At 71.6% G+C, this 112,486-nt stretch carries 106 protein-coding genes and 2 tRNA genes (1 of these 108 only partly in view); 64 read left to right on the forward strand and 44 right to left on the reverse strand.

All coding sequences use genetic code 11. The features are described from left to right. Nucleotides 1-6: 6 nt before the first annotated feature. Nucleotides 7-4,053, forward strand: a complete 4,047-nt coding sequence (gene eccCa / locus FBY23_RS25185) for a type VII secretion protein EccCa (protein WP_141800647.1) — start codon at nt 7-9, stop codon at nt 4,051-4,053. Between the two features lie 51 nt (nt 4,054-4,104). Here eccCa and FBY23_RS25190 read toward each other — a convergent pair whose 3' ends face one another. Further along, nucleotides 4,105-5,373: a YibE/F family protein gene (locus FBY23_RS25190; RefSeq protein ID WP_260806552.1), complete on the reverse strand. Its 1,269-nt coding sequence runs from the start codon at nt 5,371-5,373 to the stop codon at nt 4,105-4,107. A 61-nt stretch (nt 5,374-5,434) separates the two neighbouring features. Here FBY23_RS25190 and FBY23_RS25195 point away from each other — a divergent pair, with 61 nt between their 5' ends. After that, nucleotides 5,435-6,457: a GTP-binding protein gene (locus tag FBY23_RS25195; RefSeq protein WP_141800648.1), complete on the forward strand. Its 1,023-nt coding sequence runs from the start codon at nt 5,435-5,437 to the stop codon at nt 6,455-6,457. Between the two features lie 24 nt (nt 6,458-6,481). Here FBY23_RS25195 and rpmG read toward each other — a convergent pair whose 3' ends face one another. Next, on the reverse strand, nt 6,482-6,652 hold the full coding sequence (gene rpmG, locus FBY23_RS25200) for a 50S ribosomal protein L33 (RefSeq protein ID WP_141800649.1): 171 nt from the start codon (nt 6,650-6,652) through the stop codon (nt 6,482-6,484). 56 nt (nt 6,653-6,708) lie between these two features. On the opposite strand from rpmG, the gene FBY23_RS25205 reads away from it, so the two are divergent. From FBY23_RS25205 to FBY23_RS25220, 4 genes are all read left to right on the forward strand, one after another. After that, nucleotides 6,709-7,773: a GTP-binding protein gene (locus FBY23_RS25205; protein ID WP_141800650.1), complete on the forward strand. Its 1,065-nt coding sequence runs from the start codon at nt 6,709-6,711 to the stop codon at nt 7,771-7,773. Nucleotides 7,774-7,848: 75 nt separating this feature from the next. Continuing rightward, on the forward strand, nt 7,849-8,259 hold the full coding sequence (locus FBY23_RS25210) for a VanZ family protein (RefSeq protein ID WP_141800651.1): 411 nt from the start codon (nt 7,849-7,851) through the stop codon (nt 8,257-8,259). A gap of 19 nt (nt 8,260-8,278) precedes the next feature. Then, the gene (locus tag FBY23_RS25215) at nt 8,279-9,832 is read left to right on the forward strand and encodes an FAD-dependent oxidoreductase (RefSeq protein ID WP_141800652.1); all 1,554 of its coding nucleotides are present in this window, start codon (nt 8,279-8,281) and stop codon (nt 9,830-9,832) included. A 99-nt stretch (nt 9,833-9,931) separates the two neighbouring features. Further along, on the forward strand, nt 9,932-10,789 hold the full coding sequence (locus tag FBY23_RS25220; protein ID WP_141801220.1) for an IS5 family transposase: 858 nt from the start codon (nt 9,932-9,934) through the stop codon (nt 10,787-10,789). Between the two features lie 219 nt (nt 10,790-11,008). Here the strand turns inward: FBY23_RS25220 and FBY23_RS25225 are convergent, their stop codons facing one another. Further along, on the reverse strand, nt 11,009-11,476 hold the full coding sequence (locus FBY23_RS25225) for a MarR family winged helix-turn-helix transcriptional regulator (RefSeq protein WP_141800653.1): 468 nt from the start codon (nt 11,474-11,476) through the stop codon (nt 11,009-11,011). 59 nt (nt 11,477-11,535) lie between these two features. Here FBY23_RS25225 and FBY23_RS25230 point away from each other — a divergent pair, with 59 nt between their 5' ends. The 4 genes from FBY23_RS25230 to FBY23_RS26530 all read left to right on the forward strand — a co-directional run bounded on the left by FBY23_RS25230 (nt 11,536) and on the right by FBY23_RS26530 (nt 15,216). Next, a complete protein-coding gene (locus tag FBY23_RS25230) occupies nt 11,536-12,033 on the forward strand; it encodes a VOC family protein (protein WP_141800654.1) in 498 nt (165 codons plus the stop codon). Between the two features lie 98 nt (nt 12,034-12,131). Further along, complete coding sequence (locus tag FBY23_RS25235; RefSeq protein ID WP_141800655.1) at nt 12,132-13,571, forward strand: glyceraldehyde-3-phosphate dehydrogenase; 1,440 nt, start codon at nt 12,132-12,134, stop codon at nt 13,569-13,571. Nucleotides 13,572-13,672: 101 nt separating this feature from the next. Next, nucleotides 13,673-14,344, forward strand: a complete 672-nt coding sequence (locus tag FBY23_RS25240; protein ID WP_141800656.1) for a hypothetical protein — start codon at nt 13,673-13,675, stop codon at nt 14,342-14,344. A gap of 320 nt (nt 14,345-14,664) precedes the next feature. Next, a complete protein-coding gene (locus FBY23_RS26530; RefSeq protein WP_174245245.1) occupies nt 14,665-15,216 on the forward strand; it encodes a C40 family peptidase in 552 nt (183 codons plus the stop codon). 54 nt (nt 15,217-15,270) lie between these two features. On the opposite strand, the gene FBY23_RS25250 is transcribed toward FBY23_RS26530, so the two are convergent. Then, nucleotides 15,271-17,016 carry a serine/threonine-protein kinase gene (locus FBY23_RS25250; protein WP_141800657.1) on the reverse strand — a complete coding sequence of 582 codons (1,746 nt, stop codon included), beginning with the start codon at nt 17,014-17,016 and terminating at the stop codon, nt 15,271-15,273. 72 nt (nt 17,017-17,088) lie between these two features. Here FBY23_RS25250 and FBY23_RS25255 point away from each other — a divergent pair, with 72 nt between their 5' ends. Together FBY23_RS25255 and FBY23_RS25260 are read left to right on the forward strand one after the other, a co-directional pair. Next, nucleotides 17,089-17,379 carry a DUF4031 domain-containing protein gene (locus tag FBY23_RS25255; RefSeq protein WP_141800658.1) on the forward strand — a complete coding sequence of 97 codons (291 nt, stop codon included), beginning with the start codon at nt 17,089-17,091 and terminating at the stop codon, nt 17,377-17,379. 98 nt (nt 17,380-17,477) lie between these two features. Further along, nucleotides 17,478-18,647 (forward strand): calcium-binding protein, encoded by a 1,170-nt coding sequence (locus FBY23_RS25260; protein ID WP_141800659.1) that lies wholly within the window; start codon nt 17,478-17,480, stop codon nt 18,645-18,647. Nucleotides 18,648-18,651: 4 nt separating this feature from the next. On the opposite strand, the gene FBY23_RS25265 is transcribed toward FBY23_RS25260, so the two are convergent. Beyond that, nucleotides 18,652-19,476 (reverse strand): crotonase/enoyl-CoA hydratase family protein, encoded by an 825-nt coding sequence (locus tag FBY23_RS25265; protein ID WP_141800660.1) that lies wholly within the window; start codon nt 19,474-19,476, stop codon nt 18,652-18,654. After that, complete coding sequence (locus FBY23_RS25270) at nt 19,473-20,528, reverse strand: LLM class F420-dependent oxidoreductase (protein WP_141800661.1); 1,056 nt, start codon at nt 20,526-20,528, stop codon at nt 19,473-19,475. The genes FBY23_RS25265 and FBY23_RS25270 overlap by 4 nt, the downstream gene beginning before the upstream one ends. Nucleotides 20,529-20,624: 96 nt before the next feature. Here FBY23_RS25270 and FBY23_RS25275 point away from each other — a divergent pair, with 96 nt between their 5' ends. The 9 genes from FBY23_RS25275 to FBY23_RS25315 all read left to right on the forward strand — a co-directional run bounded on the left by FBY23_RS25275 (nt 20,625) and on the right by FBY23_RS25315 (nt 30,633). Next, a complete protein-coding gene (locus FBY23_RS25275) occupies nt 20,625-21,368 on the forward strand; it encodes a hypothetical protein (protein ID WP_141800662.1) in 744 nt (247 codons plus the stop codon). A gap of 160 nt (nt 21,369-21,528) precedes the next feature. Continuing rightward, the gene (locus FBY23_RS25280; protein ID WP_260806553.1) at nt 21,529-22,698 is read left to right on the forward strand and encodes an aminotransferase class I/II-fold pyridoxal phosphate-dependent enzyme; all 1,170 of its coding nucleotides are present in this window, start codon (nt 21,529-21,531) and stop codon (nt 22,696-22,698) included. Nucleotides 22,699-22,739: 41 nt separating this feature from the next. Beyond that, nucleotides 22,740-23,192 carry a WXG100 family type VII secretion target gene (locus FBY23_RS25285; RefSeq protein ID WP_141800663.1) on the forward strand — a complete coding sequence of 151 codons (453 nt, stop codon included), beginning with the start codon at nt 22,740-22,742 and terminating at the stop codon, nt 23,190-23,192. Between the two features lie 7 nt (nt 23,193-23,199). Continuing rightward, nucleotides 23,200-24,156, forward strand: a complete 957-nt coding sequence (locus FBY23_RS25290) for a hypothetical protein (protein WP_141800664.1) — start codon at nt 23,200-23,202, stop codon at nt 24,154-24,156. Beyond that, nucleotides 24,153-25,487, forward strand: a complete 1,335-nt coding sequence (locus FBY23_RS25295; protein WP_141800665.1) for a hypothetical protein — start codon at nt 24,153-24,155, stop codon at nt 25,485-25,487. The genes FBY23_RS25290 and FBY23_RS25295 overlap by 4 nt, the downstream gene beginning before the upstream one ends. A 248-nt stretch (nt 25,488-25,735) precedes the next feature. After that, nucleotides 25,736-26,740 (forward strand): diiron oxygenase, encoded by a 1,005-nt coding sequence (locus tag FBY23_RS25300; protein ID WP_141800666.1) that lies wholly within the window; start codon nt 25,736-25,738, stop codon nt 26,738-26,740. A gap of 3 nt (nt 26,741-26,743) precedes the next feature. Next, the gene (locus tag FBY23_RS25305; RefSeq protein WP_141800667.1) at nt 26,744-28,447 is read left to right on the forward strand and encodes an FAD-dependent oxidoreductase; all 1,704 of its coding nucleotides are present in this window, start codon (nt 26,744-26,746) and stop codon (nt 28,445-28,447) included. Nucleotides 28,448-28,467: 20 nt separating this feature from the next. Continuing rightward, complete coding sequence (locus tag FBY23_RS25310) at nt 28,468-29,178, forward strand: TetR/AcrR family transcriptional regulator (protein WP_141800668.1); 711 nt, start codon at nt 28,468-28,470, stop codon at nt 29,176-29,178. Next, nucleotides 29,179-30,633 carry an NAD(P)/FAD-dependent oxidoreductase gene (locus FBY23_RS25315; RefSeq protein WP_141800669.1) on the forward strand — a complete coding sequence of 485 codons (1,455 nt, stop codon included), beginning with the start codon at nt 29,179-29,181 and terminating at the stop codon, nt 30,631-30,633. It begins immediately after the preceding gene. 130 nt (nt 30,634-30,763) lie between these two features. On the opposite strand, the gene FBY23_RS25320 is transcribed toward FBY23_RS25315, so the two are convergent. Continuing rightward, nucleotides 30,764-32,179: a VWA domain-containing protein gene (locus FBY23_RS25320; protein ID WP_141800670.1), complete on the reverse strand. Its 1,416-nt coding sequence runs from the start codon at nt 32,177-32,179 to the stop codon at nt 30,764-30,766. A 7-nt stretch (nt 32,180-32,186) separates the two neighbouring features. Next, on the reverse strand, nt 32,187-33,062 hold the full coding sequence (locus FBY23_RS25325; protein WP_141800671.1) for a MoxR family ATPase: 876 nt from the start codon (nt 33,060-33,062) through the stop codon (nt 32,187-32,189). Between the two features lie 131 nt (nt 33,063-33,193). On the opposite strand from FBY23_RS25325, the gene FBY23_RS25330 reads away from it, so the two are divergent. Next, entirely contained in the window at nt 33,194-33,559 is a 366-nt protein-coding gene (locus tag FBY23_RS25330) for a hypothetical protein (RefSeq protein ID WP_141800672.1), read from the forward strand. Between the two features lie 244 nt (nt 33,560-33,803). On the opposite strand, the gene FBY23_RS25335 is transcribed toward FBY23_RS25330, so the two are convergent. Further along, nucleotides 33,804-34,457, reverse strand: a complete 654-nt coding sequence (locus FBY23_RS25335; protein WP_141800673.1) for a class F sortase — start codon at nt 34,455-34,457, stop codon at nt 33,804-33,806. 238 nt (nt 34,458-34,695) lie between these two features. After that, nucleotides 34,696-35,373: a response regulator gene (locus FBY23_RS26105; protein WP_160158370.1), complete on the reverse strand. Its 678-nt coding sequence runs from the start codon at nt 35,371-35,373 to the stop codon at nt 34,696-34,698. 220 nt (nt 35,374-35,593) lie between these two features. Between FBY23_RS26105 and FBY23_RS25345 the strand changes: the two genes are divergently transcribed. Next, nucleotides 35,594-37,423: a DUF11 domain-containing protein gene (locus FBY23_RS25345; RefSeq protein WP_160158371.1), complete on the forward strand. Its 1,830-nt coding sequence runs from the start codon at nt 35,594-35,596 to the stop codon at nt 37,421-37,423. Between the two features lie 142 nt (nt 37,424-37,565). Here the strand turns inward: FBY23_RS25345 and FBY23_RS25350 are convergent, their stop codons facing one another. After that, a complete protein-coding gene (locus tag FBY23_RS25350; RefSeq protein WP_160158372.1) occupies nt 37,566-38,231 on the reverse strand; it encodes a response regulator transcription factor in 666 nt (221 codons plus the stop codon). A gap of 80 nt (nt 38,232-38,311) precedes the next feature. Between FBY23_RS25350 and FBY23_RS25355 the strand changes: the two genes are divergently transcribed. Then, nucleotides 38,312-40,633 carry an ATP-binding protein gene (locus FBY23_RS25355; RefSeq protein ID WP_160158373.1) on the forward strand — a complete coding sequence of 774 codons (2,322 nt, stop codon included), beginning with the start codon at nt 38,312-38,314 and terminating at the stop codon, nt 40,631-40,633. 12 nt (nt 40,634-40,645) lie between these two features. Here the strand turns inward: FBY23_RS25355 and FBY23_RS25360 are convergent, their stop codons facing one another. The 3 genes from FBY23_RS25360 to FBY23_RS25370 form a co-directional block, all read right to left on the reverse strand. Then, the gene (locus FBY23_RS25360; RefSeq protein WP_141800678.1) at nt 40,646-40,873 is read right to left on the reverse strand and encodes a hypothetical protein; all 228 of its coding nucleotides are present in this window, start codon (nt 40,871-40,873) and stop codon (nt 40,646-40,648) included. 474 nt (nt 40,874-41,347) lie between these two features. Next, nucleotides 41,348-44,203 (reverse strand): VaFE repeat-containing surface-anchored protein, encoded by a 2,856-nt coding sequence (locus FBY23_RS25365; protein WP_260806607.1) that lies wholly within the window; start codon nt 44,201-44,203, stop codon nt 41,348-41,350. Between the two features lie 269 nt (nt 44,204-44,472). Next, complete coding sequence (locus FBY23_RS25370; protein WP_141800680.1) at nt 44,473-44,754, reverse strand: hypothetical protein; 282 nt, start codon at nt 44,752-44,754, stop codon at nt 44,473-44,475. 146 nt (nt 44,755-44,900) lie between these two features. Here FBY23_RS25370 and FBY23_RS25375 point away from each other — a divergent pair, with 146 nt between their 5' ends. Continuing rightward, a complete protein-coding gene (locus FBY23_RS25375; protein ID WP_141800681.1) occupies nt 44,901-45,272 on the forward strand; it encodes a hypothetical protein in 372 nt (123 codons plus the stop codon). Here FBY23_RS25375 and FBY23_RS25380 read toward each other — a convergent pair. From FBY23_RS25380 to FBY23_RS25400, 5 genes are all read right to left on the reverse strand, one after another. Then, nucleotides 45,266-46,837 (reverse strand): sigma-70 family RNA polymerase sigma factor, encoded by a 1,572-nt coding sequence (locus tag FBY23_RS25380; RefSeq protein ID WP_160158375.1) that lies wholly within the window; start codon nt 46,835-46,837, stop codon nt 45,266-45,268. The two genes, FBY23_RS25375 and FBY23_RS25380, sit on opposite strands and share 7 nt — an antisense overlap. 498 nt (nt 46,838-47,335) lie before the next feature. Continuing rightward, nucleotides 47,336-48,748, reverse strand: a complete 1,413-nt coding sequence (locus tag FBY23_RS25385; RefSeq protein ID WP_260806554.1) for a HAMP domain-containing sensor histidine kinase — start codon at nt 48,746-48,748, stop codon at nt 47,336-47,338. After that, entirely contained in the window at nt 48,745-49,431 is a 687-nt protein-coding gene (locus FBY23_RS25390) for a response regulator transcription factor (RefSeq protein WP_141801273.1), read from the reverse strand. Before FBY23_RS25390 ends, FBY23_RS25385 begins: the two co-directional genes overlap by 4 nt. Continuing rightward, nucleotides 49,431-50,060 carry a DedA family protein gene (locus tag FBY23_RS25395; protein ID WP_141800683.1) on the reverse strand — a complete coding sequence of 210 codons (630 nt, stop codon included), beginning with the start codon at nt 50,058-50,060 and terminating at the stop codon, nt 49,431-49,433. Before FBY23_RS25395 ends, FBY23_RS25390 begins: the two co-directional genes overlap by 1 nt. A 101-nt stretch (nt 50,061-50,161) precedes the next feature. Then, nucleotides 50,162-50,251: transfer RNA gene (locus tag FBY23_RS25400), tRNA-Ser, on the reverse strand. 148 nt (nt 50,252-50,399) lie between these two features. On the opposite strand from FBY23_RS25400, the gene FBY23_RS25405 reads away from it, so the two are divergent. Further along, nucleotides 50,400-51,827, forward strand: a complete 1,428-nt coding sequence (locus FBY23_RS25405) for a hypothetical protein (protein ID WP_141800684.1) — start codon at nt 50,400-50,402, stop codon at nt 51,825-51,827. A 3-nt stretch (nt 51,828-51,830) separates the two neighbouring features. Here the strand turns inward: FBY23_RS25405 and FBY23_RS25410 are convergent, their stop codons facing one another. Then, nucleotides 51,831-53,024, reverse strand: a complete 1,194-nt coding sequence (locus FBY23_RS25410; RefSeq protein ID WP_141800685.1) for an ROK family transcriptional regulator — start codon at nt 53,022-53,024, stop codon at nt 51,831-51,833. A gap of 90 nt (nt 53,025-53,114) precedes the next feature. On the opposite strand from FBY23_RS25410, the gene zwf reads away from it, so the two are divergent. The 3 genes from zwf to eda are packed head-to-tail and all read left to right on the forward strand — an operon-like array spanning nt 53,115 to nt 57,062. Then, entirely contained in the window at nt 53,115-54,614 is a 1,500-nt protein-coding gene (gene zwf, locus FBY23_RS25415; protein WP_174245246.1) for a glucose-6-phosphate dehydrogenase, read from the forward strand. Further along, complete coding sequence (gene edd, locus FBY23_RS25420; RefSeq protein ID WP_141800686.1) at nt 54,611-56,464, forward strand: phosphogluconate dehydratase; 1,854 nt, start codon at nt 54,611-54,613, stop codon at nt 56,462-56,464. Before zwf ends, edd begins: the two co-directional genes overlap by 4 nt. Then, nucleotides 56,451-57,062 carry a bifunctional 4-hydroxy-2-oxoglutarate aldolase/2-dehydro-3-deoxy-phosphogluconate aldolase gene (gene eda, locus FBY23_RS25425; protein WP_260806555.1) on the forward strand — a complete coding sequence of 204 codons (612 nt, stop codon included), beginning with the start codon at nt 56,451-56,453 and terminating at the stop codon, nt 57,060-57,062. Before edd ends, eda begins: the two co-directional genes overlap by 14 nt. An 84-nt stretch (nt 57,063-57,146) precedes the next feature. On the opposite strand, the gene FBY23_RS25430 is transcribed toward eda, so the two are convergent. The 3 genes from FBY23_RS25430 to FBY23_RS25440 form a co-directional block, all read right to left on the reverse strand. Continuing rightward, entirely contained in the window at nt 57,147-57,719 is a 573-nt protein-coding gene (locus tag FBY23_RS25430; RefSeq protein WP_141800688.1) for a TIGR03086 family metal-binding protein, read from the reverse strand. 31 nt (nt 57,720-57,750) lie between these two features. Beyond that, nucleotides 57,751-58,218 (reverse strand): tRNA adenosine(34) deaminase TadA, encoded by a 468-nt coding sequence (gene tadA, locus FBY23_RS25435; RefSeq protein WP_222117934.1) that lies wholly within the window; start codon nt 58,216-58,218, stop codon nt 57,751-57,753. Nucleotides 58,219-58,280: 62 nt separating this feature from the next. Next, complete coding sequence (locus FBY23_RS25440; RefSeq protein ID WP_141800689.1) at nt 58,281-58,775, reverse strand: tRNA adenosine deaminase-associated protein; 495 nt, start codon at nt 58,773-58,775, stop codon at nt 58,281-58,283. A gap of 70 nt (nt 58,776-58,845) precedes the next feature. Here FBY23_RS25440 and upp point away from each other — a divergent pair, with 70 nt between their 5' ends. From upp to pntB, 3 genes are all read left to right on the forward strand, one after another. After that, entirely contained in the window at nt 58,846-59,490 is a 645-nt protein-coding gene (gene upp / locus FBY23_RS25445; protein WP_141800690.1) for a uracil phosphoribosyltransferase, read from the forward strand. Nucleotides 59,491-59,628: 138 nt separating this feature from the next. After that, on the forward strand, nt 59,629-61,173 hold the full coding sequence (locus FBY23_RS25450; protein ID WP_141801276.1) for a Re/Si-specific NAD(P)(+) transhydrogenase subunit alpha: 1,545 nt from the start codon (nt 59,629-59,631) through the stop codon (nt 61,171-61,173). A gap of 3 nt (nt 61,174-61,176) precedes the next feature. Next, nucleotides 61,177-62,601, forward strand: a complete 1,425-nt coding sequence (gene pntB / locus FBY23_RS25455) for a Re/Si-specific NAD(P)(+) transhydrogenase subunit beta (protein WP_141800691.1) — start codon at nt 61,177-61,179, stop codon at nt 62,599-62,601. A 154-nt stretch (nt 62,602-62,755) separates the two neighbouring features. On the opposite strand, the gene thpR is transcribed toward pntB, so the two are convergent. The 3 genes from thpR to FBY23_RS25470 all read right to left on the reverse strand — a co-directional run bounded on the left by thpR (nt 62,756) and on the right by FBY23_RS25470 (nt 65,309). Continuing rightward, entirely contained in the window at nt 62,756-63,310 is a 555-nt protein-coding gene (thpR, locus tag FBY23_RS25460) for an RNA 2',3'-cyclic phosphodiesterase (protein WP_141800692.1), read from the reverse strand. Further along, a complete protein-coding gene (locus FBY23_RS25465; protein ID WP_141800693.1) occupies nt 63,310-64,056 on the reverse strand; it encodes a VIT family protein in 747 nt (248 codons plus the stop codon). Before FBY23_RS25465 ends, thpR begins: the two co-directional genes overlap by 1 nt. 107 nt (nt 64,057-64,163) lie before the next feature. Next, a complete protein-coding gene (locus tag FBY23_RS25470; protein WP_141800694.1) occupies nt 64,164-65,309 on the reverse strand; it encodes an acyl-CoA dehydrogenase family protein in 1,146 nt (381 codons plus the stop codon). Between the two features lie 123 nt (nt 65,310-65,432). Between FBY23_RS25470 and FBY23_RS25475 the strand changes: the two genes are divergently transcribed. Next, the gene (locus FBY23_RS25475) at nt 65,433-66,062 is read left to right on the forward strand and encodes a PadR family transcriptional regulator (protein ID WP_260806556.1); all 630 of its coding nucleotides are present in this window, start codon (nt 65,433-65,435) and stop codon (nt 66,060-66,062) included. A gap of 37 nt (nt 66,063-66,099) precedes the next feature. Here FBY23_RS25475 and FBY23_RS25480 read toward each other — a convergent pair whose 3' ends face one another. Then, nucleotides 66,100-68,244, reverse strand: a complete 2,145-nt coding sequence (locus FBY23_RS25480) for an Ig-like domain repeat protein (protein ID WP_160158376.1) — start codon at nt 68,242-68,244, stop codon at nt 66,100-66,102. Between the two features lie 285 nt (nt 68,245-68,529). Between FBY23_RS25480 and FBY23_RS25485 the strand changes: the two genes are divergently transcribed. Together FBY23_RS25485 and FBY23_RS25490 are read left to right on the forward strand one after the other, a co-directional pair. Then, nucleotides 68,530-69,549 carry an ATP-binding cassette domain-containing protein gene (locus FBY23_RS25485; RefSeq protein WP_141800696.1) on the forward strand — a complete coding sequence of 340 codons (1,020 nt, stop codon included), beginning with the start codon at nt 68,530-68,532 and terminating at the stop codon, nt 69,547-69,549. Beyond that, nucleotides 69,546-70,298, forward strand: coding sequence for an ABC transporter permease (locus FBY23_RS25490; RefSeq protein WP_141800697.1), 753 nt, complete (start codon nt 69,546-69,548; stop codon nt 70,296-70,298). The genes FBY23_RS25485 and FBY23_RS25490 overlap by 4 nt, the downstream gene beginning before the upstream one ends. Nucleotides 70,299-70,323: 25 nt before the next feature. Here FBY23_RS25490 and FBY23_RS25495 read toward each other — a convergent pair whose 3' ends face one another. Further along, entirely contained in the window at nt 70,324-72,141 is a 1,818-nt protein-coding gene (locus FBY23_RS25495; RefSeq protein WP_141800698.1) for a serine/threonine-protein kinase, read from the reverse strand. A gap of 259 nt (nt 72,142-72,400) precedes the next feature. Between FBY23_RS25495 and FBY23_RS25500 the strand changes: the two genes are divergently transcribed. After that, nucleotides 72,401-74,563 carry an ATP-binding protein gene (locus FBY23_RS25500; RefSeq protein WP_141800699.1) on the forward strand — a complete coding sequence of 721 codons (2,163 nt, stop codon included), beginning with the start codon at nt 72,401-72,403 and terminating at the stop codon, nt 74,561-74,563. Here FBY23_RS25500 and FBY23_RS25505 read toward each other — a convergent pair. Then, complete coding sequence (locus tag FBY23_RS25505; protein WP_141800700.1) at nt 74,548-75,189, reverse strand: response regulator transcription factor; 642 nt, start codon at nt 75,187-75,189, stop codon at nt 74,548-74,550. The two genes, FBY23_RS25500 and FBY23_RS25505, sit on opposite strands and share 16 nt — an antisense overlap. Nucleotides 75,190-75,242: 53 nt before the next feature. Beyond that, nucleotides 75,243-77,414, reverse strand: a complete 2,172-nt coding sequence (locus FBY23_RS25510; RefSeq protein WP_141800701.1) for an MMPL family transporter — start codon at nt 77,412-77,414, stop codon at nt 75,243-75,245. A gap of 124 nt (nt 77,415-77,538) precedes the next feature. Between FBY23_RS25510 and FBY23_RS26875 the strand changes: the two genes are divergently transcribed. Next, the gene (locus FBY23_RS26875; RefSeq protein ID WP_141800702.1) at nt 77,539-78,297 is read left to right on the forward strand and encodes a TetR/AcrR family transcriptional regulator; all 759 of its coding nucleotides are present in this window, start codon (nt 77,539-77,541) and stop codon (nt 78,295-78,297) included. 12 nt (nt 78,298-78,309) lie between these two features. Here the strand turns inward: FBY23_RS26875 and FBY23_RS25520 are convergent, their stop codons facing one another. Both FBY23_RS25520 and FBY23_RS25525 read right to left on the reverse strand, forming a co-directional pair. Beyond that, a complete protein-coding gene (locus tag FBY23_RS25520; protein ID WP_141800703.1) occupies nt 78,310-79,527 on the reverse strand; it encodes an acetyl-CoA C-acetyltransferase in 1,218 nt (405 codons plus the stop codon). A 14-nt stretch (nt 79,528-79,541) separates the two neighbouring features. Next, nucleotides 79,542-80,462: a LysR family transcriptional regulator gene (locus tag FBY23_RS25525; protein ID WP_141800704.1), complete on the reverse strand. Its 921-nt coding sequence runs from the start codon at nt 80,460-80,462 to the stop codon at nt 79,542-79,544. Between the two features lie 131 nt (nt 80,463-80,593). Here FBY23_RS25525 and FBY23_RS25530 point away from each other — a divergent pair, with 131 nt between their 5' ends. Together FBY23_RS25530 and FBY23_RS25535 are read left to right on the forward strand one after the other, a co-directional pair. Beyond that, nucleotides 80,594-81,565, forward strand: a complete 972-nt coding sequence (locus FBY23_RS25530; RefSeq protein ID WP_222117935.1) for a YeiH family protein — start codon at nt 80,594-80,596, stop codon at nt 81,563-81,565. Nucleotides 81,566-81,600: 35 nt separating this feature from the next. After that, complete coding sequence (locus tag FBY23_RS25535; protein WP_141800706.1) at nt 81,601-81,849, forward strand: hypothetical protein; 249 nt, start codon at nt 81,601-81,603, stop codon at nt 81,847-81,849. A gap of 9 nt (nt 81,850-81,858) precedes the next feature. Here the strand turns inward: FBY23_RS25535 and FBY23_RS25540 are convergent, their stop codons facing one another. Then, nucleotides 81,859-82,194: a hypothetical protein gene (locus tag FBY23_RS25540; RefSeq protein ID WP_141800707.1), complete on the reverse strand. Its 336-nt coding sequence runs from the start codon at nt 82,192-82,194 to the stop codon at nt 81,859-81,861. Between the two features lie 173 nt (nt 82,195-82,367). On the opposite strand from FBY23_RS25540, the gene FBY23_RS25545 reads away from it, so the two are divergent. Then, nucleotides 82,368-82,964 (forward strand): hypothetical protein, encoded by a 597-nt coding sequence (locus FBY23_RS25545; protein WP_141800708.1) that lies wholly within the window; start codon nt 82,368-82,370, stop codon nt 82,962-82,964. A gap of 280 nt (nt 82,965-83,244) precedes the next feature. On the opposite strand, the gene FBY23_RS25550 is transcribed toward FBY23_RS25545, so the two are convergent. The 3 genes from FBY23_RS25550 to FBY23_RS25560 form a co-directional block, all read right to left on the reverse strand. Further along, the gene (locus tag FBY23_RS25550; RefSeq protein ID WP_141800709.1) at nt 83,245-85,680 is read right to left on the reverse strand and encodes a hypothetical protein; all 2,436 of its coding nucleotides are present in this window, start codon (nt 85,678-85,680) and stop codon (nt 83,245-83,247) included. 146 nt (nt 85,681-85,826) lie between these two features. Further along, the gene (gene proC / locus FBY23_RS25555) at nt 85,827-86,666 is read right to left on the reverse strand and encodes a pyrroline-5-carboxylate reductase (RefSeq protein WP_141800710.1); all 840 of its coding nucleotides are present in this window, start codon (nt 86,664-86,666) and stop codon (nt 85,827-85,829) included. A gap of 30 nt (nt 86,667-86,696) precedes the next feature. Then, nucleotides 86,697-88,139: an amidase gene (locus FBY23_RS25560; protein WP_141800711.1), complete on the reverse strand. Its 1,443-nt coding sequence runs from the start codon at nt 88,137-88,139 to the stop codon at nt 86,697-86,699. 178 nt (nt 88,140-88,317) lie between these two features. Between FBY23_RS25560 and FBY23_RS26110 the strand changes: the two genes are divergently transcribed. The 6 genes from FBY23_RS26110 to FBY23_RS25590 all read left to right on the forward strand — a co-directional run bounded on the left by FBY23_RS26110 (nt 88,318) and on the right by FBY23_RS25590 (nt 95,088). Further along, nucleotides 88,318-89,289, forward strand: a complete 972-nt coding sequence (locus FBY23_RS26110; protein ID WP_160158377.1) for a LuxR family transcriptional regulator — start codon at nt 88,318-88,320, stop codon at nt 89,287-89,289. 44 nt (nt 89,290-89,333) lie between these two features. Continuing rightward, nucleotides 89,334-90,884: an FAD-binding protein gene (locus tag FBY23_RS25570; protein ID WP_141800712.1), complete on the forward strand. Its 1,551-nt coding sequence runs from the start codon at nt 89,334-89,336 to the stop codon at nt 90,882-90,884. A 255-nt stretch (nt 90,885-91,139) separates the two neighbouring features. Further along, nucleotides 91,140-91,403, forward strand: coding sequence for a hypothetical protein (locus FBY23_RS25575; protein WP_141800713.1), 264 nt, complete (start codon nt 91,140-91,142; stop codon nt 91,401-91,403). Further along, nucleotides 91,403-92,926 (forward strand): sodium:solute symporter, encoded by a 1,524-nt coding sequence (locus FBY23_RS25580; RefSeq protein WP_222117936.1) that lies wholly within the window; start codon nt 91,403-91,405, stop codon nt 92,924-92,926. The genes FBY23_RS25575 and FBY23_RS25580 overlap by 1 nt, the downstream gene beginning before the upstream one ends. Nucleotides 92,927-92,954: 28 nt before the next feature. Beyond that, a complete protein-coding gene (locus FBY23_RS25585) occupies nt 92,955-94,280 on the forward strand; it encodes an ArgE/DapE family deacylase (protein WP_141800714.1) in 1,326 nt (441 codons plus the stop codon). Nucleotides 94,281-94,308: 28 nt separating this feature from the next. After that, nucleotides 94,309-95,088, forward strand: a complete 780-nt coding sequence (locus tag FBY23_RS25590) for an SDR family NAD(P)-dependent oxidoreductase (RefSeq protein ID WP_141800715.1) — start codon at nt 94,309-94,311, stop codon at nt 95,086-95,088. Between the two features lie 25 nt (nt 95,089-95,113). Here the strand turns inward: FBY23_RS25590 and FBY23_RS25595 are convergent, their stop codons facing one another. Both FBY23_RS25595 and FBY23_RS25600 read right to left on the reverse strand, forming a co-directional pair. Next, entirely contained in the window at nt 95,114-96,118 is a 1,005-nt protein-coding gene (locus FBY23_RS25595) for a response regulator transcription factor (protein WP_141800716.1), read from the reverse strand. A gap of 72 nt (nt 96,119-96,190) precedes the next feature. Then, entirely contained in the window at nt 96,191-97,759 is a 1,569-nt protein-coding gene (locus FBY23_RS25600; protein ID WP_141800717.1) for an APC family permease, read from the reverse strand. A 218-nt stretch (nt 97,760-97,977) separates the two neighbouring features. On the opposite strand from FBY23_RS25600, the gene FBY23_RS25605 reads away from it, so the two are divergent. The 10 genes from FBY23_RS25605 to FBY23_RS25650 all read left to right on the forward strand — a co-directional run bounded on the left by FBY23_RS25605 (nt 97,978) and on the right by FBY23_RS25650 (nt 105,957). Further along, nucleotides 97,978-99,264, forward strand: a complete 1,287-nt coding sequence (locus FBY23_RS25605; protein ID WP_141800718.1) for an aspartate aminotransferase family protein — start codon at nt 97,978-97,980, stop codon at nt 99,262-99,264. Continuing rightward, nucleotides 99,264-100,865 (forward strand): aldehyde dehydrogenase family protein, encoded by a 1,602-nt coding sequence (locus tag FBY23_RS25610; RefSeq protein ID WP_141800719.1) that lies wholly within the window; start codon nt 99,264-99,266, stop codon nt 100,863-100,865. The genes FBY23_RS25605 and FBY23_RS25610 overlap by 1 nt, the downstream gene beginning before the upstream one ends. 3 nt (nt 100,866-100,868) lie before the next feature. Beyond that, nucleotides 100,869-101,471, forward strand: a complete 603-nt coding sequence (locus FBY23_RS25615; protein ID WP_141800720.1) for a BMC domain-containing protein — start codon at nt 100,869-100,871, stop codon at nt 101,469-101,471. Then, nucleotides 101,468-101,983, forward strand: coding sequence for a hypothetical protein (locus tag FBY23_RS25620; protein WP_141800721.1), 516 nt, complete (start codon nt 101,468-101,470; stop codon nt 101,981-101,983). Before FBY23_RS25615 ends, FBY23_RS25620 begins: the two co-directional genes overlap by 4 nt. Then, nucleotides 101,983-102,234 (forward strand): EutN/CcmL family microcompartment protein, encoded by a 252-nt coding sequence (locus tag FBY23_RS25625; RefSeq protein ID WP_141800722.1) that lies wholly within the window; start codon nt 101,983-101,985, stop codon nt 102,232-102,234. Before FBY23_RS25620 ends, FBY23_RS25625 begins: the two co-directional genes overlap by 1 nt. Before the next feature lie 72 nt (nt 102,235-102,306). Next, nucleotides 102,307-102,588: a BMC domain-containing protein gene (locus FBY23_RS25630; protein ID WP_141800723.1), complete on the forward strand. Its 282-nt coding sequence runs from the start codon at nt 102,307-102,309 to the stop codon at nt 102,586-102,588. A 48-nt stretch (nt 102,589-102,636) separates the two neighbouring features. Next, nucleotides 102,637-103,284 (forward strand): microcompartment protein, encoded by a 648-nt coding sequence (locus FBY23_RS25635; RefSeq protein ID WP_141800724.1) that lies wholly within the window; start codon nt 102,637-102,639, stop codon nt 103,282-103,284. Continuing rightward, on the forward strand, nt 103,284-104,273 hold the full coding sequence (locus FBY23_RS25640) for a phosphotransferase enzyme family protein (RefSeq protein WP_141800725.1): 990 nt from the start codon (nt 103,284-103,286) through the stop codon (nt 104,271-104,273). The genes FBY23_RS25635 and FBY23_RS25640 overlap by 1 nt, the downstream gene beginning before the upstream one ends. A 22-nt stretch (nt 104,274-104,295) precedes the next feature. Then, nucleotides 104,296-105,066: a 3-oxoacyl-ACP reductase FabG gene (gene fabG, locus FBY23_RS25645; RefSeq protein ID WP_141800726.1), complete on the forward strand. Its 771-nt coding sequence runs from the start codon at nt 104,296-104,298 to the stop codon at nt 105,064-105,066. Between the two features lie 99 nt (nt 105,067-105,165). Further along, the gene (locus FBY23_RS25650) at nt 105,166-105,957 is read left to right on the forward strand and encodes a GntR family transcriptional regulator (protein WP_141800727.1); all 792 of its coding nucleotides are present in this window, start codon (nt 105,166-105,168) and stop codon (nt 105,955-105,957) included. Nucleotides 105,958-105,991: 34 nt separating this feature from the next. Here the strand turns inward: FBY23_RS25650 and FBY23_RS25655 are convergent, their stop codons facing one another. Further along, the gene (locus tag FBY23_RS25655) at nt 105,992-106,312 is read right to left on the reverse strand and encodes an arginase family protein (protein WP_222117937.1); all 321 of its coding nucleotides are present in this window, start codon (nt 106,310-106,312) and stop codon (nt 105,992-105,994) included. Nucleotides 106,313-106,459: 147 nt separating this feature from the next. Here FBY23_RS25655 and FBY23_RS25660 point away from each other — a divergent pair, with 147 nt between their 5' ends. After that, a complete protein-coding gene (locus FBY23_RS25660; protein WP_141800729.1) occupies nt 106,460-107,125 on the forward strand; it encodes a sensor domain-containing protein in 666 nt (221 codons plus the stop codon). Nucleotides 107,126-107,688: 563 nt separating this feature from the next. On the opposite strand, the gene FBY23_RS26115 is transcribed toward FBY23_RS25660, so the two are convergent. Further along, nucleotides 107,689-107,762 (reverse strand) — tRNA-Thr (locus tag FBY23_RS26115). A 123-nt stretch (nt 107,763-107,885) separates the two neighbouring features. On the opposite strand from FBY23_RS26115, the gene FBY23_RS25665 reads away from it, so the two are divergent. The 5 genes from FBY23_RS25665 to FBY23_RS25685 are packed head-to-tail and all read left to right on the forward strand — an operon-like array spanning nt 107,886 to nt 110,552. Beyond that, complete coding sequence (locus FBY23_RS25665) at nt 107,886-108,338, forward strand: hypothetical protein (RefSeq protein ID WP_141800730.1); 453 nt, start codon at nt 107,886-107,888, stop codon at nt 108,336-108,338. Next, a complete protein-coding gene (locus FBY23_RS25670; protein WP_141800731.1) occupies nt 108,338-108,598 on the forward strand; it encodes a DUF3263 domain-containing protein in 261 nt (86 codons plus the stop codon). The genes FBY23_RS25665 and FBY23_RS25670 overlap by 1 nt, the downstream gene beginning before the upstream one ends. A 55-nt stretch (nt 108,599-108,653) precedes the next feature. Then, on the forward strand, nt 108,654-109,238 hold the full coding sequence (locus tag FBY23_RS25675; protein ID WP_141800732.1) for a hypothetical protein: 585 nt from the start codon (nt 108,654-108,656) through the stop codon (nt 109,236-109,238). Further along, nucleotides 109,235-110,206 (forward strand): ImmA/IrrE family metallo-endopeptidase, encoded by a 972-nt coding sequence (locus tag FBY23_RS25680; RefSeq protein WP_141800733.1) that lies wholly within the window; start codon nt 109,235-109,237, stop codon nt 110,204-110,206. Before FBY23_RS25675 ends, FBY23_RS25680 begins: the two co-directional genes overlap by 4 nt. 40 nt (nt 110,207-110,246) lie before the next feature. Beyond that, nucleotides 110,247-110,552, forward strand: a complete 306-nt coding sequence (locus tag FBY23_RS25685) for a hypothetical protein (RefSeq protein WP_141800734.1) — start codon at nt 110,247-110,249, stop codon at nt 110,550-110,552. On the opposite strand, the gene FBY23_RS26120 is transcribed toward FBY23_RS25685, so the two are convergent. Beyond that, nucleotides 110,553-110,711 carry a hypothetical protein gene (locus tag FBY23_RS26120; protein WP_160158378.1) on the reverse strand — a complete coding sequence of 53 codons (159 nt, stop codon included), beginning with the start codon at nt 110,709-110,711 and terminating at the stop codon, nt 110,553-110,555. Nucleotides 110,712-110,785: 74 nt separating this feature from the next. Between FBY23_RS26120 and FBY23_RS25690 the strand changes: the two genes are divergently transcribed. Then, on the forward strand, nt 110,786-111,208 hold the full coding sequence (locus FBY23_RS25690) for a DUF2510 domain-containing protein (protein WP_141800735.1): 423 nt from the start codon (nt 110,786-110,788) through the stop codon (nt 111,206-111,208). Continuing rightward, the gene (locus FBY23_RS25695) at nt 111,205-111,438 is read left to right on the forward strand and encodes a hypothetical protein (protein ID WP_141800736.1); all 234 of its coding nucleotides are present in this window, start codon (nt 111,205-111,207) and stop codon (nt 111,436-111,438) included. The genes FBY23_RS25690 and FBY23_RS25695 overlap by 4 nt, the downstream gene beginning before the upstream one ends. 131 nt (nt 111,439-111,569) lie before the next feature. On the opposite strand, the gene FBY23_RS26125 is transcribed toward FBY23_RS25695, so the two are convergent. The 3 genes in view from FBY23_RS26125 to FBY23_RS25705 are tightly spaced (at most 15 nt apart) and all read right to left on the reverse strand, a layout consistent with a single transcriptional unit that may run on beyond the window. Next, nucleotides 111,570-111,722: a hypothetical protein gene (locus FBY23_RS26125; RefSeq protein WP_160158379.1), complete on the reverse strand. Its 153-nt coding sequence runs from the start codon at nt 111,720-111,722 to the stop codon at nt 111,570-111,572. 3 nt (nt 111,723-111,725) lie between these two features. Continuing rightward, nucleotides 111,726-111,989, reverse strand: coding sequence for a hypothetical protein (locus tag FBY23_RS25700; protein ID WP_141800737.1), 264 nt, complete (start codon nt 111,987-111,989; stop codon nt 111,726-111,728). Nucleotides 111,990-112,004: 15 nt separating this feature from the next. Further along, nucleotides 112,005-112,486 carry the 3' portion of a hypothetical protein gene (locus FBY23_RS25705; protein WP_141800738.1) on the reverse strand. 280 nt of this gene lie beyond the right edge of the window, so only the last 482 of its 762 coding nucleotides appear in the window; its start codon lies off the right edge, out of view; it ends in the stop codon at nt 112,005-112,007.

Below are 112,486 nucleotides of genomic sequence, written 5' to 3' on the forward strand. Positions count from 1 at the left end.
CGGCGCATGGCTCCGCCGGTCGCCGCGCCCGGCAGCCTGACCCAGCGCGGCAGCCGCGGCGAGCGGCCCGAGCTCCCCGGCGGGCAGCTGCAGCTCCAGCCGCCGCCGCAGCTCCAAGCCAGCGAGGGTGCGGCGGGCGTGGCGATGAACGCCATCCCGATGCTCGGCAGCCTCGGATCGATCGTCCTCGTCGCGGGCCTCGGCGGCCAGGGCGGCGGCAACTCGTCGCTGCGCTTCATCGCGGCCGGCATGTTCCTGTTCGCGACCCTCGGCTTCATCGTGGTCCAGATCGACCGGCAGCGGAAGCAGCGCCAGCAGCAGGTCACCGGCTCGCGCACCGAGTACCTCCGCTACCTCGCCACCGTCCGCAAGGTCGCCCGCGACGCCGCGGACCAGCAGCGCCGGGCGCTGACCTGGCTGCACCCCGCGCCGTGGGCGCTGCCCTCGCTGGCCGAGGACCGCACCCGGGTGTGGGAGCGGTCGTCGTCCGATCCCGCCTTCCTGCAGGTCCGCTACGGCGTGTGCGCCCAGCCGCTGGCCCTGGAGCTGCTGCCCCCGGAGGCCGCGCCGATCGACGAGGTCGACCCCGCGTCGGCGTCCGCTCTGCACCGGCTGCTCGTCGTCCACCGCCTCCAGCCCGACCTGCCCGCGTCGATCGACCTGCGGGCCTTCGACCGGATCGAGGTCTGCGGCGACGAGGAGGAGGCCCGCGCCCTGGCCCGCGCCCTGCTCTGCTCGTCGGCGAGCTTCCAGTCCCCGGAGAACCTGCAGGTCGCGGTCCTCGCCACGGACGCCACCCTGGCCCACTGGGACTGGGTGAAGTGGCTGCCGCACGCCCACAGCCAGCACCAGAACGACGCTGTCGGGCCGGCCCGGATGGTGACGACGTCGCTCAGCGACCTCGCCACGATGCTGCCGCCCGACCTGACCGAGCGGCCGCGGTTCGGTGCCGACGAGCGGCCCGCGATCCCCCACATCATCCTGGTGACCGACGGTGCCGAGCTGCCGCCGGGCAACCACCTGATCCCCTCCGACGGCCTGCACGGCGTCACGGTGATCGACCTGCCCGCCCGCTGGGGCGAGCTCGACAGCCCGACGGCGCTGCGCCTCGAGATCGAGCCGCACGCCGGGGCTGCGGCGCCCGGGTCGGTGCCGGAGTCGGTGCCGATCGTCGCCGTACGCCTGCGGACCGAGCCGGTGCGCGCCAAGGGCGACCAGTGCGGCGCAGCCACCGCGGAGGCGGTCGCCCGGCGGCTGACGCCGCTGTTCACCCCGAGCGCCGGCTCCGCCGTCGGCGAGGAGTCGGCCGACCTGTCGGCGCCGACCGACTTCATGGACCTGCTCGGCCTCGGCGACGTGCACGGTTTCGACCCGGGCACGGCCTGGCGGCCACGGCCGGCCCGCGACCGGCTGCGGGTCCCGATCGGTGTCGGAGACAGCGCCGGCCCCGTGCACCTCGACATCAAGGAGTCCGCCCAGCAGGGCATGGGCCCCCACGGCCTGGTGATCGGCGCGACCGGCTCCGGAAAGTCGGAGTTCCTGCGCACCCTGGTGCTCGGCCTGGCGATGACGCACTCGCCCGAGCAGCTCAACATGGTGCTCGTCGACTTCAAGGGTGGTGCGACCTTCGCAGGCATGGCCGAGATGCCGCACGTCTCGGCCGTCATCACCAACCTCGCCCAGGAGCTCACCCTCGTCGACCGCATGCAGGACGCCCTGTCCGGCGAGATGGTGCGTCGCCAGGAGCTGCTGCGCGAGGCCGGCAACTTCGCATCCATCCGCGACTACGAGAAGGCCCGTACGTCGGGCGATCCGGCCACCGAGCACCTCGCTCCGCTGCCGTCACTGTTCCTCGTCGTCGACGAGTTCTCCGAGATGCTGTCCGCCAAGCCGGAGTTCATCGACCTGTTCGTCGCGATCGGCCGGCTCGGTCGCTCGCTGGGCCTCCACCTGCTGCTCGCCTCGCAGCGCCTGGAGGAGGGTCGCCTGCGCGGCCTCGAGTCGCACCTGTCGTACCGGATCGGACTGCGCACCTTCAGCGCCCAGGAGTCCCGCGCGGTGCTCGGCGTGCCCGACGCCTACGAGCTCCCGGCCGTGCCGGGCCTCGGCTACCTCAAGCCGGACCCGACCACGATGACGCGGTTCAAGGCTGCCTACGTGTCGGGTCCTCCGGAGGCCGGCCGGCGCCGCGTCGTGCGCGACAGCGGCGGCAAGGTGCGCGGCATCCTGCCGTTCACGATCTCCGAGGTGCAGACCTTCGACGAGCCGGAGCGCGACGAGGCCGCCACGCCCGTCGTCGTGCCCGAGGGCAGCGCGTCCCTGCTCGACGTGGCCGTCGCACGGATGGACGGGCACGGCCCGGCGGCCCACCAGGTGTGGCTGCCGCCGCTGGACCGGCCCGACACGCTCGACCAGCTGATGCCCGACCTCGCCCCGCACCCCGAGCTCGGCCTGGTGTCGATGCACTGGCGCGGCGTCGGCAACCTGACCGTCCCGCTCGGCACGGTCGACCGGCCGCGCGAGCAGCGCCGCGACACGCTCACGATCAGCCTCAGCGGCTCCGCGGGCCACGTGGCCGTCGTGGGCGGCCCGCGCAGCGGCAAGAGCACGGTGCTGCGCACGATCGTGACCAGCATGTCGCTGACCACGACGCCGCTGGAGTCGCAGTTCTACGTGCTCGACTTCGGTGGCGGCACGTTCGCCCCGATGACCGCGCTGCCCCACGTCGCCGGCGTCGGCACCCGCTCCGAGCCGGAGGTGGTGCGCCGCATCGTCGCCGAGGTCAAGGGCATCGTCGACCGCCGCGAGCGCTACTTCCGCAGCCAGGGCATCGACTCCATCGAGACCTACCGCAGCCGGCGCGCCCAGGGCCGTGCCGACGACGGGTACGGCGACGTCTTCCTGGTCATCGACGGCTGGGGCACGCTGCGTGCGGACTTCGACGACCTCGAGCTGGAGATCCAGCAGCTCGCCGGTCGCGGTCTCACCTTCGGCCTCCACATCGTCACCGGCGCGACCCGCTGGCCCGACTTCCGGGCCGCGATGCGCGACCTGATCGGCACCCGGCTCGAGCTGCGCCTCGGCGACCCGATCGACTCCGAGATCGACCGCAAGGTCGCCGCCCTCGTGCCCGGCAACCGGCCGGGGCGCGGCCTCGTGCCGGGCAAGCTGCACTTCCTCGGCGCCCTGCCGCGCATCGACGGTGTCGACACCGTCGAGAGCCTCGGCGACGGCGTCGACGCGATGATCAACGCCGTCACGTCCGCGTGGCGCGGGCCGGCCGGCCCGAAGCTGCGCCTGCTGCCCGACCGGATCACCCTCGACGAGGTGCGCGTCCAGGCCGGCACCCCGCCGCAACGGCAGCTGCTGCTCGCCATCAACGAGAAGGAGCTGGCCCCGGTCCCGCTCGACGTCGACACCGAGCCGCACCTGCTGCTCTTCGGGGACGGCAAGTCCGGCAAGACCAACCTGCTGCGCAGCTACTGCCAGGAGATCATGCGGACCCGGACCCCCGCCGAGGCCCAGATCCTGCTGGTCGACTACCGCCGTTCACTGCTGGGCGAGGTGCCCGAGGAGTACCTGCTCAACTACCTCACCTCCGCCACCCAGGCACAGCCGGCGCTGAACGACCTGGCGACGTACCTCCAGAACCGGATCCCCGGACCGGACGTCACGCCCGAGCAGCTGCGCAACCGGTCCTGGTGGAGCGGCGCCGAGGTGTTCGTCGTGGTCGACGACTACGACCTCGTCGCCACCCAGCAGAGCTCGCCTGTCGCGCTGCTGCAGCCGCTGATGGCCCAGGCCCGCGACGTCGGCCTGCACATCGCGGTCGCGCGTCGCTCGGGTGGTGCGTCGCGTGCGCTCTACGAGCCGGTCATCCAGTCCATGCGGGACCTCGCGATGCCGGGCATCCTGCTGGCCGGCAGCCGCGACGAGGGCGCCCTGATCGGCAACCTGCGACCGGGACCGGCCCAGCCGGGTCGCGGCAAGATGCTCACCCGCGACCGCGGTGCGGAGGTCGTCCAGCTGGCCTGGACCGACCCGACGCTGTGACCTAGGGGCCGCATGGATCCCCGGATGTCCGGGGATCCATGCAGGGCGGACTCAGTCCGCGCCGACCGGTCGCGGCGCGGCGATGAGTGCCGCGACCGCGGTGGTGACCGGGACGGCGAGGACCAGGCCGATCGAGGTGACCAGGGTGCGCACGACCTCCTCGGCCAGCTGTTCGGTCGAGATCAGCTCGAGCAGCGGGCGGTCGTAGACACGCAGCAGCATGAGCAGGATGAGCGCGGTGCCGACGTACGCGAAGACGATCGTGTAGATCGTCGAGGCGATGTGGTCGCGGCCGATCCTCATGGCACTGGTGAAGACCTCGGTGCGCGAGGCGCCGGGAGTGGCGGCGCGCAGCTCCCAGACGGCCGAGGCCTGGGTGATGGTGACGTCGTTGAGGACGCCGAGGCCGGCGATGACCAGGGCACAGCCGAGCAGGGCCTGGAAGTCGAGGGCGCCGAAGCTGGCGAGGATGGCGCCGCCCTCGTCGCTGATGCCGGTCAGCCGGGCATCGCCGATCGCGAGCACGCCGATGCCGGCGGTGAGCACGATGCCGAGCAGGGTGCCGGCGAGGGCCGTGCTGGTGCGAAGCGAGAACCCGTGGGTCGTGTACAGGACGACGAACATGATCGCGGCCGCGCCGGTGAGCGCGACGCCGACGCCGGGCGAGCCGTCGAGGAGCGCGGGCAGCATCCACCACCACACGACCGCGCCGCCGAAGGCGAGGCCGACCAGCCCGAGGAGGCCGCGCAGCCGGGCCACGGCGAGCACCACGACGACGAAGAGGACACTGAGCCAGACCAGGGTGCCGTAGCGCTCGGTGGCGAAGTAGGAGTACGACGCGTCCTGCTCCGCGTCGGGCGTCGGCGTGCGCAGCAGCTCGACGTGGTCGCCCTTGCCGATGCCGGAGTCGATCACCTCCGGCGGCACGTCGACCCGCACCGTCTCCCCGGCGCCCTTCTCCCCCTTCGCGACCTTCACCGTCAGCGAGCTGCAGCCCGAGCCGTCCGGCAACCCGGTGCCGGCGCACCGCGGAGCGACGTCGACCACCTCGGCGGACGGGAAGGTGACGCCGGGCGCGGCGAACTGGGCGGCCGGGCCGCCCTCCTTCGCGCTGCGCGCGGCGGCGTCGCCGGGCGGCCACCAGGCGATCAGGCCGACCAGGGTGGCGATCAGGGCGAGGGCGAGCACGGCGAGCAGCGCGGTGCGGGCCGTCGTACCGATCCGGACGGGGGCGAGGTCGCCACCGGCGCCGAGTCCATGACCATGTCCGTGTCCGTGTCCCTGGCTGCGCGCGGGCTTCTCCCGGCGGTGGCTGCTCACGGCGCACACCTTGCCACGGCCGACCTCGAGATGAGAATCGTTGTCAACTAGGATCCAGCGGATGAGCGCCGTACCCGTGACCGCCCTGACCGGGCACCTCGGAGCCGGCAAGACCACCCTGCTGAACCGGCTGCTGCAACAACCGGGCGCGCGGATCGGCGTGATCGTCAACGACTTCGGCGCCATCAACGTCGACGCCGGACTGGTGACGGGGCAGGTCGACGAGCCCATCTCGATCGCGGGCGGCTGCCTGTGCTGCCTCGAGGACGTCTCCGGCCTGGACGCGGCCCTCGAGAGGCTGACCCACCCGCGACTGGCACTCGACGCGGTGGTCGTCGAGGCGAGCGGACTGGCCGAGCCGGGGGCGCTGGCCCAGATGATCCGGCACAGCGGTGCGCCGCGGGTGCGTCCCGGAGGGGTGGTCGACGTGGTCGACAGCGTGGAGTACTTCCGCACGGTCGACGACGGCGGGATGCCGCCCGCTCGGTTCTCCGTCGCGACGCTGGTCGTGCTCAACAAGGTCGACCTGCTGCCGGCCGACGAGCGGGAGCAGACCCTGGCCGCGATCGAGGCACGGGTGCGCGAGGTGAACCCGGCGGTGCACGTCGTTCGCACCTCCCGCAGTCGGATCGATCCCGTCCTGGTCCACGACGTCGCGATGGCCGACGACCCGCCCGACCAGCTCCCCCTCGCCTCGCTGCTCCGCGCCGAGCGCGCGGCGGCGGACGGGCACGACCACGGGCCGCACGCCGCCTCCGCCGCGGCCCGCGTCGACGGTCCCGTCGCGCCCGGCGCGCTCGCCGACCTCCTCCTCGACCCGCCCGCGGCGGCGTACCGGATCAAGGGCACGGTCGCCGTCGAGACCGCCCGCGGCCGTCGTGGGTACGTCGTCCACGTGGTCGGCAGGCAGGTCCACGTCGACGCGCTGCGCCCGGCGCCGGACCACAGCGAGCTGGTCGCGATCGGGGTCGGTCTCGACGCCGGGTCCGCGCAGGCCCGGCTGGAGGCAGCCCTCGCCCCTGCCCCTCAGCCCGACCGGGACGGCCTGCTGCGGCTGGACCGGCTGCGCCGGCTCAGCCGCTGACCGCGTACCCGGCTCAGCCCGCGATCACCGCTCCTCGCGGAACTCGACGTGCCGGCGCAGGACCGGGTCGTACTTGTGCAGGACCAGCCGGTCCGGGTCGTTGCGGCGGTTCTTCCGGGTGACGTAGACGTACCCGCTCCCGGCGGTCGAGCGCAGCTTGACGACGGGCCGGACCTCCGATGCCCTGGTGGCCATGGCGTCTCCTCCTTGCTAGATTGAGAACGATTATCACTCTTAACTCGAGGAGCACCATGCGCATTCCCGTCGTCCTGCTGTCCGGCGTCGACCCCGAGGCGATGGCCGCGGCCATGGTCGGACTGCAGTTCGACCTGCCCTCGGCAGTCGCCTGCCGGCACACCATCGACGTGGAGCGCGGGGTGCTGACCCGCACGGTCAGCGACCTGACCGGGGTCGTCGAGACCTACGAGGTGCTGCTCGACCACGCCTGCGTGAGCTGCGCGATCCGCGCGGACATCCTCCCGACGCTCGAGCGGCTGGCCCGCGACGGCCGCTGGCAGAGCATCGTGGCCCACCTCCCGGTCGGCGCCGAGGCGGCCCACGTGTGCTCGGCCCTCGCCCACGACACCCGGGTGGCCCGCCACCTGCGGGTCTCGACGGCGGTGACCGCCATCGGCTCCCGGGAGCCGGTGCGCGACCTGCTCGGCGACGACCTGCTCGCCGAGCGCGGGCACCACTGCGCCTCCGACGACCGGCGCGGCGTGGGCGAGGTGCTCGCCGCGATGATCGAGCACGCGGACGTGGTGGCCTTCGACGGGCCGGCCGACCCGGTCGCCCGCGGCCTGGTCCGCACGCTCGCGCGACCCGACGCCGCCGTGCTCGACGGGGTGCACGCCGTCGGCGGCGAGGTGCTCCTCGGCCGGCTGCACCAGCACGACCGGACCCTGTCCTGGTCGAGCCCGGTCCGCACCGGCGCGCTCACCGACGTCCGCGCCGAGGGCGTGTGGCGAGTCGACCTGCAGTCCCTCCAGCCCTTCCACCCCGGTCGGCTCCTGACGTCGCTGGGCCGCATCGGCACCGGGGCGCACCGCTCACGAGGCTGCTTCTGGCTGCCGAGCCGACCGGGCCGGGCACTCGCCTGGGACGGTGCGGGCGGCCAGCTGAGCATCGGCGACCACGCCTCATGGGGAGCGCGGCGAGCCTTCACCCGGATCGTCCTGATCGGGGTCGGTACGGCGCCCGCGGACCTGCGCCCGGCGTTCGACCACCTGCTGCTGACCCCCGGCGAGGCGGTCGCCTCGCCCGACGGCGAGGACGGCTTCGAGCCGTGGCTCGGCCCGATCCGGGACGCGGCCTGAACCCGGTCCCCAGGTACCGGCCACCGGCACCCGAGACCGATCTCCGGGCGCTCGGGCCGACCTAGCGTCGAGGACATGATCCGCCGTCCCGTCGCCGCCGTCCTGCTCGCCTGCTACTCCGTCGTGATCGCCCGGCTCACCCTCGCCGACCCGTCCGCGGGGCGCTGGGCGTTCGACCTGGCCGGCTCGGCGGCGTGGCGGGCCAGCGACGGGCGCCTGGACTGGAGCGAGACCGAGGCGCTGGCGAACATCGCCCTCTTCGTGCCGGCGGGCTTCCTGCTCGCGATCCTGCTGGGCCGGCCGCTGCTCGCGGCAGCACTGACGGTGCTCGCCTCGGCGTGCATCGAGCTGGCCCAGCAGCAGTTCCTCCCGAGCCGGGTACCCACGCTGGCCGACGTGTGGCACAACGGACTGGGCGGTCTCGCGGGTGCGGTGCTGGCCTGGCCGCTCAGCGTCCGCCCGCGCCTCACCCCGCGGACGAACTAGAACACGTTATCGTTTTGCCATGAGCGGCTCGGTCGGGGCGGACACCCTGCAGCAGGAGTACGACGTCGTGGTGGTCGGGTCGGGCGGCGGCGCCCTGACCGGGGCCGCCCTCGCGGCCGCGGCCGGGCTCAGCACCCTGGTGCTCGAGCGGACGCCGCTGGTGGGCGGCACGTCGGCGTACTCGGGCGGCGCGTGCTGGCTGCCCGGCACCGAGGTCCAGCAGCGCGCCGGGCTGCCGGACTCGACCGACGGCGCCCGGGCCTACCTCGCCGCCGTCCTCGACGACCCCGACCAGGAGCGGGTCGAGGCGCTGCTCGAGCAGGCGCCGCGGCTGGTCGCGCAGCTCGAGGCGGACCCGCTCATGGAGTTCGAGTGGATCCCCTTCTCGGAGTACTACGACGCACCCGGCCGGGTCCCGATGGGCCGCTCGATCCAGCCGAGGAGCATTCGCCGCGACGAGCTCGACCCGGCCGTCGCGGCGCTGGTGCGGCCGCCGGTCGAGCGCGACCGGGCCGGCCTGCCGGGCCGGTCGACCCTGTCCGGTGGCCAGGCGCTGATCGCCCGGCTCGCCGCGATGACCGTGCGCGACGGCGGCACGATCGCGACCGGCCGCCAGGTCGTCGGCTTCGACCGCGACGCCGACGGGCGCGCCACGACCGTCCGCTACGTCGGCGAGGGCGGGCCCGGCGAGGTCCGCGCCCGGCGCGGGATCCTGGTCGCCGCCGGCGGCTTCGAGGGCAGCTCGGAGCGTCGGATCGCACACGGCACGCCGGGCGACGCGGCCTGGACGATGGCGCCGCGCGGGACCAACACGGGCGAGGCGATCGACGCGGCTGCCGCGATCGGCGCGGCCACGGACTGGGCGGGCGAGGGCTGGTTCTGCCCCGGCCTGCAGCAGCCCGACGGCAGCGGCGCGTTCACCCTCGGCTTCCGCGGCGGCGTGATGGTCGACGCGACGGCACGGCGCTACGGCAACGAGTGCCTGCCCTACGACCGCTTCGGCCGGGTGATGGCCGCATCGGCCGACCGCACGCCGTCCTGGTTCGTGTTCGACTCCCGCGAGGACGGCCGGCTGCCCGCGATCGCGATGCCGGAGGGCGACCGCGCCGAGCACCTCGACGCCGGCACCTGGGTCGAGGCGGACACCGTCGCAGACCTGGCCACCGCCATCGGCCTGGATCCCGACACCCTCGTCGCCACCGTGGAGCGCTACAACGGGTTCGCAGCCGCCGGGCGCGACGAGGACTTCGGCCGCGGCGAGGACGAGTACGACACCTTCTTCGCCGGCGGCGGCGGCCCGTCGGCCGCGCTCGTCCCCGTCGACAGGGCGCCGTTCACCGCGGCGCGCTTCGTGCTCTCCGACCTCGGGACCAAGGGCGGCCTGGTCACCGACGCGAGCGCCCGGGTGCTCGACACCGGCGGCGTGCCGATCCCCGGCCTGTACGCCGCCAGCAACTCGACCGCGTCGGTGTTCGGCTCGGCCTACCCCGGGCCGGGTGCGCCGCTCGGCGCGGCGATGACGTTCGCCTCGCTCGCGGTGGCGGACATGCGGGCCGCCGGCCCTTGTAACTAAGAGATTCCGCGGGTAGGCGCGTGTCGGTGAAGCAGGACAGGCACGAGCCTCGGTAGCAGAAGAGGTGTCTAAAGCCGCCTTCTGTTCCCCGAGGTGCTCGTGCCTGCCCTGCCATCCTCTGTCATCGAACCGGTCTGGGACCAGTTCGCCGCGCTGATCCCCGAACACATCGACACCCACCCCCTGGGCTGCCACAACCCGCGCATCCCCGACCGCGTCGTCTTCGACAAACTCGTCCAAGTCCTCGTCCTCGGCGCCGCCTACGACAAGATCGCTGACCACACCTGCTCGGCGACCACCATCCGCAACCGCCGCGATGAGTGGATCGCCGCCGGGATCTTCGAAGCACTCGAACAGGCCTGCCTCGATGCCTACGACCGCATCGTCGGACTCGACCTGGCCGATGTGACCGCCGACGGCTGCCTGGCCAAAGCGCCCTGCGGGGGTCAAGCAGCCGGCAGATCCCCCGTGGATCGAGGGAAACTCGGCACCAAACGCTCCCTGCTCACCGACGGCAACGGCATCCCCGTGGGCTGCGTCATCGCGCCCGGGAACCGACACGACTCACCGTTCTTGCGCCCGACCCTGGAGACACTGGGCCGGTTCGAGACCCGCCTCGGTATCGGGTTCGGCATCGGCTTACCCGACGAGATCACCGTCCATCTCGACGCCGGCTACGACAGTGCCACCACCCGCGACCTGCTCGACGAGCTCGGCTGCCAAGCGGTGATCTCTCAGAAGGGCCACCCCCTCCAAGCCGGTCGGCGATGGGTCGTCGAACGCACCCATGCCTGGCACACCCGCGGGTTCAAGAAACTCGCCATCTGCACCGAACGCCGTACCCGCGTCATCGCGGCCTTCATCGCGCTCGCCAACGCTGTGATCATCACCCGGCAACTCCTCCGAGCCGCTTGGACCACCCACCGTTGGGACACCCGACCGGCCCGCCAGCCGTGACCTACCCGCGGAATCTCTAAGTGTTGCGTCACGAAAAGCGGCGCAACAGCACCCGGGCAGTGGCAACAACGCCCGGGTAGATAGCCCCGGCGGCCTCAGGCTCGCGGCGCCCGCTCACGTGGCTGGTCGCGAACATCCACCTCGGCGCTGTTGCCAGTACCTCGGCGCTGTTGCACCCAAAACCATGCTGTAACACTTAGTTACAAGCGGCGCGCGAGGTCAGTCGTCTGCGAGCCGGTCGAGCACGGTCGTGGCGAACCGGCCGAGGCTGCGCACCTGGTCGCCGTTGAGCCCGTCGAAGAACAGCTCACGCACCAGCGCGACGTGGCCGGGCGCGGCGGCGTCGATGGCGGCTTGGCCGGCGTCGGTCAGGTCGACGAAGGCGCCGCGCCGGTCGTCGGCGCAGTGTCGGCGCGCGACCAGGCCGCGCGCCTCCATCCGGGAGACCTGCTTGGAGACCCGGCTCTTCTCCCACTGGAGGCGCTCGCCGAGCTCGAACATCCGCAGCGAGTGCTCGGGCACGTCGTCGTCGGTGAGGGCGACGAGGATCTCGTAGTCGGAGATGGACAGGCCGCTGGCGGCCTGCAGCTCGCGGTTGAGGCGCGCGAACAGCCGGTTGTTGAGGTCGAGCCAGGCTCGCCAGGCCTGGGTCTCCTCGGCGTCGAGCCATCGCGTCGTCGTACTCATCGGTGCCATCCTAGCGGGGAATGTTGACATATCCACGACCTCGGAGGAGAGTAGTTGACATGGCAACCATTGACCTCGACGCGATCACGAAGGACCGCGAGCGGATCAAGAGGGAGTACCTCGCCCCCGAGGGCGAGCGACCCGAGAGCAGCGCCCGCGGGATCCACCACGCCGCCCTGCTGTCCTCGGACGTCCGGCGCACGATCGACTTCTACCAGGGGCTGCTGGAGTTCCCGCTGACGGAGATCTTCGAGAACCGCGACTACGCCGGCTCCGACCACTTCTTCTTCGACGTGGGCGCGGGCAACCTGCTTGCCTTCTTCACGCTGCCCGGCCTCGACCTCGGGCCGTACGCCGAGGTGCTCGGCGGGCACCACCACCTCGCCATCTCGGTGACCCGGGAGAAGTGGGACTACCTGCGCGCCAAGCTCGACGACGCGGGCGTGGAGTACCACCTGGAGTCGAAGGTCTCGCTCTACTTCCCCGGGCCCGACGGCGAGCGCCTCGAGCTGCTGGCCGACCCGCTCGGCGAGATGTACGGCACCAAGGTGTTGTGATCGACCGCACTCGTCCCACCGAGCGGCCCGATTAGCCGTGGCCCCCTGGGCGGGGCCTACCATCAAGCGGCTTTGTCGACCTGCTAAGAGGGGAAGCGTTGAGCACCACCGAAGATAAGTTCACTCGCTGGAAGCACCACGAGGAGCTCGCTGAGGCGATGATCCCGATCGTCGGCAAGCTGCACCGCGAGAAGGACGTCACGATCCTGCTCCACAGCCGCTCGCTGGTGAACAAGTCGGTCATCGACATCCTCAAGACGCACCGCTACGCGCGCCAGATCGACGGCGTCGAGCTGTCGGTCCGCGACACCTTCCCCTTCCTCGAGGCGATCGCCGCGCTCGACCTGGGCGCCGCGAAGGTCGACCTCGCGCTGCTGATCCGGGCCTACCGCGCCGCCGGCGACGAGCAGTCGATCGCCGACTTCACCGCCGCCGCGCTCGCCGAGGCCACCGGTGACAACAAGCTGCCCGCGCCGTCCCCGCAAGACGTCGTCCTCTACGGCTTCGGCCGCATCGGCCGCCTCGTCGCGCGCCTGCTCGTCGAGAAGTCCGGCTCCGGCAACGGCCTGCGCCTGCGCGCCGTCGTCGTCCGCAAGGCCAAGGGCGACGACCTCAAGAAGCGCGCCTCGCTGCTGCGCCGCGACTCGATCCACGGTGCCTTCAACGGGTCGATCACGGTCGACGAGGAGAAGAACCAGATCATCGCCAACGGCAACGTGATCCAGGTGATCTACTCGAACTCGCCCGACGAGATCGACTACACCGAGTACGGCATCAACGACGCCATCCTCATCGACAACACGGGCATCTGGCGCGACCGCGAGGGCCTGTCGTCACACCTGCGTCCCGGCATCGCCAAGGTGCTGCTGACCGCGCCGGGCAAGGGCGACGTCCCGAACATCGTGCACGGCGTCAACCACCTCGACGTCGACCTCGACGAGAAGGTGCTCTCCTGCGCCTCCTGCACGACCAACGCGATCGTCCCGCCGCTCAAGGCGATGGAGGACGAGTTCGGCATCGTCCGCGGTCACGTCGAGACGGTGCACTCGTTCACCAACGACCAGAACCTGCTGGACAACTTCCACAAGGCCGACCGTCGCGGGCGCTCCGCGCCGCTCAACCTGGTCATCACCGAGACGGGTGCGGCCTCGGCCGTCGCCAAGGTACTGCCGGACCTCCGCGCCCGGATCACCGGCAACTCGATCCGGGTGCCCACGCCGGACGTCTCGATCGCGATCCTGAGCCTGCAGCTCAAGCGCGAGACGACGCGTGAGGAGGTCAACGGCCACCTGCGCGAGGCCTCCCTGGTCGGCCCGCTGGCCCGCAACCTCGACTACACGACCGCGTCCGACGCCGTGTCCACCGACTTCATCGGCGCCCGCGCGGCCTCGATCGTCGACGGCGGCGCCTCGATCGTCGACGGCGACTCGGTGATCCTCTACGTCTGGTACGACAACGAGTTCGGCTACTCCTGCCAGGTGCTGCGCACGGTGCAGTACATCTGTGGCGTGGAGTACACGACGCTGCCGCGCGTCTGACCACCTGACGCCGGCGTGTGCGCCGGTCCCGGCCCCTTGCGAGGGGCACGGGACCGGCGCACACTGCAATTGAGGGGGGTTCACACGCGAGAGGTGGGACCATGAACGAGAGCCCGACCACCGGCGCCGACGTCCTCGCCGACACCGTCACCCAGACCCACGCCGTGCTGCACGCCCGGCTGCGCAGCGCCGAGGCCTCCCGGCCCACCCGCGACCGACCACGGGCCGCGCTCAGCGCCGCCGACCCGTTCCTCGCGAGCACCAGCCGCCACGTCGCAGCCGCGAACGCCGTGCTCGCCCCCGCGGCGCGCCGCCACCTCGACCAGGGGCACCGGCGCGCCCACGAGCTCGCCCTGCAGAGCAAGCGGCTCGAGATCGCGCTGAGCCAGCTCAAGGCCAAGCTCTACGGTTCGACGTTCGTCGTACGACGGCCGTGGGCGAGCATCTGGGAGGAGGTCGAGCGCGAGCTGGCCGCCACCCGCTCCGTCGAGCTCCAGCTGGTCGCCGAGCTGGTCGCCGCCACCGACGCCGAGCGCCGCGGCGAGCTCGCCGAGCAGCTCTACCGCACCGAGCGGCGGGTGCCGACCCGGCCGCACCCGTACCTGCCCCACCGCGGCCTCAGCGGCCGGGTGGCCCGCCGGGTCGCCCTGCAGGTGGACCGGTTCTGGGACACCGCCGAGGGCCGGATGGTGCCCGAGCCGGTGCGCCCGCACCGCGGCCGCGAGGGCCGGATCGCGCAGTACCTGCTGGCCGACCCACACCTCCCCGGCTGACCGGGGCTGCCGGCGTTACATCGTTTCGGGTGAGGATCCCCACGCCCCGAACGTGACGGCGACCACTGCGCTAACTCTTGCAAGCAAGGTGCACTGGACGACGAGACCTCCCTGACCCGGGGAGGCCGCCCATGTCGCGCCGAGGCCCGCGCTCGACGGTGGGGAGACATCGACCACGATGAAGTAAGCGCGGGCACGGGAGACCCAGGTAGTACGCCGGAGTGATCCGGCTCGGGGCGAAGGGACGAGGAGTCCCTGGGCACCAGCAGCCCAAGCCCGACAGGTCATCTCTCGCAGGCGCCGCTGCGGAGTTCCATCTGATGTCCACCATCGCGACGCGCGCTGCCGCGCGCCTGCTCGTCGTACCCCTGCTCGCCTCGGCGAGCCTGTTCTCGTCGGCCCCGGCCGCCCACGCCGACGACCCCACCGGCTCCTCGCTCGTCCCGGCGGCCGAGATCGCCAAGGACGAGGCTGCCGAGCACCCCCACCACGCCTCGGGCCACGACAAGGCCGAGGAGAAGGCCGCGAAGCGCGTCGCCAAGGTGATGAACACCGTCCGCTCGCGCGCCGGCAAGCCCTACGTGTACGGCGCCGCCGGCCCGAACGCCTTCGACTGCTCGGGCCTGGTGCAGTGGGTGTACCGCCACGTCGGCAAGAACCTGCCCCGTACGTCCGGCGCCCAGGCCGGCGCCACCCGGCGGGTGCGCAACCCGCAGGTCGGCGACCTGGTGTTCTTCACCAGCGGCGGCCGGGTCTACCACGTGGGCATCTACGCCGGGAACCACACGCTGTGGCACGCCTCGCGGCCCGGCGTACCGGTCCGTCGCGACCGGATCTGGACCGGCTCGGTCTTCTACGGCCACGTGCGCTGACCTGATCGGACCACCGACCGCCGGTCTCCCGTATGAGGGGGGACCGGCGGTCGTTCATCTCAGCGGGACGCCCCGGAACTGCGTCGGGTTGCGGAACTTCACGTAGTCGAACATCGACTGCACCTTGGCGCTGGTGTTGGCCCACGCGGAGAACGCCCAGGCGTTGGTGCCGGAGTGCGTGTAGACCCGGTCGGAGTGGTAGACGGACCTGCCGATGAAGCCGCCCAGCCTCTTGCCGTAGACGATGTCGCGCCCGGCCCAGGGCTGGTTGACCCGGCTCCGGTCCGGGTTGTAGGCACCGTAGTAGTAGCTGGTCGCGGCGGAGGCGCTGGTCCAACGGGTCACCGTGAGGTGGCGGTAGGTGCCGTCGGGGGTCTTGGCACCGCAGTGCCAGCCCTCGACGTACCCGCTCGCCTTGAGCGTCCAGGGCTTGCAGGCCGGCGCGCTCTCGACACCGGGGAACACCCACTGGGCGCCCTTCCAGCCCGTCGGCAGGGCGCAGCCGGAGCTGGCGACGACCTGGGCGCCGGTCCAGCAACGGAAGGTGGGGACCGGCTGGGCCGGGGCCGGGGTCGGGATGGGGCTCGGGGTCGGCTTCGGCTTCGCCTTCTTCGTGGGCTTCGCGGGGCTCGTCGGCTCCTCGGCCACGGGACCGGGGTCGACCAGCTCGGGAGTGGCCGACCTCTCCTTCTTCGGGCGAGGAGTGCTGCTCGGCGCGTTCGGGGTCGGGGTCGTGTCCGGGGTGGCCGTGGCCGGGGTGGTCGCGCCGGTCGACGGGTCCTCGGCGGTCAGCACGGACGGGGTCATGTCGACCCCGCCGAGCAGTGAGCCGACGTACACGGCGAGGCCGACGAGGGCGAGTACCAGCGTGGTCGCGACGAGGCGTCGGCGCAGCGAGCCCGGCGCCGGCGACGTGTCGAGCGGCTGGCGGACCGAGGTGACCTCGGGCAGCACCAGGCCCTCGGGGGCACTGGTCCGCAGGGCGGAGAGGTCGGCGAGCATCGCCCGCGCGGACGGGTAGCGGCGGCGCGGGTCCTTGGCGAGCGAGCGGCGCAGCACGGCGTTGAGGCCGTCCAGGAACGGGTCGCGGCCGGGAACCTGGGGCACCGGGCCGCGCAGGTGGCCCATCGCCACCTCGGCGTCGGTGCCGACGTACGGCGGAGTGCCGGTCAGCATGGTCCACAGCAGACAGCCCGCGGAGTAGACGTCGCCGGCGACACCGGCGGCGCCCGTGTCGCCGGAGTGGCGCTCGGGCGCCATGTAGGCGGCCGAGCCGACCAGGACGCCGGTGCGGGTGAGCTCGCCGCCGGGTGAGGTGGCGATGCCGAAGTCGCACAGGTAGGCGGTCGACCCGTCGTCGCGCAGCAGCACGTTGGACGGCTTGACGTCGCGGTGCACCACGCCGATCGCGTGCGCGTCGGCCAGGCCCTCCAGGACCTGGCAGGCCAGGTCGACGGCGTACGACGGCTCGACGGCGCCCCGCGTGCGCAGCACCGCGCTGAGGTCGCCGCCGCGGACCAGCTGGGTGACGAGGTACGGCGCGCCGTCCTGCTCGCCGTGGTCGAAGACGGCGACCACGTGCGCGCTGTCCATCCGCGACAGCACGACCGCCTCGCGGCGGAACCGCTCGCGGAACTCGGCGTCCTGCCCGAGCGCGGGGTTGATCACCTTGAGCGCGACGTCGCGCTCGAGCTGCGGGTCGTGGGCGCGCCACACCGTGCCCATCCCGCCGCGGCCGAGCACCTCGACGAGCTGGTACCTGCCCAACCAGTCCCCAGCGCGGGGCTCCGAGCCGCCCATGGCCCCGATCCTGCGTCACGGCTGCTCCCGGGGCAAACCGGGGTGCAGGAGGGCGCATGGGAGGGTGGGGTCGTGACCGTGTACGTCGACGACATGCAGCTGGAGGCCGTGGTCGGTCCCGTCGACGGCGTGTGGTCCCACCTGCTGTCCGACCTGCCGGGCGAGGCCGGACACCGCGAGCTGCTGGACTTCGCCGGCCGGCTCGGGATCGAGGCGCGCTGGATCCAGAACCCGGGGACCGCGAAGGAGCACTTCGACGTCACCGAGCCGACCCGGCAGCGGGCGCTGGCGCTGGGCGCCGTACCGATCACCTATGGGCGAGCGGTCGCCGCGATCACGCGGGCGAAGCGGTCCGCCGGGTAGCGAGCCTTTACCCGGCCAGGACCGCGGGAGTAGCGTGCTGGTGCCCGGTCGAGGGGGGCGGATCGGCTGGGCCTCCACTGCTCCCGGAAGGCCGTCCCGTGTCCCTCTCGCTCCCCCGTCCCCTGGTCCGCGCGCTCGCCGGCGCGACCCTCGCCGCCGGTGCCCTCGTCCTCCCGGCGGCCGGCCCGCCGCCCGCCGCCGGGGTCGGCGCCTGTGCCGCGCCCGCTCCCTCCGTCTTCGGCCCGACCGGCGCCGTGCAGTCCTGGGTGGTGCCCGCCGGCGTGCACCGGGTGAGCCTGTACGTCGTGGGCGCGCCCGGCGGCGCCTCGACCGAGGCAGGCGGCCACGGCGGCTTCCTCTTCGCCAACGGCGTCCCGGTCACGCCGGGCAGCACCCTGCAGGTCGTGGTCGGCGGGGCCGGCGGCAACGGCGTTCCCGGCCAGACGGCCGGAGGCGGCGGGGGCGGGTCGTTCGTGGCGACCAGCCCGACGGCCGCGGGCGTGCTCGTCGTCGCCGGAGGAGGCGGCGGATCCGGGGCCACGACCGGTGGGCTCGACGCCAGCCTCACCGGTTCGGGCCGGGACGGCGCGCCGGCAGGGGCCGGCGGCACCGGCGCCGGGATCGACACCCCGTCGGGCAGCGGGACGGTCGGCGGCTCCAGCCTGGTGGCGCGCACTGCCGGTGACGTCCCGGAGGGCGGTGGCGGAGGCGGTGGCGTGGTCCTCGACGGCGGCGGCCAGGGGGGAGCGGGCGGCTGGGCCATGGGCAGCGGAGGCGCCGGCGGCACCGGCCAGGTCGTGACCGGCGGCACCGGCGGCAGTGGCGGCTTCGGTGGCGGCGGAGGCGGGGCGACCGCCGGCGGCGGCGGTGGCGGGTACGGCGGCGGCGGTGGTGGTGGGCTGCTCGACGGCACGGCCGGCGGGGGCGGCGGAGGCGGCAGCTACAGCAGCGTGCCGCCCGCACAGGCCGGCGTGGCGGCGGACGCGACGAGCGGCCAGGTCGTGATCACGCCCGAGGGCGGCTGCGGCCAACCGGCCACGGCTCGGTGCCACGGCAAGGCGGCCACGATCGTCGGCACCCCCGGTGACGACGTGCTCATCGGTACGCCGGGCCGCGACGTGATCGTCGGCCTCGGGGGCCGGGACCGGATCAGCGGCCGTGGTGGCCGCGACGTCCTGTGCGGCGGTGCCGGTCGCGACGTGCTTCGTGGCGGCGGCGGCAAGGACCGTCTGTACGGCGGTCCGGGCCGCGACCGGCTGGTGCCGTGAGCCGTCAGCGACCTGTGAACTCCGGCGGGCGCCGCTCGAGGAACGCCAGCATCGCCTCGTCGAGGTCGTCGCTGAGCAGGAAGGCCGAGTTCCACACGGCGGTGTAGCGCAGGCCGGCCTCGACGCGGGGGCCGCGCTCGGCGTCGAGGACGTCCTTGATGCCGCGCAGGACCAGCGGGGAGTTGGCCGCCATCCGCGCGGCGAGCCCGGCGGCCGCCGTACGCGTCTCGTCGGGGGTGGCGTGGACGTGGTTGACCAGGCCGATCTCGGCGGCCCGGGCGGCGTCGACGTCGTCGCCGGTGAGGGCCAGCTCTCGCAGGTGGCCGTCGCCGATCACGCCGACCAGGCGCTGCAGGCTGCCGAGGTCGGCGACGATCCCGACCTTGGCCTCGCGCACGCTGAACACCGCGTCGGCCGAGGCGACCCGGACGTCGCAGGCGACGGCGAGGTCCACGCCGCCGCCGATGCACCAGCCGGTGACGGCCGCGACGGTCGGCTTGCTGAGGTTGGCGACGGTGTCGAGAGCCGCCTGCCAGCGCCGGATCAGGGCCATCAGCTCCTGCCGGGCACCGGCATGGGTGGCCTGCCGGAGCGGCGCGAAGGTACCGGCCGCCGCGGCCAGGTCGAGGCCGTAGGAGAAGTGGTCGCCCGCGCCCGCGAGCACCACCGCACGGACGGTGTCGTCGGCCTCGAGCTCGGTGAAGGTCGCGGCCAGCTCGGCGAAGAACGCCTCGTCCATGACCGCCTTGCCGCCGGGTCCGGCCAGGCCGACGGTGGCGACGCCGCCCTCGCGGGTGACGGTGAACCGCCGCTGCTCGGTCGAGGTCACGGCGTGACCTCCTTGACGATCTCGGAGAGCCGGCGCACCTGGGCGACCTTCTCCTCGTCGGTCGCGGCGAGCGGGTTGAGCAGGAAGGTGCGCACGCCGGCCGCGTGGAACTCGGCCACCTGCCGGCGGATCGCGTCCTCGTCGCCGAGCAGGGTGACCGCGTCCACCAGCTCGTCGGGTACGGCGGCGGCGGCCTCGGCCTTCGCCCCCGACAGGTACAGGTCCTGGATCTCCTTCGCCTCGGCCTCGTATCCGTAGCGGCAGGCCAGCTGGTTGTAGAAGTTCTTGTCGCGCGCACCCATGCCACCGACGTACAGCGCCAGCTGGTTGCGGATCGCCTGCACCGCCTCGGGCGACGGCTCGCCGAGGTGGAAGGCGATCTGGAGCTGGATGTCGAGCTCGCCGAGCGCAGGATCGCGCTTCGCGAATCCCTCCGCGAGCGGCTCGCCCCACGCCAGGTCGCGCTTGCCGGGGTGGAAGAACAGCGGTTGCCAGCCGTTGGCGAGCTCGGCGACGAGCGCGACGTTCTTGGGGCCGAGCGCCGCGACCGAGATCGGGATCTCGCTGCGCACCGGGTGGTTGATGATCTTGAGCGGCTTGCCGAGGCCCGAGCCGCCCTTGTCCTTGGTCAGCGGGACGTCGTAGTACTTGCCCTCGAACTCGACCGGCTCGCGCTTCCACACCTGCCGGCAGATCTCGATCACCTCGCGGGTGCGACCCAGCGGGGCGTCGTACTTCACGCCGTGGAAGCCCTCGATGACCTGCGGGCCGCTTGCGCCCAGGCCGAGCGTGAACCGGCCGTCGGAGACGAAGTCCAGGCCCGCGGCCGTCATCGCGGTCAGCGACGGGGTGCGCGTGTAGATCTGGAAGATCGCCGACATCAGCTCGAGGCGCTCGGTCTTCGCGGCGATGTAGCCGAGCTGGCTGACCGCGTCGAAGGAGTACGCCTCCGGCATCGCGACCAGGTCGAGCCCGTTGCGCTCGTACTCCTGGAGCAGCTCCACGGTCTCGGCGAAGCCGCCGGAGTAGTCGATGATCATGCCGAGCCGCATGGCTCCCCCTGGGTTGTGGTGACGGTCGTGACCTGGGACGGGAGCGTAGCCCTCCGGGTGGTCGTGACCCGGCCGTCGCCCCCTCGTTCTCCCCTTGTGGGCAAGCGACTCGGGACGGCATTGGCCGGGATGGTCGTCGTGGTGGGCCTCGCCGGAGGCCTCGCTGCGTGCAGCGACGACGCCGCTGAGGCCGAGTCCCGTTCGGCGCCGGGACCGGCGCGCAACCGGATCCCCGACCTGAAGCCGGCCAAGGCGCTGCAGCGGGCCCGGAAGGCCACCCGCAAGCTGTCCGACGCGCAGTACGCCGGAACACTGGCGATCCCAGCGGGCGAGCACGAGTACGTCGTCATGGACGGCACCTGGCACGTCGCGCGCAATGGCAACTGCACGATGGACGGCAAGGCGGCCGGTTTCGGCAAGCTGAGCGCCCGCATCATCGGGGAGAAGACCTACCTCCGCGCGAACCGGAACTTCCTGATGCGTCTGATCGGCCTGGACGAGACGACGGCCAAGCTGTTCCACAACGACTGGGTCGGCGGCCCGTCCTCCGACGCGACGCTGCCGTTCTGCGACGGCCGGGTCTTCCTCGGCGGGCAGCGGCTGCCCAGCCGCTGCCAGGCGGGCAAGCACAAGACGATCGAGAAGGCCCCGACCCTCGCGTTCACCTGCGCCGGCGGGCGCCACGCGCTGACCGTGTACGTCGCCATCACGGGCAAGCCCGTGATCATGCGGCTGACCGGCACCAACGACCAGGGACCGTTCGAACTGACCATGGTCGCGCACGACACGGGGGTTCCTGTGAAGCCCCCGAAGCCCAAGGCCGTGGTCAACGGACCGTAGCGGCGACGACGACGATCGCGGTGCGCGGCCGGGTCGCCTGGAACCGACCGGCTGTCACACGTCGTTTCTGCCGGGTCGGCGCACAACCCGGGTCACTTCTGCCGGGTCGGCGCAAAACCCGGGCCACTTTCCGCCGGGTCACGCGTGACAGGATCAGCGGGTGACCGACCGCTTCACCACCGCCGCCCGGGCGGACGTCCCGCCGTTCCACGTGATGGACCTCCTCGCCGCGGCGGCGGAGCGGCAGCGCACCCACGGCGACCTGGTCAACCTGGTCGCGGGGCAGCCCAGCACGGGGGCGCCGGCGACGGTCAACGCGGCCGCGATCCGGCTGCTCAGCAGCGGCGACCCCCTCGGCTACACCACCGCGACCGGCATCGTCGAGCTCCGGGCGGCGATCGCCGGCCACTACCGACACACCTACGACGTCGCCGTCGACCCGGACGACGTGGTCGTGACCACCGGCTCGAGCGGCGGCTTCCTGCTGGCCTTCCTCGCGGCCTTCGACGCGGGCGCCCGGGTGGCGATCGCGCGCCCCGGCTACCCCTGCTACCGCAACGTGCTGGCGGCGCTGGGCTGCGCGGTCCTCGAGATCCCGACCGGGCCGGACACCCGGTTCCAGCCGACCGTTGAGCAGCTCGCGGAGGCACACGCCCGGGAGCCGATCGACGGCCTCGTCGTCGCCAGCCCCGCGAACCCGACCGGCACCATGCTGCTGCCCGAGGAGCTCGCCGCGATCGCCCGCTGGTGCGAGGAGAGCGGCGTCCAGCTGGTCTCCGACGAGATCTACCACGGCATCCAGTACGCCGGATCGCGCGCCGGCTGCGCCTGGGAGACCTCGCGCGAGGCGGTCGTGTTCGGCTCGTTCTCGAAGTACTTCTCGATGACCGGCTGGCGCCTCGGCTGGATGCTCGCGCCCGAACGGCTGCGGCGGCCGGTCGACGTACTGACCGGCAACTTCTCGATCTGCCCGCCCGTGCTCGCCCAGCACGCGGCGCTCGCGGCGTTCGAGGACACGGCGTACGCCGAGCTCGACGGGCACGTGCAGCGCTACGCCCACAACCGCGGCCTGCTGCTCGACGGGCTGCAGCGGCTCGGCATCACCCGGCTAGCACCGGCCGACGGCGCGTTCTACGCGTACGCCGACGTCGGGCACCTGACGACCGACTCGATGGCCTACTGCCGCGACCTGCTGGCCCGCACCGGCGTCGCCGTCGCCACCGGCATCGACTTCGACACCGTCGACGGCGGCCGGTTCCTGCGGTTCAGCTTCGCCGGCACCGCGGACGACATCACCACCGCGCTCGACCGGCTCGACGGCGCCCTGTGATTGGGTTTGACCAGCGACGGATCAGGGAAGGGGCGCGTCTCATGTACGGCGACAGCGAGATCATCCGGCGTCGTGCCGCCCAGCTGCGGGACCAGGGGGCCGACGTGCGCGCCCTCGCCGACGAGCTGGTCGCGCGGGTCGAGGGTCTGGGCTGGACCGGCCGGGCGGCCGAGGCGATGCGCGAGAGGGTGACCGACCGCGCCAGCCACCTGCGGGTGGCCGCGGAGCGCCACACCGGTGCCGCGGACGCGCTGGCCGACCACGCCGAGAGCGTCGACGCGGTGCGTGAGGAGATCGCCGCGACCCAGGCGCGGGTCGAGGCGCTGGTCGCCGATGCGCAGGCCCGGATCGCGGCCATCGCCGCCCGCAACGAGGCCGGCGACGGGTTGCAGGTCACGCCCGACCCGCTCGACGAGGCGCTCGTCGCGTTCACCCCACCGCCCGCGGGACACCGCGACTGGCTCACCGTCGACGTCCCCGGCCTGGAGCGCTGAGCGCCCGATGCCGACCATCGACGTCACCTCCGTCCCGCCGGCCGCACCGGCCGCACCGGCAGCGCCTGCCGCCGGTGACGGCGGAGCACTCGCCGCCGCACCCCGCCGGATCGGGCTGACCCTGGCCGAGCTCCACCACGCGGCACACCTCGCCGGCGACGCCCCGCTGCCGTTCGAGGTCGCCGCGCCACCCACCGCCGATGCCATGCAGGCCCGGCTGGGACAGAGCCCCGCGACCCTCGACGACGAAGCCTTCCGCGCGGCCGTCGCCGCGCTGCACGACCCCGCCGACGCCCTCGAGCGGCGCGGCCTGATCGTCGACGGCGCCCTCGACGCCGGGCTGGCCGGTGCGATCGGCCTGCTCGCCTCGCCGCGCTTCGCCCTCGACGTCGACGTCGCCATGGGCGGGGTGCAGGCCAAGGTCTGGCACCGCCAGGGCGGCAGCGCCGTCGCCTCGCTGGCCACGGTCGACGGGATCGTGTTCGAGCTGGGCTGGTTCGGCACCGACGCCTGGGCCGCCGAGCTCGCCCGGGTCGCCGCGATCTCCGAGGAGGTCGTGCCCGGGGCCTCCGACGTGCCGTCGTACGTCGACCTGCCGTTCGAGCTCGCCGACGCCGCCGCCGAGGCCAGCGGCTCGGGCCGGGGCGACCTGCTCCCCGTGCTCGTGTCCCGCCACAGCGGTGCGGTCCGCGGTGCCCACGGCGCCCTGGACGACGCGAGCGTCGCCGGTGTGCTCGCTGCGCTGGCGGGCGAGGCCCGCGGCCGGTTGCGGGCCCTGGTCGCCGACGTGTCCGGCGACGCGGTCGACACCGTCGGCGTCGTGTCCTGGACGCTCATGGCCGACGGCTGGCGCGCCCTGCGCCCGCACCACGCCGACGGCGGGCTGCGGCTGGAGCTGCGCTCCGTCGCACCCGACGAGCTGGCGGCGGTCGTCGCACCGGTCCTCGGGGAGGCGACGCGATGAGCACCGAGGAGCAGCCGCTGACCGCGGTCGAGGTCGCGGACCTCGCCGACAAGTACGACCAGATGCTGCGGCTCGCGGACCTGTTCGACGACGCCGGCGCGCAGATGCGGGAGTGGTCGCAGCTCGGCGCCGACGCGCTCGCCGACCCCGAGGTCGCCGACTCCGCGCCACTGTCCCCCACGACGTGGAGCACCGCCGAGGAGGAGGTGCGGGCCGCGACGACCGGGAAGGGCAGCCTGCTCAGCCGGTCCATCGAGCTCGACGCCGACGCGCTGGTGCTGCGCGCGACGGTGATGACCTACCGCTGGATCGACGAGCTCCAGGCAGCGGCGTACGAGACCCTCGGCTCCATCGCCGGCAAGGCGATCGGCTACCTCGCCCCCGAGGTCAACCTCGGCGGCGCGATCGTGGCGGCCGGCCTGATCGAGACCGACGCGCTCGACCGCGACGGCGTGGCGGCCTACCTCGGCGAGCTGGCGGAGGCCAACCCCGAGCTCATGGAGCACGTCACCACCGGTGGCGGCGTACTCGACAGCCTGCAGATGCGCGGACTGCTCACCGCCGGTGTGCTCGCCGGTGACGCCGGACGCTCCGCGCGCATCGGCGGCCTGCGCGCCACCGGCATCGCCCCGCTGCCCGACGACTGGGGCTCCGCCCTGCGCGACGTCGCCGTCGGCCTCGCCGAGGTCGCGGATCCGGTCGCCGGCGCCGCGGCCACCGTCGATGGCGCTCCCGCCGGGCTCGCCGACCTGATGACGATCCTCGCCGAGCAGCAGGACGGCCCGATCCGGGTCCTGCGCCCGGCCCCCGGGCGCCTGGTCGCCTTCCTGCCCGACGCCGCCCCGGCGCCCGCCCCCGGTCGGCTCCGGCTCGTCTCGGGCGACGCGTCCAGCGAGGCCTCCGCCGTCGTGCGTGCCCTCGCCGCCGCGATCGATCCGGCGGCCGAGCCCGCCGACGAGCCGGCCCGGGTGATGCTGGTCGGCCGCGGCAGCGGCGGGGCGGCCGCACTCGAGGTCGCCACCCGCACCGACCTGCCCGGCTTCGTGGTCGACCAGGTGGTCACCGCCGACGCCCCCGCGACCCAGCTACGCCTGCTCCCGGCCGACATCCAGGTGCTCTCCCTCGAGGACCGCAGCAACCCGGTCGCCCTCCTCGGCTCGCTGATCAACGCCGGCGCCACCAACCGCCTCACGGTCGTCTACGACGCCGGCACCGACCCCGACACCCCCGCCCTGGTCACCGGTGGCCGGGCCGCCGACCGGGCCGACCACCCCGACCTCGTCGCGGCGCTCGACCGCTGGCGCGCCCTGGGCTTCCTGCGCCCCGCCTGACCTCATCCCTCCTGCCGACCGCACCCCATGCGGTTCGGTCGTCGATCGGCCCTTCTCGCGACCAGTTCGCATGGGGTGCGGTCCAGGGGCGGAGCGATCCCGATCACACCCCGAGGCGAGCACTCTCGCGCGCCGGTCCCGTTTCTCGTCGATTTCCTTGACAAAACCCGGGTCAATGTATGCAACATGTTGTTGCGCTAACAGCGTGCATGCTCCCGATTTCGATGACGAGAACGGACCGAGGAACGATGACTGCGACTGCCGACGCCCCGATCGACACCCCTGCCGCGCACGACCTGGCGGGCCTCAGCTACCAGGACACGCTGCGCGTTCTGTCCGAGGCGTCGGTCCACCAGCACTTCGACGCGTTCCTCGACATCGCCTGGGACAGCCCGGAGTTCGAGGTCGTCCCGAACGACCCGCGCTGGGTACTCCCGGAGATCGACTCGCTCGGCGGCACCGACTGGTACAAGTCGCTGCCCCTGGAGCGGCAGATCGAGATCGGCCAGTACCGCCTCGCCAACATCATGAAGGTCGGCCTGCAGTTCGAGCAGGTGCTGATCGGCGGCATCATGAGCCACCTCATCCCGATGGGCAACAACCGTGCGGAGTTCCGCTACTCCACGCACGAGGTGACCGAGGAGTGCCACCACACCCAGATGTTCCAGGAGGGTGTGAACCGGATCGGCGTCGACGTGAAGGGCGGCCCGGGCTGGTTCATCAAGGTCGCGCCGTTCCTGTGCCTGGCCGGCGGCCCGCTGCCCAACATCTTCTTCTTCGGCATCCTCGCCGGCGAGGAGCCGATCGACTACCTGCAGAAGTCGGTGCTGCGCTCGGGCCACGAGCTGCACCCGATCGTCACCCGCGTGATGCAGATCCACGTGGCCGAGGAGGCCCGCCACATCGGCTTCGCGCACACCTACCTGGTCGAGCGCTCCAAGGACTACGGCCGCATCCAGCGTTTCGGTCTCTCGCTGGCCTACCCGCTCATCATGCGCGTGCTGTGCGACGTGATCATGAAGCCGACCAAGCAGATGCAGAAGGACCTCGGCATCCCCAAGGACGTCATGCGCGAGGTCTACTGGAAGTCCGAGAAGTCCCAGAAGCTGCTGCGCGACACCTTCGGCGACGTGCGGATGCTCGCCGAGGAGCTCGGCCTGATGAACCGCGTCTCCCGCCTCGTGTGGCGCGCGCTCGGCATCCACGGCAGCCCCTCGCGCTTCCGCAGCGAGCCCAAGTCCGCCGCGGTCTGAGCCATGGCGTACGTCGTCACGCAGTCGTGCTGCGCCGACGCCTCGTGCGTCGTCGCCTGCCCGGTCAACTGCATCCACCCCGCCCCGGGTGAGCCCGGCTTCGGCACCACCGAGATGGTGTACGTCGACGCGACCGCCTGCGTCGGCTGCGGCGCCTGCGCGACCGCGTGCCCGGTCGGGGCGATGGTGCCCGACGCCGCGCTGACGACCAAGCAGCTGCCGTTCCTCGAGCTCAACGCCGCCTACTACGACGCGTTCCCCCACGCCGACCGCACTCCGGTCGCGCTGGTTCCGCAGCAGCGCCGCCTCACCCGCACCGGCCCGTTCCGGGTCGCGGTGATCGGCGCCGGCCCGGCCGGGCTCTACACGGCCGACGAGCTGCTCAAGCACCCCGAGGTCGGCGGAGTCGACGTCTACGACCGGCTGCGCACGCCGTACGGCCTGGTCCGGCACGGTGTCGCCCCGGACCACGCGTCGACCAAGCTGGTGACCCGGCTGTTCGAGGCGATCGAGCGGCAGCCGCGGTTCCGCTACTTCCTCGACGTCGAGGTCGGCGCCCCCGACAGCACCAGCATCACCCTCGCCGACCTGCGGTCCCACTACGACGCGGTCGTGTACGCCGTCGGCGCCTCCGCCGACCGCAGCCTGGGCATCCCCGGCGAGGACCTGGCCGGCTCGGTCCCGGCGACGGCCCTGGTCGGCTGGTACAACGGCCACCCCGAGCAGCAGGACCTCGACGTCCCGCTCGGCCCGGTCTCCAACCCGTCCGGTCGCGCGGTCGTCGTCGGCAACGGCAACGTCGCGCTCGACGTGGCGCGCATCCTGGCCCGGCCGGTCGAGGTCCTCGAGCGCACCGACCTGGCGCCCGGCCCGCTCGACCAGCTGCGCGCGAGCAACGTGCGCGAGGTGGTCGTCCTCGGCCGTCGTGGTCCCGCGCAGGCGGCGTTCACCGTCCCCGAGCTGATCGGCCTCGCCGCGCTCGACGACATCGACGTGGTCGTCGACGTCGACCCCGCGCTGCTCACCGGCGACGACCAGCGCAGCGCTCTTCTCCGCGACCTGGCCGAGCGCCCGGTCGCCGATGGCAGCGACAAGCGGCGGATCGTGCTCAGCTTCGCGGTCTCCCCCGTCGAGGTCATCGGCACCGACGGCCGGGTCACCGGTGTCCGGGTCGCCCGCAACCGCCTGGTCGAGGAGACCGACGGGAGCGTTCGCGCCGAGGCCACCGACGACACGTTCGTCCTCGACGCCGGCCTGGTCGTCCGCTCCGTCGGCCACCGGGGCACCCCGGTCGCCGGGCTGCCGTTCGACGAGCGGACCGCCACGGTCCCCAACCACGAGGGTCGCGTCGAGCCGGGCGTCTACGTCGTCGGCTGGATCAAGCGCGGTCCGGTCGGCTTCATCGGCACCAACAAGACCGACGCGCAGGAGACCGTCGAGACCATCCTCGACGACCTCGACGCCGGCCTCCCCGCGCCGAGTGGCACGGGCGCCGCGATCGCGGCGCTGGTCGCCGAGCGGCACACCGACGCGGCCGACCTCGCCGCCTGGCAGCGCCTCGACGCCGCCGAGCGCGAGCGCGGTGCGCGTGCCGGCCGGCCCCGCGCCAAGATCACCGACGTCGCGGAGCAGCGCTCGGTCGCCGCGCCGCCCGCCGCCGTACGTCGTCGGGGACTGCTGCGGCGTACCGTGTCGCTGACATCGTGAGGATCGCAGGAGGTGTCGGCATGGGGACGCCGAAGCGGGAGCAGACCGACGGGCGCAAGCGTCGCTGGCAGCAGCACAACGCCGACCGCCGGCAGGCGGTGATCGAGGCGGCGCTGACGGTGCTGGCGCGCGACCTCGAGCCCGGCGCCGAGCTCAGCGTCCAGCAGATCGCCGACGAGGCCTCGGTCCACCGCACCGTCCTCTACCGCTACTTCGAGGACCGCACCGACCTCGACGTCGCCATCCAGCAGGAGATCTGCAGCCGGGCCGGCGAGCTGCTGCTCGCCGCGGTCACCCTCGAGGGCACGCCGCGCCAGATCGTCGAGCGGATCATCGCGGCGTACGTCGGCTGGGGCGCCGACAACGTCGCCCTGATGCGCTTCGCGGAGCGCGACATCGCCGGCGCCGCGTCCAAGCCGCTCGACGACGCGATCGGCCAGATCGCCGAGCAGATCGAGCTCGTCATCGGCGGCTTCCTCGCCATCCTCGACGCCGAGGTCGACGACGACGACCGCAACGCACTCACGCCGTACGTCTTCCTGCTCGTCGGCGGCGTCATCGCCGCCGTCCGCAGCTGGAGCTCGCGCGACGAGCTCGTCCCCCCGGCCCCCGCCTTCACGCGGCTGCTCGCCGACGTGACCTGGCTGCAGATCGAAGGTCTCGCAGCGTCCCGCAGGATCGAGGTGCCCGACCTCCCGGTCGAGCAGCTCCTCAACTTCAAGGAAGCCTGAATGAGCGACACCACGCACCTCGACGTGCTGATCATCGGCGCCGGCCTGTCCGGCATCGACGCGGCGTATCACGTCACCAAGGCGTTCCCGGACAAGAGCTATGCCGTCCTGGAGATGCGCGACTCACTCGGCGGCACGTGGGACCTGTTCCGCTACCCCGGCATCCGCTCCGACTCCGACATGCACACCCTCGGCTTCGGCTGGAAGCCGTGGAAGGGCACCAAGGCGATCGTCGACGGTCCCGACATCCTCGCCTACCTCAAGGAGGCGGCGGCCGAGAACGGCATCGACCAGCACATCCGCTACCACCACAAGCTGGTGCACGCGGAGTTCTCCACCGAGGACGCCCGCTGGACGGTCACCGTCGAGCGCACCGACACCGGCGAGACGATCGAGCTGACCGCGAGCTTCCTGTGGTCGACGTCCGGCTACTACCGCTACGACGAGGGCTTCACCCCGAGCTTCGCCGGCGCCGACGAGTTCGCCGGGCAGATCGTGCACCCGCAGCACTGGCCCGAGGACCTCGACTACGCCGGCAAGCGGGTCGTCGTGATCGGCTCCGGGGCCACCGCGGTCACCCTGATCCCCGCGCTGGCCGACTCGGGCGCCGGTCACGTCACGATGTTGCAGCGCACGCCGACGTACATCATCAGCCAGCCGGCGTACGACAAGATCTCGGCCGAGATGTACCGCCGGTTGCCCGACAAGCTCGCGCAGAAGCTGGTCCGCACCCGCTACCTCACCAGCCGGATCGCGTTCTACGAGTTCTGCCAGGCCCGGCCCAAGGAGTCGCGCGCACTGCTGCGCAAGCTGCTCGAGCGCCAGCTGCCCGACGACGTCAGCTTCGACGAGCACTTCAAGCCGCCGTACGACCCGTGGGACCAGCGGCTGTGCGCCGTCCCCGGCGGCGACCTGTTCAAGGCACTGCGCCACCACACCGTCGACATCGTGACCGACCACATCGACCGGTTCACGCCGAAGGGCATCCTGCTCAAGTCCGGCAAGGAGCTCGAGGCGGACATCATCATCACCGCCACCGGCCTCAACCTGCAGATCTTCGGCGGCGCGACGCTGGGCGTCGACGGCACGAAGATCGCGCCCTCGGAGACGATGGCCTACAAGGGCCTGATGCTCAGCGAGATCCCCAACTTCGCGTTCATCATCGGCTACACCAACGCGTCGTGGACGCTGAAGGCCGACCTGGTCTGCGAGTACGTCGTCAAGGTGCTGCGCCGCATGGACGAGACCGGCACCCGGATGGTCGTCCCGCGTCGTGACCCGTCGGTCGCCGAGGAGCCGTTCCTGGACTTCGAGGCGGGCTACGTCATGCGCTCGATCGACTCGCTGCCCAAGCAGGGCGCGACGTTCCCGTGGCGGCTGAAGATGAACTACTTCAAGGACATCCTCGTCTTCCGCAAGCCCGTCGAGGACGAGGCGCTGGAGTTCTCGGCCTGAGCTCGCGCCAGTTTCACCGGTCGGCCGGTGAAACTGGCGGGGTTGGACGACGAAACTGGCGCTTGGACGAGGATGCTTCCTCGTCCAACCGGGAGTTTCACCGGTCGGCCGGTGAAACTCCCGCAGCCACTCACCACGCGAGGTCGTGCACGAACTCGCTGAGCTGGGTCAGGTTGCGGCACTCGATCATCCGCACGATCTCGCCGTACGCCGGCGCGGCCGAGTCGCCCGTCCCCCAGTTGCGCTCGTGCTCGGGGTTGAGCCAGAAGGTCCGCTTCACCGAGCCGGTCAGCCGGCGCAGCGCGTCCTCGTGGAGGTCGCTGTAGTTGGAACGGGCGTCGCCGAGGATGAGCAGGGTCGTCTTCGGCGTGAGCGCGTCGAGGTGGTTCTCCTCGAACTTGGTGAACGCCCGGCCGTAGTTGGTCCGGCCCCACAGCGCGGCGTGCGAGGTGGCGGCGGCGAGGTCGCTGAGGACGTCGACCGGGTCGGCACCGGGCCGGAAGTGGCCGGTGACCTCGTGGACGTGGTCGATGAACGTGAAGGCCCGCATGCTCTGGAAGACCTCGCGCAGCGCGAACACGAAGAGCAACGTGAACTGGGCGAAGTTGGCCACCGAGCCGCTGACGTCGCAGAGCACGACGAGGTCGGTGCGGTGCGGCCGCTTGGGCCGGTGGTGCGTCGTGATCGGTACGCCGCCGGTGGCGATCGAGGCGCGGACGGTGCGCCGGAAGTCGAGCGGCGCGGTACGCGCGTGCCGGGAGTGCTGCTCCTTGGCGAGCCGGGTGGCGAGCCGGCGGGCCAGCGGGAAGATCTCCTTGCGCATCTCGTCGAGGTCGGTACGACGCGCGGCCATGAAGGCGAGCTTGTCGATGCTGGGGCGCACGGCGACCTCGGCGACGTGGTCGGGCCCCTTCTCCTCGGCGATGCGGCGGCGGGCGTCGTCCTCGACCATGGCGGTGAACGAGCCGATCCGGCGGTTGGCCCGGCGGCGGGCGTCCTCCTCGTCGGTGCCCTCCCGCATCAGCCCGGCGACCAGCTTGTCGACGAGCTCCTGGGGAGCCACCCTCTGCAGCGCGGTGTAGGCCGACCAGGACGACAGCCCGGGCCCACGGCCGGGCATCGCGCCGAAGACGCCGACCATCTCGGCGGCCATCCGGCGCAGCTCGGCCTCGTCGAGCTCCCCGACCTCGAACGCCTCGAGTGCCTCGGCCAGGCGGTCACGGAAGTCGACCAGGGCGGCAGCGTTGTCGCGCACCTGCCCGTCACCGGCCTCTTCCCCACCCTGTTCGACCGCGCCGTTGCCGACCATCGCGGGGAAGTAGACGTCGAAGAGCGCGTCGAAGGTGGTGCGCTGAGCCTGCTTCTTGACCATCGTGGCGGCGAACGCGTCGCGCACCGTCGCCCGCTCGCCCCAGCGCACCGCGCCGAGCGCGGCGAGGGAGTCGATGTCCTCGGCGAGCGAGACCGACAGCCCGGCGCCGCGCAGCGCCTCGACGAACGCGAGATGGCGCTCGAGGAGCCCAGACTGCTCGGCGTACTCGGTCATCACGGCCTCAAGCCCGGGCGAGCTTGAGCTCCTTGACGGCGCGCTCGTGGTCGGACTGGTGCTTGAGCACGGCGCCGAGGGTGTCGGCGATCGCCTTGGCGTCGAGGTCGCGGATCTCGAGCGCGATCAGGGTTCGGGCCCAGTCGACCGACTCGGCGATCGAGGGTGCCTTCTTCAGCTCCAGCTCGCGCAACCGCCCGACGGTGGTGACCAGCTGCTCGGCGATCCGGTCGTCGAGGCCGGGGACCTGCTGCTGCAGGATCTGCCGCTCGCGGGCGGCGTCCGGATAGTCGATGTGGAGGTAGAGGCAGCGGCGCTTGACCGCCTCGGACAGCTCGCGGCTGGCGTTCGAGGTCAGGACGACGAACGGGCGGCGGGTCGCGGCGACGGTGCCGAGCTCGGGGATGGTCACCTGGAAGTCGCTGAGCACCTCCAGCAACAGGCCCTCGACCTCGATGTCGGTCTTGTCCACCTCGTCGATGAGCAGCACCGTCGGCTCCTCGCGCCGGATCGCGGTGAGCAGGGGCCGGGTGAGCAGGAACTCCTCGGAGAAGATGTCGTCGTGGGTGGCATCCCAGTCGACACCGGAGTCGCCGGCGTTGGCGGCCTGGATCCGCAGGAGCTGCTTCTTGTAGTTCCACTCGTAGAGCGCGCGCGCCTCGTCGAGCCCCTCGTAGCACTGCAGCCGGACCAGCTCGGCGCCCGTCGCCCGGGACACCGCCTTCGCCAGCTCGGTCTTCCCGACGCCGGCCGGCCCCTCGAGCAGCAGCGGCTTCTCCAACGCGCCGGCGAGATAGGTGGTGGTCGCCGTGGCGGCGTCCGCGAGGTAGCCCGCCGCCGCGAGCCGGGTGGCCGCGTCGGCCGGGGCGTCGAACCAGGTCATGGCCCCATCCTGCCGTGCGCCGGTGTCTGTCACGTCACGCGGTCGTGACCCGGCCGCCCTCCCGTCGTTGTGATGGGCAGTGGGAAGAGACCCGGCGACGGGCTGACCGGGACACTGGACAAGGGGGGCTCATGAGCGTTGTCGTCACGGCCCCGACCTGGCTTCGGGTCGCCGTCCACGCCACGCGTACGTCGACCACCGTGGCCGCCCTCACCCTGCTGGTCGCCTTCGGCGGGATCGGCTCGGTCGCGACGCGACCGCCCACCGACCCGGCTCGCCGCATCGACATGTCGTCGGGTCCCCTCGACTCGCTGATGCAGGAGAACCGGTGCTCGCCGACCGGCTTCGACCGCGACGTCATCCCGAGCAAGGCGATCATCCGCACCCCGGACGGCGCCACCGAGCTGGTGTCCTTCGACCGCGGCTGGGCCGTGTTCCTGGGCGAGGCCGCGGGCGAGCTGGTCGCCGTCTGCCTCGGCCCGGCCGACGCCGGCTGACCCCGTCAGGGGTGCTGGCCGGACTCGGCATGCCCGATGGTGCAGTGCCGAGCTCGTCCCATCCGCAACCCTGCCGGGCCGGACGCCCGACAGGGTTGCGGCGGCTGCACGAGACGGCCCACCCGGGTCTCGGGGTCAGTGCGCAGTGGGGTGCACACGTGGGGCCGCTGCTCCTGCAGCTGCACACGCCGGGCGGCAAGGGGACGACTCTGCGCACCGACGTGGGATCTGTGGACCGTCCTGGTCAGCCTGGATCGACGACGGGGGTCGCGTACCAGATCGTGCGGTGAGTCCAGCGCCCCGGGCCGAGCCGCTTGCCCGAGCACACCACGATCACCAGCTGCTCCGGCCCCCACCAGCGGAAGGCCTTCTTGCGGGGGACCTTGGTGGCGCCGTACTTCTTGCGCCCGGTGACCTGGTAGCAGGCATTCGCGGAGCCGTTGGCGAGCTGGAGCCGGTCACCCACGGCGAGCGAGCGGAGCAGCGCGTTGCCGAGCGCCGAGTCGTCGGGCCAGGTGTGCGCCACCATGATCACGCTGCCCTTGCCGCCGCCCGGCCGGACCTGCGGATCGAGGCCCATCAGCCACTTGCCACGCTTGGTGACCGGCGGCGTGCCGACCGCACCCGAGGGGGTACGGCGCACGCGCACGACGCTGACCGACCGGCCGATCGCGGGGATGCTGGTCGTCGCCGGGGTGAACGGTCCTGCCGGTGTGGAGCAGGCCGCGGTCGCGCGGACCCGCTCCACGGGTGTCGCGTCCGCGCCGGGGACGACGGCCCCGCCCAGCACCACGGCGAGGCTGACCGTCAGTGCCGCAGCGACACCTGCGTGCGCGACGGCGCGCAGCGGGCCACGCGTGTGCACGACCCGCTGCGGCCCGGATCGTTCGAGGGCCATCCCTACCTCCAAGAAGCTGATGTCCGCGGACGCGGAACGGGCGCGCACCGACGGTGCTACGTCACGCCGAGTTCCTCGCGTCTCCGACGGAGGCAGGACGCGAACCGTCGATCCCCTCCACCTGCCTGGACGCTAGCGGCGCGATCGAGGCCCACTCCGCGCTTCGGCAGAGCTGGTTGAGGATTGTCCCCCGTTGAGGGGGCAGAGCCGGGTCATGGGAGCCCGAGCGATCCGTCGCTCATGACGACGGGGTCATCAGGCCGTCTCGGATCGCCTCCCGGTTGAGGTCGATCTTCGTCCGCACCGGACGCCCGACGTCGGCGTACTTGGCCTTCACGCGCTCGATGTACTTCTTGACGGTGTCGCGCTTCACCCCCAAGGCCTCGGCGACCGCGTCGAGGGTCAGGCCGGACGCGTAGAGAACCAGGGCGCGCTCCTCCTGATCGCTGAGCCGGGGACGCTGAGCGTCCCCCGCCATCACGCTCGCCAGCTCCGGGGTGATCCACTGACGGCGCCGGAGCACCGCCCAGAGCGCAGCGACGATGTCCTCCTCGGTGTCCCTCTTGCCCACGAAACCGGTGACTCCGGCGCGGATCATGGCGCGCACGAGCGGGACCGACGCCATCGCGGAGAGCACCAGGACACGCAGCCCGGAACGCACCAGCCGCTCGACGACGGCCGGGTCCGCGTCGCGGCCACGGTCGACGACGAGGTCGAGGACGACGACATGCGGCCGCTCGTGCGACGACCGGCCCGCCATCCAGGTCATCAGCTCGTCGAGCGTCTCGCAGGAGCACACCACCCGCAGGCCGGGCTGCCGGCCGACCAGCTCCTCGGTGCGCAGCCGCTGCAACCGATGGTCCTCGACGATCGCGACGCGCCAGTACGCAGGCCCGCCCTCCTGCACGTGTGTCACTGGATATGAGCCTTCCTGAATCTCCGCTGCCCCGGACTCGACCAGGTGGAAGACTGGGGGGACTGCGGGCGGGCGCGCCAGGCCGTTGGACAGCACGCGGTCCCTCGCGTCGTCTGGCGTCGATCGCGCCGGCCGTCCTGTCACCTGTTCGGGGGGCATTTGAGCCGAGTTGCCCCACTTAGGGGGATTCGCGCACCGGGAGGCCGATAGAAAGCCGGGCATGTCCGCATTGACTACCTCCCCCCGACGTCGCGTGAGGCTCGCCGGCATCGCCGCGCTGGCCACCGCGACCGCCACGATCACCATCTTCGGAAGCGTGCCCAGCTCGCACGCCGATCCCGCCCCCGAGCCCGAGGAGCCGACCGTGCTCGGCGTCGGCGCGTTCGAGGAGACCCCCGCTCCCGGCTCCTGCGCCGCAGTGGTCACCCTCGAGGGCGCCAACGGCGGCACCGCCGTCTCCACCGGCGACGACGACCCGGAGACCGAGGACCCGGACGACCCGATCCAGGTCGGCGGCGGCCAGGGCGCCCGCATCCAGTTCCGCATCCCGGTAGCGCCGGGCGACGTGCTCACCGGCGTGGTCGGCGACGGCGGTTCCGGCGGCGGCATCGGTGGCGCCTCCGGCGACGACAAGGGCGGCAACGGCGGTCCCGGCGGCCACACTGGTGGTGGCGGCGGCGGCTACACCAGCTTCTCAGTCAACGGCGACCTCGTCGCGCTGGTCGGCGGCGGCGGCGGCTCTGGCGGCGGCCACAACGGCGACGCAGGCGGCGGCGGTCACGCCGGCGTCGTCGACGGCGCAGGCACGTGGGCCGGCCAGGAAGGCGCGGCCGGCAACGATGCCACCGCTGACACGCCCGGCGCGCCCGGCGGCGGCCAGGGCGGCGACACCAGCGCACCCGGCGCCGGCGGCGTCCACGCGAGCGACACCGACAACAACGGTCACCCCGGCGACGCCCGCAACGGCGGTGAGGGCGGCGGTCCCAACGGCGCCGACCAGGGCGGCGGCGGCGGCGCCGGCTACTTCGGCGGCGGCGGCGGTGCCACCACCATCGGCGACGTGACCGGCCCGAACGGCGCGATCATCGGCGGCGGCGGTGGCGGCGGCTCCAGCTACTTCGACACCGCCCACGGTGCGGCTCTCATCCCCCAGGCAGAGGGCGAGAAGCTGGCCGACGACGAGCCGAGCCGCGACGGCACCGGCGAGATCGAGTGGGTGCCGTGCAACTACGACCTGTCGGTCACCAAGACGGCCGCGGCCGAGGTGTTCGAGTCCGGCACGCCGGTCACCTACACCCTGGTGATCACCAACAACGGTCCCGACCTGATGGGCATCGACGACACGGTCACGGTCACCGACGACAAGGCCGGCGGCGGCACCCTGGTGTCGGTCCAGGCCAGCGGCAGCGGCACGCCGTTCTCCTGTGACACCGCGGTCGGCTCGGCGATCCCCGCCGACGGCGAGCTCGACTGCTCGCGGCCCGTGGGCGACGACGTCCGCGGTCTCGACAACGGCGAGAAGCTGACCCTGGTCTACAGCAAGGTCCTCACCGGCAACGCACCCGTGCTGAACAACGTGGGCGTCACCGACCGCGGCAACCCGGCGAACAACACCGCGGCCGCCACCGTGCAGCCGGCCGTTCCCGGTGTCGCGCTGGTCAAGAAGGCGACGCCCAAGAAGGTCGCCAAGCTCGGCGAGAAGATCAAGTACACCTTCAAGGTGACCAACACCGGCAACATCGCGCTGAAGACGGTCACGATCGCGGAGCAGCAGTTCAGCGGCAAGGGCAGCCTGACGCCGAAGTGCCCGGCGCTCCCGGCCACCGGCCTCGCCCCCGGGGCCTCGATCACCTGCACGGCCACCTACAAGGTCCACAAGCGTGACCTGGTGGCCGGCAAGGTGGTCAACGTCGCAACGGCCGCCGGCACCACCCCCGCCGGCAACCCGGTCCAGTCGCTGCCGTCGAAGGCCAAGGTCAAGACGCCCAAGCAGCCCAAGAAGGTCGCGGGTACGCCTGCCACTGGCGCCCGGAGCCTCTCCGGACGCTGAGCCAGACCAGGCACCACCCCAGGCTGGATGTCGAAAGGCGGAGGGGCCGCACCCGTTCGGGTGCGGCCCCTCCGTCTTAGAGGTTCCGCCAATAGGTGGACCACACACCGGAGGGCTCGTTGCCCCTCGGCGCGGGGCGTCGTCACACGTGCCCGACGTACCCGTCGTCCACGGCGATCCGGCTGAGCTCGACCTTCGAGCGCACCGGCCGACCCGCCGCGGCGTACTTGGCCTTCACCCGGCCGATGTAGGTCTTCGCCGACTCGGGCTTGACCCCCAAGGCCTCGGCGACCGCGCCGAGGGTGAGCCCGGAGGCATAGAGCACCAGAGCCCGCTCCTCCTGGTCGCTGAGCTGCGGACGGTCGGCGTCGGAGGCGATCACGGCGGCGAGGTCAGGGGTCATCCACTCGCCGCGGCGCAGCACGGTCCACACCGCGTCGACCACGTCCTGCTCGGAGTCGCGCTTGCCGACGATCCCGGCGACTCCGGCCTTGATGACGGCGCGGACCAGGGCGGGTGAGGCGAGCGCGGACAGCACCAGGATCCGCAGACCGGCGTCGACGAGGCGAGCCACGACGTCCGGGTCGACGCTGGGCCCACGATCGACGCTGAGGTCGAGCACGAGCAGCTGGGGGCGCGAGCTCACCGGTGCACGCTGCACCCAGGCGAGGAACTCGGGCAGCGTGCTGCAGCTCGCCACCACGACCAGGCCCGACTCGCGTCCGAGGATCTCCTCGGTACGGCGACGTTGCAGCAGGTGGTCCTCAACGAGGGCGACCTGCCAGACCTCCGACCCTCCATCTCCCACGAGGACAAGTCTCGCAGTCCGGCGTCGAGATGTCGGCGGGTTACCCGAACTCACCCTGTCGCAGGCGAGAGAATGCCCGCGTGACCAGACTCCGAGCACAGGTCCGGTTCGGTCCCCTGGTCCGCGACCTGGTCCGTCGCGCGGCACCCTTCACCCCCGCCGAGGACGGCTGGGCGACGCACACCCTCGCCGACTCGATACGACGGGTGCTCCTGCTGGCCACCGTCGGCTGTCAGCTGGTGATGCTGGGCGCGATCTTCGCCTCCGACCGGCCGATCGGCTCACTGCTGCCCCTCCTTGTGGCTCACGTCGCGGTGCTGTTCACGACGCTGGTTGTCCGAGCTGGCCGACTGCCGCTGTGGCTGCCGATCGTGGGGGTCGACCTGCTGTTCGTGGCCGACTGGTGGGCCGCCGCGTCGATGAACGACCCGCTGCTGTTCGCGGCCTGCTGGATGTTCAACCTCAGCAGCGCCATGCCCGCGTTCGTGCTCCGCGGCCGCCTCGCCCTCGCGATGCCCGCCGCGACCGTGGTGCTGGTCCCGGTAGCCATGCTGGTGACCCGACCCGAGCTGCCCACCACTCTGCCGATCTCGGTGTTCGTCACCCGCTGCGCGATCGTGCTGGCGACCCGGATCTGCCAGACCTATCTCTACGACTTCGCGGGACGTGCCGACGCGACCACGATCGCCGCGCAACGCCGGCGGGCCGCGGCCGCCACCCAGGAGGCGGCCAGCCGGGCCTCCGCCGAGGACGCCCGGGTCCTGCACGACACCGTGATCAACACCCTCGCAGCCCTCGCCAGCGGCGGCGCCGCGGTGCGCGACGCCGACGCGGTGCGCGAGCGCTGTGCGCGCGACATCGCGACCGTCAGCGCGCTCCGCGATGGCGCCGAGCCGGCCACCGACAACGGTGGGCTACGGGCGGCGTCATTCGACCCCCGGATACGAGTTCGCCACCGCGGACTCGACGACGACGAGTTGGCCCGGCTCGAGGACGACCTGCTCCCGGCCCGACTCCGGGCGCTGCGCCGGGCCGCCACCGAGCTGGTCCAGAACGCCGCCAAGCACGCCGGTGTCGGCGAGGTCGACATACGCGCTGAGGAGAGGGACGGGCGCCTGGTGGTGACCGTCGCCGACGACGGCGTCGGCTTCGACGGGCAGGTCGGCACCTCCGGCGGCCTGGCCGTCTCGGTCCTGGACCGCGCCCGGGAAGCCGGGATCGAGGTCGATCTCGACACCGCGCCGGGCGCCGGGACACGGGTCACCCTGACCGTGCCGACCACCGGCGCACCGCCCGCCAAGTCCGGCACGGAGCGGAACATCGCCAGCATTGTGCAGGTGCTGCGCCGCGACGCCTGCCTGCTGTACGCCGCCGGGGTGTCCATCATCGGCTTCTACCTCGCCGTCACCAACCACCCGGGCGAGGCGACGCCGGAGTACCTGATGGCAGGCCTCTCCGCTCTCGGCGCGGGGGTGGCCTGGCGGACCACCCGGCGTCGCGAGAGCCTGCCGACGTGGGTGGTGGTCCTGCTCACCGCCGCGGCGGCGGTCGGGTTCGTGCTCTCCGCCGCGGCAGTCGACTACGGACGCGAGGATCCGGTGCTCTGGCAGGCCATCGGCGCGACGGGCCCGCTCATCGTGATCACCGAGCTCGGTCCCCGCCGGTCCATGGCGGTGTGGGCCGCGTTGTCGTACGGCGCCGTGGTCGTCGCAGTCGCGGTGGCCGTCGGACAGTCCTCCCAGCAGGCCGAGACGATCACCCTGATAGCGGGCGCGGCCGGACTCGGACTGGTAGCTGGCTGGGCCCGGTTCCAGCACACGATCGGCGCGATCGGCACGCAGGCTGCGGCCGACCAACGGGCCGGCTGGGCCGCGGACACCCGGCTGGCGGAGCGGGAGGCAGCCGACCGGTCCCGAGCGCGTTGGCGCGTCGCCGGACTGAACCGCTCCCTGGAGCTCCTCGAGGCGGTGTACGGCGCCACCGACCCCGGCGCCCCGGCGCTGCGCGAGCGCTGCGCCAGCGAGGAGGCCTACCTGCGCCAGCTGACCCTGCTCCATCCCGACCTGGTCCATGTCGGCCAGTGGTTCGCCCGGGCGCTCAGCGACGCCCACGAACGCGGCGTCCGGCTGGTGGTGCGGGCCGGCGGCACCGACCTGCCCGCCGAGATGGCGGCCGGCGTAGGCGATGTCGTGCTGGCGGCGGTGGCCGAGACCCCGCGCGGCACGGACCTCACCGTCACCCTGTTCCCGGCCCCCGAGGGCGTCCGGATGACCCTGGTCGGCGCGCACCCCCACGTCACAGCCGGCATACGCTCGGCGAGCGGGCCGATCGCAGTGAGCGCCCAGGTGCTGTCGGTGGGCGGTCAGGACGTCGCGGAGCTCCTACTCGACGTGCCGGCCTGAGTCCCGCACCCCTCAGAGCTCGTCTTCGACAGGCCGCACCAGCGGGAGCAACCGCACGCTCACCTGCTCGTCCTCGGACAGAAGGTGGTTCCCCGCCAGCTCGTCCTCGGCCGCCCAGGCTGCGGCCACGGCGTGCGGGAACGGGCCGAGGTACTCGGTCAGCGACACGCTGCGGACCATCACCGCGTACGGCTGGTCCATCCGGGTGAGGAGATCCTGGACCCAGCGGTCGACGACCACGTCGGGGCTGCGCTTGGACTCGTCGGGCTCGCCCCACCACGGCTCCTCGGTGGTCTGCAGCAGGTCGGTGTAAGGCGGTGCCCCGCGCCCCTCGTCGTGCCGGCGCCGCAGCGGGTCACCTGGCGGACCGCAGGTCGCGGCCGAGCGTCGACCTCGGTGATCGCAATGCCGGACGCCAGGAGGTGGCGGTCGAGGCCGTCCGCGGTCAGCAGCTCGACGGTGAGGAAGCGGTTCTCGGCGCTTGGCAGCAGGCAGGTCACACCGTCCTGTGCCACGGCAGCCGGTTCGGCCTGGGCCTGGCTCTGGGAGCCCACGGCCAACACTCCCAACGTCATGACACCCGAGACGGTGGCCAGATACCCCGACTCTGGACGTGGTGGCATGGCCTGCTCCTTCCTGAAGGTGAAATGGAGCAGATGCGCCCGACGGCGGCGGTGGACAAGAACCACCACCGCCGCCGGAGTCATGTCGCTGTCAGCCCAGCGGAACCGCGGTGACCACGACGTTCTGGCGGTAGTGGAACCCGCCGCTCGACGTCGTCACCTTGCCCGCGCAGCTGATCAGCACCAGCTGGTGCTCACCGGTGGTCGAGAAGAACCGGTCGGGCAGCTTCGAGGTCCGCGAGAACCGCTGGATCGAGGTGACCCGGTAACGCAGCTTCTTGCCGCCCTGCCAGAGCGTCACGACCTTGCCCTTGCGGATCTTGGTCAACTTCCAGAACGCACCCGGCCGGTCGTGCCGGTCCGACACGTGACCCGCGATGACCGTGGTACCGATCAGATCGTCCGCCGCGGCGGACTGGCTGAGCTGGCCCGTGCGGGCGACATTGCCGGGCACCTGCATGGTGCCCCTCTTGATGCCGACCAGCGAGGTCCGGGCGTTGACGCCCAGCGACGGGATCCGGATCCGGTCGACCGTACGACGTCCGGCCGGCTTCCATCCGTCGTTGGCGAAGCCCGTGCTGACGGTCGGCGTCGCGTAGGCCGGCTTGTGCACCAGGGTGGTCTCCGACACCAGGCCGCAGGCGTGCGACGCGGCGGTGTTGTGGCTGTCGGCCGTGGTCGACGCGACCCAGGTGTAGTAGCCGGTCTGGTTGACCTGGACGGTCGGCGTGTGGACGACACCGTTGCCCGGCGTGAAGTTCACCGTGCCGACGGCGTTGGCCGGCGTGCAGGCGATCTTGTCGCGGGAGGCGAACGGACCGTACAGCGTGGCCGAGCCGGTGGCGCCGTACCCGGGGACGAAGCCGGTGATGGTGACCTTGTCGAACACCTGGGCACCGGGCTTGACCTGGTCGTGCGAGGTCTCCGTCGTCAGCGACACCTTGGACTCGCCGCCCGAGCCGGTGCCCGACTGCTGCACCGTGGTGGTCTCGGCCGCGAGCCCGCAGGCGTGGGTGGCCTTGTCGTTGCGGTCGTCCGCGCTCACCGTGACCTGCCAGGTGTAGAGCCCGGGCTGGGTCACCGTGACGGTCGGGGTCGTGATGGTGCCGTTGGCCGGGGTGAACGTGACCGTTCCGGCCACGTTGCCCTCGGTGCAGACGGTGTCGTTGACCGCGGAGAGCGGGCCGTAGAGGACCGCGGTGCCGGTGGCGCTGCCACCCGGGACGAACCCGGTGATGGTCACGACGTCGTGCAGGCTCGCGCCGACCGTCACCGTGGCCGCGGAGGCCTGGGTGTTGACGGTCGGGGCGCCCTTCTGGACTGACACGGTCTGCGCGGTGTCGTTGATGTCCTTGTGCTCCGCGACGACGGCCGGCTGACCGGTCACGGTCAGCTCCTCGAACGCAACCAGCGACTGACCCGCGTAGCCGGCCGGAACCGTGAACTCGACCTCGACCGTGCCGTTGGCGCTGACCGGAGTGAAGGTCTTGGTGCCGGTGATCCCGGTCGCCGAACCATCCGACTTCTTCCGCAGCTCACCGGTCACCGTGTACGACGTGCCCGGAGTCAGGTTCGAGTAGGCGATCGTGTCCACCACGACCCCACCACCAGCGGGGATCGTGTGGTCGTCATCGGCCTTGTCAACCAACGTCGTGCCGATCGACGGAGCCGGCGAAACACTCACCGTCTGCGCGGTGTCGTTGATGTCCTTGTGCTCCGCGACGACGGCCGGCTGACCGGTCACAGTCAGCTCCTCGAACGCAACCAGCGACTGACCCGCGTAGCCGGCCGGAACGGTGAACTCGACCTCGACCGTGCCGTTGGCGCTGACCGGAGTGAAGGTCTTGGTGCCGGTGATCCCGGTCGCCGAACCATCCGACTTCTTCCGCAGCTCACCGGTCACCGTGTACGACGTACCCGGAGTCAGGTTCGAGTAGGCGATCGTGTCCACCACGACCCCACCACCAGCGGGGATCGTGTGGTCGTCGTCGACCTTGTCAACCAACGTCGTGCCGATCGACGGAGCCGGAGCGGCGGTCCAGTTGACGGCGGCCGAGCCGGTGGTGGTAGCGGTGCTGGCCGCGACCAGGACCAGCGACTGCGCGTGGTTGCCGGTCGTAGGCGTGCCGCCGCTGGTGGTCGGCACGGAGATGGTCATGCCGGTGCCGCCCGCGCCCTGCGCAGTGACGGTGACAGTGGCGGAGCCGGCGGTGGTCGAGCCGCGCAGGTCGAGGTAGATCTGCTGACCGTCGGTGACGGCCGAGGTGTCGATCAGGGTGCCCGCCGCGTCTGTCACGCCGACGCCCGGGGCGACGGTGACGCTGACGGTCGGCTGGTTGGTGTGGACCGTGAACGGACCGACCAGCGTGCCGGCCTGCTGCGCGCCGCCCGGAGCGGTGACGCTCGCCGTGACCGAGGCCGAGCCGGGCGTCAGGGTGTTGCCCTGGTTGATCTTGCCGATCAAGTACCAGTACGCCGCCTCGGCGTTCGCCGTCGAGTCGGAGCCCGCCCAGTTCCAGTTCGCGTCGAAGGTCAGGTCCGTGTAGCGCCAGATGGCGTACTGGATCGCCTCGATCGCGTCGTTCGGCGTGAGACCGGGCACGCCGGCGGCCGTGGCGAAGTCCGACAGGCTGATCGCCGGGTAGCTGTTGGCGACGATCCACATCACCTTGCCGGGGATGGTGGGGTCAGTGTCGTAGTAGTTGGTGCCCAGGAAGGCCGATACGTTGCCGGCGACGCCGGTCGTACCGGTCTTCGCCGACACGTTGTGCTCGATGCAGTACGCCCAGTAGTCGGGGGTTCCCGGGTTGCTGGTGTCCGCCGGCACGGGCGAGTACACGCTGTGCAACCGCGTGCCCGGGTGTCCCTGCACCAGCGTGCCGATCCAGACGGTGTCGCCGGCTCCTGGCTGGGTCGTCGCCGACGCCGACGGCGCCAACGACGGCATCACGACTGCACCTAGAGCGAGAGCCAAGCCCATCACCCAGGCTCGCCACGCGCGGTGGCTCCAAGTCGACTCACTCACTGATCTGTCCCCTTCGTTCTCATCGACGCACCATTGCGCCGGCAGGTCGGTCAACATGGGTCTGCACGTCTCGCTGCCCGGTCTGGGACCCCACCCCAGCAGTGGGTATCTTGCGAGAACCGAAACGACCGAAGACAGCGAATGCGCTGGCCCCGGGGCCGAATGACCCCCTTTTGGGGGGCACGCCGAGGTCACCCATCCACGTCACCGGGCCTCGGCACGAGGTGCGGGCAGAACGGCGGCAGCAGCGGCGAGACCTGGTAGCTGCGGTCGGCCGCCACCTCGGCATTGACCTTGCGGTCGTCCTCGAGGGCGCACAGCGCGGCCTGGGCGTCGACGTACGGCCCGGAGACGTACGTAAGACCTCCCTCGGTGATGGCCAGGACGTGTGGGCGGTCGAGGTCGGCGACGCTCTCGCTGATGACGTGGTCGACCAGCAGCTGCAGCGTTTCTCCGGCCGGACGGCCCGTCACCCGATCGGGTGACGGGTCGTCCGACCAACGGTTCGTTGTGGCGGCTCCCATGCCAGGGAGACACGCTCGGATCCTCGGCGTGACGCGGTCGCAGCGAAAACTTGTATCGCGTCAGATCCGGGCCGCGACGCCGTCTATGTGGCGTGATGCAGCAGGCCGAGACCTCCGTCGATGTCGTGCACCGGCACTGGGCGCACCGGGCCGTGGCGACCGCGGAGGAGCTGGCCGTCCACCCGGCCGCGCTCCAGCTGCGGCGGCTCAGCGAGGCGGCCGCGCTGCTCGACGACATCGTGCTGGCCCACGCCCTGGACGTGACCCATGCCCGGACGACGACGGCACTGCTGAGCCCGAGCCTGCGGCATCAGCGTCGGCATGCCCTGCTGCGCGTGCACGCCGAGCTCGTCGCGCAGCTGCGCCGCGGGGGCTCCGGGGCGCGGCTCGCCGAGGCCGTGACCGGCCGGATCCGGGCCGAGGCCGCCCGCGCGTGGCTGGACGACTCGGCGCGCTGGCCTCAGTAGCCGTCCGCCTGCCATCCCGGCGACGGTACGGCGATCGCCCGGTCGTTGTTGCCGAGGTCCGCGTCGCGCCCGTCGACGCGGGTGATCGCGAAGGTCAGGTACGTCGTGTGGGCGACCTTCACGTCGAGGATCACCTGGGTGATCCCCGAGCCGACCGTGACGAGGTCGGACCACGGACCGTGCTGGGCCCGCGAGGCGCAGTCGGTCGCGCCGCCCGCGCTCACGCAGTAGTTGGTGGCGCCGACGCCGCCGAGCGCGACCTGGACGGCCTGGCCGTCGCCGTCGACCTGGATGGTGACCCGGCGCCAGGCCGGGCCCGACGGCGACCCGGCCAGCACCGGCGTACCCAGGCGCGGGTCGCGCGTCGGCGGGGTCGTCGGGTCGGTCGGCGTCGGGTCGGTCGCGGACGGGTCCGAGCCCGGCTGCTGCGGCGCCGACTCGGCGCGCGGGGGCTTGGACGCGACGGGCGACTTCTCGACCTCGGCGTACTCCAGCTGGTCGGCGGGGCGCTTGCGCGCGGCCGAGGTGACCTCGACGGGCGTCGGCGTCTCCTCGACGACGCCCGTCTTGGTGTGCGGCGCCCGGTGCCTGGTGGGTCGCGGCGCGGCCGGCGTGACCGGGTCCGCGGCCTCACTGGAGTGGGTCGGCGCCGGCGTGACGGGCGCCGCCGTCTGATTCGGCTCGGGCGAGCGGATCGCGACCAGCGCGACCCCGGCGACCACGCCGGCGACCGCAGTCGAGGCGAGGACCCCGGTGACGGCCTTGCCGAAGGAGCTGCTGACGACCGCGTCGATCCCACCGGCCGCCGTCGCGCCGACGGCTCCGGTCGCAGCCAGCGAGACCACGAGGGGCGCGAGCAGCGCACCCACGTCACGGCGGGCCTCGCCGAGCTCAAGGATCGCGACCGGGCAGCTCTTGCAGGTGCGCAGGTGCCGCTCGACCGTCTCCCGGCGGGCCCGGGTGAGGTGGCCGTTGACATAGCCCGGCAGGTAGCCGACGACCTTCTTGCACTCGGTCGAGTCGGCGGACTGGGCGTACTGCGCCAGGTAGGCGTCGGCAAGGCCGCGGCGCGCCCGCATCGCCAGCGCGGCGACCGCGTTGGCCTTGATGCCGAGCAGCTCGCCGACCTCGTCGTGGGGAACCCGGTCGACCTCGCAGAGCCAGAGCACCTGTTGCCAGCGGGCGGGCAGGGCCGCGAACGCCTCGCGCACCACCCCACTGGTGAGGTGCTTGCCCGACGTGTCGTCGGTGACGAGCAGCGGGATCAGGTCAGCCGGCTCGGTGGTCACCTCGCGGCTGCGACCGCGCAGCTTGTTGACGGCCACGTTGTGGACCGTGACGCTGAGGTACGGCCGGAAGGTGGTCGTCGGCCCGCGTCCGCCCTTGAGGATCGCGAAGATCCGCTCGAACGCCTCGGCGACCACGTCCTCCGCGTCACGCTCGCCGACAGTGCGTCGGGCCACGGCGAACGCGTAGCCGCGGTGCCGGACGAACAGGACGCCGAACGCAGCCTCGTCCCCCTGCCGGACCTGGTCCAGCAGCTCTTCCTCGGAATGAAACTCCATGACTCCCCCAAAGCCGGTGACCCGGCCACTCCTTTGCAGCAGGGTCCACCGACCCACCTTCATCAGGCCCCGTGGCCGGATGACTCGATGAACCAACCAGCTCCATCACCACTGCCCGCGGGGAGCCACTCGTCAGCGGTGATGCACCTGTCCCCCCGTCACGGTAGGTCGGAAGACCCGGTCACCGGAGCCATCGTTCCCAGATCCACGGATTTGTCCCCCGAACGGGGGTCACTGCGGGAGCTCCTCGAGCACCGCGGTGCTGTGCCGGAAGCCGGTCGTCTCGTAGCCGACCACCGTCACCCAGGGAGCGAGGGACAACACCAGCAGACACCAACCAGCTCGACGTCGCTGCCGACCAGCAGCGCCACGTGCAGCCGGCGGCGGCCGTGACGGACCTCCGCTTCAACACTCTCCGACGTGGGGCGGACAAAAGGTCCGATCGGGGCGCTGCAGTCGGGTCGTGCCCGGCCGGGGGCGCGGCCGGGCCAAGTGTGATCAATCCGTGACCTCAGCCGCCGTGGGCAACAGCACGGTCACCGTCAGGCCCGCGCCGTGGTCACAGTCGAGGTCGACGACACCGTCCGGGCGAGCGACGTGCTGCCCGTCCTGGCACAGCCGCAGCTGACCGCCGGCGCGCTCGGCGATCCCGGCGACGAGCGCCAGGCCGAGGCCGGCGCCGGTGCGGGACCGTGCCTCCTCGGCGCGCGTGAACCGTTGGGTGGCGGTTGCAAGCAGGGCGGGCGGCATCCCGGCGCCCGCGTCGCTGACCGTCAACCGCACCCAGCCGGGGCCCGGCCGGTCGACGACCAGGCGAACCGGCGGGGCGCCGTGCCGGACGGCGTTGTCGAGCAGGTTGGCGAGCACGCGCTCCGCCTCGTGGTCGGCGATGCCGACGGGGGTGGTGGTGGCGAGCAGCTCGACCTCCCAGCCGGCGGCGCCGGCGGGATCGGCGACCCGGCGCTCCTCGACGACCCGCGCGACGACCTGCGCGAGGTCGCTCTCGCCGCCACCCACTGGCTCGGCGCCCACCTGGAGGAGCTGGTCGGCCAGGCGTGCGAGCCGGTCGAGGTCGATGGCGAGCTCGTCGAGGATCCGCTCGTGCTCGTCCGACGTACGACGTCGCCGGCGGGCCAGCTGGATCCGGCCGGTCAGCAGGGTGAGCGGGGTGCGCAGCTCGTGGCTGGCCTCGGCGACGAACTGCCGTTCGCGCTCCAGTGCCCGCTCCAGGCCGGCGAGCATGTCGTTGAAGGTGTGGCCGAGCCGGGTCACCTCGTCGTCGCGCCCGGCCGGCACCTCGAGGCGCAGGTCGGCCGCCCCCGTCGCGATCGCCGCGGCCTGCTGCCGGTACCGCTCCACCGGACGCAGCGCCGCGCGGGCCAGTCGGTCGCCGACGAACGCCGTCACCAGCAAGGTGCCGAGGCCGGCGACGACCAGCTGCAGTAGCAGCTCACGCAGCGCCTCGTCCTCGCGGTCCCGCCGGACACCGACCAGCAGCCGGCGTTGGTGCGCGAGTCCCACCGCCCGGATCCGGTACGACGCCCGCCCGGTCGAGAGCCGCGCCTCGACGTCGTGCTTGCCGTAGCCGCTGGTGACCAGCATCGGCGTCGTACCGGCCGGTCCGCCGTGGTCGACGACCGTCCCGTCGTCGTCCACCACCTGCCAGGCCAGGCCGATCGCCTCGGCCGCGTCGCGATCCCGGGCGACCCCGTCGTCGCCGACGATCGGCCCCAGGGTGCTGACGCCGTGGGCGAGCTCGGTGTCCAGGGCCCGGTCGAGCGCGAAGTCGACGCGCCAGTAGACGAACGCGCCCGCCGCGACCAGCACGACGAGCGTCGCGACCGAGAAGCCCGCGACCAGGCGTGCCCGCAGCGGCCAGCGGCGCGGTCGCACCAGGTTCGCGCGGTTCACGGGTGAGGGTCGGGCGGGTCGAGCCGGTAGCCGACTCCGCGCAGGGTCGTGATGGTGCGGGTCCCGAAGGGCCGGTCGATCTTGGCCCGGATCGCGGCCAGGTGGACGTCGATCACGTTGCTGCGCAGGTCGGTCTCGCCGTCCCACACCTCGTCGAGGATGCTCAGCCGGCTGACGACCTGGCCGGCGTGCGTCGCGAGCAGGAAGAGGATGTCGAACTCGCGCGCCGACAGCGTGACCTCCTCGCCGGCCCGGGTCACCCTCCGTGCCCCCGGGTCGACGACGAGGTCGCCGACCTGGACCGGCGCGAGGCCGGTGAGGCTGTTGCGGCGGTACAGCGCGCGCAGCCGGGCCAGGAGCTCGTCGAGGTCGAACGGCTTGGGCAGGTAGTCGTCGGCACCGGCGTCGAGGCCCTCGATCCGGTCTCTCACCTCGCCGCGCGCGGTCAGCATCAGGATCGGCGTCACCAGTCCGAGGCCACGCAGCTGGCGCGCCACGCTGAGCCCGTCCTTGCCGGGCAGCATCCAGTCGAGCAGCGCGACGTCGTACTCCGTGCCGGCAAGGAGCCGCTCGTACGCCGTACGCCCGTCGTGGACGACCTCGACGTCCCAGCCGGCCTCGCTCAGCGACTCGTCGAGCAGGTCGGCCAGGCGGACATCGTCCTCGGCGACCAGTACCCGCATCACGGCTCCACGGTAGTGCTCATCCGGCCGCGGCGGTGGCGAGCGAGCACGTGGCGACCGACGAGGAACGCGAGGACCACTCCAGTGAGCACCAGGCCGGCGTTCGAGAGCTGGTGGGCGACGTGTTGCCAGCTGCTGCCCGCGAGGTAGCCGGCCGCCACCATCATGCCGCCCCACAGCACGGCGCCGGTGAGGTTGGCGAGCAGGAAGCGGCGGTACGGCATCCGCCCCATCCCGGCCAGGCCCGGCACCAGCACCCGCAGCGCGACCGTGAACCGGCCGACCAGGACCGCCCAGCCCCCGCGCCGCGACAGCGCGTGCTCGGCCCGGTCGAGCCGGTCGGCTCGCACGAACCGGCCCACCGTGGAGTCGAGGATCCGCCGCCCCCACCGCTTGCCGACGAGATAGCCGACGGTGTCGCCCGCGGCCGCGCCGGCGATGCCCGCGGCCGCCACGACGGCGACCGGCACGTGCCCCTGCCCAGCGACCACGCCGCCGAGCAGCAGCGCCAGCTCACCGGGGAACACGAAGCCGAGGAACACCGAGGACTCCAGGGCAGGCAGCAGGAACACCACCACGACGGCCAGCCAGGCCGGGACGGCGAGGAGGTGCTCGACGAGCGCGGTCATGTCGCGACGGTAGGCCGGAGGAGATGAAGGAACCGTGAAGTCGCCGGGCGGCCAGGAACCGAAGAGCCCCCGTCGCGATCCGACGGGGGCTCTTCGCTGGCTGGCGGTGACGGAGGGATTTGAACCCTCGGTGGACTTGCGCCCACAAACGCTTTCGAGGCGTTCTCCTTAGGCCGCTCGGACACGTCACCGCGGGAGACATTACCGGAGCGGAGACGACGGTCCGAATCCCGGCACCCGCCCGGCGATGCCGTCGCGACGGGCCGAGGGCGCCGTTTGCCGTCCTCGACGACCGGGTACGCGGGCACTGGCCCAGACACCACGACGCACGGAGGACCCATGCCACCGGAAGGACCGCTGATCGGGAGCGGGATGAAGGCCCTGATCGCCGAGGCCGCCATCGCGGCCGACATGGAGCACCGCGGGTTCCTCAACTACGGCGGCGGGAACTTCGTCGAGGTCGGCAGCAACGCCAACGACTCCAACCCCGTCGTGTGGCGGATCACCGTGTCGGACGGCAAGGTGCAGCGCGAGATGATCTACGGCTCCGAGTCCGACTCGAGCGTGCCGAAGGTCGAGGACTACTCCCACCTCCAGTCCGACGTGTTCAACTACTGGCACAAGGCCATCGACGACGCCTTCGTGGACTGGGAGGACTTCCCGTCGGCGAACCCGCTCGGCTGGGACAAGGGCGCCGTGCTCAAGGGCGCAGCCGAGATCAGGGTCAACGCACACAGCGACGACAACACCGGCGAGGCGTCCGGCGCGAACGTGCGGCTCGACTCCGACATCTCCAACCTGATGACCCGCACCGGCCAGCTCAACGGGGAGTACGCCGAGGCGTTCAACGAGAAGTACGTCACCAAGCTGCGTCCCGTGCTCGACAACCTGCAGGCACTGACCATGGTGCTGGCCTACTCGCTGGCCGGCGAGGAGGAGCTGTTCCGGCGTACCCGAGAGCAGATCGCCCAGGTCGCCAACGACTCACTCAAGGCGATGCAGGCATCGGGGCCCAAGGGTGGCGACATCACCGGCCTGAAGATCTTCCTGATCGTCGTGGGCGCGGTGTGTGCGGGGGTCGGCGCCGTCGCCGCGGGCGGCGTCGCCGTTCCCGTGGCGCTGAAGGTCGCCGCTTCACTCACCGGCGCCGGCGCCAGCGCCAGCGGCGGCCTGCTCGGCGCGCTCGTCAAGCCGCCGCCCGAGCCCGAGCCGATCCCGCTGGGCGCGGACCATCCCTCGAAGGTGCTGACCAACCTGGTCAACGGCCTCAAGGACATCAACACCCGGATCCGCACCGAGGAGCAGCTGCTCGTCGACCTCCTCGACGCCACCTACACCGACGCCGCCCCGGCGACCGCGGCCGGCCCGTTCAACATCGCCAAGCCCGAGCTGATCGGCAAGACCGGCAGCTCCGTCCTCGAGTCGCACCAGGTGCTGGTCGACAAGGAGACGATCGCCAAGATCACCGAGCTGTGGATCCCGTCGATCGTCGGCGACCTCAACGCGTGCACCGCCGAGCTCACCATCGGCGCGTCGGGCTGGACCCGTCCGGCCGGCATCGGCCTGTCGGCGACCGGGCCCTGGTCGTCGTACTCGAAGCTGCAGACCGGGGTCGCCGACCTGGTCAAGGACACCGCGACCGAGCTGACCGGATCCGCGGAGAGCCTGCAGGCGGCGGCCGCCGACATCGGTCTGTCCGACGAGCACGTCAACGAGAGCTACGCGGCGCAGGCCCGCAAGATCACCGAGGACAACATCAACTACTGACGATCAACCGACGCGGACCGCGTTCCGCAACCGGGCGTCGACGGCGGCCGGGCTGAGCACCTCGTCCAGCGCCAGGGCGGCGCACCCGACGAGACCGGCCCGGTCGCCGTACGTCGCGGGGAGGAACTGCAGCTCACGGGTCGCCAGCGCGGAGGACCGGGCGTAGACCGCCTCGCGCACGCCGGCCGCGTAGACGTCGTACGCCGCGGCCATGTCGCCGCCGAGGACGACGGCGCGCGGGTTGAGCAGGTTGATGGCGACGGCCAACAGCTCGCCGACCATCCGTCCGCTCTCGCGCAACAGCTGCTTGGCCTCGGGGTCGCCGGCCAGGGCGTGGGCGACCAGGTCGCGGACGTGCTCGACCTCGCGCCCCTCCTCCCGCAGCCTCGCGACCAGCGCCCAGCCGGCGGCGATCGTCTCGAGGCAGCCGACGTCGCCGCAGCGACAGGGCCGGGCGGCAGCCTCGGGCACCTTGGTGTGGCCGAGCTCCCCGGCGGCCCCGAGCGCTCCGCTGATGATCCGGCCGTCGGCGACGACGCCGAGACCGAGGCCGGTGGAGGCCTTCAGCACCAGCAGGTCGCGCGCCTGGGCGACGTGGCCGAGGTACTCCGAGCGGGCCAGCATGTCGGCGTCGTTGGCGAGGAAGAGCGGGGCGTCCGCCACCGCGGTGAGGTACGGCGCCAGCGGGATGCCGTCCCAGCCGGCCATGACCGGCGTGTCGACGCTGACCCCGCGCTCGGCGTCGACCGCACCCGGCAGCGACAGCCCGATGCCGAGCACCGGTGGCGTGTCGGTGCCGATCAGCCGCGCGAGCTGGTCGGCGACGCCCGGCATCACCACGCCGGGTCCGGCGCCGATCTCGTGGTCGACCGCGGACGCGGCCAGCTCGGTGCCGCCGAGGTCGAAGACGGCGACCTGGGAGCGGGAGCGGCCGATCGCGACCGCGAGGACGCTGCCGGCGTCGACCGCGAGCTCGAGGCTGCCGGGCGGGCGGCCGCCGGTGGAGGCGAGCTCGGCGCCGACCCGGAGCAGCCCGGCCTCGCCGAGTGCGCTCACCCGGGCGACGACCGCGGTGCGGGACAGGCCGGTGAGCCGGACCAGGTCGGCCCGGGTGGCGGCCCGGCCCGCGCGCACCAGCGCGAACAGCTCGCCCGCCGTCGCCGTGTCGCGACCGACCGGCTGCCGCACCTCCGTCATGCCTCCGAACTCTAAACCCCTGCGACTTTGTCCTGAAAAAGTCATAAGCATGACTTCCGCAAGACACTCTTGCGCACTACCGTTGCACGGGTGACCGCACCCGACCTCGTGCTTCCCCCTTGTGACTTCACCGTGTTCGGCGGCACCGGCGACCTGGCGCTGCGCAAGCTGCTGCCCGGGCTCTACGAGCAGGAGCGCCGTCGCCAGCTCCCCGCCGGCACCCGGATCATCGGCGTCTCCCGCACGCCCCTCGACGACGCCGGCTACCGCGACCTCGTCACCCACGCCCTCTTCGACCACGTGGCCGAGGACCATCTCGAGGCCGGCGCCCTGCACCGGTTGACCGCCCGCCTGCACCACCTCACGCTCGACATCGGCTCCGCCGAGGACTGGGACCGGCTCCACGGCCTGCTCAAGGACCGGCCGGTTTCGAGGCTCGCCGGCGCTCGCACCTCAACCACCGAGACGGCCGAGGTCACCCGGATCCACTACCTCGCGGTCGGCTCCGACCTGTTCGGCACGATCTGCGACCGGCTCGACGACCTCGGCCTGGTCACCCCGCGGTGCCGGGTCGTGCTCGAGAAGCCGATCGGCGCCGACCTCGCCTCCTCGCGCCAGGTCAACGACGCCGTCGGCCGGGTCTTCGAGGAGCGGCAGATCTTCCGGATCGACCACTACCTCGGCAAGGAGAGCGTGCAGAACCTCCTCGTCACCCGCTTCGCCAACGTCTTCCTCGAGCCCATCTGGAACTCCCGCTGGGTCGATCACGTCCAGATCACCGTCGCCGAGACCCTCGGCGTCGGTGAGCGCGGCGACTACTACGACCGGGCCGGGGCGCTGCGCGACATGGTGCAGAACCACCTGCTGCAGCTGCTCTGCCTGGTCGCGATGGAGCCGCCGTCGTACGTCGGCGGCGATGCGCACGACGCCGTCCGCGACGAGAAGCTCAAGGTGCTGCGCGCCCTCGCGCCGCTCACCGGCACCGAGGTCGACCGGGCAACGGTCCGCGGCCAGTACACGTCGTACGGCGCCGACCTCGGGCACCCCAGCACCACCGAGACCTTCGTCGCGCTGCGCGCGGAGGTACAGAACTGGCGCTGGTCGGGCGTGCCGTTCTACCTGCGCACCGGGAAGCGCCTTGCCCGGCAGGAGTCGACGATCGAGGTGGTCTTCAAGGAGCCGCCGCACGCGATGTTCCCCGACAGCGAGGGCGTCACGACGCCCAACCGGCTGACCATCCGGATGCAGCCCGACGAGGGCATGCAGCTGCACCTGACGGCCAAGCACCCGGGCCCCGGTGGGATCCGGCTGCACCCGGCGTCCCTCGACCTGACCTGGGCCGACACCTTCGACGAGCGCAGCCCGGAGCCGTACGAGCGCTTGCTCCGCGACGTGATGCGCGGCGTCCCCACCCTGTTCATGCGCCGCGACGAGGTGGAGGCCGCGTGGGGCTGGGTCGAACCCATCCTCGAGCAGTGGCGGGCGAGCGGCGTCGAGCCGGTCCGCTACCACCCCGGCACCGACGGACCCGCAGCCGCCGAGCGGTTGCTTGCTCGAGACGGTCGCACCTGGCAGGAGGGTTCGCGATGACCGAGGAGCTCCACCCCGTCCTGGCCGAGGTCACCCAGCGCCTCGTCGAGCGGAGCGCGGCCACCCGGTCGGCTTACCTCGACCGGGTGCGGGCCGCCGCGGTCCGCGGCCCCGCGCGCGGCCGGCTCGCCTGCGCCAACCTCGCGCACGGCTTCGCCGCCGCCGAGGGTCCGGCCAAGGCCGAGCTCGCCCACGGGCACAAGCCCAACCTGGCGATCGTGACCAGCTACAACGACATGCTCTCCGCCCACCAGCCGTACGGCGCCTACCCACCCGTCCTCAAGGACGCGGTGATCCGCGCCGGCGGGCTCGCGCAGGTCGCGGGCGGCGTCCCCGCCATGTGTGACGGGATCACCCAGGGCCGCGACGGCATGCAGCTCTCGCTCTACAGCCGCGACGTCATCGCGATGTCGACCGCGATCGCGCTGTCGCACGACATGTTCGACGCGGCACTGCTGCTCGGCGTGTGCGACAAGATCGTGCCCGGCCTGCTGATCGGGGCGCTGTCCTTCGGGCACCTGCCGACCGTGTTCGTGCCCGCCGGGCCGATGGCCTCCGGGCTGCCCAACGGCGAGAAGGCCCGCGTCCGGCAGGCGTACGCCGAGGGGAAGGTCGGGCGCGAGGAGCTGCTCGAGGCCGAGGCGGCGTCGTACCACTCCCGGGGGACGTGCACGTTCTACGGCACCGCCAACTCCAACCAGCTGCTGATGGAGGTGATGGGCCTGCACCTTCCGGGCTCGTCCTTCGTCAACCCGGACTCCCCGCTGCGCGAGGCGCTGACCCGGGAGGCCGGCGCGGTGGGCGTGCGGCGGGCCGCGGGTACCGCGCCCGGGATCGGTGAGCTGGTCGACGAGAAGGTCGTCCTCAACGCCTGCGTCGCGCTGCTCGCCAGCGGCGGGTCGACCAACCACACGCTGCACCTGGTCGCGATCGCCCGCGCGGCCGGGATCCTGCTCACCTGGGACGACCTCGCCGACCTGTCGGCCGTCGTACCGCTGCTGGCACGGGTGTACCCCAACGGTGCGGCCGACGTGAACCACTTCCACGCAGCCGGCGGGGTCGGGTTCCTGGTGCGGACCCTGCTGGACGCCGGACTGCTGCACGAGGACGTCGAGACGATCGTGGGGCGCGGACTGCGGCGCTACAGCACCGAGCCCGTCCTGGTCGACGGCGAGCTGTCGTGGCGACCCGGTCCGGCAGAGAGCCTGGACCTGGAGGTGCTGCGGCCTGCCACGGCGCCCTTCTCGGCCGACGGCGGCGTGAAGGTCGTGCGGGGGCCGCTCGGGACGGGCGTGGTGAAGACCTCCGCGGTCGCGGTCGAGCACCGGACGGTGTCCGCGCCGGCGCGGGTCTTCGACGACCAGCACGACTTCCTCCTCGCGTTCGCGAACGGCGAGCTGGACGGGATCGACCTGGTCGCGGTGATCCGCTACCAGGGGCCGGCCGCCAACGGCATGCCCGAGCTGCACAAGCTGACCCCGGCGCTCGGGGTGCTGCAGGACCGGGGACAGCGGGTCGCGATCGTCACCGACGGCCGGATGTCCGGTGCCTCGGGCAAGGTCCCCGCCGCCATCCACGTCACCCCCGAGGCCGCACTGGGCGGTCCGCTCTCCCGGATCCGCGACGGCGACCTGGTCACCCTCGACGCCGACGCCGGGGTGCTGACCGTCGCCGCCGACCTGGCCGGGCGTCCTGCTGTCGGGGCCGCTCCGGCCGGCGACGCCTGGGCCGGGACCGGTCGAGAGCTGTTCGCCGCCTTCCGCGCCACCGTCGGCCCGGCCGACCAGGGCGCCTCGATCTTCCCCGTCCCCGCTGCTGCTTCCCCGGAGGTGCCCCTTGTCCGCGCTTGACCTGGTCCCCGTGCTGCCGGTGGTCGTGATCGACGACCTCGCGACCGCCGTACCCATCGCCCGGGCGCTCGTCGACGGCGGCCTGCCCGCCATCGAGCTCACCCTGCGCACCCCGCTGGCCCTCGAGGCGATCCGCCTGATCGCCGCCGAGGTGCCCGAGATCGCCCTCGGCGCAGGGACGATCGCCACGCCCGGCCAGGCGTCGGCCGCGGTGGCCGCCGGGGCGGGCTTCCTCGTCTCCCCGGGCTGCACGCCTTCGCTGCTGGCCGCGATGCAGGACACCGGCGTGCCCTTCCTGCCCGGTACGGCGACCGTCTCCGAGGTGATGGCGGTGCTCGACGCCGGCGTGAGCGAGATGAAGTTCTTCCCCGCCGAGGCGGCCGGCGGAGCGGCGTACCTCCGCGCGGTCGGCGGCCCCCTCCCCCAGGCCCGGTTCTGCCCCACCGGCGGCATCACCCCCGCCTCCGCGCCCAGCTACCTCGCCCTGCCGAACGTCGGCTGCGTCGGTGGCTCGTGGCTCACCCCCACCGACGCCGTCGCCGCCGGGGACTGGGAGCGGATCAGCAAGCTCGCCGCGGAGGCCGCCGCGCTGGGTTGACCAAACCGTTCGATCGAACGGTTTGAGCAGGCTCGCCGGCCCATTCCGCGATCGAATCGTTCGATCGAACGGTCCGGTCGCGCGTCAACCCCGGCGGCCGAGGAGCGCGAGCAGCTCGACGAGCGGCGTCGCGCCGTCCGGGACGGGCAGCACCGCACCGAACGCCGTGCCCCTGTCGGCCGCGGTCTCCGGGCTCGAGAACGGGCGGGCGAAGGACAGGCAGGCCGCGACGTCTGCCTCGGTGACCGCGAACGGCCGGCCCAGCGCGGTGGCCAGGTCCCAGCCGTGGACGACGACCTCGTTGAGCGCGACCGCGGCCGCAACCTCGCCGGGCAGGTCGACGCCGCCGGCGGCGGTCATGCCGTCGTACGCCGCCGGGTCGCGCCAGGCCTGCGCCAGCTGCCCGAGGTCCGACGCGATCCGCTCGCGCCAGCCGTCCTCCAGCCGGGACGCGTCGCCGCTGCCGCCCTGCCCCGACCCCGGCGACGGCGCCTTGCGGGCTGCCTCGGTGAAGGCGAGGGCGAGGCCGCCGACGTGCTCGACGAGGTCACCGACGGAGTACGCCGTGCACGGGGTCGGGAGGGCGAGCTGGTCGTCGGTCACCGACGCCACCAGGTCGCTGAGCGTGGTCGTGGCCGGTCCGAGATCGAGGGTCATGACCGGTACCGACCAGGGAGCACGGCCGGAATCATCGGCGCTGGGAGGAGAAGAAGCCGTCGAGCAGGGCGGCCGACTCCTCGGCCAGCACCCCGGCGAGCACCTCGGGGCGGTGGTTGAGCCGGCGGTCGCGTACGACGTCCCACAGCGAGCCGACCGCGCCCGCCTTGTCGTCGTACGCACCGAAGACGACGCGGTCGACCCGGGACAGGACGGCGGCGCCGGCGCACATGGTGCACGGCTCGAGGGTGACGACCAGGGTGCATCCGGTGAGGCGCCACTCGCCGCGCGCGGCGGCCGCCTCGCGCAGGGCGACCACCTCGGCGTGGCCGGTCGGGTCGGCGTCGCGCTCGCGGACGTTGCGGCCGGTGCCGATCACGGCGCCCTCGGGTGAGACGACCACCGCACCGATCGGCACGTCGCCCGTGGCGAGCGCGGCGGACGCCTCCGCGAGGGCGGACCGCATCGGCTCCTCCCAGCGGGCGAGCGGTGCGCTCATCCGGGGTCCCCCGGCGAGTTGTTCGGCGGAGCGGGCCGGGGGAGAAGAACTCGGAGGCGTGGTCACGCCGAGGTGAGGCCGACGGTGTCGTCGAAGAGGTCGCCGAAGCCGAGGCCGCGGGCGATCTCGGAGAGCATCTCGTCGGGGTACAGCTCGTCGTCGTCGAGGATCGCGGCGAGGTCCATCGCGTCGACGCCGAGGTCGCTGAGCAGCTCGAGGTCGCCGGCGGGCTCGGGGTCGTCCTCGTCCTCGACGGGCGGCAGGCCGAGGTGCTCGAGCACCACCGCGGCGACCTCCCACTCCGTCGCGGCGGTGATGTCGGAGAGCATCACGCGGGTGCGCGGGCCGGCGACGCGGACCACCACGAAGAAGTCCTCCTCGACGGCGACCAGGCCGACGGCGCCACCGTCACCGGGAAACCGGCGCAGCGCGGCGGCGAGGGTCTCGACGTCGGTCGCGTGGTCGGGCGACAGCTCGGCCACCTGCCACACACCCTCCTCGCGGTAGGCGGCGAGGGCGAAGTCGACCGATTCGATGGCCGTGCCGCTAGCGGTCATGCGTCAAGCGTGGCACGGGACGGGGCGCAGGGCCAGAGGGTTTCGCGCTTGAGCCACTAGGGTCTCCTCCATGCGCACCCTGGTCGTGGATCACCCCCTCGTCGCCCACAAGCTGACCGTGCTCCGCAACAAGGACACCGACTCCCCGACCTTCCGGTCGCTGGCCGACGAGCTGGTCACCCTGTTGGCCTACGAGGCCACCCGCGACGTCCGGGTCGAGCCGACCGAGATCGAGACTCCTGTCGCGCCCACCACGGGCACCCGGCTCGCGACGCCGCGCCCGCTCGTCGTACCGATCCTGCGGGCCGGCCTCGGCATGCTCGACGGCATGGTCCGGCTGCTGCCGACCGCCGAGGTGGGCTTCCTGGGCATGGTCCGCAACGAGGAGACCCTCGAGGCCACGACGTACGCCGAGCGCCTGCCCGAGGACCTGTCCGGGCGGCAGTGCTACGTCGTCGACCCGATGCTCGCGACCGGCGGCACCCTCGCCGCGGCGATCCGCTTCCTCGTCGACCGGGGCGCCGACCACATCACCGCCGTGTGCCTGCTGGCGGCTCCCGAGGGCTGCGCGCGCCTCGAGGAGGAGCTGGGCGACCTGGAGATCCCGGTGACGATCGTGACCGCGGCGATGGACGAGCGGCTCAACGAGAAGGGCTACATCGTCCCGGGTCTCGGCGACGCCGGCGACCGGATGTACGGGATCGCCGCGGGCTGAGCGCCGCGCGTCCAGCGCCGTCCCGCTCAGCGCAACCCGTATCCCCTAGATGTACGTCACACGTAAGACGGCCCCCGTGAGGGGGTGAGGTCTGTGTAGTTTGGCTCGCGCTGTATCCACAGAATGGCTGGAGGCTCGATGCTCATCGGCATCCCGCGCGAGTCGAAACAGGGCGAAACCCTGGTCGCGGCGACCGCAAAGACCGTAACCCAACTGACCAACCTCGGCTACGACGTGATCGTCGAGTCGGGCGCCGGCGACCTCGCCGACCAGCCCGACAGTGCTTTCACGGGGATCGAGGACGCCAAGGTGCGGGTCGGCTCACGTGCGGAGGTGTGGGCCGCCGACGTCGTCGTCAAGGTCAACGCCCCCACGGATGAGGAGATCGGCCGGCTCCGCCGGGGCGCCACGATCATCTCGATGATGGCGCCGGGCCGCAGCCCCGAACTGCTCGAGAAGCTGCAGGCGCAGGGCGTGACCGCGCTGGCCATGGACGCGGTGCCGCGGATCTCGCGTGCGCAGTCGATGGACGTGCTGTCCTCGATGGCGAACGTCGCGGGCTACCGCGCCGTCGTCGAGTCGGCCCACGAGTTCGGCCGGATGTTCACCGGCCAGGTCACCGCCGCGGGCAAGATCCCGCCGGCCCGCGTCTTCGTCGTGGGTGCCGGTGTCGCCGGCCTCGCCGCGATCGGTGCGGCCTCCGCGATGGGCGCGATCGTGCGCGCGTTCGACGTGCGTCCCGAGGTCGCCGAGCAGGTCGAGTCGATGGGTGCCGAGTTCGTCCACGTCGACATGGAGCAGGAGGTCTCCTCCGACGGCTACGCCAAGGAGATGTCCGAGGCCCAGGTCGCCGCGACCGCCGCGATGTACGACGAGGAGGCGCGTGCCGCCGACATCGTCATCACGACCGCGCTGATCCCCGGACGTCCCGCTCCGTCGCTGATCACCGCCGAGACCGTCGCGGGCATGCGCAACGGCTCCGTCATCGTCGACATGGCGGCCGCCAACGGCGGCAACGCCGCCGGCACCGTGGCCGACCAGAAGGTCGTCACCGACAACGGCGTGACGATCCTCGGCTACACCGACCTCGCCGGCCGCCTGGCCGCGCAGACGTCCCAGCTGTACGGCACCAACATCGTCAACCTGCTCAAGCTGCTGACCCCCGAGAAGGACGGCAACCTGGGCCTGGACTTCGACGACGTCGTGCAGCGCGGCATCACCGTCGTGCGCGACGGTGAGTCGACGTGGCCGCCGCCGGCCGTGCAGGTCTCGGCCGCCCCGGCCGCCGCACCGGCTGCTGTGGCCGAGCCGAAGCCGGTGAAACCGCCGATGTCGGCGGGCACGAAGGTCGGCCTGGTGCTGGGCGCGATCGCCCTGTTCTGGCTCATCAACGCACTGGCCCCGACCCAGGAGCTGCGCACGCACTTCACCGTGCTGATGCTCTCGATCGTGATCGGCTACTACGTCATCGGCAAGGTCGCGCACGCGCTGCACACGCCGCTGATGTCGGTCACCAACGCCATCTCCGGCGTCGTGGTCGTCGGAGCACTGCTGCAGGTTCCGAGCAACGACAACCTCGTCCTCGGACTGTCGCTGGTCGCGATCCTGCTGGCCTCGATCAACGTGTTCGGTGGGTTCGCGGTCACGCGCCGCATGCTCTCGATGTTCAGCAAGGGAGCCTGATCCATGGACATCATCTCCATCACCGGTGCGGCGTACATCGTCGCCGCGCTGCTGTTCATCCTGTCCCTGGCAGGTCTCTCGAAGCACGAGTCGGCCAAGAACGGCCTGACGTTCGGCATCGTCGGCATGGCGGTCGCCCTCATCGCGACCGTCATCGCAGTGATCGACGGCAGCGAGTTCGTCGACAACCGCGCGGTGGTCATCATCGCCATGCTGGCCGCGATCGCCGTCGGCGGTGCGGTCGGCCTGTGGCGCGCGAGGATCGTCGAGATGACCGGCATGCCCGAGCTCATCGCCATGCTGCACTCGTTCGTCGGCCTCGCGGCCGTCGCGATCGGCTGGAACGGCCACGTCCTCGGCTCCCACGAGTCGCTCGACAGCCTGGTCAACATCCACGAGGCCGAGGTCGCGATCGGCATCTTCATCGGTGCGGTCACCTTCACCGGCTCGATCGTCGCCAACCTGAAGCTGTCGGCGAAGATGAAGTCCGCCCCGCTCATGCTGCCGGGCAAGAACCTCATCAACGTCGGCTCGCTGGTGCTGTTCGCGATCCTGACCGCGATCTACGTCTCGCTCGACACGCACGACAACACCTCGGCCGACATCCTGCTGGGCGTGCTGACCCTGCTGGCGCTCGCGCTGGGCTGGCACCTGGTCGCCTCGATCGGCGGCGGTGACATGCCGGTCGTGGTGTCGATGCTCAACTCGTACTCCGGCTGGGCCGCGGCCGCGTCGGGCTTCCTGCTCGGCAACGACCTGCTCATCGTCACCGGTGCCCTCGTCGGCTCCTCCGGTGCGTACCTGTCCTACATCATGTGCAAGGCGATGAACCGCTCGTTCATCTCCGTCATCGCGGGCGGCTTCGGCATCGCCGCTCCCGCGGGCGACGACGTGGACTACGGCGAGCACCGCGAGATCCAGGCCGACGCCGTCGCCGAGCTCCTCTCCGGCGCGTCCTCGGTGGTCATCACCCCGGGCTACGGCATGGCCGTGGCGCAGGCGCAGTACCCCGTCGCCGACCTGACCGCGAAGCTGCGGGCCAAGGGCGTCGACGTCCGCTTCGGCATCCACCCCGTCGCGGGCCGCCTCCCGGGCCACATGAACGTGCTGCTCGCCGAGGCCAAGCTGCCCTACGACATCGTGCTCGAGATGGACGAGATCAACGACGACTTCCCCGACACGGACGTCGTCCTGGTCATCGGCGCCAACGACACGGTCAACCCGGCCGCGTCCGAGGACCCGTCCTCCCCGATCGCGGGCATGCCGGTCCTCGAGGTCTGGAACGCCAAGGACGTCATCGTCTTCAAGCGCTCCATGGCCGCCGGCTACGCGGGCGTGCAGAACCCGCTGTTCTTCCGCGACAACAGCCAGATGCTGTTCGGCGACGCGAAGGACCGCGTCGAGGACATCGTCAAGGCGCTCGGCTGACACCAGGCGTACGCCGAAGGGCCGGTTCCGCACTGCGGGGCCGGCCCTTCGACGTACACCCCTCAAACCGTTCGATCGAACGGTTCGAGGGGTGTAGGAGCCCCCGAAACCCCCCAAACCGTGCGATCGAACGATTCGGTGGTGGCGCTCGCCCCTACAGCACGATCTCGGCGAGCGGCTCGTAGCGCGGCGACCGGCGCGGCCCCTCCCCGAGGTGCGAGGCGATCACGTGCACCGACGCGCATGGCCATGCCGGACCCTCGTAGGTGTCCAGGAGTCGCACCCAGCTGGTCATCTCGGTCGGGTGACCGCCCGTGCGAGCGACGGTCAGGTGGGGCCGGAAGCGCTGCCCGTCGACCTCGATCCCACAGGCCACGGCCGCGTTGCGGGCGCGGACCGAGGCCGTCGCGAGCGTCTCGTCGCCGCCGGTCACGCCCGTCGCGAGCACCCGGCCCTCGGCGACGTTCGGGAACACGACCGCACCGGCAAGGGTCAGCTCGACGGGCGAGAGCCCGTCGAGGGACTCGGCCAGGCGGTCGACGTACGCATCGACGCGGCGCTCCTCGGCCTCGGCCATGAACGCGAGGGTGACGTGGAGCTGCTCGGGCCGGGTCCAGCGGAAGGACGCGGCAGCGCGGCGCGGGTCGAGGAAGGCGTCGAGGTGCTCGACCGCCTCGGGCGGCGGGACCACCGCCGTGAACAGGCGCATCAGACCTGGGTGCCGACCAGCTGGCCGATGCCGTAGGTGACTCCCATGGCGAGCAGACCGCCGAGGACGTTGCGGACGACCGCACGAGCGGGCGAGCCGTAGCCGAACCGAGCGCTCGCCCAGCCGGTGAGGGCGAGCGCGACGACGACTGCGGCGACCGTCACCGGCACCCGCAGGTCGACGTCGAACAGCAGGATCGTCAGCAGCGGCAGCAGCGCGCCCAGTGTGAAGGACAGCATCGACGCGAACGCGGCCTTCCACGGGTTCGTGAGGTCGTTCGGGTCGATGCCGAGCTCGACCTCGGCGTGCGCGGCGAAGGCGTCCTTCTCGGTGAGCTGCTTGGCGACCTCGAGGGCGAGGTCAGGCTCGAGGCCCTTGTCGACGTACAGTCCGGCGAGCTCGGCGAGCTCCTCCTCGGGGTCTTCGCGAAGCTCGCGCCGCTCCTTCGCGAGCAGGGCCTCCTCGGAGTCGCGCTGGGTGCTGACCGAGACGTACTCGCCCGCCGCCATGCTCATCGCGCCCGCCGCGAGGCCCGCGACACCGGCGATCAGGATGGCCGTCCGGTCCGACGTCGCGCCGGCGACGCCGAGCACGATGCCGGCGGTCGAGACGATGCCGTCGTTGGCGCCGAGGACGCCGGCCCGCAGCCAGTTGAGCCGGTTGTTGATGCCCTCCTGGTGAGGCTCGTCGTCGTGGGGTCCGAGCGCCTCTGCAGGGAGGTCGGACTCGGTGTCAGCTCCAGTCATGGATCCATGATCCCCTGTGGAGCGGACGGCCGCGACCCGGTTCCCGGGGCCGATGCGCACGGAACCCCCGGCGCGCCTGGCGCGCCGGGGGTTCCGTGCTCGGGAGCTCAGAGGCCCAGGTCGCGGCCGATGAGCTCCTTCATGATCTCGTTCGAGCCGGCCCAGATCTTCGTGACCCGGGCGTCGCGCCAGGCACGGGCGACGCGGTACTCGTTCATGAAGCCGTAGCCGCCGTGCAGCTGGACGCAGTGGTCGAGCACCTCGGACTGGACCTGCGAGGAGAACCACTTGGCCTTGGCGGCGTCGATCGCGGTGAGCGTCTTCTGCGAGTGGTTGAGCACGCACTTGTCGATGTAGGCCTCGGCGGCCTCGATCCGGGTGACGAGGTCGGCCAGCAGGAACTTGTTGTGCTGGAAGGTGCCGATCGGGGCGCCGAAGGCCTGGCGCTCCTTGGCGTAGTCGATGGTCTCGAGCAGGATCTGCTTGGCGTGCGCGATGTTGGCGACCGCGCAGCCCAGGCGCTCCTGCGGGAGCTTCTGCATCATGTGGATGAAGCCCATGTTGAGCTCGCCGATGATCTCGGCGTCGGTGACGCGGAGGTTCTCGAAGAACAGCTCGGCGGTGTCGGACTCCTCCATGCCGACCTTGTCGAGCTTGCGCCCGCGCGAGAAGCCCTCCATGGTGGCCTCGATGCCGAACAGCGTGATGCCCTTGGGGCCCTTCTCCGGGTCGGTGCGCACCGCGGTGACGAACAGGTCGCCGGAGTAGCCGTTGGTGATGAAGGTCTTCGAGCCGTTGATGATCCACGAGTCGCCGTCACGCACGGCGGTGGTCTTCAGCGCGGCGAGGTCGGACCCGCCGCCCGGCTCGGTCATGCCGATGCCGAGCAGGATCTCGCCGGACGCGACGCCCGGGAGCCAGCGCTGCTTCTGCTCCTCGGTGCCGAGCTCGACGATGTACGGCGCCGTGATGTCGGCGTGGATGCCGTGACAGGTGGGGTACGCCGCGCCGACCTTGGCCAGCTCCTCCTGGAGCACGGCGTTGAACCGGAAGTCGCCGGCGTCGGAGCCGCCGTACTCCTCGGGGATGCACAGCCCGAGGAGGCCCTGCTTGCCGGCCTCGAGCCAGAACTCGCGCGGCAGCGCCTTGGCCTTGATGTGCTCCTCCGTGTGGGGCAGCACCGAGCGGTCCACGAACTCCTTGACGGATGCGCGGAAGGCCTCGTGGTCCTCGTCGTAGATCTCACGCTTCATGGCCGCGACTCTACTCGCGGGTCACATCGGCGGTCGTTGTCCCCGAGCACAACAAAACCCGCCTGAGCATTGGTCGCTGGCAACGATCAGGAGGCGGCCGAGACCAGCTCATAGAATCCGGGCATGGCCGCCCACGACACCCGGATGCTGCTGCTGGGTGCCGTCGCGCTGTTCGAGCCGGTCAACGGCTACCAGATCCGCCGCGAGCTGCTCTCGTGGAGCGTCGACGACTGGGCCCACCTCAACCCGGGCTCGATCTACAACGGGCTGGCGACGCTGACCAAGCAGGGCTTCCTGGTGCGCCACGACCTCGCGGACGGCGGTCGCGAGGTGGCGGTCTACGAGTCGACGCCGTCCGGGCGGGCCGAGCTGGAGCGGCTGGTGACCGCGGGCCTCGAGGAGGTCAGCGTCGTCGACCGCAAGGCGTTCAGCGCGGCGTTCGGCCTGCTGCCCCTGGTCCCGCCGGACCGGGCGCTGCGCTCGCTGGTACGCCGCCGGGTCGCGCTCGAGGAGGTCGTCGCCCGGCTCGCGTCCCCGCCCGAGCCCGGCGCCGCGCCGCCCCACGCGCTGCGCACCGTCGTCATGTGGCTCGACCTCGCCGTGGCCGAGCTGGCGTGGCTGCGCGAGACCATCGACCAGCTGAAGGCCGGCAGCCTCGCTCTCGACGCGTCCACCTGGGCCCCGCCCGCCGACGACCCCGGCTGGCAGATGAACGCCGACCGGGAGCGCTACCGGGCCCTGCTCGGGCGTTGACCGGCAGCACCCCCGGTGCCGTGACCTCCTGAACCGCCTACTTCACCCGGACCTTCGTGGCCGCCGAGGCCGGGCTGACGCCCGTGGTCCCGTCGTAGGTCACCGTGACCTTCCGCTTGCCCCGCTTGAGCTTGACGGTGCCGGAGACCTGGCCGTTCACGAGAGTGAGCGTCTTGACGACCTTGCCGCCGTCACGGATCGTGACCTGGCCGCCGAGCGCCGGGACGCCGGGGGCGCTGATCGAGATGCTCACCCGCACCTTGCCCTTGGCGCCCGAGCGGCTGACCTGCTTGGCCTTCCAGGTGATCGCGGGCGAGGCGTTGGCGACCGTGACCGAGCCCGAGCGGCTCGTGGCGTCCTTGCGCCCGGCGCCGCTCAGGGTCGCGACGACGTCGAGGGTCCGGCCGGCATCGGCAGGCCCCGCCGCGTAGCGGTCTCCGGTCGCCCCACTGATCGCGACGCCGTCGCGGTACCACTGGTACGTCGTGCGGCCGGGGCTCGGCAGCACGACCGGCGCGGTGACCGTCAGTGTCGTGCCCACCATGGGCGTGCCGGTGATCCGCGGCGGCGACTGCACCTGGAAGCCCGGGGTCTCCGGGGGGTCCGAGACCGCCGGCGTGGCGTCGGAGGTCTCCGCCTGGATGCGCTCGTAGCCCTCCTTGTCGGCGTAGACCAGGACGGTGATCCGCTTGCCGCGGTCGGCGCCCTGCACGACGTACTCGCCGCGCGCGTCGCTGGTCTTGCGGTAGATGCCGTCGGCGTACCAGTCGTAGCGGTACGTCGTGGTGGCCGGCACGGTCGTCACGTCGACCGCGGTGAGGGTCGAGCCGACGTACGCGTTGCCGGCGATGCGAGGCTTGGAGATCGACGTGAAGAGCCGGCCCTTGACCTGGATCTGCGGGGTGTCGCTGAACGCCGTGCCGTAGCTGCCGCTGTCCGCGTTGGTGCGGAACACCAGCGTGGAGCCGATGTCGGCGTTGGTGGGCGTGTAGGTCAGGCCGGCGCCGACGGTGCTGACGACCTCGTTGGTCACCTTGAGCCACTGCCCCGTCTTGGTGACGGTGACGGGTCCGAACGTCGCGTGCGTCGCGTAGATCGGGGTGCCGGCCCGGAAGACGCCGCCGGGCTGGGTGGTGACCGTGGGCGCGGAGGCGACGCCGAGACGCCGGAAGCCCTGCACCAGGAAGTCGCCGCCCGCGACGACCGAGACCGCGTTGGAGCCGGACGGTGCCGGCGGCTGGCGGACCCCGGTGGCCCCGGAGCCCCACACGCCCGCGACCGGCGACTGCAGCGACGTGCCGGCGGAGAAGCCGTCGCCCGCGGTGATCTGGAGCCACTTGTCGCCCGGCGCAAGGGCGGGGATGTTGAGCGCACCCTCGGCGTTGCTGCCCCAGCCGACGATCTCGCCGTCCTCGGTCAGCGCGAGGGCGTGGTGCTCGCCGGCGGCGATCTGGACCACCTTGCGGTTGTCGAGGGACGACGGCACCTTTGCTGCGCCGTAGGTGTTGTCGCCCCAGGCATAGACCTTCCCCGACGTCGAGAGGGCCACCGAGAAGCCGTTGCCGGCCGCGATGTCCTTCATCGTGCCCAGGATGACCGAGGTCGGCGGCAAGGTGGCACCAGTCGCGGTGCGCCCCCAGCCCGCGACCTTGCCGGTCGACATCAGCGCGAGCGCGTGGTCGTGGCCGGCGGCGACCTTGGACACGTCGCCGTCGACGATGACCTGCGGCACGCTGTCGAGGCTGTAGGGCGTGTTGCCCCACACCCGGATGTTGTAGTCGTCGCCGAGGACGACGTTGAAGCCGTCGCCGGCGGCCACGTCGATCGTGCCCAGGTTCTGCAGGTAGTCCGGCACCGAGCCCTCGCCATGGGTGTTGTCGCCCCAGGCGTAGAGCTTCTTGTCGGTCGTCGCCGCGACGCCCTGGTGCTCGCCGAGCGAGATCGAGTCGACGACCTTGAGCCCGCTGCGCAGGTCGGCGGGCAGCTGGGTCTGGCCGTAGTCGTTGTTGCCCCAGGCCTGCAGTGCGCTCGCCGAGTTGGCGTGCACCGCGTGGGCCTGCGGCGCGGAGGCGAGGGTGGCCCCGGCGGCGAGGGCTAGCGTCGCGAGCCACCGGGTGCACGTGGTCGCCACGCTCGCGCGTCGCGAGGAGGGCTGACGTCGCGCCCGGGCGGGCGCAGTCATGGGGGACATGTCTCTCCTTGGTGTCGTCGACGGACACACACGTGGCACCCGTCCCGGCCAGCGTGGGGTGCGCCGCTGGGGATCGACTGGGAGCCGACTGGAGCGGGTGCGGGACAGCGGCACCCGACCTCGCGATCGCGCGGAAACCCCGTCGCCGATGAATCGCCGTGGGTGGCATGGTCTGAGAGGGAGTGGCGAGGCACGAGCGGCGCCGGTGCGATTGACACCACTTGTTCAATCTTGAACACTTGCCACCTATTCAACGTTGACTACGAGGGGACGGGCATGATCGAAGCACGAGGACTCGTGCAGACCTTCCACAGCGGACAGGGCAAGCAGAAGAAGGAGGTCCACGCCGTGCGTGGCGTCGACCTCGACGTCGCGGAGGGCGAGGTCGTCGGCTTCCTCGGGCCCAACGGTGCCGGCAAGACCACCACGCTGCGGATGCTGACCACGCTGCTCAAGCCGACGGCCGGTACGGCGAGCGTGGCCGGCTTCGACGTCGCGACCCAAGCCGTCGACGTACGACGCAGCATCGGCTACTGCTCCCAGGTGGGCTCCACCTTCTCCGGCGCCTACGCCGGTGACGAGGTGGTCGACCACGGGATGCTCTACGGGATGTCGAAGAAGGCGGCCGTGGCCAAGGGCCAGGAGCTCTTCGACAAGCTGCAGCTCGAGGGGCTGTGGCGGCGGATGCCGAAGAACATGTCGGGCGGGCAGAAGCGGCGCCTCGACATCGCGATGGCCCTGATCCACTCGCCGTCGCTGGTGTTCCTCGACGAGCCCACCACCGGCCTGGACCCGCAGGCGCGGATCAACCTGTGGCACCACATCGCCGACCTGAGGACCCAGCAGGGCGCGACGGTGTTCCTCACGACCCACTACCTCGACGAGGCCGACGCGCTCGCCGACCGGATCGTGATCATCGACAAGGGCGAGATCGTCGCCAGCGACACCGCCGACAACCTGAAGGCCGCCGTCGCGGGCGACCTGGTCGACCTCGAGGTCAGCACCGACGAGCAGGTCGCCGTCGCGCGCGACAAGCTCGGCTCGATCAGCGCGGAGGTCGAGGTCGAGGGCCACCACGTCCGGGGCCGGGTGGCCCGGGCCGGCAAGGCCGTGCCCGGACTGCTGCGCGACCTCGAGAACTCCGGCGTCGGACTCGAGTCGATCGAGGTCGTGCGCCCCACCCTCGACGACGTCTTCCTCACCCTCACCGGCCGCTCGCTGCGCGACGCCGAGGCCGCGGCTGAGGCGAAGGACGCGACCGCTGCCGACGCAACCACCGAAGGAGCCCGGGCGTGAACACCTTCTTCCGCGAGTCCTGGATCGTCTTCAACCGCCAGCTGCGGATGAACCTGCGCAACCCGGCGTGGGTCATCATCGGCATGCTGCAGCCCGTCCTCTACCTGCTGCTGTTCGGGCCACTGCTCGAGCCGGTCATCGCCCAGCTCGGCGGCAACAAGTACACCTGGTTCGTGCCCGGCATGCTCGTCCAGCTCGGCATCTTCGGGGCGTTCTTCGCCGGCTTCTCGCTGATCGGCGAGTGGCGCGAGGGCGTCATCGAGGCGGAGCGGGTCACCCCCGCCCACCGCTCGGCGCTGCTGTTCGGCCGCCTCTACCGCGACCTGCTCCAGCTGTTCGTGCAGGCCGTGATCCTGGTCGGGCTGGGTCTGATCATGGGCATGGACGCGTCGTTCGGCGGCATCGTCGTCGGCGTCGTCCTCACCCTGATGCTCGGCGGCGCGTGCGCCGCCGCGTCCAACGCCCTCGCACTGACCACCAAGAGCGAGGACGTGATGGCGCCGGTCATCAACGTCGTGATGATGCCGGTGCTGCTGCTCAGCGGCATCCTGCTCCCGATGAGCTTCGGCGCCGGCTGGCTGGAGCGGCTCAGCGACTTCATGCCGATCCGTCACGTCGTCGACGCCGTCCGGGCCGCATTCTTCGGGGACTTCGACGCCTCGATGCTGTGGGGTGTCGGCTGGACGGTCGTGCTGTTCGGTCTCGCCGTGTGGTGGGGCACCTCGGTGTTCAAGAAGGAGAACGCCTGACCTACGCCGGGGGCGCGGGCCCGGATCAGCCCGTGCCGCCCGGCAGGCTGGCCAGCAGCTTGTCGAGGTCGAGGATCAGGTCGGGGTCGGGCGCCTCGATGGTCGCGTCCTTGTCGATCTCGGAGAACTCGAAGTGGTCGACCTCGGACTCGTCGATGCGCAGCACGTAGTGCGGCTCGGCGACCCGGATGGTGAGCACCTCCCGCTCGGTGCCCTCGGTCTGCTCGATCCTGACACCCTTCTCACCGCCGACCGTGGTGGTGCCGAGGTTCTTGGCGACCGCGTCCTCCCGGCCGTCGCGCTCGAGCAGCTCGTCGAGATCGCAGAAGGCCTCGGTGCTGTCGGCCATGGAGTCGTCGACGACCCACTTGTCGCCGATGAGCGGCAGCACGAAGGCCGCCGTGCCCGCGCCGACCACGCCGTCCCAGAACTTGGCGTCCGCGCGCAGCCAGGTGGTGTCGCCGACGTGCAGGACGTCGGCGCTGCCACCGGACGTGGTCGAGGTCAGCTTGCCCTTGCAGTCGCCCCGGGTGGTGGAGACGACGTCGACCTCGACCGTGTCCTCGCCGTCGGCGAACTCGCCGCGAATCCGGGCGGTCTCGACGACCGCCATGTCCTTCTCCGACGCGCGGACGATGTCCTTGGCAGGCTGGTCGAGGAAGCCGTCGTCGCTGCCGCCGGTGCCGCCGTCGCGGGTCAGCAGGGCCACGGCGACGCCGATCCCGGCCGCGACGAGGACGGCGAGCACGGTGAGCAGGATCCAGGTCCGCACGCCGGGGCCGGTACGCCGGGATGGTGACGCAGCAGCCGCGAACGGCAGTGGCGTGGGAGCGGGCGGCGGAGGCGGCGGCATCGTGGTCGCCGGAGCGGGCGTCGGAGCCGGCGTGGGCGGGGTCGGCGAGGTCGGGGCGACCGGCCGGGGCGCCGGCCGCAGCGCGGTGGCGCCCCTCTCCTCGGGCTGCGCGGCGCCGGGCGTCACCGGCAGCCGCAGCGCGGCCTGGAGGTCGGCGCTCATCTCGCCGGCCCGCTGGTAGCGCTCGGCGGGGTCCTTGGCCATTGCGGTGCGCAAGATCCGGTTGGTGGCGTTCACCATCGGGCTGGTGCCGGCCAGCTGCGGGACCGGGTCGCGCACGTGCGCGGCGATCAGCTGGTACTCCGAGTCCCCGCGGTACGGCGGCCGCCCGGTCAGGGTCACCCACAGCAGGCAGCCCAGGGCGTAGAGGTCGCTGACCGCGCTGGCCCGCGCGCCTCCGTGCAGCTCGGGTGCCATGTAGGACGGCGTACCTGCCGTCGACGAGCTGAAGCGGGTCGCGTCGGCGTTCATCCGGCGCGCGATGCCGAAGTCGGCGAGGTAGGCGCGCACCGAGCCGGGCCGTCGGCGTACCAGCACGTTGCCGGGCTTGATGTCGCGGTGCACCAGCCCCGCGTCATGGGCGTCGGCGAGCCCGCTGGTGACCTGCTCGATGATCTCGAGCGCCTCCACCAGCGACGGCACGCCCTGGCTGCGGATCATCTGTCCGAGGTCGCCGCCGGGGATCAGCTGGCTGGCGATGTAGAGGTACCCGTCCTCCTCCCCGTGGGCGTAGACCGCCACCACGTGGGCCGACTCGAGCGACGCCTGCGCCCGTGCCTCGCGGGTGAACCGCTCGCGGAACTCGGGGTCGTGAGCGAAGAGCGGCGCGATGACCTTCAGCGCCACCTCGCGGCCGAGGTTCTCCTCCATCGCCCGGTAGACGACACCCATGCCGCCCTGGCCGAGCTGCTCGAGGATCCGGAACCGCCCGATCCGGGCCCCGACGGCCGCGGGCGCGCCCGGGTCACCGGGGCCGGAGTACGTGGACACACCCTCTGTTCTACCGGACAGGGGCGACGACGAGGAGCGCGGCGCTGCCCACCGGACCGACCAACCCCCCAGCTGCCCGAGAGACACGGACCGGAGCGGGACGGAGCGCCGCGGCTCCTCGTGACCGGGCCGCTCCCCCACGGTGCGACCCGGAGACGATTCTCCCGGCTCCTCCGGGCGTGGCGGAACCAGCGGAATGGAGGACAGCGGCCGCCGGCGATCCACTGCGGCCCGGCGCCCGCACTCCTAGCATCGACGGGTGGAAGAGACCACGCGGCCGACGCGCGACTTCGCAGCGTCCGTCGAACGCGGACTCCACATCGCCGTCGGCGTGGTGATCCTCGCCAAGACCACGGTCTTCGGCGCGGCGCTGACCGAGCGCACGTCGTACGACGCCCGCGACCTGCTGCTCTCCCTGGCGGTGGTCGGCTGCGTCGGCACCGCCGGCGTGCGTTGCGTGCTGGGACGCCCCGGGCGCGTCGACGTGCTGCTGTGCACGCTCGCGATGGTCGCCGGAGCGCTGCTGCACCAAGGGACGACGCCGCCGGCGGGCGCGGCGGACTCGCCGATCATCCACCTCGTCGAGCCGATGCTGCTCGTGCTGGCGGCGCGGCTGCCGGCCGCGACGATCCTCGCTGTGGCGGGCCTGTACGTCCTGCTGCGCTGGGAGACCGGCGGCACCGCCACGGCACTGCACTACGGCGTCCAGGAGGCCGCGTTCATCACCGGCACCGTGCTCGCGGTGTTCGTGCTGGTCGGCCTGATGCGGCGTACGTCGGCGCGGGCCGAGGAGGCGCTGCGCGCGGAGGGTGCTCGGCTGGCGGCCGAGGACGACCGCGCCGAGGTCGAGGCGACGGCGTTCGTGCACGACGACCTGGTGCCGGCGCTGCTGTCGGTCGCGAGCCTGCCCCGCGCCGAGCCGACCCTGGCTGCGGCGGCCGCCGCACTGGACGGGCTCACGACGCAGGCGCCGACCTGGTCCCGGGCGCAGCTGGTCGCGCAGGTGCGGACGGTCGCGGACAGCAGCGGGCTCGACGTGCTCCTGGTGGTGCGGGGCCGGCGGACCGCCGTACCGGACGATGTGCGCGACGCGCTCGTCGGCGCCGTCCGGGAGGCCCTGCGCAACGTGGCCCGGCACAGCGGCGAGCACCGGGCGACGATCACGCTCACCCAGCGCCCGGGCCGGGTCCGGCTCACGGTGGAGGACGACGGCGTCGGCTTCGTGGTGACGCCGGGCGTCGGACTGCGGGTGGCGGTCACCGGGCGGGTCGAGGCCGCTGGCGGCACCGCCCTGGTCACGAGCACGCCGGGAGCGGGCACGGTCGTCACCCTCGGCTGGCGGGCCCACCGGGTCGCCCGCCTCCTCGGCCTCTCCCCCGATACCGACACGTTCGCCCGCGCCGCCGTCGGCCGGCCCGGGAGGACGGCGCTGCGGGTGTGCGGGATCCTCGTGGCGGGGTACGCCGTGTCCGGGCTGCTGCTCGCCGTCGACGGCGTTCGTCAGCCCGCCACCTGGGCCGGCGCCGCCGTCGTCGCGGTCCTGGTCGCCGGACTCGCCCAGCGCATCGACCGCGGACCGGTCTCGGCCGGGACCCTCGTCGTGGGCGGCCTGGCGCCCGCCGCCGTACTCGCCCTGGTCCTGCCCACGGTGTCGGTCGGCGGTCTCGGCGGGCTGGAGTCGTGGATCGTCGAGTTCACCGCGCTGCCCGCCATGGTCCTCGCGTGGACCGCCTCGCTGCGGGTGGTGGCCCTGCTCCTCGTGCCGAACGGCGTCGCGATCACCGTGGTCGCCCTGCAGGCGAGCCTGCCGGTCGCCGAACTCCCGCACCTGCTCTTCGTCCAGCCGCTCAACACCTTCTTCGTCGCCGTGATCATCGGCGTGTGTCGCCGGGCCGGGCTCGTCCTCGCGGGCATCAGCGCCGCACCCGCCGGGGATCGCGGCAGCGCCGCCCGCGGGCTCCTCGGCCCACTGCTGCCCGAGGTCGAGCGCACGCTCGCGAAGCCGGCCTGCACCGAGACCGCCGCCGGCGCCGCCGTGCTGGCCCACTCCGTGCGCGACTGCCTCTACCTGCCCGGCCCCGGTCACCTGGCCCTGCGCGAGGAGCTGCACCAGCTGCGCCGTACCGGTGCGCAGGTCGTCGTCACCCTCCACCAGGACCTGGCCGCGAGCGCGACCCTGGCCAGCGCGGTCGCGGTGCTACGGGCCGTCGCCGCCGGCCGGGTGACGCTGTCCGGGACCGCCCTGCAGACCAGCCTGGTCGTCGTCCCCGCGGTTGCGGCGGCCGCCGCCGATGCCGTCACCGCCGCACTTCCGCGGACCTGGGTCGCGACCTTCGACCCCGACGCGACGCTGCTCACCGGGCCGCCCGGCGAGCTCGAGGTCGAGGTCGAGGTCGAGGGGCAGGCTCAGCCCTCGAGGTGACCGTCAGCCCTTGCCCGGCTGATCAGGCCGTGCACGTTGCCCGTCTCGACGCCGCCCTCGCGGTAGGCCCGGGCGGCGCGGGCGAGGTGCTCGCGGACGGTGACCTCGCCGATCCCGAGCTGGCGGGCGACGAGGCGGTAGGGCAGGCCGGCGCTGACCGCGCGGAGGATCTCGATCTGGCGCGGCGAGAGCCGGGCACCGACGTCCTCGTCGGACAGCAGCATCGTCGCGAGCTGGCTCGAGCAGGCCAGCTCGCCCGCGACGGCGTCGCGGATCGACTGGGCGATCGACTCGACCGGGTCGACCTTGAGGATCAGGCCCGCGGCGCCGGCGTCGATCGCGCGGCGTACGGGCACCGGTCGCTCCTCGGCGGTGAACAGCACCACGACCAGCCCGTGCGCGACCAGGGTCGCCACCGTCTCGTCAGCCGGTGGCTGCCCGGGGATCCGCATGTCGAGCAGGACGACGTCGAGCCCGTCGGGCGCCCGCGCCAGCAGCTCCTCGGCCGAGCCCGCGATCGCCACGAGGCCCATGTCGGGGGCGGTCTCGGCGAACGCGGCGCCGAGCCCCAGCAGCACCACGGGGTGGTTGTCGATGGCACCCACCCGGATCATCCCCCGGCTCACGGTGGCGATTATCCGCAGGGGTCCGGCACGACGGGTCCGGAATGCGACGTACTTTACGTATGCCGATGCCCTCCCTGGACCAGCACCCGGTCCGTCGAGGTGGGCGGTACGTCGCCGCCCTCGCGGAACCCGTGCCGCTCCCACCAGCGGGCGAGCGGGGCCGGCGCCCACCAGTTCCAGCGGCCGAGGAGCTTCATGGTGGCCGGGACCAGCAGCGCGCGCACGACGGTCGCGTCGACCAGGATCGCGACCAGCATGCCGAGGCCGAGCATCTTCATGAACACGACGCCGCTGAGGCTGAACGCACCGATCACGACGGCGAGCAGGAGCGCGGCGCTGGTGATGATCCGGCCGGTCTTCTGCACGCCGGTCTGGACGGCGAGGTCGTTGTCGCCGGTCGCGTCCCACTGCTCGCGGACCCGGGAGAGGAGGAACACCTCGTAGTCCATCGACAGGCCGAACAGCACCGCGAGCATCACGATCGGGTTGGTGAGGTCGAGGAAGCCCTGGGGCGTGAAGCCGAGCAGGTCGGCGAGGTGGCCGTCGCTGAAGATCCACGTCACCACGCCGAACGAGGCGGTGATCGAGAAGCCGTTCATCAGCACCGCCTTCAGCGGCAGCACCACCGAGCCGAACGCCAGGAACAGCAGCACCAGCATCACGCCGACGACGATCAGTCCCATCAGCGGCAGGTGGTCGCCGACCGAGCCCGCGAGGTCGACGGTGTCGGCGGTCAGGCCGCCGACGAGGGCCTCGGACCCGTCCGGCGCGGCCACGGCGCGCAGGTCGCGGACCACCTGCTGGGAGTGGTCGGTCTGGCTGTTGCCCTCCCACGCGGCGCGCAGCAGCGTGGTCTCGCCCTCGCTCGCCACCGGCCGGACGTCGACGACCCCGTCGACCGGCTCCAGGGCCTGCGTGTACGACGCCATGCCTGCCTCGTCGGCACCGCTCACCAAGATGTTGGCGGTCGAGCGCTCCGGGCCGAAGTCGCTGTTGAGGCGTTCGGAGGCCAGGTGGGACGGGGTGTCCGAGGGCAGCACGCGGTAGTCGACGCTGCCCCACTTCACGCCGAGGAAGGGCGAGGCCACGGCGAGCAGGACCACCACGACGGCGGTGGCGACGACGACCGGACGCCGCATCACGGCGCGGGCCAGCCGGGCCCAAGCGCCGTGGCCGGTCTCGACCGGCGTCGCCCGCTGCAGGAACGGGATCCGGATCGCGTCGATCCGGGTGCCGAGCAGCGCCAGCACCGCGGGCAGCACGGTGAGCGCGGCCACCATCGCGATCAGCACGGCCGCGATGCCGCCGTACCCGATCGACTTGAGGAACGTCTGCGGGAACACCAGCAGCGAGCTCATCGCCGCGGCGACGGTCAGGGCCGAGAACGCGACGGTGCGACCGGCGGTGGCCATGGTGCGCACCACGGCTCCGCGGGTGTCGTCGGGGTCGCGGGCGATCTCCTCGCGGAACCGGGAGACCACGAAGAGGGCGTAGTCGATCGCCAGGCCGAGCCCGAGCAGGGTGATGATGTTGGGCGCGAAGATCGACACGTCGACCAGGTGGTTGAGACCGGCGATCGTCGCCCGGGCACCGAGGACCGCGACCAGGCCGACCAGGAGCGGCATCAGGGCCGCGACGACGCTGCGGAAGATGATGAGCGACAGGATCAGCACGATCGGCATCGACACCAGCTCGGCGCGGAGCAGGTCGGACTTCGTCTCCTCGTTGACGTCGGTGTAGACGGCGTACGGGCCGGCGAGCTCGGTGTGCAGCGAGCTCTTCTCGACGGCCGGGCGCATCTCGTCGAAGGAGTCGATGAAGTCGTTCTGGCTGTCCCCGGCGAGGGAGACGTAGACCGCGGTCGCGTGACCGTCCTTGCTGACCATGGCCGGGTCCTGGACGTCGTACCAGGTGAGCACCGAGACCACGCTGTCCTGCGGGATGGCCGCGACCGTGCGCTGCACCTCGGCCTGGAACGACGGGTCCGCGGCCTCCTCCTCGTCGCTGGAGAAGATCACGACGGCGTCGATCGAGCGGTTCCCGAAGGTGGAGCGCTCGAGCGCGAGCTCGCGGGCCGACTCCGTGCCGGGGTCGTCGAAGCCACCGGCGGACAGCTTGTCCTCCAGCCCGACACCCGCGACCGCAGCGAGCGCGGTCACACCGAGCCCGACCAGCAGCACCGCGACCGCACGGCGCACGACCAGGGCGCCCCATCGCTCGATCATGTCGACTCCTCCCGGAGGCCAGCGTGAACCTCTATCAGTCTCGTGAACACTGTTAACCGTAAACGGTGTAAACTTTCGTCGTCAAGTGTTCACCCCGGTGATCCGGGCCATCTCGAGGAGTCCTGTGCCGCACCTCCGCGCACCCAGCCGCCGGGAACGTCAGCGTGAGGCGACCTACGACGAGATCGTCGAGGTCGCCGCCCGCCTGCTCGACGAGGGAGCGGACCTGTCGTTGCGGGCGGTCGCCGCGGGGATGGGGATGACCGCACCAGCGCTGTACAGGTACGTCGCGAGCTATCAGCAGCTCGTCGACCTCGTCGCCTTCGAGCTCGACAAGGCGGCGACTGCCGAATGGGCCGAGGCCGCCGCCCGGTTCCCGGAGGACGACCCGGCCGCACGCCTGGCCGTGGCCTGTGCGCGCTTCCGGCAGTGGGCGCTGGCGAAGCCGCGGGAGTTCGCCCTCGTGTTCGCCAACCCGGTCGCCGAGGCCGACACCGATCGCCGCGACCTGCTCACCCTGTCGACGTCGGGCCACTACTTCACCGACCTGCTGTGGCAGATCTGGGAGCTCTACCAGTTCCCGTACCCGGCCCTCGACGACCTCGACCCGGTCATCCGCGACGCCGTGCTCGACCCGCTGATCCCGGCCAAGGCCGACCACATCCCGCCCGAGGAACGTGGCCTGCTGTGGATCTACATGCGGGCGTGGTCGGCGCTGTACGGCGTCGTCACGCTCGAGTCGACCGGCCACTGCGACCCGCGGGTCATCGAGTCCGGGCAGCTCTTCCGCGCCACCCTGCTCGACTGGCTCGAGCCCCTCGGGCTGCGCCACGAGCGCGACCGGATCACCACGATCCTCGACGAGGAGCTCGCCCGCGCCTGACCGGGGAGTGACTCAGCTGAGCCGCTCGAGGACCATGGCCATGCCCTGGCCACCACCCACGCACATCGACTCGACACCGAACTGCTTGTCGTGCCACTGCAGCGAGTTGATCAGCGTCGCGGTGATCCGCGCTCCCGTCATGCCGAACGGGTGACCGACCGCGATCGCACCACCGTTGACGTTGAGCTTGTCGACGTCGATCCCGAGCTGCTGCGCCGATCCCAGCGACTGCACCGCGAACGCCTCGTTGATCTCGAACAGGTCGATGTCACCCAACGACATGCCGGCGTTCTTCAGCGCGGCGGGGATCGCCTCGACCGGGCCGAGGCCCATGATCTCGGGCGAGAGTCCGGTCACCGCGGTCGACACGATCCGCGCGAGCGGGGTCAGGCCCAGCTCCTTGGCACGGGTGTCGGACATGATCACCAGCGCCGCGGCGCCGTCGTTGAGCGGGCATGCATTGCCCGCCGTCACCGTCCCGTCGGGGCGGAACACCGGCTTGAGACCGGAGACCGCCTCCAGCGTCGTACCGGCACGGGGGCCGTCGTCCGCGGTGACGGTCGTGCCGTCGGGCAGGGTGACCGGGGTGATCTCGCGGGCCCAGAAGCCCTCACCGATCCGCTGCTCGGTGAGGTTCTGGCTGCGGACCGCGAACACGTCCTGCTCCTCGCGCGACATGCCGAGGACCTGCGCGACGTTCTCGGCGGTCTGGCCCATCGCGATGTAGAGGTCCGGCAGCTCACCGGAGGTGCGCGGGTCGACCCACGTCTCCGCGCCGCCCTGGGCCCGCTTGTCGGTCACCGCCTGCGCGTCGGCGAACGCGGGGTTCTGGCCCTCGGGGTTGTCCGACCAGCCGTTGAAGAACCGGCTCACGGTCTCCACGCCGGCGGAGATGAACGCGTCGCCCTCGCCGGCCTTGATCGCGTGGAACGCCATCCGGGTGGTCTGCAGCGACGACGAGCAGTAGCGGTTGACCGTCACGCCGGGCAGGCGGTCCATCCCGGACAGCACGGCGACCGCGCGGCCCAGGTTGTTGCCCGCCTCACCGGCCGGCTGGCCCACACCGAGGATCAGGTCGGTGATCTCGGCCGGGTCCAGGCCGGGCACCTTCGCCAGCGCGGCCTGCACCATCTGCACGGCCAGCTCGTCGGGACGCATGTCCTTCAGCGAGCCCTTGCCGGCACGGCCGATCGGCGAGCGGGCGGTCGAGACGATGACGGCTTCGGGCATGACGACTCCTCGGGTCAGGGGTGGTGCGGCCGGGCGAAAGCCTGATCGGCGCTCTCGAGCAAGCGTACGGCGGCGGCCGACAGTCTCGCCTCGGCCGACCAGATCGCGGTGAGCGGGCGCAGCAGGAAGACCCCGTCGAGCGGTACGGCGCGCAGCTCGCCGAGCTCGAGGTCGGCCTCGAGCGCCCGCTCCGACAGCGCGACCGGGCCCATCCCGGCGATGGCCGCGTGGGTGAGGCCGTTGTTGGACGCCATCACGAGACCCGGGACCAGGGTGTGGCCCTCACGCTCCAGTGCCTCCTCCAGGGTGACCCGGGTGCCGGAGCCCTCCTCGCGCACCAGGACGCCCCCGACGGCGAGCTCGGCCGCACCGACCGGCTCGGTCCGGTCGGCCCACGGGTGACCGGGTGCGACGGCGACCACGAGCCGGTCGGCGCCGACCTGCTGGTGGCGCAGCCCGTCGGGCACCGTCGGCACCTCGACGAACCCCAGCTCGGCCGCGCCGGTGCGGACCAGTCGCTCGACCTCGGTGGAGTTGGCGACGCTCAGCGAGACCTGCAGGTCGGGCGCTCCGGCGTGCAACCGCGCCAGCCAGGCCGGTGCGTAGTGCTCGGCGATGGTCATCGACACGGCCGCGCGGACGACCAGCTCGCCCTCGGCGCGCAGCGTGGCGACGGACCGGGTGAACCGCTCGGCGGCATCGAGCAGCTCACCGGCCCAGTCGACGACCAGCCTGCCGTGCGGGGTCAGCGTCGTGCCCTGCTTGGTGCGGCGCAGCAAGGTCACGCCGAGCCGGCGTTCGAGCGCGAGCATCCGCCGCGACACGCTCGGCTGCGAGAGCCGCAGCTCCTGCGCGGCCTGGCCGATGCTCCCGGTCCGCGCCACGAGGGCGAGCACCTCGAGGTCGTCGAGGTCCGGTCGTCGGGTGGTGCTCATGCGTTCTCCGTATGACGTGATGCCCAGCTGCTCACTACCGAAGCCTGCCCCACGCCACGAGGGTTGGGCACATGGCCACGAGAACCGCTCCGGTCCCTACGAGGACGAGCGCCCGGCGTACGCAGCGATCCGTGCTGCTGCCGGGCCTGGTCCTGACGGGCGGTGGGGTGGTCGTGGCGTACGCCGGCCACCACCTCCTGCCGTCGGTGGGCGTGCTGACCTGGGCTGTGCTCATCGGCGCGGTGGTCGCGAACCTCGACCTGATCCCGATCGCGACCCAGCCGGGTCTGCGGATCGCGGTCAGGAAGCTGCTCCGTGCCGGCGTCGTGCTGCTCGGGTTCTCGCTGTCGCTGACCGCGATCGGCGCCCTCGGCACTCCGGTGATCGCACTGGTCGTGACGACGCTGGTCAGCACGCTGGTCCTCACCTGGTGGCTCGGCCTGAGGATGAAGGTCGGGCCCGCCCGCAGCCTGCTCATCGCCACCGGCTTCTCGATCTGCGGCGCCTCGGCGATCGCCGGCATGGAGCGTACCGCCGACGGCGACGAGGACGACGTCGCGACCGCGATCACCATGGTGACGATCTGCGGCACCCTCGCGATGATCGCGATCCCCCTGCTGCAGGCGCCTCTCGGCCTCTCGGACCGCCAGCTCGGCATCTGGGCCGGCGCCAGCGTGCACGAGGTCGGCCAGGTCGTCGCCGCTGCCGGACCTGCCGGCGCGACCGCGGTCGCGCTGGCCGTCGTGGTCAAGCTGACCCGGGTCCTGCTGCTCGCTCCGGTCGTGGCCGTGGTGAGCGCGACCCGGCGTCGTACCCGGCCGGCCGACGCCGCCACGGGCGGCCGTCCCCCGATCGTGCCGCTGTTCGTGCTCGGCTTCCTGGCCTGCGTGCTGCTGCGCACCACCGGGATCGTGCCGGCCGGGGTGCTCGACGTGATCAGCACGCTGCAGACGATCACGCTCGCCGCCGCGCTGTTCGCGCTCGGCACCGGCGTCCACCTCGGCAAGCTGCTGCACAGCGGCGGCCGCACGCTCGCGCTGGGCATGGTGTCGACGCTGGTCGTCGCGTCGGTGTCGCTGGTCGGCGTGCTGGCGATCGCCTGACGTCTCGCGCGACCGGTTCCGGGTACCGCTCGGCCATGAACTCCTCGCTCGCTCCCACGGCGCTGACGACGCTCACCCAGAAGGCAGCCGCCGTCGACCCGGCCGTTGCGTACTGGACGACGGCCATGGACTCGGTCCGCGAGGAGGAGCGCCGGCGCAGGGGCGTGGTCCTGCCGGTCGCCCTGCACGTCACCGCTGCGCTCGGCGCGGCCGTCGCCGGCTACCTCGGCGGCCACGTGGTGGGGGCCCGGAGCCTCGGCCGGGCCCACCACCACGGGCGGTGACCTGCAGGGTCACTTCACGCGGAGCAGCCCCACGTTGAAGTCCTGCTGGGTCGGGGAGAAGGGGATGTCCGCCACCCGGCCGTCGGAGATCACGTTGATCGACGGGTACGCGACGTAGAGCAGCGCGTGGTCGGCGAGGACCTGGTTCTGCACCTTGGTGAACGACTCGCACGCCTTGTCCGGGTCGGTCTCCTTCAGGCCCTCCTCGAGCCACTGGTCGACCTGGGGGTTGGCGTCCCAGGTGAAGTTGGTGAAGCCGGCGTTCTTCGAGCCGTACTCGCGGGCCAGCTGCGGACCGGCCTCCGGGTACGACGAGAAGTCCCACGCGAGGGCGATGTCGGGCATCGTCGACTGCTTGGAGACCCGCTGGGCGTACTGCGGGAAGGTGACGGCCTGGAGCTCGCCCGTGAGCCCGATCTGCTTGAGCGAGTCCTGCAGGAGAGTGCCGGCGACGTTGAACTCGTCGACGGTGGGCTGGCCTGTGGCTCTTCGACGAGCCGCGGGTCTCCGACGAGGACATGGCCACGGCGGCCGCCGCGGTCGACCTCCTGGTTCCGCTACTCGGGTCCGACGACCACGTCATACGCGACCGGGTCGAGGACCTCCAGCGCCTGCTGTCCCGGGCCACCCAGGCGTCGTCGTCCATCGAGGCGGTCCAGGAGGCCGTCCAGCTCGGCTACCTCGACGGGCGGGCCGGCCTCCACGTGCACGTCATGGCGCTGCAGCAGCCCAAGCGCCGCACCCGGATCACCGCCACCGACGGCAAGGGCCTGCAGTTCGAGCTGGCCCGCCGCCAGCTCGGCCTGGCCTTCCTCACCCACGTCGAGGACAACGTCCTGGTCACCGTGTCCAACCACGTCTCGGCCCGCGACAGTCGTGACTTCGAGGCCACCCTGGTCCGCGCCGGCGAGGCGGTCGGCCTCGAGCTCGCCTCAGGCGGCTCCGCCACCACTGCCGCCCCACGGACCTCGAGGACGCCCTCGGCCACGCGCGTTTCGCCGCCGAGCTCTCCGTGCTCCAGCCGGGGAGGGCGAGCACGATGGCGTGGGAGGACCTCGGCTCCTGGCGCCTCCTCCACGGCCGCAGCCCCTCGCCCCAGACCGTCGTCGAGCTGAGCCCCGAGGCCGAGACCCTGCTCTCCGAGGGCACGCCCCAGCACTAGCAGACCGCGCTCGCCTACCTCGACTCCGGACGCCGCGTCCCCGTCGCCTGCGACCAGCTGACCATCCACCGCGCCACGCTCTAATACCGACTCGACCGGGTCCGCGAGCTGATCGGCGCCGACGCGCTCGACGACGGCTGGCGCTCGACCTCGCTGCACCTCGCGTTGAAGCTGCACGCGTTGCTGGTGCAGTCGCGCTGAGTCCTCAGGCGTTCGACAAATGCGTCGACCACCTACATCCCGTTGACGTACTCCGAGATCGCGCGCTCCATGTCGAGGCGCATCCCGGCGTGAGACCACGCCGCCGACCGCTCCACCTCAACACGCCAGAAGTTGAACACGGCGTCGATACGACGTCGCTGCGCCTCGTCTCGCGCCACGGCCCGTCCCCTTCGCAAGTAGTGGAGCGCGGTGATGTAGGGGTGCTCGGTCACCCGGTCGGCGGTTTGCACGCGGGCGGCGTCGACCGTGTCCAGTCCTTCGAAGAACGCGTCCTCGTCAAGGGTGCCGGTGACGACAGCTCCCCGCAGCAACACTGTAGCCAACGTGTTCAGGCTCAAGCCGTCCTCGTGCCTACGAACAGCCTCGCGCGCCCACGCTTCCGCACGGGACCACCGCGGAGCCTCTGATTCCAGCTCCGCCAGAGCCCGTTGCTCCCAGAATCTGGAGTTCCACTGGAAGTCGGCTTCGAGGTCGTCGTAGAACTCGGCGGCCGTCTCCGAGCCGAAGGCCTCAACGATCCTGCGGGCATCCATGAGCCGCGCCACAAATGTCACCTCGCGCGTGCGCAGGGTGATCGCCATGGGCTGCACATAGGGACCCAGCGCGCGAGCCAACGCCGTCGTGGCGGCACGCCGGTCTTCAACGGAGAGTGTGCGCTTCGCCGCCTCTGCAGCGAGACCCATGTGCCGGACCGAGACCCTCGCGGCAGTCACCTGCGCAAGACGGGAGAGGCGCTCGGAGGAAAGCACCTCGTTCAGCGTCCGGAAGTCAGCGTCCACCGCACGCGCAAGGACCCCCATCGGGATCTCATGCCGAACCTCGCTCGCCGTTAGGAGCAGCCTGAGGACCTGAATCTCAACCGGGTCGGTGACGTCCGCGTACGCCTCCTCATAGCGCGCAGCGAATGACCTCCCGCGAGTGATCGCTGCCAACCCGTCCACCAGCGACGACCGATGCCTCCGCTGAAGGTACTTCACCTGCTCAGCACGCGGCATCCCGGCCAGTACGTTGAGCCGCTTCTTCGAGTCGAGCTTGGCGAGCAGTCGGCCAACCTCATCGCCTTCGAGGTCGTCGACGACGTGCGCCGCGATCAGCGAATCCCCGAGCCGGAGCTTGAGCTGGGGGAGTCGAGCTGTCCGCACGCTCGTCACCAAGGTGATCGCCACGCCCGAACGGGCACAAAGTGCCTCCAACTCGGAGACAGCGTCGACGAACTCGACCAACCGCTCGACGCGGAGAACCTTTCTCATCCCGACCTTCGCCATCCAGTGGATGGCCTTCGCGTTGAGAGTGACGTCTCCGTTGTGTTCAAGGATCCCGACTCCAGCATTTTCGACCTCATGCAGGTACGACATCTCTGCAGTGGTGGTGCCACTGAGCTCACCGTGGAACGCCAAGACGTTGAGGCCCTTGGGGCGGAAGGGCTCGCTCGGACTCAGGCGTTCGACCAAGGTCCTCTCGAAGGGAAGATTGTCGCGCAGGTCTTGCCATGTGGGCTCGTCGCCGTCATAGATGTCATGCCACCGATCAGCGCGGTAGGTTGGCGAGCGAAACTCCCTGTAGAAAGCCATCGCCAGCGGATTTATTCCGCCCGTGGACTCGATCGCTTGGTCCTCACCGATCCGCGCGAGAGCAGCCTCGGTATCGTCGGCGACCGAGCGAAAGAACTCCTCTGCCTTCATCCGCACCGCAATGATGCCTGATTGCTTGAAACGAAACTCCTCGTATTCGGTGAATGACGGCTTAACGACGAGACGGGGACGCTCGCTGTCGACTCTGCTCAAGAGTGGTGCGGCAAGGTCGAGTTCATCGTCCAACGATGCACCGACTGCTACTACGGGCACGCCCGACGACCATTCATCCCAGAAGATCTTGTGAGCTGCCCCGCCTTCCTTCGCCGCCGCGAGGTACTCGAGTGACCCAAACACCAGGTCCCGGCTAAGCGAGTCACCGTGGAGATGAACCATCGAGACGCGGTCCATGGGGTTGCGCGTTGCATTCCACGGGTCGCGCCAGGACAGAGAAGAAAGTTGCTGCTTGGCGCGCGACTTGTACCTGTCCTGGAATGCTCGCGTCGCCACGTCGTCGATGTTGAGGTTCCATATCATCCGCCACGGAACTGCCACGAGGTCGGCGTACCAATCGGGAACAGTACAGTGAGTGAACCTCGGGCAGATGAAGTCCTTGGGTGCCGTGCCTCCACTATTCTGGGCGATCGTGGCAGCCAGGTCGTAGACGAGTCGCAAGTTCCCGGCGCCGTCGTCCGGAATGTCGTACTCCGCAAGCAACTCGTCGCGAAGGCCGTTTCCCGTCGGCAGCTCATGTCCAGCCGCATTGGTCGAGCCCATGCTCGCGCCTGCACCCAGGACGAGCGAGTACTGAGCTAGCAGCAGACCTTCCATAACACTCTGCCACTGGTCGTCATCGAGTTCTGAGGGCTTGGTCACGACATTCCTCCGCCTCTGCTTGGCGCTGCAACTGGACCGGCAGAGTAGCCCGGCCGCCGGTCGACGTCGGTGGAAATCGGTACCACGCTCGCTGTCGGTTCGCCCGGGACGACGCGCGCGTGACAATACGCCTTCTTCGCAGCACCTCAGAGGTCCAGCAAGACCAGCTCGCGGGTGATCTCCTTCGCCCGCGCCTCCGCGGCCGCCGTGCCGGCGGCCACGATGTCGCGCATCCCGCGCTCCTCGAACGCCGCGATCGCCCGCTCTGTGCTGCCGTTCGGGCTGCTGACCGCGCGCCGCAGCGCGGCCGGATCGGCGTCCGGGTCGTCGAGCAGCCGGCCCGCCCCGGCGACGGTGTGGGCAGCGAGGGTGCGGGCCAGGTCGGCGGGCAGGCCGAGCCGCCCCCCCGCCCCGGCCATCGCCTCGGCCAGGTAGAACACGTACGCCGGCCCCGACCCGCTCACCGCCCCCACGGCGTCGATCTGGTCCTCGTCGACCTCGACCACGAGCCCGACGGTGGCGAAGACGTCCTTGACCGCCTGCAGGTGGGGCGGTGTGGCGTGGGCGCCGGCGACGAGCGCCGTGACGCCGTACCCCACCCGGGCGGGGGTGTTCGGCATCGACCGGACCACCGGCTGTCCGCCGGGCAGGACCGCCTCGATGCTCGCCAGCGGTACGGCGCCCGCCACGCTCACCACCACCGTGTCCGGCGCCAGCACCGGCGCGATCTCGACCGCCACCTCCCGGACCAGCCCCGGCTTCACCCCGAGCACGACGAGCCCGGCCCCGGTCGCTGCACGGACGTTGGCGTCGGCGTCCTCGGTGGCGGTCGCGGTGACGCCGTAGGTGTCGGCGAGCCAGGCCGCGCGGGCCGTCGTACGGACGGTCGCGCGGACCTGGCCCGCCGGGAAGCCGCTCCTCAGGAGCCCGGCCATGATGGCCTCGCTCATCGAGCCGCAGCCGAGGAACGCGATCGTCGTGCTCATGCCGCGATCATGCCAAGGCGCGCTCCACCGTCAGCGAGCGGCGGCTACCGTGCCCGCGTGGAGGCCGGGACGGCGGCCACTCCACGGCATGGCCTCCTCGAGCTGCGCGGCGACCCGGATGAGCAGCGCCTCCGAGTTCGAGTCCCCGGCCAGCTGGACGCCGATCGGCAGGCCCTGCGAGGACTGGCCGAGCGGCAGGCTGATCGCAGGTGCGCCGTTCTGGTTGAAGGGCGAGGTGAACGAGCAGGCGTCGAAGATTCGCGTGGTCCACTCCGCGGCCGTGAGGTCGGCGTTCGCGTCGAGCTGCCCGAGGGGAAGCGCAGGGGTGTTCATCGTGGGCGTCAGCAGCAGGTCGTGGTCGCCGAAGAACCGGCCGATGCTGCGGGACAGCGCGTTGGCCCGGTCGAGGGCCGTGCAGACGTCGAGCCCGGTGAGCGTCCGGCCGTGCTGGACGCACGCCCAGGACGTGCGCTCGAGGTTGTCCGGACCCGCCGTGCGCCCGGTCATGGCCTCGATCCCGGCGACGGCGTGTGCGAGGAAGGCCGTCCAGAGCACGAGGTTGGTCTCGAGCAGCACCTCCCAGTCGATCACCGGGGTCGCCCGGTCGACGTGGTGCCCCGCCGCCTCGAGGGTCGCCGCGACCTCCTCGACCACCTGCGCGACCTCGGGGTCGACCCAGCTGCCGGCCCACGACTCCGTGTGGACGGCGATCCGCAGCCGGCCCGGGTTCGCGCCGACCTCCTCGGCCCACGGCCGCTCCGGCGGCGCGACCACGAACGGGTCGCCCGGGCAGGCCCCGGCCACGGCGTCGAGAAGTGCGGCGGTGTCACGCACGGTGCGGGTCACGGCCAGCTCGCAGCCCATCCCGAACAGCGCGTCGCCCGAGTCCGGTCCGACGGAGACCCTGCCGCGTCCGGGCTTGAGGCCGACCAGGCCGTTGCAGGCGGCGGGGATCCGGATCGAGCCACCGCCGTCGTTCGCGTGCGCCACCGGCACCGCACCGGCGGCGACCAGTGCCGCCGAGCCGCCGCTGGACCCGCCGGCACTGTGCGCCGTGTTCCAAGGGTTCCGGGTGGGGCCGTAGGCGAGCGCCTCGGAGCTGCCGTTGAAGCCCAGCTCCGGCGTGGTGGTGACCGCCAGCGTCGCGAGGCCGGCGGCGCGGAAGCGCTCCATCAAGAAGGTGTCCGCCGGCGGCGCGATGCCATCGCCGAGAAGCCGGGTGCCCATCCGGGTCGGCACTCCCCGGGCGTGGATGACGAGGTCCTTGATCGCGAACGGGACACCGCCGAGCACGCCGTCGGCGGCGTGGTCGAGGGGCTTCTCGAACGGGCCGACGCAGACGGCGTTCAGCTCGGAGACGGCGTTGATGGCCTCGGCGGCCAGCGTCGCCACCTCCTCCGCGGTGACGTCGCCGGCAGCGATGACAGCGGCCAGGGCGGTGGCGTCGAGGTCGGCGTACTCATCGATTCTCATCGGGCATTCCTTCGGTCACGGGAGGTGGTCGGCACGTCGAGGCGACCCTTCTCCCGACCCTAGGAACTCGTGACGTGGCGCACATCGGCGCAAAAGCCGATACGCCCGCGGCGGGGGGCCTCCCTTGACACCGACCGGGCCGGCGCCGAAAACTTCGTACCCGAACGAGAGGTTGTCCATGACCGCTGACCTGCAGTGGTGGCCCCGGCTCGCCGCCGACGTCCGCGCGGCCGGTCGCGGCGATCTCGCCGTCCAGGAACCACTCCTCGAGATGCGCGACCGACTCGGCTTCGACTGCGCGGCGCTCGTCGCCCACCACCGGCCGGTGGTCAACCTCAGCTATCCCAGCGAGGCCTTCGACTACCTCGCGTCGACCTACAGCCGGACCTGCCCGGTCCACCAGCACATCGTCCGGCGTGGTGTGCCGATGCGCTTCGTCGACGTGCCGTTCGACCTGCACGAGACGCGCACCTACCAGGACGTCATCGCGCCCAACCGCTTCCGCGAGGGCGTGACTCTGCCCCTGCCGGACGGCGGCTTCGTCGCCCTGAGCTCGACGCACGCCCGGCCGCTGGACGAGCGTTCCCTGATGGCGCTGGCGATGCTGGCGTACGACCTCGCCGCGCTGGCCGACCCCGGCGCCGACGACCGACGCGCGGACCTGGTGCTGGCGGTGGCGCGCGACCAGGTGGAGGTCCGCGCCGGCAGTCTCGACGAATCGCCGCTGAGCCCCGGCGACCTCCGCCTCACCGCGCGCCTGAGCGCGACGCGCCCCCAGGGTCTGCGCTTCGCGCACCGCGCCGTCGACGGCACGTGGTGGTGGGTCCACGGCGTACGCCGTCCGCGGGTCGCTGTCGTCCGGTTGGGCCGCGCCTCCGTGTTCGGCGACCTGACCAGCCGCGAGCTCGACGTCGTCGGCCTGGTCGCGCGGGGCTGGTCGAACGAGCAGGTCTCCCGAGCGCTGGGCATCGCGGTGCGCACGGTGCGCAGCCACGTCGAGTCCGCGATGGGCAAGCTCGGCTGCGCCAACCGCACCGCCCTGGCCCGCTCGGCCGTCGAGAACGACCTCGACTCGATCGACGCGCTGCGGGTGGCCTCGGCGTTCCCGCTGGCCGGGAGGTCCCCTGACGGATCCGGTCCGCGCTCCTAGCGTCGCCGGAGCCGCAAGGGCGTCCGCGAGGAGAGGAAACGGAAATGGACTGGGCCGAGGAGTACGACGTACTGGTAGCCGGATCAGGCGCCGGCGGGGTGATCGGCGCCTACACCGCCGCTCGCGAGGGACTGAGCGTCCTGCTGGTCGAGGCCAGTGACAAGTTCGGCGGCACCACCGCCTACTCCGGTGGGGGCGGGGCCTGGTTCCCCGTGAACCCGGTGCTGCAACGGGCGGGCACCGACGACACCGTCGAGGACGCGCTGACCTACTACCGCGCTGTCGTCGGCGACCGGACGCCCCCGGAGCTGCAGGAGACCTACATCCGCGGCGGCGCCGGCCTCATCGAGTACCTCGAGCAGGACGATCACTTCTCGTTCGAGCCGTTCCCGTGGCCGGACTACTTCGGCAAGGCGCCCAAGGCCCGCAACGACGGCCAGCGCCACATCATCCCGACCCCGCTGCCGGTCAGCGCGGCTCCCGAGCTGCGCACCCTGGTCCGCGGCCCGCTCGACAACGACCGCTACGGCACGCCGCAGCCCGAGGACCTGTTCATCGGCGGCCGCGCCCTGGTGGCCCGCGCCCTGACGGCGCTCGCGAGGTACGACCACGCCGCCACCGTGCGGGAGACCGCGCTGGTCGAGCTCGTCGTCGAGGACGGCGCCGTGGTCGGCGCGATCGTCGAGCACGACGGCGAGCGCCGCGCGATCCGCGCCCGCCGCGGCGTCGTCATGGCGGCCGGCGGCTTCGAGTCCAACGACGAGCTGCGCCAGAAGTACGGGGTGCCCGGCGTCGCCCGCGACACCATGGGCCCGCCCACCAACACCGGCCTCGCGCACCAGGCGGGCATCGCCGTGGGCGCGGCCACCGACCTGATGGGCGAGGCGTGGTGGTCCCCCGGCCTGACCCACCCCGACGGCCGCTCCGCGTTCGCGCTGTGGTTCACCGGCGGCATCTTCGTGGACCAGTCAGGCCGGCGGTTCGTCAACGAGTCCGCCCCCTACGACCGCCTCGGCCGCGACGTGATCGCCCGCCTCGACGCCGGCGAGATGACGCTCCCGTTCTGGATGGTCTACGACGACCGCGACGGCGTCGTACCGCCGGTGAAGGCGTCCAACGTCTCCATCACCGACCCCGAGAAGTACGTCGAGGCGGGGCTGTGGCACACGGCGGACACCCTCGAGGAGCTCGCCGAGAAGATCGGCGTTCCGGCCGATGCGCTGGTCGCGACCGTCGCGCGCTTCAACGAGCTCGCAGCGTCGGGCGTCGACGAGGACTTCGACCGCGGCGGCGAGGCCTACGACCGCTTCTTCTTCGGCGGCGGCTCCCCGCTGGTGCCCGTCGAGCAGGGCCCCTTCCACGCCGCGGCGTTCGGCATCTCCGACCTCGGCACCAAGGGCGGTCTGCGGACCGACACCACCGCCCGGGTCCTCGACGCCGACGACCGACCGATCCCTGGCCTGTACGCCGCCGGCAACACGATGGCGGCCCCGAGCGGCACGGTCTATCCCGGTGGCGGCAACCCGATCGGCGCGAGCATGCTGTTCAGCCACCTCGCGGTCCGGGACCTGGCCGCCGCGGGGGCCGCCGAGTAGACCGAGCAGGGCACCGAGAGCGCAGCCGGACGGGAACTCCGTCCGGCTGCTCCTCATCTTGCGGACACTGATGCCGCTTTCGGTCCGACCACGGACGTCGATCCGTCGGCCGGGTTTCCCGCGCTCGGGCATCCGTCAACTGACGGATGCCCGAGCCCACGGGGTCCCCCAGATCGGGCACCTGACCCGATACCGGCTGTGACCGGGCGCACATAGTTTCGGGTCATCTCGGTCAGACCGAACCCTGGAGGACCCATGACAAGCGCCATCCGTGCGATGTCGTCACGGACCAAGATGACGATCTTCTGGCTGCTCTTCGGCAGCAGCATCCTGCTCGCCGTGTTCCCGCCGCTGTACCTGGCGGGCAGTGGCGTCGACACCCCCATCCTCGGCGTGCCGTTCAGCGTCGCCTACTGGATCTTCGACGCCCTCCTCGCCACGGGCGCGGTGTGGCTGCTCTGGATCTTCGAGAACATCCGCGGCGAGGTGGGCGAGGAGCCCGAGGAGGTGGCTGCCTGATGTCCACGATGACCGGTTCGATGGCCGTCACGCTCGGCATGCTGACGGCGTTCTTCGCCCTCATCGTCTTCGTGCTCTACGCGACCAACCGCAGTGCCAAGTCGTTCTCCGACTACGCCGTGGGCGGGCGCTCCTTCAGCAGCTGGTACATCGCGATGTCCTACACCAACTCCTGGTGGCCGGGCGCGACGTACACCGCGTTCTTCGGCCTCAGCGTCGGCGCCGGCGTGCTCGGGTTCTATGCCCTCGCCTACTCTCTCCTCGGCGTCACGGCGATGTACCTGATGGCCGAGCGGGCCTGGCTGTGGGGCAAGCGCTACGACCTGAAGACCCAGCCCGACATGCTCGGCCTGCGCTTCCAGTCGCAGGCGGTGCGCGTGATCGCCAGCGCGATCGGCGTCGTGTGCCTGTTCCCGTGGATCGTCCTCGGCATGCAGGCGATGGGCCTGATCTTCCGCTTCGCCAGCTTCGGCCAGTGGTCGGTGACCACCTGCCTGGTCGTCGGTGTCGGGGTGATCGCGGTCCGGCAGATCTGGACCGTCCAGATGGGCATGCGCGGCCTGGTCATCACGGATCTGGTTCAGGGCATCGTGGCCTACGGTCTCGCCGCCCTGGTCTGTCTCGGCATCCTGTTCGGTCCTGCGGACTCGGCCGGCTTCGGCGCCATCGGCGACCTCCCGAAGGCGTTGCTGCACGTGCCTGGCGACGGCGGGACCTACGGCCCCTGGTACCTCTTCTCGCTCATCGTCACCGGCGTGATCGGATCGCTGTGCTGGCCGACCAGCTACCAGCGCATCTACACCGCCAAGGGCGTGCGCAGCGTCAAGAAGGGCACGCTGCAGACGATGCTCGTGGCCGGCGGCTTCTACCTGATGCTCACCCTGGTCGCGCTCGCCGCCGCGTCGATGACCGACATCGCCGCCGCCCCGCAGGACGGTTGGTTCACGCTGCTCTACGACCGTGGTGGTCAGTGGCTTCTCGGCATGGCGCTCGTCATCGTCCTGGCCGCGAGCATGGGCTGGATCGACGGCTGCGTCCAGGTCTGCGGCGCGCAGATCGCCAACGACATAGTGCACGTCATCTCCCCACGCACCGACTTCCAGCTGAAGGTCGTCGCGAAGGGCTCGATGGTCGTCTACATGCTCGCCTCGGCGATCGTCGCCTACATCGCGTTCGACTACCCACGGCTCCAGCTGTTGGCCCAGATGTCCTACCAGGGCATCGTGCAGCTCGCGGTGCCGATGTTCCTCGGCATGTTCTGGAAGCGCGGCACCAAGGTCGCAGCGCTCGCCTCGATGTGCACCGGCTTCGTGGTCGCAGCCGTGCTCACCTGGAAGTACCCCGACGACATGCCCGGGCTCGGCAGCCTCACCAGCGGCGTCCTCGCCCTCGCGATCAACCTCGTCGTGTACGTCGTGCTCGCCTACCTGCTCCCGCACGCCGAGCAGGAGCGTCGCCGGATCGACGAGCTCTTCGAGGCCGGGAAGTCGCGGCCCGAGCCGTCCCTGTCCGCCACCCACTGATCCCGACCCACCCGAACGGAGCTGTGCCATGACATCCCAGGAGACCCACGACCGCGTGCTGGCGGCGGTGGACGCCCTCAAGGACGACCTCGTCTCCACCCTGTCCGAGGTCATCTCGATCCCGAGCGTGAACCCGAAGTACCCCGGCCAGGTGTACGACGAGGTGGTCGGCCTCGAGGGCCGCGTGTCCCGCCTGGTCGGCGAGATCTACGAGGACGCCGGTGCCGACGTCGAGTACTGGGCGGTGGAGAAGGGCCGCGACAACGCGGTCGGCACCCTGAAGGGAACCGGCGGCGGACGGTCCCTGATCTTCAACGGCCACGTGGACGTCGTACCGCCCGGCAACCCGGACCGCTGGACGTCCGGCGACCCCTTCTCCGGCAAGGTCGACGGCGACCGGGTCTGGGGCCGCGGCGCCAGCGACATGAAGGCCGGCCTGGTGGCGCAGGCGTTCGCCGTCAAGGCTCTGCAGCGGGCCGGCGTCACCCTCGGCGGCGACCTGATCGTCGAGGCGGTCGTCGGCGAGGAGGTGATGGACCACGAGTGCGGCGTGACGTCGACGATCGAGCGTGGCTACCGCGCCGACGCTGCCGTCGTCGCGGAGCCGAGCGGCCCGACCAACCTCGGCGTCATCCCGGTGACGCCCGGCCTGCTCTGGTTCTCGGTGACGGTGCAGGGCAAGGCGACGCACTCCTCGATGCGCGGCCAGACGATCCGCGCCGGCGGCGGTGGCAGCGCCGTCGGGGTCAACGCGATCGACAAGGGGATGCTCGTCTTCCAGGCGATGCAGCGCCTCGAGGAGGAGTGGGCTTTCACGAAGACCCACCCGCTCTTCGCTCCCGGTCACTTCACCATCCACCCGGGCGTCGTCCAGGGCGGTCCGCACGGCGTCCTGGTGCCGTTCATCCTGTCCGAGTACATGACCATCGAGTACTGCATCTGGTACCCGCCCCAGGACGACCCGGAGACCGTGAAGGCAGAGGTCGAGGCCCAGATCCGCGCGATCGCGCAGACCGACGGCTGGCTGCGCGAGCACCCGCCGGTCGTGGACTGGAAGCTGAACTGGCCGGCCAACGATCCCGGCGAGGCAGCGACCGCGATCACCGGTGCCGTGGCGGCCGCGCACGAGCGCGTCTCCGGCATGACGGCCTACCAGGGACCGCCGCCGGTCGCCGGGTTCTGTGCGGTCGAGGACTGCTCGTTCCTCACGGCCGCCGGGATCCCGGCGATCAGCTACGGCCCGGGCGACCTGCGCGTCGCGCATGCCGACGACGAGTACTGCCTCATCGACGAGGTCCACCTCGCGGCCCGGACCTACGCCTCGCTCGCCCTCGACTGGTGCGGCGCCGAGTGACCACCCTCTCCACCGAAAGGACCCGATCATGATCGACCTCACCGACAAGGTGGCCGTCGTCACCGGAGCCTCCTCCGGCATCGGCCGCGCCATCGCCACCACCCTCGCCAAGGTCGGCGCGCACGTCGTCGTCGCCGACCTGACCGAGGACGCCCGCGAGGGCGGCGATCCCACGGCCGCCGTCATCGTCGCGGCCGGCGGCTCCGCCGAGTTCGTCAAGCTCGACGTCACCGCCAGCGCGCATGTCGCCTCGGTCTTCGCCGATCTCGACCAGCGCCTCGGCGGCCTCGACATCCTCGTCAACAACGCCGGGGTCCTGCGCGAGGGCAGCGTGCACGAGACCGACGACGAGACCTGGCGGACCCAGTTCCTCGTCAACGTCGACGGCACCTTCCACTGCACCCGCGAGATGGTTCGTGGGCTGCTGGCGCGCAAGAGCCCCGGCAAGATCGTCAACATCAGCTCGATCAGCGGCTTCCGGGGCAATCCCGGCTTCGCCGCGTACTGCGCCACCAAGGGCGCGATCGTCAACTTCACCCGCCAGGTCGCGCTCGACTATGCCGCGCACGGCATCAACGTCAACGCCGTCGCGCCCGGCTTCGTCACCACGCACATGACGGCGCTCTACGACCAGGTGACGCACGATGCGCTCGCCGCGCAGACGCCGCGCGGACGCTGGGCGAGCCCGCAGGACGTCGCCAACGCCGTGCTGTTCCTGGCGAGCCCGCTCGCGGACCACGTGGTCGGCGACAACCTGCTGGTCGACGGCGGCTGGACGATCGGCACGCCGGTCGAGCTCGGCGCCTGACCTCACGAACCGGGCGACAGGAGCCTCAGGTGCGCACGAGCAAGGGGGTGGTGGGCGGCAGCGGCACGATCTCCTCCGCCACCGCCTTGCTCGCCGCGGCGACCCGCGTCGCGCAGCCGAGCTTGGCGAGGATGTGCTCCACGTGGGTCGCGACGGTGCGCGGGCTGAGCGACAGCGCGAGCCCGATGTCGGGGTTGCCGAGGCCCGTCGCGACGAGGGTGAGGACCTGCACCTCCCTCGGCGAGAGCCGGTACGGCGCCGCGGCCTCGCGCAGCGTCACCAGGACGCCCGCGGCCAACCGGGTCCTCCGCACCTCGTGGCAACGACCGGTCGGGGAGACCCACGCGAATCCGTGCACGGCCCCCTCGGCGCTGGCCAGCAGCTCGGCCGCCAGGGGCGAGTCGTCGGCCAGCCACTTGTCCCGGCGCAGGCCGGGCAGGGTGACCAGGCGCCGGTCGGCGGTCATCAGCGCCGCCTCGCCGGCCTCCTCGAGCAGGTCGGTCCAGGTGTGTCCCACCGGCGGGCGCATGGCGTCCATGACCGGCGCGATCACCCGCTGCAGCGCGATCAGCGTCTCGACGGCCGAGTCGCTGATCGGCAGTGGCGAGTCGGAGCTCAGGTGAAGTGCCCCGGTGTAGCGCCCGTCGCGCGTGAAAAGACAGGTCGTCGACCCCTCGGCGAAGCCACCGGGGATGAACACCTCGTGGGCGCTGAACATGTTGCGGTAGTTGGGGATGTCGCACCACCGCAGCGGTCGCGGGTTGCGGAACCGCATCGTGAGGAAGGCCGGGTCCTCGTTGACGAAGCCGTCGTTGAGGTAGCTGAGCACCGGGTCGCTGTAACCGACCTCGGCGACCGTGAAGTGCCGGCCTTCGACCGGGTCGAAGGTGGACAGGGCCGCAGCTTCGAGCGGGATGGCCTCCCCGATCCGCTGGAGGACGGCGGCCGCCCGGTCGGCGGCGGGCGTGGGCTCGACGCAGATGGCAGCCACGTCGGCCACCAGGTCGAGCGGCGAAGGACGACTGCTCATCGGGACCCCCAGCTGGCGTTCCCTGAAGCGTACGCCCTCCGCCGCTCCCCCGGCACGACGCAGGCGGACGTCTCAGTCCGCACGTTCCTGGGTGTCTTCGAGGACGACGCGGCCGATCGTGTCGTACCGCTCGGGCGCGAACTTCTTGGCCCACAGGGCGAAGCCGAGGCCGGAGAGTCCGACCAGACCGACGAGCCAGGGCGAGAGCTTGAAGATGACGTCGCTGGCCGCGGCACCTGCCGCGAAGCCGGCGTTCTCCATCAACAGCCAGATGACGTAGACCATGCCGATGCCGCCGATGAGCGGAGCGAGGAAGGTCCGGAACAGGTTGGCCGTCTCGGGGTGCTTGCCCTGCACGTGGAAGTAGGCGATGCAGGAGAAGGCGGCCAGTGCCTGGACGATGAGGATCGCCGTGGTCCCGAGGATGGCCATGAGCGCGTAGAGCTGGCCGTAGGGGTCGCGGTCGGTCACGTAGAACCCCACGACGATCAGCGTGGCGACAGTGGTCTGCGCGAAGCCGGCGATGTACGGCGAGCCGTGGACCGGGTGGGCAGCGCCGAGCGTCCTGCCGAAGCCGGGAACGAGGTCCTCGCGGCCGATCGCGTAGATGTAGCGCGACGCGCAGTTGTGGAAGGCCATGCCGCAGGCGAACGAGCCGCTCATCAGCAGGAACTCGAAGACGACGACCGCCCAGTGGCCGAGGTGCTGCTCGACGGGACCGAAGAAGATCTGGCCGGCGGTCGCGCTGTCCTGGGCGAGGGCGACGGCGTTGTCCGGGCCGGTGCCGACGATCGCGGACCACGACACGATGACGTAGAAGATGCCGATGCCGAGCACCGAGAGCATGGTCGCGAGCGGGATGATCCTCTTCGGGTTGCGCGACTCCTCGCCGTACATGGCGGTGGACTCGAAGCCGACCCACGACCAGAACGCGAAGAACAGGCCGATGCCCGCGGTCCCGGCGACCGCGAGCGTGGCGCCGGTGTCCGGGTGGAGGACGGAGCCGTCGAGGCCGGAGAAGGCGTTGACCGGGTTGAGCGAGCCCAGGGACCACCCCTGGGGGCCACCGCCGGAGACGACGATCGAGATCGTCATTGCGGCGAGCATGACGATCTCGGTCACGAGGAAGCCGCCGAGCACGACGGCCGTGAGGTTGATGTCGTAGTAGGTCAGCACCGCGTTCACGCCGAGCATCAGCAGCGCGTAGCAGACCCACGAGATGTCGAGCGAGGTGTGTGTCGAGAAGAAGCTCGCGGCGAAGAACGAGAAGATGCCGACGAGCGAGGCCTCGAAGACGACATAGGCCAGCGTGGTCAACGCCCCGGCGCCCATGCCCACCACCCGGCCCAGGCCGTGCGAGATGAAGCCGTAGAAGGCTCCGGTCGACACGATGTGCTTGGCCATCGCGGAGTAGCCGAGGGCGAAGAGCCCCAGGACGATCGTGGCGACGAGGTAGCCGGCGGGCGCGTTCGCGCCGCTGCCGAAGCCGATCGCGATCGGGACGTTGCCGACCATCGCGGTGATCGGCGCAGCGGTGGCCACCGCCATGAACATGACCCCGAACAGGCCGACGGCGTTCGGCTTCAGCCGCTGGACCCCCGTCTCGGCCTCGGACGCGGTACGCGTCTCCTCTGCAGACATGCGGACTCTCTCTCCCGTGCCTCGCAGCACGTCCCGTTGTGTCCTGGCTCACACCAGACCTCGGCATGCTGGCACTACCGAACAGACCAAATCAAGGTTTTAGGTCAGACAATTTTGCTTCGTTCTAGACCATTGACTTTTTCGGTCTGACCAAACAGGCTTCTCGGCACAAGGCTTCCGGTGACCACGGACGTGGCCACCGACACCAAGGGATGGCGATGCACGACTACGACGCGTTCAGCTTCGACTCGAAGGCAGAGATGCTCGAGAAGTCGGCGCACTACTGGAACCCGGACAAGACGAGGTTCTGGTCCGACAGCGGGATCGACCTGGTGATCGACCGCCGCGAGGGCTACCTGCTCTGGGACATGGACGGCCGGCGACTGATCGACGTCCACCTCAACGGTGGCACCTACAACCTCGGCCACCGCAACCCCGAGGTGGTCGCCGCGGTGAAGCGCGCGATGGACCGGTTCGACATCGGCAACCACCACTTCCCGTCGCTGGGACGGACCGCGCTCGCCGAGGCACTGGTCGAGTCGGCCCCAGCGAACCTGACCAAGGTCGCCTACGCGTCCGGCGGCGGCGAGGCGATCGACATCGCCCTCAAGAGCGCCCGTCACGCCATGCAGAAGCGCAAGATCGTCTCGATCGTGAAGGCCTACCACGGCCACACCGGTCTGGCGGTCGCCACGGGCGACGACCGCTTCTCCAAGCTTTTCCTCGCCGACCGGCCCGAGGAGTTCCCCCAGGTCCCGTTCAACGACCTCGAGGCCATGGAGCAGGCGCTCAAGGGCCGCGACGTCGCCGCGGTGATCATGGAGACGATCCCGGCGACGTACGGCTTCCCGCTCCCCCAGCCCGGCTACCTCGAAGCGGTCAAGAAGCTCTGCGAGAAGTACGACGCGCTCTACATCGCCGACGAGGTGCAGACCGGCCTGATGCGCACCGGTGAGCTCTGGGGCATCACCAAGCACGGCATCGAGCCCGACATCCTGGTCAGCGGCAAGGGCCTGTCCGGCGGCATCTACCCCATCGCCGCCGTACTCCTCAGCGAGCGGGCCGGCGCGTGGCTGCGCGAGGACGGATTCGGCCACATCTCCACCTTCGGAGGCGCCGAGCTCGGCTGTGTCGCCGCGCTGAAGACGCTGGAGATCAGCCGCCGACCCGAGGTCCGCTCGATGGTCCACTACATCGCGGACCTCGTCGGCACCGGCCTGCGCCAGGTGCAGGCCCAGTATCCCGACTGGTTCGTCGGGATCCGTCAGAACGGCGTCGTGCTCGGGCTCGAGTTCGCGCACCCCGAGGGCGCGAAGTACGTCATGCGCGAGCTCTACGCGCTGGGCGTGTGGGCGATCTTCTCCACCCTCGACCCGCGGGTCCTGCAGTACAAGCCCGGGATCCTGATGACGCCCGACCTCGTCGAGGAGCTCCTCGACCGCACCGCGCTGGCGATCGGCCGCGCGGCCGCCGACCCCGCAGTCTCCCGCCGGAGGGCAAGCTGATGGCCGACCAGCCGACCGGACCCGTGAGCGCACCCGCGCAGACCGGGCACATGCTCGAACGCGCCCGCTGGGCCGCGCGCGCGTTCGCGTCGTACTCGCAGGGCGACGTCGACCGGATCGTGCGCGCCGTGGCGGACGTGGCGCACGCGAACGCCCAGAAGTACGCCGAGTGGGCCGTCAAGGAGACCGGCTTCGGCGTCGTCGAGCACAAGGTCCGCAAGAACCAGGCCTGCTCGCGCGGCCTGCTCGACACCTATGCCGGCCAGGACTTCGTCACTCCCCGGGTCCGCGTCGACGACAAGATCGTCGAGGTGCCGCGGCCGGCCGGCGTCGTGCTGGCGCTCACGCCGTCGACGAACCCCGTCGCGACAGTGTTCTTCAAGGTGATCCTCGCGCTGATGACGCGCAACGCTGTCGTGGTCAGCCCGCACCCGATGGCGAAGGAGTGCTGCCACGACGCGGCACAGCTCCTCGCGCGGGCAGCGGTCGAGGCCGGTGCGCCGGACGGGATCGTCCAGAGCGTCGCGGAGCCGACGATCCCTCTCGTCGAGTCGCTCATGGGCGACCAGCGCACCAACGTCATCCTCGCGACCGGCGGGACCGGCGTGGTCCGCGCCGCCTACGGCTCCGGCAACCCCGCCATCGGGGTCGGTCCGGGCAACGTCCCCGTCCTGGTGGACGCCTCGGCCGACGTCCGCGCCGCCGCCCAGCGCCTGGTCGAGAGCAAGGCCTTCGACAACTCGGTGCTCTGCACCAACGAGTCGGTGCTCGTGGTCGAGCAGGCCGTCGCGGACAGACTGGTCCGCGAGATGGAGCGGGCCGGGGCGGCAGTGCTCGGCCCCGACGACGCCCAGCGGCTGCGCGACTACATGTTCCCCTACGGCCGGCTCAACGTGGACGTCGTCGGCAAGGACGCGTCGTGGATCGCGCAGCAGGCCGGGATCCGGGTCGGGCCGCGCACGAAGGTCCTCGTCGCGCCGTTCGAGGTGGCCGTGCCGGAGGAGCCGCTCACCCACGAGAAGCTGTCGCCGGTGCTCGGGATGATCCGGGTGCCCGACGCGGTCACCGGCATCGCCACCGCCCGTGCGATCGTGCGGATCGCCGGCGCCGGCCACAGTGCGGCGATCCACTCCTCCGACCCCGCCACGGTGATGCGGTACGCCGCCGAGGTGCCCGTGCTGCGCGTGTCGGTCAACGTCGGCAACAGCACGGGCAGCAGTGGGCTCGACACGAACCTCGCGCCGACCATGACGATCGGCACCGGCTTCGTCGGTCGCAGCGCCCTCGGCGAGAACCTCCAGCCGAAGCACCTCGTGAACTGGACCCGGATCGCCTACAACAGCGACCCCGCCGAGGCGATGCCGGCGTACGGCGGCCTGAGCCCCTGGCGTGACCACCACGATCCGGTGCCGGCGTACCCGCTGGCGTCGAACGACGACCGGGGTCTCGACGGGCTCGACCAGCGGGGGGCCCACGTCGACGCGCTGGTCGACCGGATCGGCGCCCGCACCGGCGGTGCCACGTCGGGCGACGACGCGGCCTTCCGCGAGCAGGTACGGCGCCTCGTCGTCGAAGAACTCTCCCACCTCATCAAGGGCTGACCCATGGCTGAACTGCGTTCCTTCATCTTCATCGACCGGCTGCAGCCGCAGACGCTGTGCTACCTCGGCACCTGGATCAAGGGCACCCTGCCCCGCGCCCACATGGCCGCGCAGATCATCGAGGTCGCACCCGGCATCGACATCGAACCGATCACCGACGTCGCCCTCAAGCACGCCGAGGTCGCCGCGGGCGTGCTCGTCGTCGAGCGGCAGTTCGGCTACCTGGAGTTCCACGGCGAGACCGGGTCCGTGAAGGCGGCCGCCGAGGGGGTGCTCGACGCGCTCGGCGCCGAGGCCTCGAGCGCCGTGCGCCCGCAGATCCTGGCCAGCAAGATCATCAGCTCGATCGACCACCAGCACGCGTTCCTCATCAACCGCAACAAGATCGGGTCGATGGTGCTGCCGGGCGAGTCGATGTACGTGCTCGAGGTGCAGCCCGCGTCGTACGCGATCGTGGCGACCAACGAGGCGGAGAAGGCGGCCGACATCAAGGTCGTCGACTACCGCATGATCGGAGCCACCGGCCGCGTCTACCTGTCCGGCAAGGAGGCCGACGTGCGGCAGGCCGCGGAGGCCGCCGAGGAAGCGCTCCGGGGCCTGACGTGAGCACCTCCCTCGACCTGCGGGCGGTGATCGCGGACCAGGTCCGCGAGGTCGTCCGCGAGGTCGTCGCCGAGCTGGTCGGCTCGGCGGCGCCTGCACCCCCGGCCCCCGCGGCGCCGGCCCCTCCCGCCGTCGCCGCGGCGCCCGTCGGCGTGCCGGGGTCCGAGCACGTCACTCCGCCGCCGCTGCGCGAGCGCGTGGAGGCCGTACGGATCGCGGACGACGCCGACCTCGACGGGTTCGCCCGGCGCCTGCTCGCGCTGTTCGAGAACCCGAAGAACCGCCAGGACCTGCGCGCCGGACGGCTGCGCTTCCGACTCGAGGGCGGCTCTACGGCCGCCGTTGCGGCGGACCGGCCGGTCCAGCGGGTCGACACCGGCGCGGTGACCGAGCGGCAGGTCAAGGCGGCCGCCGAGACGGGCCGCCGGCTGGTCCTCGGCCGTCGTGCCGTGCTGACTCCCCTGGCGCGCGAGAGGGCTCGCGCGCTGGGGGTTCCCATCGAGAAGGAGCGCTGATGCTGAGAGCAGTCGTGACCGGCAATGTCTGGTCCACCAAGAGGATCGACGGCCTGCCCAACGGCGCGTTCCTGGAGGTCGAGGTCGAGGGTGGCGGCAGCCGCCTGGTCGCCTTCGACGTCCTGGGCAGCGGCGTCGGCGAGACCGTCCTGGTCGCCCAGGGCTCGGTCGCCGCGGCCTGGTTCCCCGGCACGCCGCCGCCCGTCGACGCGCTCGTGATCGGCTCGATCGACAACCAGCCCACCGGCTGACCCCTGATGTCGGGCGCCGCTCGGCCCCGCCAACCACCTCGCACCACCCACCGCACAACCAAGGAGCACCACATGTCCAGCACCGCCATCGGCATGATCGAGACCAAGGGCTTCGTTGCCGCGCTCGCCGCCGCGGACGCCATGGTCAAGGCCGCCAACGTCACCATCACCGACCGCCAGGAGGTGGGCGACGGGCTCGTCGCCGTGGTCATCGCCGGCGAGGTCGGCGCGGTCAAGGCGGCCACCGAGGCCGGCGCGGAGACGGCCTCGCAGGTCGGCGAGCTCGTCAGCGTCCACGTCATCCCGCGCCCGCACGCCGAGCTCGGCAACCACTTCGACGTCAGCGCGAAGTAGTCCCTACGTCCCGACGCCCCACCAGCCAGCTCAAGAAGAGGAGGTCCGATGGCCGCCACCGATGCCCGCGCGGAGCTGCGGGTCTACCTGATGGTCGAGGACCTGCAGCCGCAGTTCGCCGCCTACCTGGGCACGCCGACCCGTGCCCGGGGCTACCCGCCGTACGCCGGCGACCACGCCCTCATCATCGAGGTCGCCCCCGCTCTCGCGATCGAGCGCGTGATCGACCTCGCCCTGCGGGCCGCCCCGTCGGTCGAGCCCGGCATCCTCTTCGTCGAGCGGCAGTTCGGGGTGCTCGAGCTGCACGCCTCGTCGCTGGAGGACGTGGTCGCCGCCGGCCAGGCGGTCCTCGACGGAATCGGCAGCTCGGCCAGTGACCAGCTGCGTCCGCGCGTGCTGTACCACGACATCATCGAGAGCATCACCGACCAGCACGCGGTGATCCTCAACCGCAACCGTTCGGGGTCGATGATCATGCCGGGACAGTCGCTCCTCGTCTACGAGATGGCTCCTGCCCTCTTCGCGGCCGTCGCCGCCAACGAGGCCGAGCGCGCGGCGCCCGGCATCACCATGGTCGACGTGCAGTTCATCGGGGCGGCCGGCAGGCTCTACCTCAGCGGCAGCACCGAGGACGTCGAGGTGGCCAGGGACCGGATCACGAAGGTCCTGGAGTCGATCGAGGGACGGGAGCACTGATGAGCGCCACCACCGCGGCCGCGGACACGCGGGTCGCCGAGCTGGTGCTGCCACAGTACGGCTTCGGGCCGGAGTGCAGGCTGCGGATGATCAACCTCTCCGAGAACGCGACCTTCCTGGTCGAGGACGGCGAGCGCAGCGCGATCCTGCGGGTGCACCGCGTCGGCTACCACTCGCGCTCGGAGATCGAGAGCGAGCTGTCCTGGCTGGCCGCGCTGCGGGCCGAGTCGGCCGTCGCGACGTCCCAGGTCGTGCCCGCCAGCGACGGCGAGTGGGTCACCACGGTCTCCGTCGACGGCGAGGAGCGGCACGCCGTGCTCTTCCACGTCGTGCCCGGCATCGAGCCGGACGACGTCGCGCTCGGCACCACGGACTTCGAGACGCTCGGCGCGATCACGGCCCGCATGCACCTGCACGCCCGGGGCTGGAGACCACCGCACGGCTTCCAAAGGTTCAGCTGGGACTGGGAGCACTCGCTGGGCGACGAGCCGCGCTGGGGGCGCTGGCAGGACGGCATCGGCGTCGGACCGGTCGAGGAGGCCGCGCTCGGCGCGGCCGTCGAGGTGGTGCGGGAGCGGCTGTCGTCGTACGGCACGGGTGCCGACCGGTTCGGCCTCGTCCACGCCGACCTCCGGCTCGCGAACCTCCTCGTCGAGGGCGACCTCGTCACCGTGATCGACTTCGACGACTGCGGCTACTCGTGGTTCATGTACGACTTCGGTACCGCGGTCTCGTTCATCGAGCACGACCCACGGCTGCCGGACTGGCAGGCCGCCTGGCTGCGCGGGTACCGCTCGGTCACCGAGCTGTCCGCCGAGCACGAGGCCATGCTGGCGACCTTCGTGATGCTGCGCCGGCTGCTGCTCGTCGCCTGGATGGGCTCCCATGCGCACTCCCGCGAGTGCCAGGACCTCGGCCCCGCCTACACCGCCGGCACCGTCGAGCTGGCGCGGCGCTACGTCGCGTCGGACGGCGCCTCCCTCTCGTAGCGAAACCTGGATCGGAGAACCTATGTTCACCTCACTCGCCGGACGCTCCGTCGTCGTCACCGGTGGCAGCAAGGGCATCGGCCGCGGCATCGCCACCGTCTTCGCCCGGGCCGGCGCCCGCGTCCTGGTCACCGGGCGTGACGAGGCCTCGCTCGCAGCCGCGTGCGCCGAGCTCGGCGACGGGGCGTCCTACGTCATCGCCGACGTGAGCCGGCGCGAGGACTGCGACCGGATGGCAGCGACCGCGACCGAGCGCCACGGCGGCATCGACGTCCTGTGCGCCAACGCCGGCGTCTTCCCGGCCGCACGCCTCGACGCGATGACCGCCGACGACCTCAACGGCGTGATGGCGACCAACCTCAACGGCACCGTGTTCGCGGTCCAGGCGTGCCTGGACGCCCTGACGGCGAGCGGTCGCGGGCGGGTCGTGGTGACCTCGTCGATCACCGGTCCCCACACCGGCTACCCCGGGTGGTCGCACTACGGAGCGAGCAAGGCTGCCCAGCTCGGCTTCGTGCGGACCGCCGCGCTCGAGCTCGCGCCCCGGGCCATCACGATCAACGCCGTGCTCCCGGGCAACATCGCCACCGAGGGTCTCGACGGGCTCGGCGAGGACTACCTGGCCGCGATGGCCGCCAGCGTGCCGCAGAAGCGGCTCGGCGGGGTCGCGGACATCGGCAACGCCGCCCTGTTCTTCGCGACCGAGGAGGCGTCGTACATCACCGGGCAGACGCTGATCGTCGACGGCGGCCAGGTGCTCCCCGAGTCGCTGCAGGCACTCGAGGAGATCTGAGGGCCGCCGCCGCGGCGCTGAGGTAGCGTTGCAAGCATCTGGTCAGACCATTCGGCGGATCGGGCCGACCGAAGGGGACCGGAAGGAAGGAGCGGCACCATGGCCACGGAGCACGCCGTCGCGGAGACCCTCCGCCGCCGGATGCTGACCGACATCGGCGCCGGCACCCTGCCACCGGGCGCGCGGTTGGGCAGCGAGCGCGAGCTCTCCGAGCACTACGGCGTCAGCCGGGCCACACTGCGCCAGGTGCTCGCCGCGCTCGAGGAGGCGGGACTGGTCCGCCGTGTCGCCGGGCGCGGTGGCGGAACGTTCATCAACCACGCCAAGGTCGAGCACGACCTGACCAAGGTCGTCGGCGTCCCGGCGTACCTCGCCCGGCAGGGCTACTCCGCCGGCACCCGCGTCGTCGCGACCCGGATGGGCGTCGCCGACGCCCCCACCCGCCGCGCCCTCCAGCTCTCCGAGGGCGACCTCGTCGTCGACGTACGCCGCCTCCGGCTCGCCGACGGCACACCCTTCTCGCTCGACCACGCCCGACTGCCCGCCGACCGCTTCCCCGGCCTGCTCGAGCAGCCGCTGGGCGGCTCGATCTACGAGCTCATCGAGCACGACTACGGCGTCACCATCGCCGACGCCGAGGAAGTGGTCGAGGTCGTCCACGCCACCGACGAGGAGGCCGCCCTGCTCACCGTCGCCGTCGGCGACCCGTTGGTCCTGATCACGCGGACCACCTACGACACGGCGGGCACGCCGTTCGAGTTCTCCCACGACCTGTTCCGCTCGGACCGGGTCCGGATCACGCTCCGCACCCCCGGCCGCGGCCTGCGCGGCGCACCGGGTGGGGAGGGGCCGCACTTCGCCACCATCTCCTCGGTCCCGGCCACCGGCTGACCTGTCCCCACGCGTGCTGAGTGTCGCCGTCGGGTCAGGCGCCTCGTGGGAGGTTCGGCCGCGCCATCATCGCGAGCAGGTCGAACGTGAGCCCGGCCGCGGCCAACGCGGTGATCTGCGCGTGGTCGTAGGCCGGAGCCACCTCGACCACGTCCGCGCCGACCACGTCGAGGTCGGCGAGCCCGAACAGGATGAGCTGCAGCTCCCGCGTCGTCAGCCCGCCCGGCTCCGGGGTGCCGGTGCCGGGCGACGGGTTCGTCGCGAGCAGCGCGACGTCGAGGAACAGCTCCTCCGCAACCGCTTCTTCCGGACTCCCCCGCCGCTCGACAGGACCGCAGGGTACGCCGTGCACCACCAGCTGCCGCTCGAGGAGGCGGTGGTGCGGCTGCTCGGGAGGGCCAGGCAGTGGTCTCGGGCGGATGCAGGTTGGGTTGGTCCACGGGTGGGTAGCCTCGCCCACTGATGCGGGTCGGCGAAGGCGTCGGGGCGGGAGGAACGGGTGATGACCTTGAAGGGCCTGGGCACGTCGTTACTGGTTCTGTTGCTGGGCTGCGTGGGCGCCACGGTGCCGGTCGGTGCCGGGGCTGACGCTGGCCCACCAGAGCCGACTCGTGGGGAGTTCTTGACTATCGCCGAGTGGCAGACGGTCGATCCTGGGCTTGACCCCCAACGTTCCATCTTCGTGCGTGACATCTTCAACTCGCCCCGTGGCTGTACCTCGGAGGCCAAGCGTTGGCACAAGTCGCGTCGCCAGATATTGACGAGCATCAATCTCGCCTGGGGCACCGGTGCGACCGAGGCTGATGACTTCTCACGGTGGATGAATCAGACCGTCGTTCATTTCGGGACGGTCGCCGAGGCAAAGTCATTCGTACGGACCTATCAGCACTTGAGCCGCTCTTGTGTGGGCAACCGCAAGATCAAGAACTCCGACGGCGTGCCTGTAGTAGTGAAGATCCGTCGTTGGATCCCGCCCAAGATGGGAGCTCAGAGCGGCGGCTTCGCGGAGTGTGTCTGTTACCGGGATAGTTCGTCGTGGGGCCGCACGCTCGTCGTTCGGGTGCGCCGCACGGTGACCGTGCTGGCTTTCAGCTACGCGAACAGCGGCAAGCCGAAACGCTCGGTGGTCCTGCGTGCCGGGGAGATGGCCGTTCCCAAGCTGCGCTGATGGTGCGCTGGTCGTGTTCTGATGGTGGGGGCGCGTGGAACGCCGGTGGTCTCCTGTTGGGGTGGCATGCTGGGTGGGCGTGTCGGGTCCAAGGCGGGCGCTGGGCGTTGAGAAGTCCGAGCGGACGTGCAGCAGCGCGGCGTCAGGCATGGCGCTACGTCTGGCGGACCGTACAGGCCCGGCATGCCCCTGGGATCTTCCCGCGGACCAGGGGACCGGGGGACCAGCGGTGAGGTCACACCTGGCGTGGATCGACCTCTGAGCTCGCGGCTCTCGATGGCGTCTCAGGGCGCCAGCGAGAGTGTGCCCAGCACGGACGCTCTGAAAGGGAACGAGGGACGGGCCCGACGCACTGACGGTTCCAGGGTGTCTTGAGACGCCGAGAGCCGCCCGCCTCCGAAGAGACGGGCGGCTCGTGGCGCGTAGTACGGAGTACGCGGGGTGGGCCAGGTGGCCGGGTCGTAGAGATCCACGTGCCGTCGTCACTGGGGTAGGACACCAGTGGGTTGATACGGAAACCGGCCCTGACCTGCGCTTATGCGCTGGTCCGGGCCGGTTTCCGGTGGAGCCGCCTGTCGGAATCGAACCGACGACCTAATCATTACGAGGGATCCGCATTCCACGCTCAGAAACCGGCCGGAATGGTTGGTAGGGAGCAATCTAGGGAGCAATGTGGTCACTCGCAACCGCTTCTTCGGCAATCCCCCGCCGCTCGCCGTCGCACCGAGTTCTGTCGGACGCCAGTCCTAGCGTCATCGCCATGAGCACGCCGAGCACCCTCGATGACTGCCGGGTCGCCGGGATCCGACAGCACCTCGAAGCCCCCGGGCACGAGCCACGACGGTGGACCATCCCGTCGTACGCCGGCCAGCCGCGGACCGAGCTCACGATCGTCGCTTCGCGCGACGTCGGCCAACGAGGGTCGCGGCGCCGGGCACGTGGGTACGCCCACCACCTCCACCTGTCGTTCATGGCGCACGTCGACGGCCGCCCCTCGCTGGTCGACGACGAGGACCTGAATCACTGGGTGCCGCTGATCCTCGGCGCCTACGCGTCGTACGCCCACGTCCGGCCGGTCGCCCGGCCCGGTGGAGACACCGACATGTCGCAGTGGTCGACCGTCACCACCCACGTCGACGTGTTCCTCGACAGGAACGGCCGGCCCATGGTTCCCGAGGGCCCGCACGCCATCACCCCGTGGCGGGCTGCCTGATGGCCGACGAGGAGTTTTCGGAGCGCGACCGCGCGATGCTGGAGTTCGAGCGACTCCGCTGGCGGTACGCCGGCGCGAAGGACTCGGCGATCCTTGAGCAGTTCGGGATGACGAGGACGCGGTACTCGCAGGTGCTCAACCAGCTGCTCGACCGGCCTGATGCCATGGCGTACGACGCGGTAACCGTGAAGCGCCTCCGTCGCCTTCGCGATCAGAGGCGGGCAGTCCGGTCGACAGCGCGGATCACGTCGGGGCGGTGAAGCCGGACTACTACTTTGCTTGTGTAGTTCCCACATGAAATGTAGTATTCGCTCCATGCACAAGGATCGACTCGGCCCGGTCGCCCAGCACCTCCTCGCCAGCTACGACGACACGGGCTCGTACAGTCGCCAGTTCAGCGACGAGCACGGCTCCCCGCCCTCGCTCATGGCCAAGGTCCACCACATGCGCTCGGTCATCCAGGCCCGCTTCGTCAACGACTCCAACTACGAGCTTGGCTCTCGCTACCTCGACTACGGCCGGGTCGAGTTCGCCGATCTGGAGACCGGCGACCGGTACCTGTTGAAGAGTTCGAGGGCCGTCGCCATCGAGACAGCTACTGCGCGCCAGCAGGCCAGTCTCTTTCCGATCACAAACCTCATTCGGCCGTCCGATATCAAGGTCGTCGTGTACCAGTTCCAGCGCCACGGCCTGAACCTGTCACTCGCTCCCGCGGGCACCCGCGGACGCTCCGAGAAGGTCTACGTCGCCGACGCACCGGTCCTCATCGGCACCTGGGCCTACCAGCCCGCAGACGACGACACTGCCGAGCAGACGAAGCCCTTCGACCAGGACGCCCGCGACACCTTCGGCGACCTCGGCGACCTCGGCCACGACGAAGAGGCTGGCGGTCGCGAGTGAATCGCCTGCGTTCCTACCGGATGATCGAAGGAATCGCTCAAGACCAGCTGGGCGAGCTGCTCGGCCTGTCTCCGCAGATGATCTCTGCTGTCGAAGGCGGTCGGCGCTCCTTCAACGGAGACCTGGCGCCGTTGGGGTACTCGAACGACCGCCTTGAGCTCCCCGACATGTCCGAGCCGCTGCACCGCCAGCGTGCTTCCACCAAGGTCGCCACACGGAAGCGCGCGAAGGAGCTCATCCGCCTGGCCGGCGAGGTCTTCGGCGAACTGCGGGAGCGAACCGCCGGCGCGCCGGACCTGATGCTCCGGCCGGGGGCCGCCCCGATTTCCCTGGACGACCTCGACGACTTGGCACTCGACGTGCGCTACTCGCTGCGCCACGAGGAGTCCGGCGCGATCCGCAACCTCACGTCGCTCGTCGAGCGCGCCGGGGTGTGCCTGGTCCCCATCGTGGGCCTTGGGGTTGACGGACTCTCGTCGTGGGTTGGCGACGTTCCGGTCATCGGCCTCGCCCCCAACGTGCCAGGCGACCGGTTCCGGCTCACCCTCGGCCACGAGCTCGCGCACCTGCTGTTCCACAAGCGACCAACCGCGACCACAGAGCACGAAGCCAACAGGTTCGCATCCAACCTGCTCTTCCCGCAGAGCGAATTCGAGGAGCAGATGCCCGACCGTCCCCAACTTCGGGACTTCGTCGCCCTGAAGTCGTCGTGGGGCGTGTCCGTCGCGGCACTGGTCTACCGCGCGCACGACCTCGAGATCATCGACGACAGCCGCTACCGGGCCCTCCAGATCCAGATGTCGAAGTGGCGGCGCAACGAGCCCGGCCAGTTCAACCCAGTTCACGGCGAGCTGATGAGCCGGCTCATCGAGACCAACGGTGGCACCGCGGCAGTGGCCAAGGACCTTGGAGTGAACCCGAAGCACCTCGCTGAGCTCGGCAACTGGAGCCATCTACGCGTCGCATGAACCCGCTGTGGCGACAGCGGATTCGTGATGCAGTGACTCGGTGACCAGGGATCAGAACCGACCACCCGCGCTGCTGACAATCGAGAACGTGACCACGGCGAGTCCTGAGGTTGGCAACGCAGTGCACCTGATCCGCGACAGCGAGTGGCAACGCCGGCCCGGGCCTCCCCGTGCGCTGTGCGGTGTCGAGATGAGCCGGACTGGTGTCAGCTGGTTCGCGCTCGCTGGCTGTCGGAAGTGCGCGGCGTACGGCCTGAAGCGAGACCTCGCCGAGATCATCGACACCGATGGCCGGACCGTTTCCCTTCAGGACGTCCACAACGGCATCGTCCGCAACATCGACTGATCAGCGATCGGGCCGGACGAACAGCAGAACCTCGTCATCGGCGACGGCTGAGCGGATCTCGGCCTTCGCGTCGTCGTCGTACTCGGGGGCCTCGATCGACCAGGGGATGACCTCGGCCTCAGGGTCGGCCTTCTTGCGGCGGGCGGCGTGGATCTGCACGGGGCGATGGTAGCCAGGCGCGAGGTCTGCCGATCGGCGGCGGGCGAGCTCCCGGTCGGCGTAACCTCCTGGCCATGGATGAGCAGAAGGCGGAGCCGGGGACGCCTGCCGGCTGGTATCCGGACCCCAAGATCGCGGGCACCCTCCGCTTCTGGGACGGATCGCGTTGGACGGACAACGTCGCACCGATGCAGCCCCCGCCCGGCTCGAGCGGCGTCTCCCCGCAGTTGCTTGCCGGCCTCGTCGTCGCCGCGGCGGTTGTCGGCCTCATCCTCAGTCAGCAGTCAGTGTCCGTGATGAGCGGCAGCGGCATCGTGTGGACGGGCGCTGCAATCTGCGCGGGCGCCTCGATCGTCTCGTGGGTTGTGAAGGCAACGCCGACGTGGGCGCGTGCCATCTGCGTGATCGCCGTCTTCCTGGCGGTCGGTAGCGCCATCGCCGTCGAGAACCAGCTGAATGATCGCCGCGAGGAGATCAGCAACATGTTCGACCAGTGAACGCCGCCGACCGCCACGTCTGGGTGCGTCTCCCGTTCTGGCTGATCGACTTCGCCGGCCTCGTCCTCGACGAACGGTCGACCGAAACAAGCACGGAGTACCTCGTGCAGCACGTCGACGTCGACGGCCGCGCCGTGCTCGACTGGCGGAAGAGCTGGGAACTCCTGCCGGTCAACAGCCCCCAGCGGCGTCCTACTGCTGACGGCGGTCGCGCATCGACCAGCCGATGAACGCGCCTCCGAGGGCCGCAGCAAGGTGGGTGAGCACGAGCAGCGTGTCCATGGGTCGAGTGTGCCCGGGAATGCCGAAAGCCGCCCGCCCTCCGGAGAGGACGGGCGGCGGTCGGCCTGCGGTAGCGAGGTCAGGGGACGGTCCGGCTGCAGCGCAGGCAGATCCGGAACGCGGGTGCGGCGTGGTGCCGGAACGAGTAGGGCCGGTGGCGGCCGGTGATTCGGCAGACGACCGGGCCGAGCAGGAGGCCGGGCACCTCGAGCACGGCCCACGGCGCGAGCATGGGCTACTCGATCTCGCCGGTGTAGTCCTCGGGGATGCCGTCGCCGAGGATCGAGAAGTACGACGCGGCGCCGGCGATGACCGGCGCGACCAGCGAGACGGCCATCGTGACCAGGGTCGGGACGACCTGGACCTCGCCGGTCACCACGCCGAGCACGACCGACGCCGAGATGCCGGTGGTCAGGGTGGCGCCGTAGGACTGGGCGGTGGTCCGGATGAAGCCGCGCTTGGCGGCGAGCTGGGTCTGGTCGGGGACGAGGTCGGTCACGGGGATCTCCTTCGATCAGGCAGGGGTGAGGTGGGCGGTGAACCAGCCGTGCATCCCGAACGGGGAGCGCAGCTTGCGGAGGGCGATGTGGAGGCCCTTGGCGACGATGCCGTCGACGCCGGAGGCCATGGCGACGCGGCCGCCGGAGGGCTTCATGTGCTGGCGGAGGTCGTCGCCCTTGGCGTTGCCGTCCCCGACCGCAGCGCCGCGGACGCCGATCGTGAGGAGGTCGTGGACGAACGTGGCGTACTCCTCGTAGGCGGGCGCGTTCCGGCCGCGGGTAGCGACGCCGCCCGACGGGCCGCCGGAGGGCGCGTGCATGCCGATGACGACGTAGATCACGCCGGCCTTGCGGAGCCGGAGCACCGGGACCAGGCGCGGCTTCTTCCGCGAGTGCGGGTACCGGAACGGGCCCCACCACTCCTTCGTCATCTCGACGAGCTCGTAGTCGAGGATCTCGACGCCATGGCGGACGAGCACCGCGACGTCGGGTCCCT

The sequence above is a fragment of the Nocardioides sp. SLBN-35 genome, from assembly GCF_006715725.1.
GTDB lineage: Bacteria > Actinomycetota > Actinomycetes > Propionibacteriales > Nocardioidaceae > Nocardioides.

What these genes read in the sequence shown, in the direction of transcription:
- FBY23_RS25625 (WP_141800722.1), top strand. Translation starts at nt 101,983, where the DNA reads ATGCTGAGAGCAGTCGTGACCGGCAATGTCTGGTCCACCAAGAGGATC.
- FBY23_RS26530 (WP_174245245.1), top strand. Translation starts at nt 14,665, where the DNA reads ATGTCCACCATCGCGACGCGCGCTGCCGCGCGCCTGCTCGTCGTACCC.
- FBY23_RS25295 (WP_141800665.1), top strand. Translation starts at nt 24,153, where the DNA reads ATGAGCACCGAGGAGCAGCCGCTGACCGCGGTCGAGGTCGCGGACCTC.
- rpmG (WP_141800649.1), bottom strand. Translation starts at nt 6,652, where the DNA reads ATGGCCACCAGGGCATCGGAGGTCCGGCCCGTCGTCAAGCTGCGCTCG.
- FBY23_RS25635 (WP_141800724.1), top strand. Translation starts at nt 102,637, where the DNA reads ATGGCCGCCACCGATGCCCGCGCGGAGCTGCGGGTCTACCTGATGGTC.
- FBY23_RS25600 (WP_141800717.1), bottom strand. Translation starts at nt 97,759, where the DNA reads ATGTCTGCAGAGGAGACGCGTACCGCGTCCGAGGCCGAGACGGGGGTC.
- tadA (WP_222117934.1), bottom strand. Translation starts at nt 58,218, where the DNA reads ATGAGCGCACCGCTCGCCCGCTGGGAGGAGCCGATGCGGTCCGCCCTC.
- FBY23_RS25640 (WP_141800725.1), top strand. Translation starts at nt 103,284, where the DNA reads ATGAGCGCCACCACCGCGGCCGCGGACACGCGGGTCGCCGAGCTGGTG.
- FBY23_RS25470 (WP_141800694.1), bottom strand. Translation starts at nt 65,309, where the DNA reads ATGAAGCGTGAGATCTACGACGAGGACCACGAGGCCTTCCGCGCATCC.
- FBY23_RS25405 (WP_141800684.1), top strand. Translation starts at nt 50,400, where the DNA reads ATGCCACCGGAAGGACCGCTGATCGGGAGCGGGATGAAGGCCCTGATC.
- FBY23_RS25545 (WP_141800708.1), top strand. Translation starts at nt 82,368, where the DNA reads ATGGCCACGGCGGCCGCCGCGGTCGACCTCCTGGTTCCGCTACTCGGG.
- FBY23_RS25560 (WP_141800711.1), bottom strand. Translation starts at nt 88,139, where the DNA reads ATGAGAATCGATGAGTACGCCGACCTCGACGCCACCGCCCTGGCCGCT.
- FBY23_RS25250 (WP_141800657.1), bottom strand. Translation starts at nt 17,016, where the DNA reads ATGGGCGGCTCGGAGCCCCGCGCTGGGGACTGGTTGGGCAGGTACCAG.
- FBY23_RS25595 (WP_141800716.1), bottom strand. Translation starts at nt 96,118, where the DNA reads ATGAGCAGTCGTCCTTCGCCGCTCGACCTGGTGGCCGACGTGGCTGCC.
- FBY23_RS25520 (WP_141800703.1), bottom strand. Translation starts at nt 79,527, where the DNA reads ATGCCCGAAGCCGTCATCGTCTCGACCGCCCGCTCGCCGATCGGCCGT.
- FBY23_RS25195 (WP_141800648.1), top strand. Translation starts at nt 5,435, where the DNA reads ATGAGCGCCGTACCCGTGACCGCCCTGACCGGGCACCTCGGAGCCGGC.
- FBY23_RS25335 (WP_141800673.1), bottom strand. Translation starts at nt 34,457, where the DNA reads ATGGCCCTCGAACGATCCGGGCCGCAGCGGGTCGTGCACACGCGTGGC.
- proC (WP_141800710.1), bottom strand. Translation starts at nt 86,666, where the DNA reads ATGAGCACGACGATCGCGTTCCTCGGCTGCGGCTCGATGAGCGAGGCC.
- FBY23_RS25395 (WP_141800683.1), bottom strand. Translation starts at nt 50,060, where the DNA reads ATGACCGCGCTCGTCGAGCACCTCCTCGCCGTCCCGGCCTGGCTGGCC.
- FBY23_RS25240 (WP_141800656.1), top strand. Translation starts at nt 13,673, where the DNA reads ATGAACGAGAGCCCGACCACCGGCGCCGACGTCCTCGCCGACACCGTC.
- FBY23_RS25525 (WP_141800704.1), bottom strand. Translation starts at nt 80,462, where the DNA reads ATGAGCACCACCCGACGACCGGACCTCGACGACCTCGAGGTGCTCGCC.
- FBY23_RS25375 (WP_141800681.1), top strand. Translation starts at nt 44,901, where the DNA reads ATGCAGCAGGCCGAGACCTCCGTCGATGTCGTGCACCGGCACTGGGCG.
- FBY23_RS25330 (WP_141800672.1), top strand. Translation starts at nt 33,194, where the DNA reads ATGAGCGTTGTCGTCACGGCCCCGACCTGGCTTCGGGTCGCCGTCCAC.
- FBY23_RS25540 (WP_141800707.1), bottom strand. Translation starts at nt 82,194, where the DNA reads ATGCCCGACATCGCCCTCGCGTGGGACTTCTCGTCGTACCCGGAGGCC.
- FBY23_RS25310 (WP_141800668.1), top strand. Translation starts at nt 28,468, where the DNA reads ATGGGGACGCCGAAGCGGGAGCAGACCGACGGGCGCAAGCGTCGCTGG.
- FBY23_RS25660 (WP_141800729.1), top strand. Translation starts at nt 106,460, where the DNA reads ATGACCTTGAAGGGCCTGGGCACGTCGTTACTGGTTCTGTTGCTGGGC.
- FBY23_RS25590 (WP_141800715.1), top strand. Translation starts at nt 94,309, where the DNA reads ATGATCGACCTCACCGACAAGGTGGCCGTCGTCACCGGAGCCTCCTCC.
- FBY23_RS25305 (WP_141800667.1), top strand. Translation starts at nt 26,744, where the DNA reads ATGGCGTACGTCGTCACGCAGTCGTGCTGCGCCGACGCCTCGTGCGTC.
- FBY23_RS25290 (WP_141800664.1), top strand. Translation starts at nt 23,200, where the DNA reads ATGCCGACCATCGACGTCACCTCCGTCCCGCCGGCCGCACCGGCCGCA.
- FBY23_RS25690 (WP_141800735.1), top strand. Translation starts at nt 110,786, where the DNA reads ATGGATGAGCAGAAGGCGGAGCCGGGGACGCCTGCCGGCTGGTATCCG.
- FBY23_RS25285 (WP_141800663.1), top strand. Translation starts at nt 22,740, where the DNA reads ATGTACGGCGACAGCGAGATCATCCGGCGTCGTGCCGCCCAGCTGCGG.
- eccCa (WP_141800647.1), top strand. Translation starts at nt 7, where the DNA reads ATGGCTCCGCCGGTCGCCGCGCCCGGCAGCCTGACCCAGCGCGGCAGC.
- FBY23_RS25510 (WP_141800701.1), bottom strand. Translation starts at nt 77,414, where the DNA reads ATGATCGAGCGATGGGGCGCCCTGGTCGTGCGCCGTGCGGTCGCGGTG.
- FBY23_RS26110 (WP_160158377.1), top strand. Translation starts at nt 88,318, where the DNA reads ATGACCGCTGACCTGCAGTGGTGGCCCCGGCTCGCCGCCGACGTCCGC.
- FBY23_RS25605 (WP_141800718.1), top strand. Translation starts at nt 97,978, where the DNA reads ATGCACGACTACGACGCGTTCAGCTTCGACTCGAAGGCAGAGATGCTC.
- FBY23_RS25230 (WP_141800654.1), top strand. Translation starts at nt 11,536, where the DNA reads ATGGCAACCATTGACCTCGACGCGATCACGAAGGACCGCGAGCGGATC.
- FBY23_RS25210 (WP_141800651.1), top strand. Translation starts at nt 7,849, where the DNA reads ATGATCCGCCGTCCCGTCGCCGCCGTCCTGCTCGCCTGCTACTCCGTC.
- FBY23_RS25615 (WP_141800720.1), top strand. Translation starts at nt 100,869, where the DNA reads ATGGCTGAACTGCGTTCCTTCATCTTCATCGACCGGCTGCAGCCGCAG.
- FBY23_RS25320 (WP_141800670.1), bottom strand. Translation starts at nt 32,179, where the DNA reads ATGACCGAGTACGCCGAGCAGTCTGGGCTCCTCGAGCGCCATCTCGCG.
- FBY23_RS25580 (WP_222117936.1), top strand. Translation starts at nt 91,403, where the DNA reads ATGTCCACGATGACCGGTTCGATGGCCGTCACGCTCGGCATGCTGACG.
- FBY23_RS25675 (WP_141800732.1), top strand. Translation starts at nt 108,654, where the DNA reads ATGCACAAGGATCGACTCGGCCCGGTCGCCCAGCACCTCCTCGCCAGC.
- FBY23_RS25365 (WP_260806607.1), bottom strand. Translation starts at nt 44,203, where the DNA reads ATGCCGTCGTTGGCGCCGTCGGCGTCGGCGACGACCCAGCCAGGAGCC.
- FBY23_RS25630 (WP_141800723.1), top strand. Translation starts at nt 102,307, where the DNA reads ATGTCCAGCACCGCCATCGGCATGATCGAGACCAAGGGCTTCGTTGCC.
- FBY23_RS25575 (WP_141800713.1), top strand. Translation starts at nt 91,140, where the DNA reads ATGACAAGCGCCATCCGTGCGATGTCGTCACGGACCAAGATGACGATC.
- FBY23_RS25650 (WP_141800727.1), top strand. Translation starts at nt 105,166, where the DNA reads ATGGCCACGGAGCACGCCGTCGCGGAGACCCTCCGCCGCCGGATGCTG.
- thpR (WP_141800692.1), bottom strand. Translation starts at nt 63,310, where the DNA reads ATGCGCCTGTTCACGGCGGTGGTCCCGCCGCCCGAGGCGGTCGAGCAC.
- FBY23_RS25430 (WP_141800688.1), bottom strand. Translation starts at nt 57,719, where the DNA reads ATGACCCTCGATCTCGGACCGGCCACGACCACGCTCAGCGACCTGGTG.
- FBY23_RS25665 (WP_141800730.1), top strand. Translation starts at nt 107,886, where the DNA reads ATGAGCACGCCGAGCACCCTCGATGACTGCCGGGTCGCCGGGATCCGA.
- FBY23_RS25410 (WP_141800685.1), bottom strand. Translation starts at nt 53,024, where the DNA reads ATGACGGAGGTGCGGCAGCCGGTCGGTCGCGACACGGCGACGGCGGGC.
- FBY23_RS25465 (WP_141800693.1), bottom strand. Translation starts at nt 64,056, where the DNA reads ATGACTGGAGCTGACACCGAGTCCGACCTCCCTGCAGAGGCGCTCGGA.
- FBY23_RS25270 (WP_141800661.1), bottom strand. Translation starts at nt 20,528, where the DNA reads ATGCGGCTCGGCATGATCATCGACTACTCCGGCGGCTTCGCCGAGACC.
- FBY23_RS25300 (WP_141800666.1), top strand. Translation starts at nt 25,736, where the DNA reads ATGACTGCGACTGCCGACGCCCCGATCGACACCCCTGCCGCGCACGAC.
- upp (WP_141800690.1), top strand. Translation starts at nt 58,846, where the DNA reads ATGCGCACCCTGGTCGTGGATCACCCCCTCGTCGCCCACAAGCTGACC.
- FBY23_RS26125 (WP_160158379.1), bottom strand. Translation starts at nt 111,722, where the DNA reads ATGCTCGCGCCGTGGGCCGTGCTCGAGGTGCCCGGCCTCCTGCTCGGC.
- FBY23_RS25475 (WP_260806556.1), top strand. Translation starts at nt 65,433, where the DNA reads ATGGCCGCCCACGACACCCGGATGCTGCTGCTGGGTGCCGTCGCGCTG.
- FBY23_RS25380 (WP_160158375.1), bottom strand. Translation starts at nt 46,837, where the DNA reads ATGGAGTTTCATTCCGAGGAAGAGCTGCTGGACCAGGTCCGGCAGGGG.
- FBY23_RS25315 (WP_141800669.1), top strand. Translation starts at nt 29,179, where the DNA reads ATGAGCGACACCACGCACCTCGACGTGCTGATCATCGGCGCCGGCCTG.
- FBY23_RS25325 (WP_141800671.1), bottom strand. Translation starts at nt 33,062, where the DNA reads ATGACCTGGTTCGACGCCCCGGCCGACGCGGCCACCCGGCTCGCGGCG.
- FBY23_RS25440 (WP_141800689.1), bottom strand. Translation starts at nt 58,775, where the DNA reads ATGACCGCTAGCGGCACGGCCATCGAATCGGTCGACTTCGCCCTCGCC.
- fabG (WP_141800726.1), top strand. Translation starts at nt 104,296, where the DNA reads ATGTTCACCTCACTCGCCGGACGCTCCGTCGTCGTCACCGGTGGCAGC.
- FBY23_RS25480 (WP_160158376.1), bottom strand. Translation starts at nt 68,244, where the DNA reads ATGACTGCGCCCGCCCGGGCGCGACGTCAGCCCTCCTCGCGACGCGCG.
- pntB (WP_141800691.1), top strand. Translation starts at nt 61,177, where the DNA reads ATGGACATCATCTCCATCACCGGTGCGGCGTACATCGTCGCCGCGCTG.
- FBY23_RS25585 (WP_141800714.1), top strand. Translation starts at nt 92,955, where the DNA reads ATGACATCCCAGGAGACCCACGACCGCGTGCTGGCGGCGGTGGACGCC.
- FBY23_RS25225 (WP_141800653.1), bottom strand. Translation starts at nt 11,476, where the DNA reads ATGAGTACGACGACGCGATGGCTCGACGCCGAGGAGACCCAGGCCTGG.
- FBY23_RS25215 (WP_141800652.1), top strand. Translation starts at nt 8,279, where the DNA reads ATGAGCGGCTCGGTCGGGGCGGACACCCTGCAGCAGGAGTACGACGTC.
- edd (WP_141800686.1), top strand. Translation starts at nt 54,611, where the DNA reads ATGACCGAGGAGCTCCACCCCGTCCTGGCCGAGGTCACCCAGCGCCTC.
- FBY23_RS25450 (WP_141801276.1), top strand. Translation starts at nt 59,629, where the DNA reads ATGCTCATCGGCATCCCGCGCGAGTCGAAACAGGGCGAAACCCTGGTC.
- FBY23_RS25610 (WP_141800719.1), top strand. Translation starts at nt 99,264, where the DNA reads ATGGCCGACCAGCCGACCGGACCCGTGAGCGCACCCGCGCAGACCGGG.
- FBY23_RS25535 (WP_141800706.1), top strand. Translation starts at nt 81,601, where the DNA reads ATGAACTCCTCGCTCGCTCCCACGGCGCTGACGACGCTCACCCAGAAG.
- FBY23_RS25570 (WP_141800712.1), top strand. Translation starts at nt 89,334, where the DNA reads ATGGACTGGGCCGAGGAGTACGACGTACTGGTAGCCGGATCAGGCGCC.
- FBY23_RS25390 (WP_141801273.1), bottom strand. Translation starts at nt 49,431, where the DNA reads ATGCGGGTACTGGTCGCCGAGGACGATGTCCGCCTGGCCGACCTGCTC.
- FBY23_RS25205 (WP_141800650.1), top strand. Translation starts at nt 6,709, where the DNA reads ATGCGCATTCCCGTCGTCCTGCTGTCCGGCGTCGACCCCGAGGCGATG.
- FBY23_RS25345 (WP_160158371.1), top strand. Translation starts at nt 35,594, where the DNA reads ATGTCCGCATTGACTACCTCCCCCCGACGTCGCGTGAGGCTCGCCGGC.
- FBY23_RS25670 (WP_141800731.1), top strand. Translation starts at nt 108,338, where the DNA reads ATGGCCGACGAGGAGTTTTCGGAGCGCGACCGCGCGATGCTGGAGTTC.
- FBY23_RS25485 (WP_141800696.1), top strand. Translation starts at nt 68,530, where the DNA reads ATGATCGAAGCACGAGGACTCGTGCAGACCTTCCACAGCGGACAGGGC.